108 protein-coding genes (1 of these 108 cut by a window edge) are annotated in these 102,269 nt (G+C 69.2%); 59 read left to right on the top strand and 49 right to left on the bottom strand.

Annotation, left to right across the window (positions count from 1 at the left end):
- Nucleotides 1–78: 78 nt before the first annotated feature.
- Nucleotides 79–384, top strand: coding sequence for a VOC family protein (locus EPN98_RS17470; protein ID WP_293364190.1), 306 nt, complete (start codon nucleotides 79–81; stop codon nucleotides 382–384).
- 302 nt (nucleotides 385–686) lie between these two features.
- Nucleotides 687–1,889 carry a pectate lyase gene (gene pelA / locus EPN98_RS17465; protein ID WP_293364189.1) on the top strand — a complete coding sequence of 401 codons (1,203 nt, stop codon included), beginning with the start codon at nucleotides 687–689 and terminating at the stop codon, nucleotides 1,887–1,889.
- 6 nt (nucleotides 1,890–1,895) lie between these two features.
- Here pelA and EPN98_RS17460 read toward each other — a convergent pair whose 3' ends face one another.
- Together EPN98_RS17460 and EPN98_RS17455 are read right to left on the bottom strand one after the other, a co-directional pair.
- Entirely contained in the window at nucleotides 1,896–2,549 is a 654-nt protein-coding gene (locus tag EPN98_RS17460; RefSeq protein WP_293364188.1) for a 3-oxoacid CoA-transferase subunit B, read from the bottom strand.
- Nucleotides 2,549–3,259, bottom strand: coding sequence for a CoA transferase subunit A (locus tag EPN98_RS17455; protein WP_293364187.1), 711 nt, complete (start codon nucleotides 3,257–3,259; stop codon nucleotides 2,549–2,551). The genes EPN98_RS17460 and EPN98_RS17455 overlap by 1 nt, the downstream gene beginning before the upstream one ends.
- Before the next feature lie 108 nt (nucleotides 3,260–3,367).
- Here EPN98_RS17455 and EPN98_RS17450 point away from each other — a divergent pair, with 108 nt between their 5' ends.
- Together EPN98_RS17450 and EPN98_RS17445 are read left to right on the top strand one after the other, a co-directional pair.
- On the top strand, nucleotides 3,368–5,245 hold the full coding sequence (locus tag EPN98_RS17450; protein WP_293364186.1) for a monovalent cation:proton antiporter-2 (CPA2) family protein: 1,878 nt from the start codon (nucleotides 3,368–3,370) through the stop codon (nucleotides 5,243–5,245).
- Nucleotides 5,246–5,384: 139 nt separating this feature from the next.
- Nucleotides 5,385–6,338: a 2-oxoglutarate and iron-dependent oxygenase domain-containing protein gene (locus EPN98_RS17445; protein ID WP_293364185.1), complete on the top strand. Its 954-nt coding sequence runs from the start codon at nucleotides 5,385–5,387 to the stop codon at nucleotides 6,336–6,338.
- A 26-nt stretch (nucleotides 6,339–6,364) separates the two neighbouring features.
- On the opposite strand, the gene EPN98_RS17440 is transcribed toward EPN98_RS17445, so the two are convergent.
- From EPN98_RS17440 to EPN98_RS17400, 9 genes are all read right to left on the bottom strand, one after another.
- A complete protein-coding gene (locus tag EPN98_RS17440) occupies nucleotides 6,365–6,994 on the bottom strand; it encodes a carbonic anhydrase (RefSeq protein WP_293364184.1) in 630 nt (209 codons plus the stop codon).
- On the bottom strand, nucleotides 6,991–7,653 hold the full coding sequence (gene maiA / locus EPN98_RS17435) for a maleylacetoacetate isomerase (RefSeq protein WP_293364183.1): 663 nt from the start codon (nucleotides 7,651–7,653) through the stop codon (nucleotides 6,991–6,993). The genes EPN98_RS17440 and maiA overlap by 4 nt, the downstream gene beginning before the upstream one ends.
- Nucleotides 7,653–8,333, bottom strand: coding sequence for a fumarylacetoacetate hydrolase family protein (locus EPN98_RS17430; RefSeq protein WP_293364182.1), 681 nt, complete (start codon nucleotides 8,331–8,333; stop codon nucleotides 7,653–7,655). The genes maiA and EPN98_RS17430 overlap by 1 nt, the downstream gene beginning before the upstream one ends.
- A 265-nt stretch (nucleotides 8,334–8,598) precedes the next feature.
- Entirely contained in the window at nucleotides 8,599–9,372 is a 774-nt protein-coding gene (locus tag EPN98_RS17425) for an SDR family oxidoreductase (protein ID WP_293364181.1), read from the bottom strand.
- Between the two features lie 27 nt (nucleotides 9,373–9,399).
- Entirely contained in the window at nucleotides 9,400–10,596 is a 1,197-nt protein-coding gene (locus EPN98_RS17420; RefSeq protein WP_293364180.1) for a cytochrome P450, read from the bottom strand.
- Nucleotides 10,597–10,609: 13 nt separating this feature from the next.
- Nucleotides 10,610–12,220 carry an AMP-binding protein gene (locus EPN98_RS17415; RefSeq protein ID WP_293364179.1) on the bottom strand — a complete coding sequence of 537 codons (1,611 nt, stop codon included), beginning with the start codon at nucleotides 12,218–12,220 and terminating at the stop codon, nucleotides 10,610–10,612.
- Nucleotides 12,221–12,253: 33 nt separating this feature from the next.
- Entirely contained in the window at nucleotides 12,254–12,664 is a 411-nt protein-coding gene (locus EPN98_RS17410; protein WP_293364178.1) for a nuclear transport factor 2 family protein, read from the bottom strand.
- Nucleotides 12,665–12,679: 15 nt separating this feature from the next.
- On the bottom strand, nucleotides 12,680–13,453 hold the full coding sequence (locus EPN98_RS17405) for an SDR family oxidoreductase (protein WP_293364177.1): 774 nt from the start codon (nucleotides 13,451–13,453) through the stop codon (nucleotides 12,680–12,682).
- Between the two features lie 11 nt (nucleotides 13,454–13,464).
- Complete coding sequence (locus EPN98_RS17400) at nucleotides 13,465–14,811, bottom strand: oxidoreductase family protein (protein WP_293364176.1); 1,347 nt, start codon at nucleotides 14,809–14,811, stop codon at nucleotides 13,465–13,467.
- Between the two features lie 131 nt (nucleotides 14,812–14,942).
- Here EPN98_RS17400 and EPN98_RS17395 point away from each other — a divergent pair, with 131 nt between their 5' ends.
- From EPN98_RS17395 to EPN98_RS17380, 4 genes are all read left to right on the top strand, one after another.
- Nucleotides 14,943–16,808 (top strand): winged helix-turn-helix domain-containing protein, encoded by a 1,866-nt coding sequence (locus tag EPN98_RS17395; protein WP_293364175.1) that lies wholly within the window; start codon nucleotides 14,943–14,945, stop codon nucleotides 16,806–16,808.
- An 88-nt stretch (nucleotides 16,809–16,896) separates the two neighbouring features.
- Nucleotides 16,897–17,823, top strand: a complete 927-nt coding sequence (locus EPN98_RS17390) for a M14 family metallocarboxypeptidase (RefSeq protein WP_293364174.1) — start codon at nucleotides 16,897–16,899, stop codon at nucleotides 17,821–17,823.
- 75 nt (nucleotides 17,824–17,898) lie between these two features.
- The gene (locus tag EPN98_RS17385) at nucleotides 17,899–18,351 is read left to right on the top strand and encodes a MaoC family dehydratase (RefSeq protein WP_293364173.1); all 453 of its coding nucleotides are present in this window, start codon (nucleotides 17,899–17,901) and stop codon (nucleotides 18,349–18,351) included.
- 86 nt (nucleotides 18,352–18,437) lie between these two features.
- On the top strand, nucleotides 18,438–19,643 hold the full coding sequence (locus tag EPN98_RS17380; RefSeq protein ID WP_293364172.1) for a CoA transferase: 1,206 nt from the start codon (nucleotides 18,438–18,440) through the stop codon (nucleotides 19,641–19,643).
- Between the two features lie 217 nt (nucleotides 19,644–19,860).
- Here EPN98_RS17380 and EPN98_RS17375 read toward each other — a convergent pair whose 3' ends face one another.
- Nucleotides 19,861–21,273 carry an HWE histidine kinase domain-containing protein gene (locus EPN98_RS17375; protein WP_293364171.1) on the bottom strand — a complete coding sequence of 471 codons (1,413 nt, stop codon included), beginning with the start codon at nucleotides 21,271–21,273 and terminating at the stop codon, nucleotides 19,861–19,863.
- 164 nt (nucleotides 21,274–21,437) lie between these two features.
- Between EPN98_RS17375 and EPN98_RS17370 the strand changes: the two genes are divergently transcribed.
- Both EPN98_RS17370 and EPN98_RS17365 read left to right on the top strand, forming a co-directional pair.
- Nucleotides 21,438–21,743: a hypothetical protein gene (locus EPN98_RS17370; RefSeq protein WP_293364170.1), complete on the top strand. Its 306-nt coding sequence runs from the start codon at nucleotides 21,438–21,440 to the stop codon at nucleotides 21,741–21,743.
- Between the two features lie 8 nt (nucleotides 21,744–21,751).
- On the top strand, nucleotides 21,752–22,153 hold the full coding sequence (locus EPN98_RS17365) for a hypothetical protein (protein ID WP_293364169.1): 402 nt from the start codon (nucleotides 21,752–21,754) through the stop codon (nucleotides 22,151–22,153).
- Between the two features lie 13 nt (nucleotides 22,154–22,166).
- Here the strand turns inward: EPN98_RS17365 and EPN98_RS17360 are convergent, their stop codons facing one another.
- From EPN98_RS17360 to EPN98_RS17350, 3 genes are read right to left on the bottom strand one after another with little or no spacing between them, the layout of a single operon-like run.
- The gene (locus tag EPN98_RS17360) at nucleotides 22,167–22,961 is read right to left on the bottom strand and encodes a metallophosphoesterase (RefSeq protein ID WP_293364168.1); all 795 of its coding nucleotides are present in this window, start codon (nucleotides 22,959–22,961) and stop codon (nucleotides 22,167–22,169) included.
- Complete coding sequence (locus EPN98_RS17355; protein WP_293364167.1) at nucleotides 22,961–23,836, bottom strand: diacylglycerol kinase family protein; 876 nt, start codon at nucleotides 23,834–23,836, stop codon at nucleotides 22,961–22,963. The genes EPN98_RS17360 and EPN98_RS17355 overlap by 1 nt, the downstream gene beginning before the upstream one ends.
- A 13-nt stretch (nucleotides 23,837–23,849) precedes the next feature.
- Nucleotides 23,850–24,173 carry a hypothetical protein gene (locus EPN98_RS17350; RefSeq protein ID WP_293364166.1) on the bottom strand — a complete coding sequence of 108 codons (324 nt, stop codon included), beginning with the start codon at nucleotides 24,171–24,173 and terminating at the stop codon, nucleotides 23,850–23,852.
- A 143-nt stretch (nucleotides 24,174–24,316) separates the two neighbouring features.
- Between EPN98_RS17350 and EPN98_RS17345 the strand changes: the two genes are divergently transcribed.
- The 4 genes from EPN98_RS17345 (at nucleotide 24,317) to EPN98_RS17330 (ending at nucleotide 25,988) form a co-directional block, all read left to right on the top strand.
- Nucleotides 24,317–24,658, top strand: coding sequence for a YMGG-like glycine zipper-containing protein (locus EPN98_RS17345; RefSeq protein ID WP_293364165.1), 342 nt, complete (start codon nucleotides 24,317–24,319; stop codon nucleotides 24,656–24,658).
- A gap of 72 nt (nucleotides 24,659–24,730) precedes the next feature.
- Nucleotides 24,731–25,174 (top strand): OmpA family protein, encoded by a 444-nt coding sequence (locus EPN98_RS17340; protein WP_293364164.1) that lies wholly within the window; start codon nucleotides 24,731–24,733, stop codon nucleotides 25,172–25,174.
- A gap of 346 nt (nucleotides 25,175–25,520) precedes the next feature.
- A complete protein-coding gene (locus tag EPN98_RS17335) occupies nucleotides 25,521–25,724 on the top strand; it encodes a hypothetical protein (protein WP_293364163.1) in 204 nt (67 codons plus the stop codon).
- A gap of 9 nt (nucleotides 25,725–25,733) precedes the next feature.
- A complete protein-coding gene (locus tag EPN98_RS17330; protein WP_293364162.1) occupies nucleotides 25,734–25,988 on the top strand; it encodes a hypothetical protein in 255 nt (84 codons plus the stop codon).
- A gap of 79 nt (nucleotides 25,989–26,067) precedes the next feature.
- Here EPN98_RS17330 and EPN98_RS17325 read toward each other — a convergent pair whose 3' ends face one another.
- Nucleotides 26,068–26,865 carry a response regulator gene (locus tag EPN98_RS17325; protein WP_293364161.1) on the bottom strand — a complete coding sequence of 266 codons (798 nt, stop codon included), beginning with the start codon at nucleotides 26,863–26,865 and terminating at the stop codon, nucleotides 26,068–26,070.
- Between the two features lie 170 nt (nucleotides 26,866–27,035).
- Between EPN98_RS17325 and EPN98_RS17320 the strand changes: the two genes are divergently transcribed.
- The 4 genes from EPN98_RS17320 (at nucleotide 27,036) to EPN98_RS17305 (ending at nucleotide 29,900) form a co-directional block, all read left to right on the top strand.
- Nucleotides 27,036–27,284 (top strand): NepR family anti-sigma factor, encoded by a 249-nt coding sequence (locus tag EPN98_RS17320; protein WP_293364160.1) that lies wholly within the window; start codon nucleotides 27,036–27,038, stop codon nucleotides 27,282–27,284.
- On the top strand, nucleotides 27,284–27,892 hold the full coding sequence (locus EPN98_RS17315) for a sigma-70 family RNA polymerase sigma factor (protein WP_293364159.1): 609 nt from the start codon (nucleotides 27,284–27,286) through the stop codon (nucleotides 27,890–27,892). The genes EPN98_RS17320 and EPN98_RS17315 overlap by 1 nt, the downstream gene beginning before the upstream one ends.
- A 118-nt stretch (nucleotides 27,893–28,010) precedes the next feature.
- Nucleotides 28,011–29,720, top strand: coding sequence for a sensor histidine kinase (locus EPN98_RS17310; protein WP_293364158.1), 1,710 nt, complete (start codon nucleotides 28,011–28,013; stop codon nucleotides 29,718–29,720).
- Nucleotides 29,721–29,762: 42 nt separating this feature from the next.
- Complete coding sequence (locus tag EPN98_RS17305) at nucleotides 29,763–29,900, top strand: entericidin A/B family lipoprotein (protein WP_293364157.1); 138 nt, start codon at nucleotides 29,763–29,765, stop codon at nucleotides 29,898–29,900.
- Nucleotides 29,901–29,951: 51 nt separating this feature from the next.
- Here the strand turns inward: EPN98_RS17305 and EPN98_RS17300 are convergent, their stop codons facing one another.
- The 4 genes from EPN98_RS17300 to chpT form a co-directional block, all read right to left on the bottom strand.
- On the bottom strand, nucleotides 29,952–30,746 hold the full coding sequence (locus EPN98_RS17300) for a protein-glutamate O-methyltransferase CheR (RefSeq protein ID WP_293364156.1): 795 nt from the start codon (nucleotides 30,744–30,746) through the stop codon (nucleotides 29,952–29,954).
- A complete protein-coding gene (locus EPN98_RS17295) occupies nucleotides 30,743–31,111 on the bottom strand; it encodes a response regulator (RefSeq protein ID WP_293364155.1) in 369 nt (122 codons plus the stop codon). Before EPN98_RS17295 ends, EPN98_RS17300 begins: the two co-directional genes overlap by 4 nt.
- An 84-nt stretch (nucleotides 31,112–31,195) precedes the next feature.
- Nucleotides 31,196–33,256 (bottom strand): S9 family peptidase, encoded by a 2,061-nt coding sequence (locus EPN98_RS17290; RefSeq protein ID WP_293364154.1) that lies wholly within the window; start codon nucleotides 33,254–33,256, stop codon nucleotides 31,196–31,198.
- A 72-nt stretch (nucleotides 33,257–33,328) separates the two neighbouring features.
- Entirely contained in the window at nucleotides 33,329–33,982 is a 654-nt protein-coding gene (gene chpT / locus EPN98_RS17285; protein ID WP_293364153.1) for a histidine phosphotransferase ChpT, read from the bottom strand.
- A gap of 102 nt (nucleotides 33,983–34,084) precedes the next feature.
- On the opposite strand from chpT, the gene EPN98_RS17280 reads away from it, so the two are divergent.
- A complete protein-coding gene (locus tag EPN98_RS17280; RefSeq protein WP_293364198.1) occupies nucleotides 34,085–34,270 on the top strand; it encodes a DUF3553 domain-containing protein in 186 nt (61 codons plus the stop codon).
- Nucleotide 34,271: 1 nt separating this feature from the next.
- Nucleotides 34,272–35,039, top strand: coding sequence for a 3'(2'),5'-bisphosphate nucleotidase CysQ (cysQ, locus tag EPN98_RS17275; RefSeq protein WP_293364152.1), 768 nt, complete (start codon nucleotides 34,272–34,274; stop codon nucleotides 35,037–35,039).
- A gap of 53 nt (nucleotides 35,040–35,092) precedes the next feature.
- Here the strand turns inward: cysQ and EPN98_RS17270 are convergent, their stop codons facing one another.
- Nucleotides 35,093–35,281, bottom strand: a complete 189-nt coding sequence (locus EPN98_RS17270) for a hypothetical protein (protein ID WP_293364151.1) — start codon at nucleotides 35,279–35,281, stop codon at nucleotides 35,093–35,095.
- A gap of 151 nt (nucleotides 35,282–35,432) precedes the next feature.
- On the opposite strand from EPN98_RS17270, the gene EPN98_RS17265 reads away from it, so the two are divergent.
- The 6 genes from EPN98_RS17265 (at nucleotide 35,433) to EPN98_RS17240 (ending at nucleotide 43,975) form a co-directional block, all read left to right on the top strand.
- Nucleotides 35,433–36,572 carry a PepSY-associated TM helix domain-containing protein gene (locus EPN98_RS17265; RefSeq protein ID WP_293364150.1) on the top strand — a complete coding sequence of 380 codons (1,140 nt, stop codon included), beginning with the start codon at nucleotides 35,433–35,435 and terminating at the stop codon, nucleotides 36,570–36,572.
- Nucleotides 36,573–36,653: 81 nt separating this feature from the next.
- Nucleotides 36,654–38,813, top strand: coding sequence for a TonB-dependent siderophore receptor (locus tag EPN98_RS17260; RefSeq protein ID WP_293364149.1), 2,160 nt, complete (start codon nucleotides 36,654–36,656; stop codon nucleotides 38,811–38,813).
- Between the two features lie 141 nt (nucleotides 38,814–38,954).
- The gene (locus EPN98_RS17255; protein ID WP_293364148.1) at nucleotides 38,955–39,779 is read left to right on the top strand and encodes an enoyl-CoA hydratase-related protein; all 825 of its coding nucleotides are present in this window, start codon (nucleotides 38,955–38,957) and stop codon (nucleotides 39,777–39,779) included.
- A 44-nt stretch (nucleotides 39,780–39,823) separates the two neighbouring features.
- Nucleotides 39,824–41,014 (top strand): acyl-CoA dehydrogenase, encoded by a 1,191-nt coding sequence (locus EPN98_RS17250; protein WP_293364147.1) that lies wholly within the window; start codon nucleotides 39,824–39,826, stop codon nucleotides 41,012–41,014.
- 147 nt (nucleotides 41,015–41,161) lie between these two features.
- On the top strand, nucleotides 41,162–43,513 hold the full coding sequence (locus EPN98_RS17245; protein WP_293364146.1) for a PAS domain S-box protein: 2,352 nt from the start codon (nucleotides 41,162–41,164) through the stop codon (nucleotides 43,511–43,513).
- Between the two features lie 33 nt (nucleotides 43,514–43,546).
- The gene (locus tag EPN98_RS17240; RefSeq protein WP_293364145.1) at nucleotides 43,547–43,975 is read left to right on the top strand and encodes an EamA family transporter; all 429 of its coding nucleotides are present in this window, start codon (nucleotides 43,547–43,549) and stop codon (nucleotides 43,973–43,975) included.
- Here EPN98_RS17240 and EPN98_RS17235 read toward each other — a convergent pair.
- Nucleotides 43,972–44,547 (bottom strand): TetR/AcrR family transcriptional regulator, encoded by a 576-nt coding sequence (locus EPN98_RS17235; protein ID WP_293364144.1) that lies wholly within the window; start codon nucleotides 44,545–44,547, stop codon nucleotides 43,972–43,974. The genes EPN98_RS17240 and EPN98_RS17235 overlap by 4 nt on opposite strands.
- 80 nt (nucleotides 44,548–44,627) lie before the next feature.
- Here EPN98_RS17235 and EPN98_RS17230 point away from each other — a divergent pair, with 80 nt between their 5' ends.
- The 6 genes from EPN98_RS17230 to EPN98_RS17205 all read left to right on the top strand — a co-directional run bounded on the left by EPN98_RS17230 (nucleotide 44,628) and on the right by EPN98_RS17205 (nucleotide 50,756).
- Entirely contained in the window at nucleotides 44,628–45,278 is a 651-nt protein-coding gene (locus EPN98_RS17230) for a GNAT family N-acetyltransferase (RefSeq protein ID WP_293364143.1), read from the top strand.
- Nucleotides 45,275–46,261, top strand: coding sequence for a hypothetical protein (locus EPN98_RS17225; RefSeq protein ID WP_293364142.1), 987 nt, complete (start codon nucleotides 45,275–45,277; stop codon nucleotides 46,259–46,261). Before EPN98_RS17230 ends, EPN98_RS17225 begins: the two co-directional genes overlap by 4 nt.
- Nucleotides 46,258–47,202, top strand: a complete 945-nt coding sequence (locus EPN98_RS17220; RefSeq protein ID WP_293364141.1) for an NAD(P)-dependent alcohol dehydrogenase — start codon at nucleotides 46,258–46,260, stop codon at nucleotides 47,200–47,202. The genes EPN98_RS17225 and EPN98_RS17220 overlap by 4 nt, the downstream gene beginning before the upstream one ends.
- Before the next feature lie 69 nt (nucleotides 47,203–47,271).
- Complete coding sequence (locus EPN98_RS17215) at nucleotides 47,272–48,681, top strand: M20/M25/M40 family metallo-hydrolase (RefSeq protein WP_293364140.1); 1,410 nt, start codon at nucleotides 47,272–47,274, stop codon at nucleotides 48,679–48,681.
- 108 nt (nucleotides 48,682–48,789) lie between these two features.
- The gene (locus EPN98_RS17210) at nucleotides 48,790–50,451 is read left to right on the top strand and encodes an MFS transporter (protein ID WP_293364139.1); all 1,662 of its coding nucleotides are present in this window, start codon (nucleotides 48,790–48,792) and stop codon (nucleotides 50,449–50,451) included.
- 8 nt (nucleotides 50,452–50,459) lie between these two features.
- Nucleotides 50,460–50,756, top strand: coding sequence for a DUF1905 domain-containing protein (locus EPN98_RS17205; RefSeq protein WP_293364138.1), 297 nt, complete (start codon nucleotides 50,460–50,462; stop codon nucleotides 50,754–50,756).
- A gap of 10 nt (nucleotides 50,757–50,766) precedes the next feature.
- Here the strand turns inward: EPN98_RS17205 and EPN98_RS17200 are convergent, their stop codons facing one another.
- The 4 genes from EPN98_RS17200 to EPN98_RS17185 all read right to left on the bottom strand — a co-directional run bounded on the left by EPN98_RS17200 (nucleotide 50,767) and on the right by EPN98_RS17185 (nucleotide 55,875).
- Nucleotides 50,767–52,071, bottom strand: a complete 1,305-nt coding sequence (locus EPN98_RS17200) for a dipeptidase (protein WP_293364137.1) — start codon at nucleotides 52,069–52,071, stop codon at nucleotides 50,767–50,769.
- 71 nt (nucleotides 52,072–52,142) lie between these two features.
- Complete coding sequence (locus tag EPN98_RS17195; RefSeq protein ID WP_293364197.1) at nucleotides 52,143–54,413, bottom strand: TonB-dependent receptor; 2,271 nt, start codon at nucleotides 54,411–54,413, stop codon at nucleotides 52,143–52,145.
- A gap of 233 nt (nucleotides 54,414–54,646) precedes the next feature.
- Nucleotides 54,647–55,531, bottom strand: coding sequence for a siroheme synthase (locus EPN98_RS17190; protein WP_293364136.1), 885 nt, complete (start codon nucleotides 55,529–55,531; stop codon nucleotides 54,647–54,649).
- A 5-nt stretch (nucleotides 55,532–55,536) separates the two neighbouring features.
- A complete protein-coding gene (locus EPN98_RS17185) occupies nucleotides 55,537–55,875 on the bottom strand; it encodes a c-type cytochrome (protein ID WP_293364135.1) in 339 nt (112 codons plus the stop codon).
- A 135-nt stretch (nucleotides 55,876–56,010) separates the two neighbouring features.
- Between EPN98_RS17185 and EPN98_RS17180 the strand changes: the two genes are divergently transcribed.
- The 5 genes from EPN98_RS17180 (at nucleotide 56,011) to EPN98_RS17160 (ending at nucleotide 60,335) form a co-directional block, all read left to right on the top strand.
- Nucleotides 56,011–56,511, top strand: a complete 501-nt coding sequence (locus EPN98_RS17180) for a (2Fe-2S)-binding protein (protein ID WP_293364134.1) — start codon at nucleotides 56,011–56,013, stop codon at nucleotides 56,509–56,511.
- 11 nt (nucleotides 56,512–56,522) lie between these two features.
- Nucleotides 56,523–58,721 (top strand): xanthine dehydrogenase family protein molybdopterin-binding subunit, encoded by a 2,199-nt coding sequence (locus EPN98_RS17175; protein WP_293364133.1) that lies wholly within the window; start codon nucleotides 56,523–56,525, stop codon nucleotides 58,719–58,721.
- Nucleotides 58,722–58,767: 46 nt separating this feature from the next.
- On the top strand, nucleotides 58,768–59,682 hold the full coding sequence (locus tag EPN98_RS17170) for an acyltransferase (protein ID WP_293364132.1): 915 nt from the start codon (nucleotides 58,768–58,770) through the stop codon (nucleotides 59,680–59,682).
- Between the two features lie 84 nt (nucleotides 59,683–59,766).
- Nucleotides 59,767–60,030 (top strand): hypothetical protein, encoded by a 264-nt coding sequence (locus tag EPN98_RS17165; RefSeq protein WP_293364131.1) that lies wholly within the window; start codon nucleotides 59,767–59,769, stop codon nucleotides 60,028–60,030.
- Nucleotides 60,031–60,035: 5 nt separating this feature from the next.
- A complete protein-coding gene (locus EPN98_RS17160) occupies nucleotides 60,036–60,335 on the top strand; it encodes a hypothetical protein (protein WP_293364130.1) in 300 nt (99 codons plus the stop codon).
- A gap of 33 nt (nucleotides 60,336–60,368) precedes the next feature.
- On the opposite strand, the gene EPN98_RS17155 is transcribed toward EPN98_RS17160, so the two are convergent.
- A complete protein-coding gene (locus tag EPN98_RS17155; RefSeq protein WP_293364129.1) occupies nucleotides 60,369–61,757 on the bottom strand; it encodes a PepSY domain-containing protein in 1,389 nt (462 codons plus the stop codon).
- Nucleotides 61,758–61,800: 43 nt separating this feature from the next.
- The gene (locus EPN98_RS17150) at nucleotides 61,801–63,771 is read right to left on the bottom strand and encodes a TonB-dependent receptor (protein ID WP_293364128.1); all 1,971 of its coding nucleotides are present in this window, start codon (nucleotides 63,769–63,771) and stop codon (nucleotides 61,801–61,803) included.
- Nucleotides 63,772–63,925: 154 nt separating this feature from the next.
- On the opposite strand from EPN98_RS17150, the gene EPN98_RS17145 reads away from it, so the two are divergent.
- Entirely contained in the window at nucleotides 63,926–65,128 is a 1,203-nt protein-coding gene (locus tag EPN98_RS17145; RefSeq protein WP_293364127.1) for a helix-turn-helix domain-containing protein, read from the top strand.
- Nucleotides 65,129–65,264: 136 nt separating this feature from the next.
- Nucleotides 65,265–65,678 (top strand): hypothetical protein, encoded by a 414-nt coding sequence (locus EPN98_RS17140; RefSeq protein WP_293364126.1) that lies wholly within the window; start codon nucleotides 65,265–65,267, stop codon nucleotides 65,676–65,678.
- 5 nt (nucleotides 65,679–65,683) lie between these two features.
- Here EPN98_RS17140 and EPN98_RS17135 read toward each other — a convergent pair whose 3' ends face one another.
- Both EPN98_RS17135 and EPN98_RS17130 read right to left on the bottom strand, forming a co-directional pair.
- The gene (locus EPN98_RS17135; protein ID WP_293364125.1) at nucleotides 65,684–66,799 is read right to left on the bottom strand and encodes a serine hydrolase; all 1,116 of its coding nucleotides are present in this window, start codon (nucleotides 66,797–66,799) and stop codon (nucleotides 65,684–65,686) included.
- 31 nt (nucleotides 66,800–66,830) lie between these two features.
- Nucleotides 66,831–67,805 (bottom strand): cation diffusion facilitator family transporter, encoded by a 975-nt coding sequence (locus EPN98_RS17130; protein ID WP_293364124.1) that lies wholly within the window; start codon nucleotides 67,803–67,805, stop codon nucleotides 66,831–66,833.
- A 245-nt stretch (nucleotides 67,806–68,050) separates the two neighbouring features.
- Here EPN98_RS17130 and EPN98_RS17125 point away from each other — a divergent pair, with 245 nt between their 5' ends.
- On the top strand, nucleotides 68,051–69,154 hold the full coding sequence (locus EPN98_RS17125; RefSeq protein ID WP_293364123.1) for a GTP-binding protein: 1,104 nt from the start codon (nucleotides 68,051–68,053) through the stop codon (nucleotides 69,152–69,154).
- On the opposite strand, the gene EPN98_RS17120 is transcribed toward EPN98_RS17125, so the two are convergent.
- The 3 genes from EPN98_RS17120 to EPN98_RS17110 all read right to left on the bottom strand — a co-directional run bounded on the left by EPN98_RS17120 (nucleotide 69,151) and on the right by EPN98_RS17110 (nucleotide 70,482).
- Nucleotides 69,151–69,336, bottom strand: coding sequence for a hypothetical protein (locus tag EPN98_RS17120; protein WP_293364122.1), 186 nt, complete (start codon nucleotides 69,334–69,336; stop codon nucleotides 69,151–69,153). The genes EPN98_RS17125 and EPN98_RS17120 overlap by 4 nt on opposite strands.
- A 137-nt stretch (nucleotides 69,337–69,473) precedes the next feature.
- The gene (locus EPN98_RS17115; RefSeq protein ID WP_293364121.1) at nucleotides 69,474–69,893 is read right to left on the bottom strand and encodes a biopolymer transporter ExbD; all 420 of its coding nucleotides are present in this window, start codon (nucleotides 69,891–69,893) and stop codon (nucleotides 69,474–69,476) included.
- 145 nt (nucleotides 69,894–70,038) lie between these two features.
- Complete coding sequence (locus EPN98_RS17110) at nucleotides 70,039–70,482, bottom strand: biopolymer transporter ExbD (RefSeq protein WP_293364120.1); 444 nt, start codon at nucleotides 70,480–70,482, stop codon at nucleotides 70,039–70,041.
- Between the two features lie 277 nt (nucleotides 70,483–70,759).
- Between EPN98_RS17110 and EPN98_RS17105 the strand changes: the two genes are divergently transcribed.
- Nucleotides 70,760–71,728, top strand: a complete 969-nt coding sequence (locus tag EPN98_RS17105) for a WD40 repeat domain-containing protein (protein WP_293364119.1) — start codon at nucleotides 70,760–70,762, stop codon at nucleotides 71,726–71,728.
- Nucleotides 71,729–71,780: 52 nt separating this feature from the next.
- Here EPN98_RS17105 and EPN98_RS17100 read toward each other — a convergent pair whose 3' ends face one another.
- Entirely contained in the window at nucleotides 71,781–72,206 is a 426-nt protein-coding gene (locus EPN98_RS17100) for a CBS domain-containing protein (RefSeq protein ID WP_293364118.1), read from the bottom strand.
- Between the two features lie 430 nt (nucleotides 72,207–72,636).
- Entirely contained in the window at nucleotides 72,637–73,335 is a 699-nt protein-coding gene (gene mtgA, locus EPN98_RS17095; RefSeq protein WP_293364117.1) for a monofunctional biosynthetic peptidoglycan transglycosylase, read from the bottom strand.
- Between the two features lie 70 nt (nucleotides 73,336–73,405).
- Between mtgA and EPN98_RS17090 the strand changes: the two genes are divergently transcribed.
- From EPN98_RS17090 to EPN98_RS17070, 5 genes are all read left to right on the top strand, one after another.
- Complete coding sequence (locus EPN98_RS17090) at nucleotides 73,406–74,068, top strand: nitroreductase (RefSeq protein ID WP_293364116.1); 663 nt, start codon at nucleotides 73,406–73,408, stop codon at nucleotides 74,066–74,068.
- A gap of 139 nt (nucleotides 74,069–74,207) precedes the next feature.
- A complete protein-coding gene (locus EPN98_RS17085; RefSeq protein WP_293364115.1) occupies nucleotides 74,208–74,852 on the top strand; it encodes a lysoplasmalogenase family protein in 645 nt (214 codons plus the stop codon).
- A gap of 52 nt (nucleotides 74,853–74,904) precedes the next feature.
- Nucleotides 74,905–76,584: a calcium-binding protein gene (locus EPN98_RS17080; protein ID WP_293364114.1), complete on the top strand. Its 1,680-nt coding sequence runs from the start codon at nucleotides 74,905–74,907 to the stop codon at nucleotides 76,582–76,584.
- 91 nt (nucleotides 76,585–76,675) lie between these two features.
- Nucleotides 76,676–77,158: a hypothetical protein gene (locus EPN98_RS17075; protein ID WP_293364113.1), complete on the top strand. Its 483-nt coding sequence runs from the start codon at nucleotides 76,676–76,678 to the stop codon at nucleotides 77,156–77,158.
- Nucleotides 77,159–77,197: 39 nt separating this feature from the next.
- Entirely contained in the window at nucleotides 77,198–78,133 is a 936-nt protein-coding gene (locus EPN98_RS17070) for a cyclase family protein (protein WP_293364112.1), read from the top strand.
- Here EPN98_RS17070 and EPN98_RS17065 read toward each other — a convergent pair.
- Nucleotides 78,130–78,885 (bottom strand): hypothetical protein, encoded by a 756-nt coding sequence (locus EPN98_RS17065; protein ID WP_293364111.1) that lies wholly within the window; start codon nucleotides 78,883–78,885, stop codon nucleotides 78,130–78,132. The genes EPN98_RS17070 and EPN98_RS17065 overlap by 4 nt on opposite strands.
- A 189-nt stretch (nucleotides 78,886–79,074) precedes the next feature.
- Here EPN98_RS17065 and EPN98_RS17060 point away from each other — a divergent pair, with 189 nt between their 5' ends.
- Both EPN98_RS17060 and EPN98_RS17055 read left to right on the top strand, forming a co-directional pair.
- On the top strand, nucleotides 79,075–79,935 hold the full coding sequence (locus tag EPN98_RS17060) for a dienelactone hydrolase family protein (protein ID WP_293364110.1): 861 nt from the start codon (nucleotides 79,075–79,077) through the stop codon (nucleotides 79,933–79,935).
- Nucleotides 79,936–79,961: 26 nt separating this feature from the next.
- On the top strand, nucleotides 79,962–80,816 hold the full coding sequence (locus tag EPN98_RS17055; RefSeq protein ID WP_293364109.1) for a dienelactone hydrolase family protein: 855 nt from the start codon (nucleotides 79,962–79,964) through the stop codon (nucleotides 80,814–80,816).
- Nucleotides 80,817–80,824: 8 nt separating this feature from the next.
- Here EPN98_RS17055 and EPN98_RS17050 read toward each other — a convergent pair whose 3' ends face one another.
- Nucleotides 80,825–81,541 carry a hypothetical protein gene (locus EPN98_RS17050; protein WP_293364108.1) on the bottom strand — a complete coding sequence of 239 codons (717 nt, stop codon included), beginning with the start codon at nucleotides 81,539–81,541 and terminating at the stop codon, nucleotides 80,825–80,827.
- Nucleotides 81,538–82,395: an aminotransferase class IV gene (locus tag EPN98_RS17045; protein WP_293364107.1), complete on the bottom strand. Its 858-nt coding sequence runs from the start codon at nucleotides 82,393–82,395 to the stop codon at nucleotides 81,538–81,540. Before EPN98_RS17045 ends, EPN98_RS17050 begins: the two co-directional genes overlap by 4 nt.
- A gap of 193 nt (nucleotides 82,396–82,588) precedes the next feature.
- Between EPN98_RS17045 and EPN98_RS17040 the strand changes: the two genes are divergently transcribed.
- A complete protein-coding gene (locus EPN98_RS17040) occupies nucleotides 82,589–83,815 on the top strand; it encodes a Xaa-Pro peptidase family protein (RefSeq protein ID WP_366558492.1) in 1,227 nt (408 codons plus the stop codon).
- Between the two features lie 61 nt (nucleotides 83,816–83,876).
- Nucleotides 83,877–85,091: a gephyrin-like molybdotransferase Glp gene (gene glp, locus EPN98_RS17035; RefSeq protein ID WP_293364106.1), complete on the top strand. Its 1,215-nt coding sequence runs from the start codon at nucleotides 83,877–83,879 to the stop codon at nucleotides 85,089–85,091.
- Here the strand turns inward: glp and EPN98_RS17030 are convergent.
- Entirely contained in the window at nucleotides 85,077–86,051 is a 975-nt protein-coding gene (locus EPN98_RS17030) for an XdhC family protein (RefSeq protein WP_293364105.1), read from the bottom strand. The two genes, glp and EPN98_RS17030, sit on opposite strands and share 15 nt — an antisense overlap.
- 87 nt (nucleotides 86,052–86,138) lie before the next feature.
- Between EPN98_RS17030 and EPN98_RS17025 the strand changes: the two genes are divergently transcribed.
- Nucleotides 86,139–87,005: a bifunctional regulator KidO gene (locus EPN98_RS17025; protein ID WP_293364104.1), complete on the top strand. Its 867-nt coding sequence runs from the start codon at nucleotides 86,139–86,141 to the stop codon at nucleotides 87,003–87,005.
- A 138-nt stretch (nucleotides 87,006–87,143) separates the two neighbouring features.
- Here EPN98_RS17025 and moaC read toward each other — a convergent pair whose 3' ends face one another.
- Nucleotides 87,144–87,614 (bottom strand): cyclic pyranopterin monophosphate synthase MoaC, encoded by a 471-nt coding sequence (moaC, locus tag EPN98_RS17020; protein ID WP_293364103.1) that lies wholly within the window; start codon nucleotides 87,612–87,614, stop codon nucleotides 87,144–87,146.
- A complete protein-coding gene (gene moaB / locus EPN98_RS17015) occupies nucleotides 87,611–88,162 on the bottom strand; it encodes a molybdenum cofactor biosynthesis protein B (protein WP_293364102.1) in 552 nt (183 codons plus the stop codon). The genes moaC and moaB overlap by 4 nt, the downstream gene beginning before the upstream one ends.
- 142 nt (nucleotides 88,163–88,304) lie before the next feature.
- Here moaB and EPN98_RS17010 point away from each other — a divergent pair, with 142 nt between their 5' ends.
- The gene (locus EPN98_RS17010; RefSeq protein ID WP_293364101.1) at nucleotides 88,305–89,303 is read left to right on the top strand and encodes a TauD/TfdA family dioxygenase; all 999 of its coding nucleotides are present in this window, start codon (nucleotides 88,305–88,307) and stop codon (nucleotides 89,301–89,303) included.
- Here EPN98_RS17010 and EPN98_RS17005 read toward each other — a convergent pair.
- From EPN98_RS17005 to moaA, 3 genes are read right to left on the bottom strand one after another with little or no spacing between them, the layout of a single operon-like run.
- The gene (locus EPN98_RS17005) at nucleotides 89,300–89,743 is read right to left on the bottom strand and encodes a molybdenum cofactor biosynthesis protein MoaE (RefSeq protein ID WP_293364100.1); all 444 of its coding nucleotides are present in this window, start codon (nucleotides 89,741–89,743) and stop codon (nucleotides 89,300–89,302) included. The genes EPN98_RS17010 and EPN98_RS17005 overlap by 4 nt on opposite strands.
- A complete protein-coding gene (locus EPN98_RS17000) occupies nucleotides 89,740–89,979 on the bottom strand; it encodes a MoaD/ThiS family protein (RefSeq protein ID WP_293364099.1) in 240 nt (79 codons plus the stop codon). The genes EPN98_RS17005 and EPN98_RS17000 overlap by 4 nt, the downstream gene beginning before the upstream one ends.
- 4 nt (nucleotides 89,980–89,983) lie before the next feature.
- The gene (moaA, locus tag EPN98_RS16995; RefSeq protein WP_293364098.1) at nucleotides 89,984–91,024 is read right to left on the bottom strand and encodes a GTP 3',8-cyclase MoaA; all 1,041 of its coding nucleotides are present in this window, start codon (nucleotides 91,022–91,024) and stop codon (nucleotides 89,984–89,986) included.
- A gap of 28 nt (nucleotides 91,025–91,052) precedes the next feature.
- On the opposite strand from moaA, the gene EPN98_RS16990 reads away from it, so the two are divergent.
- The 3 genes from EPN98_RS16990 to EPN98_RS16980 all read left to right on the top strand — a co-directional run bounded on the left by EPN98_RS16990 (nucleotide 91,053) and on the right by EPN98_RS16980 (nucleotide 92,806).
- A complete protein-coding gene (locus EPN98_RS16990) occupies nucleotides 91,053–91,652 on the top strand; it encodes a nucleotidyltransferase family protein (RefSeq protein WP_293364097.1) in 600 nt (199 codons plus the stop codon).
- A gap of 315 nt (nucleotides 91,653–91,967) precedes the next feature.
- The gene (locus EPN98_RS16985) at nucleotides 91,968–92,459 is read left to right on the top strand and encodes a hypothetical protein (protein WP_293364096.1); all 492 of its coding nucleotides are present in this window, start codon (nucleotides 91,968–91,970) and stop codon (nucleotides 92,457–92,459) included.
- A 140-nt stretch (nucleotides 92,460–92,599) separates the two neighbouring features.
- On the top strand, nucleotides 92,600–92,806 hold the full coding sequence (locus EPN98_RS16980; RefSeq protein ID WP_293364095.1) for a hypothetical protein: 207 nt from the start codon (nucleotides 92,600–92,602) through the stop codon (nucleotides 92,804–92,806).
- 183 nt (nucleotides 92,807–92,989) lie between these two features.
- Here the strand turns inward: EPN98_RS16980 and EPN98_RS16975 are convergent, their stop codons facing one another.
- Complete coding sequence (locus EPN98_RS16975; RefSeq protein WP_293364094.1) at nucleotides 92,990–93,631, bottom strand: hypothetical protein; 642 nt, start codon at nucleotides 93,629–93,631, stop codon at nucleotides 92,990–92,992.
- 10 nt (nucleotides 93,632–93,641) lie between these two features.
- Nucleotides 93,642–94,478, bottom strand: a complete 837-nt coding sequence (locus tag EPN98_RS16970; RefSeq protein WP_293364093.1) for an enoyl-CoA hydratase-related protein — start codon at nucleotides 94,476–94,478, stop codon at nucleotides 93,642–93,644.
- A 114-nt stretch (nucleotides 94,479–94,592) separates the two neighbouring features.
- On the opposite strand from EPN98_RS16970, the gene EPN98_RS16965 reads away from it, so the two are divergent.
- A complete protein-coding gene (locus EPN98_RS16965) occupies nucleotides 94,593–95,861 on the top strand; it encodes an MFS transporter (protein ID WP_293364092.1) in 1,269 nt (422 codons plus the stop codon).
- Here EPN98_RS16965 and EPN98_RS16960 read toward each other — a convergent pair.
- From EPN98_RS16960 to EPN98_RS16950, 3 genes are all read right to left on the bottom strand, one after another.
- Nucleotides 95,858–96,244 (bottom strand): hypothetical protein, encoded by a 387-nt coding sequence (locus tag EPN98_RS16960; protein WP_293364091.1) that lies wholly within the window; start codon nucleotides 96,242–96,244, stop codon nucleotides 95,858–95,860. The genes EPN98_RS16965 and EPN98_RS16960 overlap by 4 nt on opposite strands.
- A 165-nt stretch (nucleotides 96,245–96,409) precedes the next feature.
- A complete protein-coding gene (locus EPN98_RS16955; RefSeq protein WP_293364090.1) occupies nucleotides 96,410–96,703 on the bottom strand; it encodes a DUF1330 domain-containing protein in 294 nt (97 codons plus the stop codon).
- 45 nt (nucleotides 96,704–96,748) lie between these two features.
- Nucleotides 96,749–98,176 (bottom strand): carboxylesterase family protein, encoded by a 1,428-nt coding sequence (locus EPN98_RS16950; protein ID WP_293364089.1) that lies wholly within the window; start codon nucleotides 98,174–98,176, stop codon nucleotides 96,749–96,751.
- Between the two features lie 162 nt (nucleotides 98,177–98,338).
- On the opposite strand from EPN98_RS16950, the gene EPN98_RS16945 reads away from it, so the two are divergent.
- From EPN98_RS16945 to EPN98_RS16935, 3 genes are all read left to right on the top strand, one after another.
- A complete protein-coding gene (locus tag EPN98_RS16945) occupies nucleotides 98,339–100,522 on the top strand; it encodes a TonB-dependent receptor (RefSeq protein WP_293364088.1) in 2,184 nt (727 codons plus the stop codon).
- 205 nt (nucleotides 100,523–100,727) lie between these two features.
- Nucleotides 100,728–101,522, top strand: coding sequence for a protein imuA (locus EPN98_RS16940; RefSeq protein WP_293364087.1), 795 nt, complete (start codon nucleotides 100,728–100,730; stop codon nucleotides 101,520–101,522).
- 136 nt (nucleotides 101,523–101,658) lie between these two features.
- Nucleotides 101,659–102,269 carry the start of a DUF6504 family protein gene (locus EPN98_RS16935; protein WP_293364195.1) on the top strand. Its footprint extends 829 nt past the window's final position, so the window shows 611 of its 1,440 coding nt (coding positions 1–611); it begins with the start codon at nucleotides 101,659–101,661; its stop codon lies beyond the right edge, outside the window.

Genomic DNA, 102,269 nt, shown 5'->3' with positions numbered 1-102,269 from the left:
ACGCCGATGTGGTTGAGCGGCCGGCCCTTGGCGAAGTCGTCGGCCGTGTAGGCGACGCCGGGGCCGGTGTAGAGGGCGATGTTCGGCTGGCCGATCCGCTGGCAGGGCCCGGCGCGCGACGGCGGTCTTTCGATCCACGTGGGAACAGCCCAGCAGTACATCGCCCTCTACACCGGCCCCGGCGTCGCCTACACGGCCGACGACTTCGCCAAGGGCCGGCCGCTCAACCACATCGGCGTCGAGGTGGACGACCTGGACGCGACCGAGGCGCGCGTGGTGGCCGCCGGCCTCACGCCCTTCTCGCATGGCGATTACGAGCCGGGGCGGCGGTTCTATTTCCTCGACCCGGACGGCATCGAATACGAGGTGGTGAGTTACGCCTGAGGCGGGGCGCAAGCCTTGCCGCTGCGCCCAAGGCACGGCGCTCACCCTCCTCTCCCCTCCCGGCCATTCACCGGCGAACGCAGGGGGATCGGCGGCGGCGCTTGCGCGTCTATCTCGTGGCTCCGAGCCTGCCTGCTGGATCCGGTCAGTCAAGGACGGCCCGGAGGGCCGCCGCGGGGCGGCCGGCCAGAGGCCGGTCCTTGAGTGACCGGATCCAGCAGGCTCCCATCGCCCATGAGATCGAAGCCTTCCTCTCTCTGAGAAAGAGCAGGTCCAACGCTCTCAGCTAGGCATCACGGGACATGACACGGCACTCTCGCACCATGATCCGCGCCGCCGTCGCAGCCGCCCTCCTGCTCGCCACGTCGGCTCAGGCCGCGGTCATCGGCCAGATGACCCCGGCCCCGCCGCTCACCCGCGAGCGCCTCGCCGACATCCCTGCGGGCGAACGCGCAGCTTGGTCCAGCTATCTCGACCGCTCCGAGGCGGCGCGCCGCCTGAACGCCGCCGAAACCACCAACGGCCCGCCCCCGACCTCCGGCGACGCCGCGGCCTCGATGCCGCTCAGCAAGCCCGCCCGTTGGTACGCCACGCCCGAGGCCCGACACATCGCCGACGTCATCGTCAGCTTCCAGAGCCCCGCCGGCGGCTGGGGCAAGAACGCGCCACGCACCGCCGTACGCCAGCCGGGCCAGCCGTTCTCCGCGGAGAAGGACTACGTCGGCACCCTCGACAACGACGCCACCGTCACCGAGCTCCGCTTCCTGGCGCGCGTCATCACCGCGGGCGGCGAGGCGCCCTATCGCGACAGCTTCGTGCGCGGCGTCCGCTGGCTGCTGGCGGCGCAGTATCCCAACGGCGGCTGGCCCCAGGTCTGGCCTCTGGTGGGCGGCTACCACGACGCGGTCACCTTCAACGACGACGCCATGGTGGCTGCGCTCAGCCTCCTGGGCGACATCGCCAAAGGCCAGGGCGACTACGCCTTCGCAGCCCCCGCTCTGCGCGCCGACGCCGAGGCGGCCTGGCGCCGTGGCCTAGCCGCCCTTCTCAAATCACAGGTCGTCAGGGATGGCCGCCCTACAGGCTGGCCGCAGCAGGCCGACGCGGTGACGCTGGCTCCCGTCGGCGCCCGCAACTTCGAGCCCGCCGCCCTGGCCAGCGCCGAAAGCGCCGGCATCCTGGCGTATCTGATCACAGCCTTCCCCACCCCGCCGCCGGAGGTGGCGCACGCGATAGGCGGCGGCGTGACGTGGTTGCGGGGCGCAGCGATCGCCGACAAGGCCTGGCGGGCTCCGGCCCCCGGCGAGGCCCGCCGCCTGGTCGACCAGCCCGGCGCGGCGCCGCTATGGGCCCGCTACTACGATCTCGCCACCGGCCGCCCGATCTTCGGCGACCGCGACCGCACGATCCACGACGATGTCCACGACCTCAGCGCCGAGCGCCGCAACGGCTACGCCTGGTTCACCACCGCGCCTGCGAAAGTGCTGAAGGCCTACGGCCGATAGTCGCCGCTAGCCGGCCACCGTATCGGCGACCCGGAGTTCCGCGCCCGTCTTGGCCTTGACCTCATCCAGCGTCACGCCGGGCGCCAGTTCCAGCAGCGTCAGCGGCGACTTGCCCCTGTTGACGTCGAACACGCCCAGTTCGGTGACCACCAGGTCGACAACCCCCTGGCCGGTCAAGGGCAGGGTGCAGGCCTTGAGCAGCTTGGGCGCGCCGGTCTTCTCGGTGTGCTCCATGACCACGACGACGCGCTTCACGCCCGCCACCAGGTCCATGGCGCCGCCCATGCCCTTCACCATCTTCCCCGGGACCATCCAGTTGGCGAGGTCGCCGTTCTCGGCCACCTGCATGGCGCCCAGGATGCTCAGGTCGATGTGGCCGCCGCGGATCATTGCGAAACTGTCGGCGCTGGAGAAATAGCTGCTCGACGGCAGGGCGGTGATCGTCTGCTTGCCGGCGTTGATCAGGTCGGCGTCTTCCTGCCCCTCGATCGGGAAGGGACCCATCCCCAGCATCCCGTTCTCGCTCTGCAGCGTCACGCTCATGCCGGCGGGGATGTAGTTGGCCACCAGGGTCGGGATCCCGATGCCGAGGTTCACGTAGAAGCCGTCGCGCAGCTCCTGGGCCGCGCGGGCGGCGATCTGGTCGCGGGTCCAGGCCATCAGGCGGCTCCCTCAAGCTTACGGGTCGTGCGCTGCTCGATGCGCTTCTCGTGAACGCCCTCGACGATGCGGTCGACGAAGATGCCGGGGGTGTGGATGTTGTCGGGATCGAGCGTGCCGGTGGTGACGATCTTTTCGACCTCGGCCACGCACACCTTGCCCGCGGTCGCCATCATCGGATTGAAGTTCCGCGCGGTCATCCGATAGACGAGGTTGCCCTCCTCGTCGCCCTTCCAGGCCTTGACGATGGACAGGTCGGCGGTGAGGCCGCGTTCCATCACATAGAGCTCGCCGTCGAACTCGCGGACTTCCTTGCCCTCAGCCACCAGGGTGCCGACGCCGGTCTTGGTGAAGAACGCGGGGATGCCCGCGCCGCCGGCCCGGATGCGCTCGGCCAGGGTGCCCTGCGGGTTGAACTCCAGCTCCAGCTTGCCCGACAGATAGAGCTCGGCGAACAGTTTGTTCTCGCCCACGTAGGAGCTGATCATCTTGCGGATCTGGCCGCCGGCCAGCAGCACGCCCAGGCCGAAGTCGTCGACGCCGCAGTTGTTCGAGACAACCGTCAGGTCCTTGACGCCAGACTGGCGGATCGCCGCGATCAGGGTTTCGGGAATGCCGCACAGCCCGAAGCCGCCCGCCATGATGGTCATGCCGTCGAAGAGCAGCCCTTGCAGCGCCTCGACCGCGTCTTTGCGAACCTTGTCAGCCATGGCCGCCTGATACGCCGCAAAACGGTGGTCCGGAAGGCCCGGCCGTAAAAATTCATCGATTGATGATATTGGGGTCACACCCCCGGATCGGGGAATGGAAATCCCCGCATGACCGCAGACTCCCTCCTCATCCAGGCCCTGGTCTATCTGGCGGCCGGTGTCGTCTCCGTTCCCATCGCCAAGCGCCTCGGGCTGGGCTCCGTCCTCGGCTACCTCATCGCCGGGGTGCTGGTTGGCCCCTTCGCGCTGTCCCTTGTGGGCGACCAGGCCGACGTGATGGCCTTCGCCGAGTTCGGCGTGGTGATCCTGCTGTTCCTGATCGGGCTGGAGGTGAGGCCGGCGCTGCTATGGGAAATGCGCACCTCGATCTTCGGTCTGGGCGCGGCGCAAATGCTGGCGAGCGCCGTCGTCGTAGGCGCCATCGCCTTGTTCCTGGGCGCCGACTGGCGCGTTTCGCTGGCGGTGGGCCTGATCCTGGCGCTCTCGTCGACGGCCATCGTCCTGCAGAATCTGGAGGAGAAGGGCCTGCGGCAGGGCCCTGTCGGCCAAGCCGCGTTCGGTGTGCTGCTGTTCCAGGATCTGGCGGTCATCCCCCTCTTCGCTTTCCTGCCGCTCTTGGCGGCCACACCCGTCGGGGTCGACGCCGCCGCCGGGCACGGTCACAGCATCCTGGCCGGCCAGCCTGAGTGGGTGCGCATCGTGGCCACCTTCGCCGCCGTGGCCGGCGTTGTGATCGGCGGCCGCTATCTGACACGGCCCATCTTCCGGTTTATCGCCGCCGCGCGCCTGCGCGAGATCTTCACCGCCTCGGCCCTCCTGCTGGTGGTCGGCGTGGCCGCGCTGATGGAGCTGGTCGGGCTGTCGCCCGCGCTGGGCGCCTTCCTGGCAGGCGTAGTGCTCGCCGAGAGCGAGTTCCGCCGCGAGCTCGAGACCGACATCGAGCCCTTCCGCGGCCTGCTGCTGGGCCTGTTCTTCATCACCGTTGGCGCAGGCCTGAACCTGGGCCTCGTGGCCGCTCAGCCGGTGCTGGTCATCTCGCTGACCGTGGGTCTGATGACCGCCAAGTTCGCATCGATGTGGGCTGTCGGCCTGATCTTCCGCCACAGCCACCGAGACGCCGCCACCATGGCTGTCTCTCTCGCCCAGGGCGGTGAGTTCTGCTTCGTCCTGTTGACCTTCGTCGCCGGCGCCCAGGTGCTGTCCGCCCAGGACGCGGCCCTGGCGACCGCGGTGGTGGCGCTCTCCATGGCGATGACGCCCGTCGCCTTCGTGCTCTACGAGAAGCTGGTGCTCAACCGCACCACAGGCCTGGCCGAGCCCGAGCGCCTGGCCTTCGACGACGGCGCCCCGGATGTGATCGTCGCCGGCTTCGGCCGCTTCGGCCAGATCGCCACACGCCTGCTCACCGCCAACGACTTCTCGGTGGTGCTGTTGGACTCGTCCATCGAGCAGATCGACACGATCCGGCGCTTCGGCTGGCGCGTGCACTACGGCGACGCCACGCGCCTGGACCTCCTGCGCGCCGCGGGGGCCGACAAGGCGAAGCTGCTGCTGGTGGCCATCGACGACAAGGACAAGGCGGTCGAGCTGGTGAAGGCGGCCACCGACTACTTCCCCAACCTGACCATCCTGGCCCGCGCCTATGACCGGCGGCACGCTTACGAACTGGTGCGGGTGGGCGGCGATGAGGTCGTGCGCGAGACGTTCGAGAGCGCGATGCTGTTCGGCAAGAAGGCCCTGCTTCGGCTGGGCCTTTCGGACCGCCGCGCGAACAAGGCGGTCACCGTCTTCCGCGAGCACGACATGGCGCTCTTCAAGAAGCTGGCCCCGGTCTACGGCGAGGAGGAGCAGTATGCGATGGCCGTGCGCGACAGCCGCGAGACCATGGAGAAGTTGCTGACCGAAGAGATGCGCCGCCTCTCCAAGGAGGAAGCCGAGGAGGCAGACAACGACCGCGCCGCCAAGCGTCGTCTGGAGGCCGGATAGAGCCGCTTGCGCGCGCCTGAAGCCAGCTCGCCGCCGGTCGCCGGGCACGAGAGCCTGCATAACCCGCAGACGGACCTTCGCCAGCGGGGGAGTCGCTTGCCGGGATGCACGCCGGCGCGCAGAGGTGTAGAACGCCGAAATGAGCCAAGCCACCGCCCTCCAGGATCGTATCGAGCCCGTCTCGTTCGACCTCTTCGCCAAGGACTTCAACGCCTTCACCCAGGCCCTGGGCGACAGCTACGCCCGCTGGGGGTTCGCGGTGATCTCCGACCACGGCATGCCGCAGGACAAGGTCGATGCGGCCATCGACCAGATGAAGCAGTTCTTCGCCCTGCCCGAGGCGGCGAAGATGAAGTACAAGCTGCCCGTGGCGGGCCAACGCGGCTACACGCCCTTCGGCGTCGAAACCGCCAAGGGCCACACCCACTACGACCTCAAGGAATTCTGGCACGTAGGCCGCGACCTGCCGCCCGGCCATCGGTTCCGCGACCACATGATCGACAACGTGTGGCCCGATCTGGAACTGCCCGAGTTCCACGCGAAGGTGCAGTGGCTCTACAACGCGCTGGACGCCATGGGCCTGAAGGTCCTGGAGGCGATCGCCACCTACCTGGGCCTCGACCGCCACTTCTTCGACGACAAGGTCGACGTGGGCAATTCGATCCTGCGCCTGCTGCACTATCCGCCGGTCCCCAAGGACGGGCCGCACATCCGCGCCGGGGCGCACGAGGATATCAACGTCATCACGCTTCTGCTCGGCGCCGAAGAGGCCGGGCTGGAGGTGAAGGATCACGACGGCCGATGGATCGCCATCAACCCCCCTGCCGGCAGCTTGGTCTGCAACATCGGCGACATGCTGCAGCGACTGGTGAACCACCGCCTGCCGTCCACGACCCACCGCGTCGTGAACCCGGCCCCGGAGCGCCGCGGTTTCCCGCGCTACTCGACGCCGTTCTTCCTGCACTTCAATTCGGACTATCTGATCCGGACGCTGCCCAGCTGCGTCGACGCCGCCAACCCCGACCGCTACCCGCAGCCCATCACGGCCGACGCGTACCTCCAGGAGCGGTTGAGGGAGATCAAGCTGGCATAGGCCCTCGCGCCGGCTTAAGGCGACCCTCAGCCGACGAAGTCGGACAGATCGTCGGGACCCGAGATGGTCACGCCCATGTCGGTCACCAGTCCGGTGCCCAGCGTATAGACCCAGCCATGGACACTGAGCGGCTGCCCCCGGCGCCACGCATCCATGACGAAAACGTCCGAGGCCACGTTCTTGACCTGGCGCATGACGTTCAGCTCGACCAGCCGGTCCCACCTGGTCTTCTCGTCGGGCAGTTCGGCCAGTTCGTGGCGGTGTTCGTGGTGGACCTCGCGGATGGGGTGGAGCCAGTGGTCGACCAGGCCGCGGCGCTGGCCGTCGACGGCCGCGGCGACGCCACTGCAGCCGTAGTGGCCCACCACCAGGATGTGCTTCACGCGGATCACGTCCACGGCAAACTGCAGCACGGACAGGTAGTTGGCGTCCTGGGGCGGGGCCAGGTTGGCCACGTTTCGGTGGACGAACAGCTCGCCGGGATCCAGCCCCACGATCTCGTTGGCCGGCACGCGGCTGTCGGCGCAGCCGATCCAGAGGTACTCAGGCGCCTGCTGGCCCTCCAGGCGCTTGAAGAAGCCCGGATCGGCCGCGACCTTGCCGGCGGCCCAGGCGCGGTTCTTGGCCTTGAGGTCGTCGAGCGTCTTGCGGGTCATTGCGCCCCCCCCGCCGGAAGCTGAGCGTCGGGCTGCCGGTTGGGGTGCGCGGCCTGGAAGGCCGGGTGCTCGGCGGCGCGGTCGGCGGCGCCGATCAGGCCGGGCCACGGCGTGACGTCCAGCTTGAAGCGGCGGGCCGAATAGACCTGCGGAACGAGACAGCAGTCGGCGATGGTGGGCGTATCGCCGAACGCGAACCTGCCGCCGTACCGGGCGACCAACGGCTCCAACGCGTCGAAGCCGTCGCGGATCCAGGCCTGAATCCAGTCTGTGGCGACCACCTCGTCCGGCACGCCCAGTTCCTTGAGCTTCCTGCCAACGCGGGTGTTGTTCAGCGGATGGATATCGCACGCGATGATCCCGGCCATGCGCCGCACCACGGCCCGGTCCAGCGCAGACCGCGGCAGGATCGGGGGCTGGGGCCGGGTCTCCTCCAGCCACTCCAGGATCGCCAGGCTTTGGGCCAAGACCGTGCCGTCGCCCAGGTCCAGCGCCGGCGTAAGCCCCTGGGGGTTCACGGCCCTGTACGCGGGCTCGCGCTGCTCGCCCGCGAGCAGGTCGACGGGGTGATAGCCGTACTCGACGCCCTTCAGCGCCAGGCCGATGCGCACGCGATAGGGGGCGGTCGCCCGCCACGCGGAATGCAGGGTCAGCGCCATCAGGCGACCCGGAAGGCGAGCCGGCCCACGCCCTCGACCTCGCCCTCGACCGTGTCGCCCCTGACCAGGGGGCCGACGCCCTCGGGCGTGCCCGTGTAGATCAGATCGCCGGGCGCCAGCGCCCACAGCTTCGAGGCCTCGGAAATGATCTCGGCCACGTTCCAGATCATGTCGGCGACCGTGGCGTCCTGCTTCACCGTCCCATTCACCGAGATGGAGATGCGGCCCTGTGGCGGGTCGCCCGACCAGCGGCGGATCGCCGAGATCGGCGCGCTGTCGTCGAACCCCTTCGATGAATCCCAGGGCTGGCCCTTGTCCTTGGCCGCGTTCTGCAGGTCGCGGCGCGTCAGGTCGACGCCGACCGCATAGCCGTAGACCAACGCCAGCGCATCGCCCACCGCCACGTCCCGGCCGGCGGCGCCGATCGCCACCACCAGCTCGATCTCATGGTGCAGGTTGGCTGTGCGCGGCGGGTAGACCGGGTCGCGTCCTGGCGGGACCACGGCGTCCGCGGGCTTGGCGAAGAAGAACGGCGGGTCGCGGTCATCGCCCCCCATCTCCCTACGGTGGGCAGCATAGTTGCGCCCCACGCAGAGAATGCGGCGGACCGGAAAGCCCCCTGCCTCGCCCTCGACGGGCACGACAGGAACGGGCGGCGGAGCAAGCGCGAACTCGACCATCGGCGCCCTTTAGGCCCCCTGGCCCATGCTGTGAACCCCCGCGCTGGGTAAGGGTCGAGGCGTCGCAACACCCTCCTCTCGCGACAAGGGCCCTGCGGGCGCCCACGCGACGGTCGAGTTGGCGGCTCGTCCGCGCTCCATCCGTCGATGGCGACGCCCCATTTTCCGTCCGGGCCGCGCCGGTGGATATCGCCCCCTTGCCGACGTCGCGCTAGCGGGCCTGGAGGAATGTCGTCAGGCTCGCCTACCCGCTTCCGGCCGCACTTCAGTACAGGCGCGTCGTCGGGCCGCCGTCGAGGGGCAGCGCGACGCCGTTGATGAAGCTGGATTTGTCCGAAAGCAGGTACTCGATGGCGTCGGCGACTTCCTGGGACTCGCCCAGCCGGTTCATCGCGCTGTGGCGCGCGAGGATCTTCACGAACAGCTCGGGTTCGGCCTCGACGTAGGGATCGACCATCTCCGAGTGGCAGTAGCCGGGACACAGCGCGTTCACCCGCAGGCCTTGCTGCCCATAGTCTACGGCGGCGGACTTGGTGAGGCCGACGACCCCGTGCTTGGCGGCGGCGTAGGCCGAGTGGCCGATGTCGCTGCCCTCCAGGCCCAGGATCGAGGCGATGTTGACGATGGCGCCGCCGCCGGAAGCGAGCATTGCGGGGATCTCGAACTTCAGGCTCATGAAGACCGCGGTGAGGTTGGTGTTGATCACCGCATGCCAGTTCTCCTCGGGCATGTCGGCGACCTGGTGGAAGGGCTCGCCCGCTATACCGGCGTTGTTGACCGCCCCGTCGAGCCGGCCAAAGCGGGCCACCGTGCCGGACACCATCGCCGCGACGTCGGCGCGGACGGTGATATCGCCCTGGATGAACAAGCCCTCGCCACCGGCCGCCTTCATCTGCGCCAGCACCGCCTGGCCCTGCGCCTCGCGGCGGCCGGTGATGACGACCTTGGCGCCCTGACTGGCCAGGGACACCGCGGTGGTGGCCCCCAGGCCCGACGTGCCGCCGGTGATCAGGATCACCTTGTCTTGGAATTGGGTCATGGTGTGGGTTCCTTCGGGTGCGTGGGTTCAGCCAACGGCGACCGGGAGGCGCTCGGGATTTTCGCCCAGCACGCGGGTCCAGGAGATGTCGGCCTTCGGCGCGGTAAGCGTGGGCGCGAGCTCGGCCACGGCGCGGACCATCTCTTCCAGGGTGACGCGCGCCAGCCAGGTTCCGAGGCACGCATGCACGCCGCCGCCGAAGGTGAGCATGCGCGGCGCGTCCGGGTCTGAGAAACGGCGCGGATCGAACACGTCCGCGTCGCGCCAGACGGCGGGGTCGGTGTTGGCGCTGAGCGTGTTCAGCACGATCATCGCTCCGGCCGGCCGGAGCACGCCGCAGATCTCAGCCGGTTCGATCAGCGTGCGGCCGATGATCCCGATGCTGGGCTCCAGACGAATGGATTCCGTGACGATCGCCGAGATCAGGCCAGGATCGCTACGGGCTTCGGCCAGCAGGTCCGGCTGGGCCAGCAGGGTCAGGAACGTGCAGGCGCTCTGGCTGGCGGTGGTGTCGTGGCCCGCGACCAGCAGATTGGCGACCATGGCGGCGGTTTCCGCGCGGGTGAGCCGCTCGCCGTCATGCTCCACGGCGATCAGGGCCGAGATCAGATCGTCTCCGGGAGCGGCCTCGCGGCGGGCGCAGAGGTCAGCCGTGTAGGCCAGCAGCTTCTCGATCGCGTCGGTGGCGGCGGCGATCTGCTCGGGGCTCATGAGCAGGAACACCGGGGAAAGGGCTCCGACCCAGGCCGTAAAGACCGGGCCGTCGGCCAGCGGCACGCCCAGAAGACGGCACATCACCTGCGTCGGCGCATCCGCCAGGGCGGCCACCAGATCGCCCTCACCCTGGGCCTTGATCCTGGCCAGGCGCTCACGGATCACCTCGGCGGCGACCGGCCGGAGGGCCTCGACGGAGCGGGGCGAAAAGGCCTTGCCCACGAGGGCGCGCATGCGGTGGTGCGTCTGCCCCTCATTGGTGAACATGATCGACCCGTACCAATCCCGCAGCGGGCCATCCTTGATCCCCAGGATGTCAAAGAACGAGAGGCCCAAGCCCACCATGCGGGTGTCGGTCAGGAGCCGTTCGACATCGGCATGGCGCAGCACGATGACCGCCCCCGTCGCCTCGTCGATCAGGGTTGGCCCCTCAGCCGCTGCGCGCCGCGTCCAGGCGCGGACCTCAACCGGGGGCATGTTGAAGAAGTCCGGGATCGTGGGTTCGGCCATATGGCGGTTCCGATCAGGATTGAAAGACGCCGGCGACGAACTGGTCGCGGAGGACGAACTTCTGGATCTTGCCCGAGCCGGTGAGAGGCCAGTCCTGGACCTCGATCCAGTGGGCGGGGGTCTTGGGCGCGGCGAGGCGTTCCCGGCAATGGGCGACCATGGCGGCGCGATCCAACACAGCGCCGGGACGCAGGCGCAGGAAGCAGGCGACGATCTCGCCCCACTTTTCGTCCGGAATGCCGACGACGGCGATCTCCACGATGTCGGGATGTTCGAGCATCGCGTTCTCGATCTCGGCCGGGAACAGGTTCTCGCCGCCCCGGATGATCATCTCCTTCACCCGACCGGTGATCCTGAGATAACCCCGCGCATCCATGGTCCCGAGATCGCCGGTGTGCAGCCAGCCCTCGGCGTCGATCGTGGCGGCGGTGGCCTCGGGATTATCGTTGTAGCCAAGCATGAGGGCGTAGCCCCGGGCGCAGATCTCTCCGACCTGGCCGATGGGGACCACGGTGTTGGTGGCAGGATCGCGGATCGAGAGCTCCGTGTGTGGGAGCGCCTGGCCGATGGTCTCGCTGCTGTCCTCGAGATTGTCGTCTCGATAGGTCGTCGTCAGCAGCGGCGAGGTCTCGGTCTGGCCGTAAACGGTGGCGAAGTCGCAGCCGAAGGTCGCCTTGATCCGGCGGATCAGCTCCGGCGGCACCATCGATCCCCCGGAGTACATGAACCGGATCGAGGAGACGTCGCGCGGGCGGGCCTCCTGTTCCGCCAGGATGGCGACCAACATTGTCGGCACGCCGATGAAGGCGCCGGGCCGTTCGCGAGCGAAAAGGTCCAGCACGCAGGCCGGATCGAACGCGGGCGGGAGAATCAGGACCCCTCCGGTCAGAAGGGAACCCAGGGTTCCACCGACACAGCCGGAGGTGTGGAACATGGGCATGATGCAGACGGTCTTGCCGCCGCTTGGCATCGCGAACCGCGCCATGAAGAACCGGGGATTGTTCATGATGCCCCGGTGATGCAGCACCGCGCCCTTGGGGAAGCCGGTGGTGCCCGAGGTGTACTGGATCTGGACCGCATCATCGGGCTGCACGTCCGGCAGCTCGCAGGGGATGTCGTGGCCGGCGTAGAGGGCGGCCGGATCAGCCAGGTCGACGACCTCGCGCACGCCCGGCAGCTCTGCCACCACCGCCGCAGCGGTTTCGGCCATCGGATTGCCGCGGAACTCGCGAACCAGGAACAGGCCGGCGCTGCGTGACTGCTCCAGCACGAACTTCAGCTCACGGGGCCTGTAGGCGGGGTTGACCGTCACCAGCACAAGCCCCGCGAGGGCTGCGGCGTACTCGATGATCACCCACTCCGGGATGTTGGGCGCCCAGACGGCGATGCGTTCGCCGGGCCGGTAACGGGAGAGCAACGCGCCGGCCAGGCGTTGGGCGTCGGCCAGCAACTCGCCGTAGGTCCAGCGGCGGCCAAGCTCGCCGGCGGCGTCGGTCTCGACCAGAGCGGGGGCGTCCGGCGTGGCGCGCGCCTGGGCGCGCAGGCCGCCGCCGACGGTCAGAGGCAGGACGACGTCGTCCTGCTGCGCGGGGAAGTGGGATTCGGCAAGGGCGACCTTGTACATGGGTGTCCTCCGCTCAGACCGTCCTGGGCTTGTTCATGCATCGGCCGGGAGGCGGTCGGCGTGCCGGAGGACCAGCTTCCAGCCTTCCAGTTCCCGCCGGAACACGGTCGTGACGCGGAGCGACAGCGGGACCAGATCCTCCGATCCCACCCGCCGGACGCGGGCGCGCTCGAAGGCGATGACGTAGCCCATGTCGGGGGTGACGAACCGCGCGACCTCCTCGAAGGTCATGGGCGGGGCGGCGCCCGTGAACGATGCGGCCACCCGCCGGACCTCGGCCTCGATTTGCGCCCAACCCACGACTGCGGGCTTGAGGGGGTTGGCCAGGACAGCGTCGCCGCGGCGTGTCCAAAGGGCGAGGCTCGGTTCGGGATCGCCCTGACCCATGGCCTGAACAGCCGCCCGGCTGGCGGCGACGGCGGCGTCGAAGTCCTGGGTGGGCATTCTGGTCGATCGCCCCTAGTACAGCCGCGTCGTCGGGCCGCCGTCGAGCGGCAGGGCGACGCCGTTGATGAAGCTGGACTTGTCGGAGAGCAGGTAGGCGATGGCGTCGGCCGCTTCCTGAGATTCGCCCAGCCGGTCCATGGCGCTGTGGCGGGCGATGATCTTCACGAACAGATCCGGCTCGGCCTCGACATAGGGGTCGACCATCTCGGAGTGGCAGTAGCCGGGGCAGAGCGCGTTCACTCGGAGCCCCTGCTGCGCGTAGTCGATCGCCGCGGACTTGGTGAGACCGATGACGCCGTGCTTGGCGGCGGCGTAGGCGCTGGTGCCGATATCGCTGCCCTTGAAGCCATAGATCGAGGAGATGTTGACGATCGCGCCGCCGCCGGCGGCGAGGATCGCCGGGATCTCGGACTTCATGCACATGAAGACGGCGGTGAGGTTGGTGCTGATGACGGCGTGCCAGCTTTCATCGGGCGTGTCGGCGACCGCCAGGAAAGGATCGCTGGTGATGCCCGCGTTGTTGACCGCCCCGTCGAGCCGCCCAAAGCGCGCGACGGTCCTGGAGACCATGGCCTCGACGTCGGCCCGCACGGTGACGTCCGCGCGGATGAACAGGCCTTCGCCGCCCGCGGCCTTCATTCTGGCGACGACCGCCTCGCCCTGCTCTTCGCGCCGTCCGGTGATCGCCACCTTGGCCCCCTGGGCCGCCAGGGTGACGGCTGCGCTGGCGCCGAGACCGGAGGTGGCGCCGGTGATTAGGATCACCTTGTCTTTGAATTGGGTCATGGCGGTCTCACTCACTTCAGATGATCGGGAAGCTCGACCCAGGCGCCGAGGCCTTCGTGGCTTTCCGGCAGCGCGGCCAGGTGGTCGACGAGGCCAAAGGCGTCGAAGGTCTCGGTGAAGTTGGCGAAGGCCTTGGCCCACCACATGCGCTGGCGGATCTCTTCGGGCGGGAGATCGGCGAGCGTGGCGCCCTTGCCGCCGAGTTCGATGCGCATGCCGAGGTTGTTATCGAAGGCGCCGGCCTGCGCGATCACCGATCCATAGGCCACGTAGTAAAGCCATTGGACGGTCGACATCATTCGGTATTCGTTGAGGAACTGGTCCCAGCTGTAGTCGGGATAGGCCCGCGTCTTCTGCATGAACCGGTCGTAGAACGCGCGCAGGATCTTGAGCTGGCTCTCCCGGGCATAGACTTCGGGCAGGACGGTGCCGGAGTTGAGGAGGTAGCCGAGATCGGAGGGCACCGGGCCGGAGAACATCTGCTGGAAGTCGATGCAGAGCCAGCCGTGCGGGTGGTCGGGTCGATCCTCGCAGAAGAAGAAGTTGTCGCCCCGCATGTCGCCATGAGTGAGGGTGCAGGTGGCGCCGTTCTCCGGCCGCGTCGGGGCGAAGAAGGCGTCGAGCCGGGTGGTCATGCGGGCGTTGAGGTCGGAGACGCCAAGGCGCGCCTTCCACGTGCCACTGGCGAAAAGCGGCGAGCTGTCGCAATCCGAGATGCGATCGATCAGCTTGGCGCCGCCCGGCATCGCCGCCTTGAAGCTGTCGAGATTGGCGGGCGCGGTCCAGTGGTGGACATCCATGGCAGCCAGCTCGGCCGCCTTCTCGCCCCGGTCGCAGCCTTCCCAGGCCACAGCCACGTCGACCAGGGCGGGGATCATCCGCATGACCTCGTCGAAGCTCAGCTCGTGCTCATGCACCTTCTGGGTGGCGAAGACGCCCACGTCCTCCATGACCAGGGCAAAGCGGCTCTGGGCCTCGTCGAAGGCGGCCAGATAGGTCCGGGGGCGCGGATAGAACCGCTCGGGGGGGATGCGGTAGCCGTGGATGTCCTTGATGAACATCGCCGCGATGCGGTCCTTGGGCGCGATCTCCAGCGACGGCCAGGCCTTGACCACGAAGTCGGTCGGCGCATCGGCGGGCTCCGCGTAGGCGCACCGCACCTTCTTGATCGAGGAGAAGTAGCCCGCGGTCATGCCGACGCCCTGCTCGGACTGGCTGATCACGCGATTGGTCGGCGAAATTGCGCCGCTGCGCCGCAGGATGTCGGTCATGAAGGCCGCGTCGACGTCCTCCAGACGTCGCGGCAGAACCAGATCGGCGTCAACGGGCGCAGCGCCCGTCATCGTGCTTGTCTTCATAGCGCCCCCCGAGACATCACCTGACGCCGTTCACAGAACGCAAGCGCGCCAATGAGATGTGGTAAGAACCTTGAGGGATGGACCTGGCGGGAACCACAGCCACAACCCGATGCCAAACCGATGAGAACCCGATGACGGTATTGGAAGGCGCGGTACGACTTGCCGGGCGACGGCCGTTCGAACTGGGCGGCCTGCAGGTGCGTCCGGCCACGCGCGAGGTCATCTGTGCGGGGGGCTCCGACGTGCTGGAGCCGCGCGTCATGCAGGTCCTGGCCTTGCTGGCGCAGCGGCGCGGCTCGGTCGTTTCCCGCAGCGATCTCGTCACGGAATGCTGGGGCGGCCGAGCCGTGGGCGAGGACGCGATAAACCGCTGCATCCAGGCCCTGCGAAAACTGGCGCTGGCGCGCGGCGGCTTCACCATCCGCACCATAAAGGGCCTGGGCTACCGCCTGGACGAGACCGCCCGACCGTCGCGCGAGGCGGACGGGGCGACGCTGGCCGTGCTGGCGTTCGACAATCTGTCTGACGACCACGCGCTGGGCTGGTTCTCTGACGGACTCTCGGTGGAGATCTTGCAGGCCGTCGCCAGCGGAGCCAGCGTGAAGGTGATCGGGCAGGGCTCCAGCTTCCAGTTCCGCGGCGCCGCGAAGGCGGCAGGCAATGTCGGCGCCGAACTGGGCGTCAGCCACGTGCTCGACGGCGCCGTTCGGCGGGCGGGCGACCGGTTCCGCATCACAGCCCACCTCATGGAGACCGCTCGCGGCGTCACGCTTTGGTCACGGACGTTCGAGCGCGACATGACCGACGCGTTCCTCGTCCAGGACGAGATCGCCGCGGCCGTCGCCGAGGCGCTCAGCCTGACGTTCGCGCCGACCTCCCGGAGCGAGCCCCTCGATCCCGACGCCTACGATATCTATCTGCAGGCGCGCACGCCGTTGGGCGGCATCGGCGGATCCGGGGATGCAACCCAACACCGCCGGGCCCTGAGGCTGCTGGGGCAGGTGACCGCCCGCGCACCGGGCTTTGCGCGCGCCTGGGCGGAACTCGCCATGCGACGCGTGATCTGCCTGCGACGCTTCGAACGCTCGGATTTCCCGGAGCTGACCCCTGCCAATGCGGCCGAGGCCGCCGAGACGGCGCTGAGGCTGGATCCGAGCCTTGGCCTGGCCCATCAGGCGCTGAGCTACCTCGAGCCCCTCGCCGACTATGCGGCGCGGGAAGATCGCCAGCGACGCGCCGTGGCGGCCGCGCCCAACGATCCGGAAGTGCTGAACCAGGCGGGTCAGTTCTGCGCCGAGGTCGGGCGACTGGGCGAGGCCCTGAACCATGCTCGCCAGGCGCTAGCCTTGGATCCGCTCTACTGGCCGGCGGCGCAGTGGTACGCCGGCCTTATGGATGCGATGGGTCGTCACGACGAGACGGCAGGGCTGTGGGACGCCTACATCGCCCGCTGGCCAGACGTGCAGCCCCTGGTCGGCGAGGCCATCGCGGCGGCCGCCAACGCCGGCGACTGGGATCGGCTGGAACGGCTGGCCGAGGCCGGGCGGCGTCGGGGTCTCGACAATCCCGCCTTCAACGAGTTCGTGGAGGCCCAGCGTAATCGCCGTGACCGCGACCCGAGCTTCCTGGCCTTGCATCGCGAGGCCGTGGCCCGGCGGCTGAAGCGCGATGGCCAAGCCTCGCTGGTGGATATCGTCCGACTGCACCAGCTCGGAGCGGTCGACGATGCCTTCGAAACCGCCGAGCGCGCCTCGTTCGCGCACCTGTTCGAACGGGAAGGCCAGGTGCTCGGCCGCTGGACGCCGGCCATCCTCTTCCTCGCCGCGAACCGTCCCATGACCGCGGACAAGCGCTTCGTGCGCATCTGCGCTCGGTTGGGCCTGGTCGACTACTGGACCTCGTCCGGCCGCTGGCCGGACTGCGCCGATGACAGCGGCCTGCCCTATGACTTCAGAGCCGAGTGCCGGCAGATCCTCGCCCTCGGCGGGCAGAGGTGACTCTCACGGCCCATGGGTGCGTAGCCGTCGCAACAAGGATCGGATCGGCGGCGCTGACGGCGCCCGCCATTCGGCCTATTGAGGCGCGATGACCGATTCAGTCGCTTACCCCGTGGGGCGCCCGGGACATCCGTGGAACGAGGCGGAGCGGGACCAGTGGCGGGCGCGGCAGGTGCGCCATCGGCGCTATGATCGCGATGTGCTGCCGCGGATCGAGCGGTTGGAGGATCGGTTCGAACGGGTCTGCTATGGCCGGCTCGACTATGCGGGCGAGGCCTATGACCTATGGGCGCTGAGCCATCGGGAATGGGACCCTGCACTGCCCGCGGCGCTGGTGACCGGCGGGGTTCACGGATACGAGACCAGCGGGGTGACGGGAGCCTTGGCGTTCCTGGAGAGGCGGGCGGCGGACTATGCCGGTCGGGTCAACCTCCTGGTCGCGCCCTGTGTGAGTCCGTGGGGCTATGAGCGGGTCAACCGGTGGAATTTTGACGCCGTGGATCCTAACCGGAATTTCCGCATCGACGGTCCGTCGCGCGAGGCGACAAGCCTGATGGCGCTGGTGCAGCCGCGACGGGGGCGGTTCGTGCTCCACATCGACCTGCACGAGACCACGGATAGCGACGAAAGCGAGTTCCGCCCTGCCCTGGCGGCCCGCGACGGAAAGCCCTTCGAGCCTGGCCTCGTGCCGGACGGGTTCTATCTGGTGGCCGACGCCGAGGACCCACAACTGGCGTTCCAGCAGGCGATCATCACGGCCGTGGAAGCGGTGACGCATATCGCGCCGCCGGACGAGACCGGCCAGATCATCGGATGCCCGGTCATCGCCCACGGGATCATCGCGTATCCACAGCGGGCTTACGGGATGTGCCCCTCGATCACAGGCGCACAGTACACCACCACCACTGAGGTCTACCCGGACAGTCCGCGGGCGACGGCGCAGCAGTGCGAGGACGCCCAGGTGGCGGCGGTGTGTGCGGCTCTCGACTACGTCTTGGCCCAGCGTTCGGTCTAGGCGACGCGTCGAGGGGCTCGCCGGCCTTCGTTTTTCTGCTGGCGGAGGAACGGCCCTGAGACTACTGGCGGTCGCATGGTCGAACCTCATCCGTCCGGCGGCTACATCCTGGAAGAACTCTCGGTCGGCATGAGCGCCGAGAAGCGCGTGGCGGTCACCGAAGAGCGCATCGCCCAGTTCGCCGAGGCGTCGGACGACTTCAATCCCGTCCACATGGACGAGGCGTTCGCATCGCGCACAGCCTATCGCGGGCGGATCGCACACGGGCTGCTGTCGGCGTCGTTCGGGTCGGCGGTCGTGGGTACGATCCTGCCGGGGGCCGGGGCGATCTACCTGGGGCAGACCCTGAACTTCCACAAGCCCGTGCGGATCGGCGACGTCGCCGTGGCGCGGGTGACCGTGGCCTCGATCGATGAGGCGGCGGCGCGCGTCGTCCTGAGCTGCACCATCCATGTGAACGACGAGCTGGTGATGGACGGCGAGGCGACCGTCCGCGTGCCCCGGCGCCGGCGGCCGGCGAAGAGCTAGGCCAAGCGACCGAACAATTCCGGTTGCCGGAGCCGCAAATTATTCTGGCCTTCCCCGCCCTACGTCATCCCCGCTAAGCCTCCGCCATGACCGAGACCGCCCCCGGCCCGCTCTCAGACCTTGTCGTCGTCGAGCTGGGCACCCTCATCGCCGGCCCGTTCTGCGGCCAGATCCTGGGCGACTTCGGCGCCGAAGTGATCAAGGTGGAAGACCCCAAGGTGGGCGATCCTATGCGCCAGTGGGGCCGCAGCCTGCCGCAGGGCCTTTCACCCTGGTGGCCCGTGATCGGTCGCAACAAGAAGTCGGTGGGCGTCGACCTTCGCCAGAAGGAGGGGCAGGCGCTGGCGCGCCGGCTGATTTCACAAGCCGACGTGCTGATCGAGAACTTCCGCCCGGGCGCGATGGAGAAGTGGGGGCTGAGCTACGAGTCCCTGGCCGCCGAGAACCCGCGGCTGATCATGGCCCGCGTGTCGGGCTTCGGGCAGACGGGACCCTACTCGCAGCGTGCAGGCTACGGCCTGATCGGCGAGGCGATGGGCGGCCTGCGGCACGTGACCGGCGAGCCCGACCGACCTCCGGCGCGCGCGGGCATCTCGATCGGAGACAGTCTGGCGGCCATGCACGCGGTGATGGGGATCACCATGGCGCTGCACGCCCGCGAGCGCACCGGCAAGGGCCAGGTGATCGACGCGGCGCTGTACGAGAGCGTGCTGGCGGTGATGGAGAACCTGGTCACCGAGTACGATCTGACCGGTTATGTCCGTGAGCGCTCGGGCTCGATCCTCCCGGGGATCGCGCCGTCGAACGCCTATCCCTGCCGGAACGGCGAGATGATCCTGATCGGGGGGAACGGCGACAACGTCTATGCGCGACTGACCGAAGCGATGGGCCGCGACGACCTGAAGACCGACCCCAAGTTCGTCAGCCATGCGGCGCGGGGCGAAAACCAGCAGGAGCTGGACGCGATCATCGCCGAATGGACCTCGGGGTTCGCGCTGGGCGACCTGCTGGCGTTGCTTGAGGCCAAGGGCGTGCCGTGCAGCCGGGTGTTCCGGGCGCCCGACATGCTGGAGGACCCTCAGTTCGCCGCGCGCGACGCCATCGTTACGGTGGAGCATCCGGTTTTCGGGCCGGTGAAGATGCAGAACGCCTTCCCGAAGCTGTCGGCGACGCCTGGCCGCGTGCGCTGGCCGGGGCCGACACTGGGACAGCATACCGACGAAGTGCTGGCCGCGCGCGCGGGCTGCACGCCCGAGCGCCTTGCCGAGTTGCGGGCGAAGGGCGTGATCTGAAGCGACCGGCCCGCGGCCTCTGCCGCGGACCGAACGCCGAGGTTCAGATCGCCTGTTCCGGGCGAGTTCCCAAGGCCACCGGACTGACCCCCGCGAGCACGCCGCAGGACCTCGTGGGGGGGACAGTTAGGGCCTCCGTTCGCGCTTGCGCAGGTGGCGCCTTGTCTCAGCGCGCTCTCGCCGCGCGGCATTGCAGCGCAGCGTATAGTAAATAAAATCAACGTTCTGCGAGAAGCTCGGCGACGGCGGCGGCCACCTGTGTGACGTCGTAGGGCTTGCGGATCACGGGCGCGTCGAAACCACCCGGCGCGCCGCCCGTCTCCCCGTAGCCGGTCGCGAAGACGAAGGGAATCTTGCGCTGGAAGAGCACCTCGGCGACGGGCGTCACCGAGTGGCCGTTCAGGTTGGCATCGAGCACCGCCGCGTCGATCGGCCGATCCAGGAGCGCCATCGCCTCCTCGAGTTCGTAGGCCGGGCCCACCACCTCGGCGCCGGCGTCGGACAGTCCGGTCTCGAGCTCCAGCGCCAGCAGCACGGCGTCCTCCACGATCAGCACCCGTGCGCCCTTCAGGCTGGTGGGGCCGCGCGACGTGGGCACGGTCTCGGTGACGCGGCTTGCAGTGACCTCGGGCACCACGTCGGGACGCTCGGCGACCGCTTGCGGGCCGGCTGTGAGGCTCACCGTGACGCCGGCCGGACGGTAGTCGACCTTCACGTCGCCGTTCAGTTCGCGCGGCGTCACCTGTTCCAGCAACGTCGAACCGAACCCGCGGCGGACCGGCGCGCTGACCGTGGGACCACCGCTCTCGGTCCAGGTGAGCTCGAACCCGCCCGACCGCTTCGCCGTCCAGCGCACGTCGACGTGGCCCGTCTCGACAGACAGCGCGCCGAATTTCACCGCGTTGGTGGCCAACTCGTGCAGCGCCAGCGACAGGGCATTGGCCGCGCGCGGCGTCAGGAACAGCTCGGGCCCCTCCCAGCGCGTCTGGCCGGGCGCGATGGCGCCCAGTTCGGCCGAGGCCAGGTGATCGATGGCGGCGCCCCGCCAGCGTGCGGCTGTCAGGAGTTCATTGGCGCTGGCCATCGACTTCAGCCGGCCGCTGAAGGTGGTCAGGAACGCGTCCAGCGAGGTCGTGCGCTTGGCGGTCTGCTGGGCCAGGGCCTGCACCGCGGCCAGCACATTCTTCACGCGGTGGTCCAGCTCGGCCATCAGGTGATGGCGCCGCTCGTCCTCCCGGCGCAGTTCGGAAACATCCTGCACGATGCCCATGAGCACCTTCGGGCTCCCATCGGCGTCGCGTTCGATGCTGGCGCTGACACGAACCCAGATCGTGCGGCCATCGTCGGGGCGGATGTTACGGAAGACGGTGGAGAAACTGTTCGATGCTGCAAGATCAGCAGCCCGGCTTGCCCGAAAGGCCTCGACGTCGTCGGGGTGCACGTACTCGTCCAGCGCAGCTCCGCCTCGGGCCGGCCGCTCGCCGGCGGGTATGCCGGTGATGGCGGCCATCCGCGGGCTCACGATGAACACGTCGCGGTCGTAGTCCCACTGAAATTCGCCAAGGCCCGCGACCTGGAGGGCGAGTCCAAGACGCTCTCGGCTCGAGCTGTCGCCCAGATCGCGAGTCATTCCGTCAACATATGAGAATGCTTCGGGGCATGCGACCGGCAAGAGGATCGAAGTTTCGTTGTCCTTAGCGGGCCTCTTTGCGGCGGGGCGTTCAAGGCCCTATGTTGCGTGGCTTACAGTCGAGGTCCCCAAGTTGGGGAACCGCTATCGTTCGGAGACGACACATGCCCCCCAAGGCCAGCCCCGTGACGACGCAGGATGCGGTCGCTGCAGCTGACACCGCCGCCAAGATCGCCGCCGACGCGCAAAAGGCTGTCGCCGACGCCGCCAAGCGGATCGAAGCGACGGTCCAGCAGGGCCTGGAGCAACTCCGCGCCCAGAGCCGCGTCTATGCGGATGTGGCCGGCGAACAGCTCGACGAAGCCGCCCGCGCGGCCAGCGAACAGATCCGCGCCCGGCCGCTGGCCGCCACGGGCGTGGCGCTGGGCGTCGGCGTCCTGATCGGCATGCTGCTCGCCTCGCGGCGTTGATCCCCTAAGTGCTCGGGCGCGTCCTGAACCTGGCCGCGGCGATCGCCGCGGTGGCGGCCGCCGTGGCCGTCTGCATCGTCGCGGCCTCGTACGCGGTCTATGCGCTGGCCGACTTGTGGCTGACGCCCGCCGGCGCTGCGGCCGTGGTGGCGGCGGTGTTCGCCCTGATCGCCGTGCTGGTCGCCTGGATCGCCACCCGGAAGGTGGTTCCGAAGCCGGTCAGAGGCGCGCCGCCGCCCGAGACGCCGGTCGAGAAGGTGATCGGCTTGGCGAAGGAGCGCCCGCTGATGGCCCTTGGCGTCGGCGCCGTCGCGGCCTTCGTGCTGGCGCGCAACCCGGCTCTGGTATCGGCGCTGCTGAGTGGGGTGATCGCCGGCAACGCGGCCAAGCCGCCGCCCCCCGGAAAATAGCGGTCGGCCTGCGCTAGGGATTGGCCTGGTCAGTCCGCCGGTCGAGCGACCACGTCCGGTAAGGCTCGTAGTGAGAGCCTGTCCACGCGAGAGCGGTGACGCGGATGGAAGCGCCCGCCACCTCGACCTCGTTGAAGCTGGGCGGCACGCCCCGCTCACGCACCGAGAGGGTGCCGCAGCCCACGGCGTAGGTGCGGCCATCGCCGTGCGGATAGGGCCAGGTGAAGGGCGCGTGGATATGCCCTGAAAGCACCAGGTCCACCTGCGCCTCGGTCAGCACCTCGGCCGCGCGCGGTCCGCCCCAGACCCGCGCCGTCATCGGCCCGCCGATCATTTCGATCAGGGGGTGATGCACGACCACGATCCTCAGGTGGTCGCTCGGCTCGAACCACTCGGCCGCGGCCTTGGCCTGGGTCACCGAGATCTGACCCTTCGACCAGTTTAGCCGTGGCTGGGCGCCCCGCGCGGTGTTGATGCCGCGCACCGCGACCCCAGGACCGCGCCAGGCCTGGTACGGCGCCGGACCGATATAGTGCTCGTAGCGGCGGAAGGGCGCGAAGATGCGTTCGGCCCAGGCGAGGTAGGGCGCGTCATGATTGCCGGGCGTCACCAGCCGCGGGCCCGGCAGAGCCTCGAGCCAGGCCTTCGCCAGCTCGAACTCGGGCTTCTCGGCGTAGCGGGTCAGGTCGCCGGACACGATGGTCAGGTCGAAGCCGCCCGCCCGGATGCGATCGGCGGCGCCCGCCACCGCAGCCACGTTCTCACCGCCGAAATGGATGTCCGAAAGGTGCGCCAGCCTGATCTTCATCAAGCCTCCCCGGGCGGCATCAGCACCCGGCAGATCCTGGGATCGTAGCGGATCAGCGTGTTGGCCTTCAGCACCACGGTTTCGCCGTCGAGCAGCGCCGGAATGCGCCGGGCCGACCAGACCCGAACGCGCTTGCAGAACTGGCTGTCTACGGCGGGGTCCACCCGCCAGTCCCGGATCACCGCGTTCACACCCAGCCGCAGGATTTCCACCACACCGGTAGGATTGAGCGCCGCGGCTTCCAGTTGCGGCTCCTGAGCGTCCATGACCTTCGAGGCGATGGGACAGATCAGGATCACAGCTTCGGCCTTCTCGCGAGGCCGGCCGTCGAGCTGGTAGCGGAGCCGCCCGGTGAACGCCTTCTGGACGGCGCTGCGCAGGTGATCGAACGCCACGCGAAACTGCCCTTGGCGCGCGGATTCGCGCACCTTGGCCAGGCGGGCGGGCGAGCCCAGAATCGCGGCGCAGAGAAAGCGGCTCCCATCGATGCACCCGCCGCCGAGATCACGGACGCTGCCTGTCTCCAGGGCCAGTTTCAGCGCCTCAGGCCACGGCCGGACACCGTATACGGCATGCGGCAGCATGTTCATCGTTCCACCCGGCAGGGGCGCGATGACCGGGCCATCGCGACCGCAGAGTTCGGCGGCCGCACGCACGGTGCCGTCACCGGCCAGAGTGATCAGCAGGTCAGGCGCGGCGTCCACGCTAGCCCTGAGTTGTTCCATGAGCTCAGCGGGCTGGCAGGCGTGAATCTGCGCCTTCACGCCATGCTCAAGCAGCAGGCGCGCCATCTCTTCGGGCGCGCCGGGCCCGACGCTGCCCGAGGCGACATTGATCACCACCTCGATGCTGGCGAGGCGGGGTCGGTCTATCACGTTGGAGCTGACCCTAGTTGACGGCAGGCGTTTCGGTCCGATCGGTGGTGGTGGCGTCGCGGAGCGCGTCGCCGGCGCCGCTCGCGGCGTCACGGACCACAGGCTCGGCCTGGTCGGCCGCCGTGGCAAGGTTTTGATCCACCACCACGCCCGCGGTGCTGAACGAGCCGTTCACCGCCGCAAGCGCCAGCACGATGACGCCGACAGCGGCCGCGATGATCGTGAAGGTCATCAGGACGGGGTGGCGCTTTCGGGTGCGGCGGGCGTCCCGGCGGCCCATCTCATAGGCCTGACGCAGGTCACTGCTCTCGTGCTCGCGGTCGCTTAAAGAGGTCACGGCTGAGGTCTCCGGGTGAAGTGCCGCCGAAGCAACGGTGCGGGGGCCCCTTGGTTCCGGATCGGAACTGGGCCTGAGCCAAGCGCGTTGTTCGGCCTAAGGGACGCCAGAACTCGGGGACATCCCAAAGGAGAGCCATCGGCATGTTCAAGCCAATCATCGCCATCGTGGGAGCCGGTCTGCTGGCCAGCGCCTGCACCACTACCGGCAATACCGAGCGCAACGCCGTCGGCGGCGCAGCCCTTGGCGCGCTGACCGGGGCGGCCATCGGCGCAGTCTCGGGCGACGTGGGCGTGGGCACGGGCGCGGCCATTGGCGCCGGTGTTGGCGCGGTCGCGGGCTCGGTAAAGGGCTGCCGTGAAGACGGCGGCTGCGGCGCGTCTTCGCCCAACCGCAGGCAGTACTACGATGAGCGCGCGGGTCGCTATTACTACTACGATCCAGGCGCGGGCCGGTACTATTGGGAAAACGGCACGCCCCGCTGAGGCGGCGCGCCGAGCTCGTGAAACAAGGGCGGTTGGACCAGATCCGGCCGCCCTTTTTTGTTGGAGGGGACAATGACCCGAATCTTGATCGCAGCCGGCGTCATGCTGGCGGTCGGCCTTTCGGCCTGCAGCACGACCAGCCGACGAGAGAGGATGGTGCGGGCGCCCCGGCTCTGTGAGGATCTCACCCTGCCGGTCTATTTCGAGCCGAACGACGCCCAAGTCACCCGCGACGGCCGGCGCGCCATTGTCGCCGGCGCGGCGCAGGCGAAGGGCTGCAAGGTGGACGAGGTTCGGGTGCTGGGTCTGGCCGACGCGGCCGGTGATCCCGCCGCGAATCTCGAACTGTCGAAGAAGCGTGCGGCCTCCGTGGCGGCGGCGATCCGGAGGGCGGGCCTGCCCGACGCCGAGTTCGAGATGTCGGCCGTCGGCCAGGCGGGCTCCGTGACAGCGGCGGGCCAGGCTCCCGTGCGGCGGCGGGCGGACGTTACGATCAAGCTGTCGGTGATGAAGTAGGCGCAGCTCACGGTTTTGCCCGGGCGCCTCGCGCGATCTGCCCTGGCCCTGTGTTCTCCCGTGGCGGCCGAAAAGAAACGGCGGGCCAGTGAGGCCCGCCGAGTGTGCATCATCGAGAAAAGGGTGCGGAGACGGCAGACTGGCATGCTCGCCAGTCTCAAGTCGGGGGGGGCGTCGCCGCCTCCGCAGACATAGAACACGCGCGCTTCAGAGGCGTTCCGAACGCTATTCGATTTTTTTGGCTGACCCTTGGCGCCAGAGCCATCGCCCGGAACGCCGCCTTGGCCAACCGCGTTAACCGGAGTGGCCGACGCCTCCGCGCGGCCCGCGGAAAGGGCATCCCGCCATGCGCAGTTCCCTGGCATCCACGAAGGGTCTCAAGTTGGTTCGCGGTCCTAGCGTGCGCATCGACGCCGCGCGCAGGCGGTGGGCTGTCGTCGGCGCGGTTGCGGCGTTGGCGCTGGCGGGCAGCCTGATGGGCTACCTCACAGCGCCAGCCGGCCCGTCCGACATGCGCACCGGCCCGTTCAGCTATTTCCCATCCGAGTAGGAGACCTTCATGACGTTTTCTCGAGAGACTGATCGGCCGCCGCCAACCCTCAACGCCACGCGCGCGCGCCAGGGCCGCTGGGGACGTCACATCTTCTGGGTGCTGGTGTTCGGAACCCTGCTGGCGGCGCTGGGCATGTTTGCGGCCTGGTCCTGGAAAGCGCCGGACCTCGCATCCAGCGAGCCGACGCGCCTTGAGGAGCAGCAGCAGGCGCAGACCTTCGACACGCCCGCGCCGCCGACGGCGACCCGCCAGGCGCCCTAGGCAGGGGCGCGGACACTTCCCAACGAAAGTGGGCGCCGCTTCACAGCGACGCCCGTTTTCTTTGTCGGTGGCGATCCGATCAGGCAGCCTGCTTCGCAGACTTGCGCGGATGGAAGAACAGCGCCTGACCGATCGCCGCCTTCACCGTCTCCGGCTGGAAGGGCTTGGTGATCAGGAAGGTGGGCTCGGGCCGCTCGCCGGTAAGCAGGCGCTCGGGGAAGGCCGTGATGAAGATGACCGGCACGTCGTAGCGCTGCAGGATGTCCTTCACCGCATCGATGCCCGAAGAGCCGTCGGCCAGCTGGATGTCGGCCAGCACCAGCCCGGGCGTCCGCCGGGCGACGGCGTCCACCGCCTCGGTTCGGGTCGCGGCGATATCGACCACGGAATGGCCCAGCTCGGTGACCAGGGCCTCAATGTCCGCGGCGATAACCGGTTCGTCCTCGATGATCAGGACGTCGGTCGCAAGCTCGGCGTCGATCTCGGACTGGGCCTCGGCGATCAGCTTGTCCACCTCGGAGAAATCGGACCCCAGGATCTGGGCCGCCTCGGACGGCGTGAAGCCTTCCAGAGCCGTGAGCAGGAACGCCTGCCGCGACCGCGGCGCGATCCGCATCAGGCGACGGGTGGCGTCGTCCGCATAGTCGTCGTCGGCCGGGCTCTCAAGCTGAGCGCCCGAGGTGCACCAGATGGCGTGAAAGACATGATAGAGAGCCACGCGCGGCGTCATGTCGTCGGCAAGTGTCCGCTCTCCGGCCGCCAGGGCCTCGAGTGCGACGCGAACGTAATGGTCGCCGGTAGACTGATCGCCGGTCAACGCGCGCGCGTATCGGCGCACATAAGGCAAGTGCGGCGCCAGTCGGGCTAGAAGACTCAAGGGTGACCCCTCCCGTGTTTTCATCAGACCTGGAAACCCGCAGGGCGGATCGCTCCCTGACAGGTCCCATGATGACCTGAAAACGTCTTTTCGGGGAACCGGTTCCCTTACGGCCAAGTTTTCATCATCCTCGTCAGCCAATCCATGGAACCGGGGACAGGGCGAGGACGTTGAGCGGCGACGAGGATCACGAGAGGGGGCGGACTTCGCGCGAGCGGAGCGCCGATGAAATGATCGAACAGCGTCCCTTACCGGAGCGCCGTAAGGCCTCCGCAGCCCTGGATGAGGCCCGCCTGCGGCAGCAGGCGATCGGCGTTCGCCTGCGTCAGATGTTCGACGAAGTGGTGAACGAGGAAATCCCCGCGGAGTTTCTCGAAATCCTGCGTCGCGCCGACGAACGTGGCTCGGGGAAGTCTTGATGGAAACCGTCGAGATCAAGCCGCGTCAGGAGCGCACCGCCGCCGACGACGCCGTGTTCAAGCGCGACCTCGTCCAGCTCATCCCTCACCTGCGCGCCTTCGCGCGCACCCTCTGCGGTGACGCGACCGCGGCCGACGATCTGGCGCAGGATGCGATGATGAAGGCCTGGGACGCCCGGGCCAGCTTCCAGATGGGCACGAACATGAAGGCCTGGACCTTCATGATCCTGCGCAACCAGTTCTATTCGGAAAAGCGCCGCTCCTGGCGACAGAGCCAGCTCGATCAGGAAGCCGCCGAGCGGACCCTGGTGGCCGTGGACGATCCCGAGGCCCCCGTGGCCCTGGACGAACTGCGGCTGGGCCTGGCCATGCTGCCGCCTGAACAGCGTGAAGCCCTGATCCTGGTCGGGGCCGGCGGGTTCGCCTACGAGGAAGCGGCCGATATCTGCAACTGCGCGGTCGGTACCGTGAAGAGCCGGGTCAGCCGCGCACGCCGCGCCTTGCACGCCATTCTCGAGGCTGGCGACTATGCGCGAGACGGCGGGTCGGCGGGCGACGCCATGCGGTCAATCCTGGCCGATGCGGAGCGCCTCTCGAGCATCCGCTAGACCAACCATCGCAACGGATGGATCATTCTGCTCGCGACGAATGGTCGACCGTAACGCAAGCGTCTGATCCGTCGGCGGTTCGGAAAGAACCGCCGGGGATTCAGGCCTAGGAGGGCCGGTGCCCGGGAGTTCCTTAAGCACGATCCGGGTGCGCCTGATCGCGGCCCTCGCGGTCGCGCTGCTCCCCGTGCTGCTCCTGGGCGCGCTGCAGTCGGCGATCGGCTTCCAGCGCGAAGGTCAGGTTTTGCGCCAGAACCTGGGCTTCGCCGCGGAACGCAGCGCCGCCACGGCGCGCGCGCGGATGGAGAGCGCCGACGTTCTGCTGCAGACGCTGGCCCCGGGCGCCGTGGGGTATCAATGCGCCCAGCGACTGGGCGACGTGGTCTCGCGCATCCCGGGCTACCTCAACCTCGTGCGCTTCGACCGACTGGGACGTGTGGTCTGTGCGGCAGGTACGGTGCCGGGCGACCCGCAGCGGGCCTCGCGGCCCTGGTTCAGCGATCTGGCCGGCGGTCGCAACTTCACCATCACGCGCGAGCCGGGTTTGGCCTACGCCAACGAACCCACGCTCCTGACCGCCGCCCGCGCCACCGGCCCCGACGGCGCCTTCGACGGGGCCTTCGCCGCGGTGATATCGCTGAGCAGCCTGCAGCCCCGGGTCGGCGACCCCACGCTGCCGAAGGGCGCGGAAGTGGGGCTGGTGGACAAGGCGGGCCGTTACATCACCACCACCGACCCCGGCGCCTTCCCGCGCCTGCCGACGGACTGGCGCGCCAAGGTGGAGGCGCGCGGAACCCTTGTCTGGTACGGCCGCGACGGCAAGGACCGGCGGCGCGTCTACTCCGCCGCGCCCGTGATCGGCGACGAGGTCTATGTCGTACTCTCGGCCCAGTCGCCGGGCATCCTGTCTTGGGCGCGGCTGAACCCCCTGACCGGCATCGTCTTCCCGTTGCTGACGTTCGTGCTGGCGCTGATCGCCGTGACGGCGATGGCCGAGCGGGTGGTGATCCGCTGGATCGCCTACCTGCAGCGGATCGCGGCGCTCTACGCCCGTGGACGGCTGTCGGTGCGCCCGGTTCAGGCTGAACAGATGCCCCCCGAGATCCGCGAACTGGCCGAGACGCTGGAGGACATGGCCGACGCCATCGTGGGGCGCGACGCGTCGCTGCGCGACAGCCTGGCGCAGAAGGACGCGCTGATGCGCGAGATCCATCACCGGGTGAAGAACAACCTGCAGGTCATCTCGAGCCTCCTGAACATGCAGCAGCGCGCCCTGTCCGACCCGGCGGCGCGCTCGGCGATGAGCGATACGCGCCAGCGGATCACGGCCCTGGCGCTGATCTACCGCGCCCTCTACCAGGGCCCCGACCTGAAGCGGGTCGATCTCCGACCGTTCCTGGAAGAGCTCACGGCCCAGCTGATCAATGGCGAGCTGGCCCATGGGTTGGCGGTGCGCACTGAGCTGAGAGTGGACCCTCTGGTCATCGACCCCGACCGCCTCGCGCCGCTGGCCCTGTTCGCCGTGGAGGCCATCACCAACGCCCAGAAGCACGCCTTTGCCGGCCGGGGGGGCACGCTACGGCTGAACTTCAGCGTTCGGGGTGAAGAGGCCGAGCTCGAGATCTCGGATGATGGCGAGGTCGAGGAGAGCGCGCTGGTCTCGTCGGGCGTCGGCCGTACGCTGATGACGGCCTTTGCGCGCCAGCTGCGCGGCCGCGCCGAGATCACCCGCAACGCCGCCGGAGGGGTCACCGCCAAGCTGATCTTCCCGACTCCGGCGATCGAACGGGTCCAACCGACTCCGCCGGGGAACCGGGCCGCAGCCTGAGCCGTTGCGCTGAGGCCCTATCGAACCTCGGGAGTTTCTCTGATGCGCAAAGTTTTCCTGTTCGCCGTCCTGGCCGCCAGCATGGCGACCGCGGCCTGCAACACCGTCTCTGGCGCCGGCAAGGATGTCGCCTCGGCCGGCGCCGCCGTCACCGACACGGCGGAGGACGCCAAGAAGTAGCCTTGGCGTTCCAAATGTCTGACGAGGCCCCGTTTCGACGGGGCCTTTTCTTTACGCGGCGAGGGCGAAGACACCGGGCGCGGCGGCGACGGGGGCCAGATCGCCGGTAGGGTCCTTGAGGCCCAACACCAGCCGGCCCCCGGGCGTCAGCGCGCGCTTAAGCTGACCCTGAACATGCGCCAACGCGTCAGGCGCCAGCTGACCCAGAAGACTGCGGCACAGCACCAGATCGAACTGGCCGAAAGGGCTCAGGTCGTCCATCAGGTTCACGCGCCGCCAGCGCAGCATCTGGCGGATCCGGGGCGACAGCTGGAAGGATTCACCGCGCTTTTCGAAGTGGCGGACGAGCATCCGGGCCGGCAGGCCGCGCTGGACTTCGAACTGCGAGTAGATGCCGGCCTGCGCCTTCTCAAGGCAGCGCTCGGACAGGTCGGAGGCATAGAGCTCGACCTGGCCGGCGAGCCCCGGCGCATCGGCCAGAAGCATGGCCAGAGAATAGACCTCCTGCCCCGTTCCGCACGCGTTGCACCAGACGCGGACCGGCTGGTCGCGACGCGCCTTCACCATCGCCGGCAACATGACCTCGACCACATGATGGAAGACGGCGCGGTCGCGGAAGAATTCGGACTCGGGCAGAGCCATCGCCTCCACCGCGGCCCACGTCAGCCGCTCATCCGCGCCTTCGCGCAGAGCCCCGATAAAGGCCTCGGGCGACACATAGCCTTCGCGCCGAGCGACCGGCCCGAGGCGGCTCTCGATCAGGTACGACTTGTCGGCGTCGAGCCGGAGGCCCGCCCGTGCCAGACAGAGGGCGCTCAGGAACTCGCGGTCGACCGGTTCGATCATGCGCAGAGCCCCAGATACTCCAGCTTGCCAGCCACGATGGAGCCGTCGAACGGTTTCATGATGTATTCGTCGGCGCCGGCGTTCAGCGCCTCGCTGATGCGCTCGAGGCTGTTTTCGACGGTGCAGAAGACGACCTTGGGGCGATCTCCGCCCGGCTCGCTCCGCAACCGCTTCACGAACTGAAGCCCGTCCATCACCGGCATCTGCCAGTCCAGAAGGATGACGTCTGGCATGACCGCCGTGCACCATGCCATCGCCTCGACGCCGTCCGCCGCCTCGGCGACCTCGAAGCCGAGGTCCTCGAGGATGCGGCGCGAGACCTTGCGGATCACGCGGCTGTCATCGACGACGAGGCAGGTCTTCACGGGCGCTCCGGGCTCTGACGAGCTATCTCTCGCGCCCCGGTGGTTAACGCCCGACCAACATAACGAGGGTTTACGACTGGACGCTCACTTCGGCGCGGGTTCGTCGACCCAACGGCGCATCCAGGCCTCGACCTGCCGGTACCATTCCACCGAGTTCTGCGGCTTGAGGACCCAGTGATTCTCGTCGGGATAGTAGACCATCCGGGACGGCACGCCCTTGCGCTGCGCCGCCGTGAAGGCCGCCACGCCCTGTGACAAGGGTACGCGATAGTCGCGGCCGCCATGGATCACCAGCATGGGGACCTTCCAGTCCGCCAGCTTGTTGAGCGGATTGAAGCGCTCGTACGCCTCACCCGCCTCCCAGACCGGCCCCCCGGTCTCGTACTCCGAGAAGCTGGGAATGTCGGTGGTCAGGGCCATGGTGCGCGTCTCGACGATGCCGTCGTGGTTCACTAGGCACTTCCACGGCGTGTTCCACGCTCCCGCGATCCAGGCCACCATGTAGCCGCCGTAGCTGCCGCCCAGGGCGCAGGCCTTGTCGCCGTCGAGATAGGCGTAGCGGGCCAACGCTGCTGCCCAACCCTTCTGCAGGTCCTCCAGCGGCCGGTCGCCCCAATGGCCGACGATCGATTGGGCGAAAGCCTCGCCGTAGCCAGCCGACCCATGGAAATCGATCATGACAACCGCGTAGCCCATGCCGGTCCAGATCTGCGGGTTCCAGCGATAGCTCCAGGCATCGCCGAAGCTGCCGTGCGGGCCACCGTGGATCAGGAAGGCGACAGGGTACTTCCGGCCCGGCTGGTAGCCTTGTGGCGGCAGCACCCAGCCGTAGACCGTCTCGTCGTTCCAGCCCTTGAAGGAGAACTGCTCGGCTGGCGAGAGTTCGAAGTCGCGCATCGAGGCGACGTTGTGTCGGGCCAGCATGGTCTCGGCCCCGCTGCGGCCCACCTCGTACAGTTGCCCCGGTCCCGCCAGGCTGTCGCGCACGGCCACGAGACGATCGGCGGCGGCCGAGAAGGCGGTCACCGTTCCGTTGCGGGTCAGCGGGGTGACGCGCCGCGCTGCGACATCGATGGCGAACAGGCGGGTCCGGCCGGTGTCGGCCATGGTGGCGTACAACCTGCGTCCATCGCCGCTCCAGCGGATGGCCTCGGCCGAGCGGTCGAATCCCCCCGAAACATCGACCTGCGCACCGGTCGCCAGGTCGCGCACCAGGATCTCCGGCCGCTGGTCCTCGCGCGCTGCCTTGCGCCGCAGGTAGGCGAGGCGTGCGCCGTCGGGCGACAGGGTGGGCTTGGTGGCCGAGGCCGGGTCCAGGGGCTCCAGCGCGACTGGCGGCGACGCGCCGTCCAGAGGGGCGGCATAGAGCTTATAGTGCGCCGAAACGCCCCACGAGGCGCCGGGCTCGAGGGCCGAGAAGAACACCCGGTCGTTCGACACCGCATAGTCGCTGTCGTCACCGAACGGCTTGTCCGGCGCCTCGGCGTCCAGGCCCTTCAGCAGTCGAACGGGCTCGCCCGAGGCGGCGCCGGCGTCGTCAAGCCGAAAGGCGAACAGCTGGGCCCTCTCCGCGTCCTGCCAGTCGTCCCAGATGAACATCGGCAGCTTGTCGTAGACCTGGGCCGAGACCGGGCTGGTGCGCCGCGCGTCGGCCTTCTGCTTGCTGCAGGCCAGCGTGTCGCAGCTGGGATCGGCGTGGGCGGCCACCACCAGCGAGCGGCCGTCGGGCGAGAACCGATAGCTGGTGACGTGGATTGGCAGGTTGGTCACCTGGATCGCGATCGCGCCGTCGGGGTCGGTGCGCCAGACCTGCTGCAGTCCCGTTCGCGCTGAAAGAAAGTAGAGGCTGCGGCCATCCGACGACCAGCGCGGCGAACTCGCGATCTTTTCCGACACCGCCAGGACTCGCGGCAGGCTTGGGCTGCGGCGGTCCAGCAGCCACAGTGTGGACAGGCCCCGGTTGTTGGCCCAGTCGGTGGCGCGCACGGTGTAGGCGAGATAGCGGCCGTCCGGCGACAGCTGCGGATCGCTGACCCGGTCCAGCATCGCCAGGTCGCGGGCGGTGAATGGCCGCGCCTCGACGGCCCCGGCGATGAGGACGAGGCCGGCGACAGCGGCCGCCACGGACTTGAGAAGACGCAACATCGGCAGAGCTTAGGCGTCAGGCGTCGGGCGTCAAAATCATCTCGCGTTCCGCGGCCGCATGCGCGCCTCGGGCTATGCCGGGATCGTCGCGGCGAACACGACCTTCTCTTCCTGCACGTCGGCGAAGACGCGACCGCCGGCGTCGGTGATGAAGAGGTACGTGTAGTACGCCTGGACCCAGTGGCCGTGCAGGCCTTCGCCTAGTGGCAGCCCCTGCAGGCCGGCGAGGACCTCGGGGCGCAGCCGGGCCCGGGGGCCGGCGGCCTCGATGGCGATCGCGATCGAGCCCCCTTCGTCCACGGCGCGCACCTTGGCCACGCCGCCGGTGGGCAGGGCCGCCCCGGCCATCTGCGCCAGGTTGAGCAGGGCGCGGGCGGCGGGCTTGTTCACGGCGGGTGCGTCGACGGCCCATTCCAGGGAGGCCCGCATGTGTTCGAACACGCCTCGCGACAGTTTCTCCAGGTCGCGCACGTCGAAGGTCTCGGCCGAGGCCGAAGCGCCGAAGGCGACGCGGCAGAACGACAGCAGATCGGCGAGCTTGCGCGCCGAAGACGTGATCAGGCCCATCGCCTCCTCGCGCATGTCCTGCGCGGAGGGGTCGTCCAGCAGGTCGAGGCCCGATGAGATCGCGCTCGCGGGGCTGATGAAGTCGTGACACATGCGCGCGGCCAGATAGGCGGCGATCTCGGCGGGACGGACGGGCGCGGCCGTGGCGGTCTCAGTCATGCCGGGAATGACTAGAGCACATCCCGCCAAAGTGGAATCGGCTTTGCGCCTTCGAAACGGCTTTGCCCCCTGGGGACGTCTCTCTAAAGAGGCCCCATGGAGTTGTGGGATCCGTTCCTGGAGCCGGGCGTCCTGGTGCGTCACCCCACCGCTGCCGAATGGGGCCTGGGCCAGGTGCAGTCGGTGGCGGGACGGAAGGTCACCGTGAACTTCGAGAGTGCGGGCAAGCAGACGATCGACGTCAGCGTCGTGAGCCTGGTGTTCGTGGGTGACGATCCGCGAGGGTGAATTGAGCAACGACAACGACATCGGCGCGACGCTGGCCGACATCTGCGAGATCGCCGCCGAACTGGTCCTCCCGCTGTGGCGCTCGGGCCTGGAAGTGCTGACGAAGGCCGACGAAAGCCCGGTGACCGTCGCCGATCAGCGTGGCGAGAAACTGATCCTGGAGCATCTGGCGCGCCTTTTCCCCGGCGTGCCTGTGATCTCGGAAGAGCACGCCAGCGAATTCGGGACGCCCGACGCCATCGGCCCGCGCTTCTTCCTGGTGGACCCCGTGGATGGCACCAAGGCCTTTGTCCGCGGCGACCCGAACTGGACCGTCAACATCGGCCTGGTCGAGAACGGGCGGCCGGTCGCCGGCGCCGTCTGCGCGCCGCCCACAGGCGAGACCTGGTTCACCAGCGGCGGCAAGACGATGAAGCGAACCAAGGGCGGCCCGGCGGCGCCGGTCCACGTACGGCCCTGGCCCAAGAGCGGCGCCATCGCCCTGGTCAGCCACACCATGAAGGATGAGACCAAGCAGAAGCTGATGGCCGAGTACGGCTTCGAGGTCCCCGAGCCGATGGACTCGTCGATCAAGTTCTGTCGAATCGCCGAGGGCGGCTGCGACATCTATCCCCGACACGGGCCCACGATGGAGTGGGACGTCTGCGCCGGCCACGCCGTGCTGGAGGCGGCCGGGGGAACGGTGCTGACTCCGGAAGGTAAGCCCTTCGTGTACGGCAAGGCGCAGGACGGCTTCCGGAACGGCTGGTTCGTGGCGCGCGGCGGCTAGGCCTGCCGAAGGCCCGTCAGGATCGCGCCACACAGCCGCGGGCGGCCTCGGCGCTAGATGTGCTTGCCATCAGCCAGCGCCGGCTCAGGGGCCGAGGTCGCGATGGGAGCCTGCGGGGCGTTGTAGCTGTCCTGAACGGTATCGTAGGCCGGCGCCAGCGCCCGGCCCAACGCCCAATAGCCCACGAACCCGATGGTGAAGGCCACACAGGCCAGGAGCAGGTAGGGCTTGAGGATGTCCATGTTCGTGAGCTGAGGCTGGATTGCGCCGGTTACCGGATAGTCAACGGACGTCGCGAAGACCGGTTTCCCCAAGGTCGGCGCTTGTTTTCGCGAATGGTTCGCATTAGCAGGAAGTGCGGCGACGTGGCCGCGCTTGGAGCGACCCCCTGCCATGACCCTGCTCACGAGGCTCCGCCGGCTCTGGCTCGACGTGCACCTCTGGATCGGCGCGGGGCTCCTGATCGCGCTGATACCGTTGAGCGTCACCGGGTCACTCCTGGTCTGGCACGATCCGATCGATCGCACCCTCTATGCCCATAGGTACGCAACATCCGGGCCATCGGCTTCACGACCGGTCGATGACTATGCGCGGGCCGCGCAAGCCGCGTTCGGCGACCGCGCCCGGCTGACCCAGGTGCGCCTGCCGCAGGAGGCCGGGGACCCGGTGGTGGCGGTCGGCCGCATCCCCGGGGAGCCGGGCCCCGGCGGTCGCCCGCGCACGCTGAACGCCTGGATCGACCCTCCGACGGCCAAGGTGTTGGACACCGCAGAGGTGGCTCGGGAACCGACCATGATCCTGCACCGGGTGCATGGCTCGCTCATGATTCCCGAGGTGGGCCGCAAGGTCGTGGGCTGGCTGGGCTGGGCGATGTTCGCCTCCTGCGCGACGGGACTTTGGCTGTGGTGGCCCCGCCACGGCGGGTTCCTCAAGGGCCTGCGCTGGAATCGCGGGGCGTCGACCCTGTTCAACCTGCACCACATGGTCGGCATCTGGGTCTGCATCCCACTGGCCGTGCTGTCGCTGACGGGCGTCTACATCTCGTTCCCGCAGACCAGCCGGGCTCTGTTCGGCCTACCCCAACCGCCGCCGCGCAATGCGCCGGGCCGCTTCGCCCCGCCGCTGCCGCAGACTCAGCTGACGTTGCAGCAGGCTGTGGCCACGGCCCAGGCGACCCAGCCGGACGCCGCCGTAGCTGAAGTCAACGTGCCTACCCGGGGCAAGGAGCCCACATGGCGAGTTGGCCTGAAGGTCGCCGGGCAGGAGCGGCCCAGGATCGTGCAGGTCGTGGACGCCACCGGCCAGGTGACGGCCGGACGCGGCGACCGCGAGGCCAGCCGCGGACCGCGCGCCAGGACCGACGAGATCTCGCCGCTCATGCGTAGAATCCATGACGGCAACGAGATGGGGATCGTCTGGCAGGCCGTGATTTTCGTCGCGGGCCTCGCGCCGGCCCTGCTCGGGATCACGGGCATCGTCATGTGGCTGCGTCGGCGAGCCCGTCGCCGGGCGATGCAGCACGGGCAAGGCTAGTTGCGAGCAATTATCATTGCCAAGGCAACGCGAGAATTCTAAGAACGCTTCTCACTTTCAGTCGCAGTTCAGAGATTAAACGTGTCTGCCCGTCCATACTTCGCCGCCATCGCGCTCGGCCCGCTCCTCCTGGCCCTCGCCAGCCACGACGCCCGGGCCGATGACGCGGCCGCTGAGGCAGCTGCCGAGGCGGCAGGCGAGATAAGCGGCGTCACTGTCATTGGTCGGCGTGATGACACCTATCAGGCCAAGACCACCGCAACGGCCACCAAGACCGACACACCGCTTCGCGATGTGCCCCAGGCCGTCACCGTGATCACAGACGAACTGATCCGCGACCAGGCCATGCAGACAATGGCCGACGTCATCCGCTATGTCCCCGGGGTCACCATGGGACAGGGTGAGGGCCATCGCGACGCCCCGACCCTGCGGGGCAACGCCAGCACGGCCGATTTCTACATCGACGGCGTCCGCGACGACGTCCAGTACTTCCGCGACCTCTACAACGTCGAACGGGTCGAGGTGCTCAAGGGTCCCAACGCCATGATCTTCGGTCGCGGGGGCGGCGGGGGCGTGATCAACCGCGTCATGAAGAAGGCGGACTGGTCGACCGAACGCTCGGCCACGATCGAGCTGGGCTCGTGGAGCCATCGTCGCGTCACCGCAGATCTCGGACAGCCCCTGGACGATACTGTTTCCGGTCGCATCGTCGGACTCTACGAGCGTTCGGAGAGCTTCCGTGACTTCGTCAACCTGGAGCGCTGGGGCGTGAACCCGTCGATCGCCTGGCGCAACAACGCCGGCCTGACGGCGTCCCTGGCGTACGAGCACTTCGAGGACGACCGCACCACCGATCGGGGCATCCCGTCCTTTGCGGGCCGCCCTTCGCCTGCGCCGCGCGACGCTTTCTTTGGCGATCCTGAGCGCAGCTATGCGCGCACCAATGTCGATATCGTCAACCTCGGGGTCGAGTACGCCGTCTCGGACTCCCTGACCCTTCGAAATCGCACGCTCTACGGCGACTACGACAAGTTTTACGCCAACGTGTTCGCAGGCAGCGCCGCCGTGGCGGGTCCAACGGGCGCGCCAGCGACCTATGGCGTCTCGGCCTATCAGAACGGCAGCCCCCGCGAGAACCTGTTCAACCAGACGGACGTCGTCTGGAAGGCCGAGTTCGGCGGCATGAAGCACACCGTCCTGGCCGGTGTGGAACTCGGCCGCCAGAAGACGTCGAACCAGCGCCGAACCGGCCGGTTCAACGCGCCTGCCGGGCCCACCACGCTGACCGGGCAACCGTTCGCCGACCCCACCCGCCGTGGTCTTCCGATCGTTTTCGCCAACAGCGGCACAGACGCAAACAACCGGGTGAAGGCCACGGTGGCGGCCGCCTACGTGCAGGACCAGATTGAGATCACGGAGCAGCTCCAGCTCATCGCTGGGCTGCGTTTCGACAGCTTCGACGTCGACTTTTTCGACCGTCGGGCCTCGGTCACGGGCCGCCGGGATTTCTCGCGCAAGGACGAGATGTGGTCGCCGCGTGTCGGCGTGGTGTTCAAGCCGATGGAGCCTCTATCGGTCTACGCGAGCTACAGCGTCTCGTATCTGCCCAGTTCGGGCGACCAGTTCTCCTCGCTGAACGCCACCAGCGAGACGCTGAAGCCCGAGGAGTTCGAGAACCTCGAGGTCGGGCTGAAGTGGGAGATGACGCCGAACCTGCTGATGACGGCGGCCCTCTACCGACTGGATCGCGAGAACACGACGTCGCCTGACCCCACCCGACCGGGCCAGGTCGTGCTGACCGGGGCGCAGCGCACCGAGGGCTTCGAGGCCGGCCTGAGCGGGCGGATCACGGAACGCTGGGAGATCGCAGGCGGCTACGCTTGGCAGAACGCCGAGATCACCAGCACCACGTCGGCGGCGCCGGCTGGGCGCGAGGTCGCGCTCGTGCCCGAGCACACCTTCTCGCTCTGGAACAAGTACGACCTGAACGACCGTTTTGGCGTCGGCCTGGGCGTGATCCACCAGACGAAGATGTTCACCTCGATCTCGAACGCCGTGACGCTCCCGGGCTTCACGCGCGCGGACGCGGCCGCCTATGTGCGCCTGACCGACAACCTCCGGGCCCAGGTCAACATCGAGAACCTGTTCGACAAACGCTACTTCCCGACGAGCCACGGCGACAACAATATCCTGCCGGGCGCTCCCCGCGCGGTGCGGGTGTCGTTGAACGCCAGCTTCTGAGGCGAATTGAACGGAGCGGCCGCCGGGCCGCCGATTCGGGGGAAGGCTCTCCACGAGCCCCCCGCTGACTTCGCTTCCCCGATTCGACTTGTCGCCCGTTCGGCGCGACTGTCTCGGACACAACGGGACGGGGGACGCGCGATGGCCGACGGGACGCAGGTGTTGGAGCACATCCTCTGGGAGCGGCGAGGCCAGGTGGGCGTGCTGACGCTCAACAAGCCTGACCGGCTGAACGCGCTGTCGCAGGCGATGCGCGACGAGGTGACGGGCGTTCTCGAGGCGGCTCACGCCGACGACGATCTGCGCTGCCTGGTGCTCACGGGCGCGGGCCGCGGGTTTTGCTCGGGCGCCGATCTGCAGGCCGGCGCCGCTGTGATGGCCGAGGGCGGCATCGCGCGGAAGAACCAGAACGAGCGCATCGACGGCATGGGCTGGGTCGGCCGCTGGGCGTCGATGTGGGCCCATTTCGACAAGCCGGTGATCGGAGCCATCAACGGCGTAGCGGCGGGCGCGGGCCTTTCGACCGCCCTGGCCTGCGACGTGCGGATCGGCTCCGAGCACGCCCGGTTCAAGAGCGTCTTCATCGAGCGCAACCTGTCGCCCGACAGCGGCCTGTCGTTCTTCCTGCCGCGCGTGGTGGGCTATGCGGCGGCGGCCGACATGATCTTCACCAGCCGCGCGGTGGGGGCCGAGGAGGCGCTGAGGCTTGGCCTGCTCAATCGTGTGGTGGCCGCCGACCAGCTGGTCGATGCAGCGGTCGCCTATGCCGAGGAAATGGCCGGCTGGCCGCCGTTGGCGCTGCGGATGTCCAAGCGGGTGCTGCAACACAACCAGGATGCCGGCCTCGACGAGGCGCTGCGCTACGAGACGCTGGGCCTGGAATTCTCGCGCCGGGCTCGCAACGACGTCCAGGAATCCCAGGCCGCGTTCCGCGAGAAACGCAAAGGCGTCTACACGGGCTCCTGAAAACCCGGTAAGCCCGCGCGCGACTGATCTTGAAGGAGTTCCCCATGCCGCTCGACGCTGGCGCGCCCCAGAAGACCTACCGCTGGGACGACCCCCTGGACATGTCTTCGCGCCTCTCGGAGGAGGAGCGCATGGTGTGGGACGCCGCCCGCCAGTACTCGCGCGAGAAACTCCTGCCCCGCGTGGTCTCGGCCTACGCCGAGGAGCGCTTCGACCGCGAGATCATGACCGAGATGGGCGAACTGGGCTTCCTGGGCCCGACGCTCCCGGAAGAATACGGCTGCGCCGGGGTGAACCACGTGGCCTACGGCCTGATCGCTCGCGAGATCGAGGCGATCGACAGCGGCTATCGCTCGGCCATGAGCGTGCAGTCCTCGCTGGTGATGTATCCGATCTATGCGTTCGGGTCGGAAGAGCAGAAGCGCAAGTATCTCCCCGGCATGGCCGCCGGCCGGATCATCGGCTGCTTCGGCCTGACCGAGCCCGACGGCGGCTCGGACCCCGCGTCGATGCGCACGACCGCGAGGAAGGTCTCGGACGGCTACGTGCTGAACGGTGCGAAGATGTGGATCACGAACTCGCCGGTGAGCGACGTGGCGCTGGTGTGGGCCAAGCTGGACGGCAAGATCCGGGGCTTCCTGGTCGAGCGCGGGACGAAGGGGTTCGAGACCCCCAAGATCCTCAACAAGCTCAGCCTGCGCGCCTCGGTGACGGGCGAGATCTCGCTGACCGACGTCCACGTGCCGGAAGACGCCATGCTGCCGGGCGTGGAGGGCCTTCGGGGGCCGTTCTCGTGCCTGAACAAGGCGCGGTACGGCATCGCCTGGGGGGCCATGGGCGCGGCCGAGTTCTGCCTGCACGCGTCGCGCGACTATGTGTCCAGCCGCAGCCTGTTCGGCCGCACCCTGGCCTCGCGCCAGCTGGTGCAGAAGAAGCTGGCCGATATGTCCACCGAGATCGCGCTGGGCTTCGAGGGCGCCCTGGCCCTGGGCCGGCTGATCGACGAAGGCGCGTGGGTGCCGGAAGCCATTTCGATGCTGAAGCGCAACAACTGCGGCAAGGCGCTGGATATCGCCCGCGTCGCGCGCGACATGCACGGTGGCAACGGGATTTCGGGCGAGTACCACGTGATGCGCCACGCCTCGAACCTCGAGACCGTCAATACCTACGAAGGCGCGCATGACGTGCACGCGCTGATCCTGGGGCGCGCGATCACGGGCGAAAGCGCGTTCTAGGACGTCACAACGGTTCGGCTCGCGGGGCGCTACGGCGCGCCTCGCGAGCGCCGTTCTGACGCACAACTCAAAATTTACACTTACAACCTATGCCTTTGCTCGCCTCAAATCCTGCTTACCTGGACGTGAGGCGTGCGGGGGAAGCCGATGACTCGGAAGAGCGCGACACGCGCCGCCGACAAGGCCGAAATGATCCAGGCGCTGTTCGAACACAGCAGCGACCTGATGCACGTGGTCGATTCCAAGGGCGTCATGCTCCTTGTGAACCCAGCCTGGACGCGGCTCACCGGCTACGCCGAAACTGAGATCATCGGAGCTCCGGCCCTCGACTTCTTCGTCACGGATGACGGCGCAGAGGCGGCGGCCCGGCTGCGGGAGATGGTTCCGGGCGTCGTCGCCGAGCGCGACGCGAGGATTCGCACGAAAGACGGTCGCCTGCTCTGGATGGCCGCCCGCACCCAGAAGCTGGAAGACGGCTGCTTCATCGTGACCATGCGGGACGCCGCAGCCGAACGCGCCCGCGCCCAGGAACTGGAAAATGCGCGCAAGACCCGCAAACTGCTGGGCGCCTCGGCGGGCCTCGGCATCTGGGAGTTCGACCCGCGCGCCAACTCGATCTGGTGGTCGGACGAGATCCGCGACCTGCTCGGTTTCAAAGAGGAGACCTGGCCCGCCGAGCGCTTCTACGAGTTCATCCAACCCCGCGATCGTGAACGGCTGCGCAAGCAGCTCAGCCGGGCCGTCATGCGGGGCGAGCCTCAGAAGTTCGAGCACCGCATCCGGGCCCGCGACGTCTGGCTGACGATGCGCGTGACCGTGCAGCCCGAGCGCCTGTCCGAAGGCGTCTACCTTCTAAAGGGCATGTCCGAGGACATCACCGAACTGGCCGCCGCGCGCGACGCCGCGCGCAAGGGTGAGCAGCAGATGAAGAAGGCCCGGCGCGATATCGCGATGAACGCCGCGCGCCTGAACCTCGCCCTCGAGGCGGCCGAGGCGGGCGTCTATGAGATCGACCACGTCCGGAAGACCTTCTGGTGCTCGCCCGAATTCGAGCGGATCACCGGGCAAAAGAACTCGGACTACGACGAGGCCATCGACCTTCGCTATCCCGGCTTCCACCCCGACGACCTGCCGCACGTGCGGGCCTCGTTCCGGGCGCTGCACCGGGGCGACAAGCAGTCAGGCGAGAGCTTCGAGGCCCGCATCATCCGGCCTGACGGGACCGAGCGCTGGGTGCGCGTCTTCCACCACCTGCAGGTCACCCAGAACGGCCGCTGGCTTAAGGCCGTGGGCCTGGTTCAGGACTGCGACATTCTCAAGCGCCAGGAGCTGGCGTTGAAGGAGGCCCAGCGGGCCGCCGAGGCGGGCGCAGAGGCCAAGGCCGCCTTCCTGGCCAACATGAGCCACGAAATCCGCACGCCGATGAATGGCGTGATGGGCGTGCTGCACCTGCTGAAGACCGAGAACCTGACCGAGGACGGACGTGCTCTCTTGTCCGAGGCGCTGTCGTGCGGCGCCATGCTTTCGGAACTGCTCAACGACGTCATCGACTTCTCGAAGATCGAGGCCGGCCGGCTGGAGATGGCGTGCGAGCCGGTCGATCCAGGCGCCCTGGTGGCGGGCGTCGTCCGCCTTCTCGAGCCGCAGGCTCGGGCCAAGGATCTGCGGCTCGTCGTCCAGTGCGACCCGGGCGTCGGCTGGGTGACGTCCGATCCGGTTCGGCTGCGTCAGGCGCTGTTCAACCTGATCGGCAACGCGGTGAAGTTCACCGAGACTGGCCATGTCCTGGTCCGCACGTTGCAGCCCGCCCCGGGCGTGCTGCGCTTCGAGGTCGAGGACAGCGGCGTCGGCATTCCGGCGGCGGCGCAGGCGCGGCTGTTCGAGCGGTTCAACCAGGCCGACGCGTCCACGACGCGGCGGTTCGGCGGCTCGGGCCTGGGCCTTGCGATCACGCGGCGGCTGGCTGAGTTGATGCATGGCGACGTGGGCTTCACGTCGGTCGAGGGTCACGGCTCGACGTTCTGGATCGAGGTGCGCGCCGAGACGACCGCAGCGCCGGCCGAACCGGTCCAGGCGGCCGCCAGCGTGCTCGACGGCGTCCGGGTCCTGGTGGTCGAGGACAACGCCACCAACCGTCTGATCGCCACCAAGCTGCTCGAGAATCTCGGGGCCGATGTCGAGACCGCGGACGATGGCTACGCCGGCGTCGAGGCTGCCCAGCGGGGCGGCTTCGACCTGATCCTTATGGACATCCAGATGCCGGGCATCGACGGCGTTGAGTCCGCTCGCCGCATCCGCGCCATGGGCGGCATGACGGCGGCGACGCCCATCGTCGCCCTGACCGCCAACGTGCTGGCCCACCAGCGTGCGTCCTATCTCGACGCCGGGATGGACGGGGTGGTCGGCAAACCGATCGCGCCGGACGCGCTGGTCACCGAAATCGTCGCCGCCGCGAACCGCCGCGCCGAAGCGATGGATGCCGAGGCGGCCGCGGCCTAACCTGACGCCTCGTTTCCGAGGCGAGGATCACCGATGCAAGCCGCTCTGCCCTGGCAGGCCTGGGCCCTGCTGTCCGCGGCGTTCGCCGCGCTGACCGCCATCTTCGGCAAGGTGGGGGTCGAGGGGGTGAACAGCGACTTCGCCACCCTGATCCGAACCGTGGTGATCCTGATCGTCCTGGCCGCCTTCCTGGCGGCGACGCGACAGTTCCAGCCGATCGAGGGGATCGGACCGCGGACCTGGCTGTTCCTGGGTCTCTCGGGCGTGGCCACCGGAGCCTCCTGGGTCTGCTACTATCGCGCGCTGCAGCTGGGCGATGCTTCACGCGTGGCCCCGCTGGACAAGCTCAGCATCGTGCTGGTGGCGATCTTCGGCGTGGCCTTCCTGGGCGAACACCTGAGCCTGCGCCACTGGGCCGGCGTCGGCCTGATCGCCGGCGGCGCGTTGATGCTGGCGCGCTAGACCTTGAGCGCGCCCAACATGATGCGCACGAGCGCGTCGATGGCGTCCTTGCGAGACATCCGACCGGCGGCGGCGGCGTTGGCGAGGGTGTCGGCAGCTCCGATGAGGCCGAGGAACAGGGCCTTTCCGCCCTTGGCCGGCAGCGGCGTGAAGCGGCTCAGGGCCTTGCGGTAGAGATCGGCGTAGGCCTCGCGCTGGGCGTGGCGGAAGTCGTCCATCTCCTCGGTGGCCGAGAGCGCCGCGGTGATGGCGCCGAACTCGCGGCCAGCCTCGAGGGCGCAGTCCACATAGGCCGCGGCCAGGATCGCCACGGCGTCCTCCAGCGTGTGCGCACGGCTCTCCAGCGCCGCGCGGGCGGCATCCCCCTGGCGCGCATCGAAGTGGCGATAGAGAGCCACGAGCAGACCAGCGCGGGTCTCGAAGTGCTCGTAGGCGATGGGCTTCGTCACTCCCGCCTGCTCGGCCACGCGGGCCAGGGTGAGCGCGTCGGTGCCCTCGGCGCGAACGATCGCGGCCGCGGTCTCCAGGAGCTGCAGCCTGCGCTCATCACGCGGCAGCCGTTTGCCGGACACGGGTCCTCCTTGACTTCAAACCTACGATACGTAAGTTACTTATCGTAACTTACTAACGGTAAGAACGCGAGGAGATGACCATGTCGGCCGACACCATGCAACTGGGGGCGCCGGACGCCCTCCAGATCGGGCGGTTCGCGCCCCTGATCCCCGGTCTGATCCGGGCGACCGGCCCGGTCAGCTACGGCTACCAGTTTGGGACCGACGACCTCCTGGAGCGGCTGGTGACGGCCTCGTGGACCGCGCCCGACACCCTGTTCTGCGCCGCCTGCACGACCGCGGCGGTGGGCGCCGAGGGCGAGCTGCTGGGGATCGAGCTGGGGTTCGAAGGTCCGAAGTTCTACGCGTTCAAGACCAACCTGGCGGCGCTGGCGCCCGGCCTGATCGAGCGGGGGGCAGTGACCCATGACCAGCTGGTGGGGCTGACGCAGCGGGCGGCCAAAGCCAGCTACCTGAACGCCCACGTCCCCGAGGATGTCTACTATCTGCATGCGCTCTCGACCTTCCCGCAACATCGCGGAAAGGGCGTCGGCAAGGCGCTGCTGGCGGCCGCGATCGCGCGGGCGAAGAAGGCGGGCTACCGCGAACTGCAGCTGGACGTCCTGGCCGACAATCCGGCGGTGGGCTTCTACCAGGCCAACGGCCTCTCGATCCTCGCCGAGATCCGCTCGCCCGAACTCACCCGCGACCACGGCTTCCCGGCCGAGTACCGCATGGCGGTGACCCTGTGAGCCCGCGCATCCTGATCGCCGGCGGCTGGGGCGTGGTCGGCGGCGCGGTCGCCCGCCTGATCCGGGAGGCCGGGCACGACCTCGAGCTGGTGCTGGGCGGCCGCAATCCCGAAAGCGGCGCCGAGCTGGCCAAGACGTTGGGTGCGCGCACCGTCCGCCTTGGTGTGAACGACCCTGCGCCCGGACTCGCCGAGGCGGGACCGGTCGACCTGGTGATCGCTGCCTTGCAGGACCCGGGCGACAATCTACTGATGACCGCCCTGCGCGCCGGCGCCGGCCACATCGGCATCGTGCGAGGCCCGGACAGCATGGCCTCGACCGCCATCGCCGCGGCGGCGCTGGCGAGACGGCCGGCGCTGATGCTCGGGCACTGGCAAGCGGGCGTGACGACGGTGGTGGCGCTGGCGACGGCGCGCACGTTCGCGGTGGTCGAGCGGGTCGAGATGGCCGCCCTATACGACTACGCCGACCCCATTGGCCCGATGACCGTGGCCGACGCCGGCGGCTTCGTGGGCCAGGCGCAGATCCGGCGGGGCGGGGCCTGGACCTACCTTGACGCGACCCAGCACGGACGCTCAGTCGCCCGGCCGGGGCAGTCCGCGTTCGACGCCCTGCCGATGAGCGTGCTGGACACGCCGGCGCTGGCGGCGGTGACCGGAGCGCCGGATGTTCGCTTCGACCTCGGGACCGGCGAGTCGCGAGGAACGGCGGCGGGCGGCGGGGCCTCTCACGACATCTACATCGACGTCACCGGCCGCAACGCGAGCGGCGCGGTGTCTACGAAGCAGACCATCGTCAGCGATCCCGCGGGCCAGGCGCACCTGACGGCTTTGGGCGTGCTGATCGGCGCGGAACGCGTCCTGGGCCTGGACGGCGCGGCGCCGCCGGCCGCCGGATTGCACTTCCCCGAGACCCTGCTCGACATCGACCGCGCGCTGACACGGCTCACGACCTTCGGCGTGCAAATCGAGAGCGCCACATGAGCACGATGCGCGCGCTGGCGGTCGATGCGGCCCGACAGGCGTCGTTCATCGTCGAGGCGCCGATCCCGACGCCAAGGCCCGGACAGATCCTGGTCGAGGTCAAGGTCGCCGGCGTCAACGAGATGGACGTCGAGGTGCGCAAGGGCGGCTGGGCCGGCCAGGTGAAGCGGTTCCGCAAGGACGGGCCCGTCCTGACCGGGTTCGAACTGGCGGGGATCGCGCGCACCGACGGACGCCGCATACGCGCCGGTCAGCGCGTGATCGGCTATTCTCCGGTGCTGAACGGGCCCCGCTGCCACGCGGAGTTCGCCATCATCGACGAGCGAGCGCTGCTGGCTATCCCGGCCACGCTCAGCGACGAAGCCGGCGCGGCGCTCACCGTCATGGGACTGACGGCGATCGAGGTGCTGGAACACATATGCCCGGCGACCGCCGGCCAGCGCTGCCTGATCATCGGCGCCGCTGGCGGCTTCGGCGCCTACGCGGTGCAGTTGGCGGCCCGTCAGGGCCGCGAGGTGACCGCAGTCGCCTCGGCGGCCAACGCCGCCTGGGTGCTGGCGCAGGGCGCTGCAGCGGTGCGGCCCTATGAGACCGAACCCGCCACCCAGCCCGATGACGCCTACGACCTGATTATCGACACCCCGGCGCGGCTCTCGTTCCGCGAAGCCGAGACGTTCCTGTCTCGGCGCGGGATGTACGTGTCCAGTAATCCGACCGCCGACCTGGCGGGCTTCGCGCGGGCGGCCCTGTCGTCCCGGCGGGCGGGCTATCTCATGATGCTGAAGACAGATCCCCGCCGCCTCGGACGGCTGGCAGCCCTCGCCGACGAGGGCGCGCTGCGGCCGGTCGTCGACAGCGTCTTTCCCCTGGAAGAGGCCGACGCGGCGTTCGACCGCTTCGAGACACGGGGCAAGCAGGGTCGCGTGTTGCTGCGTCTCTGATCGCGCGGGCTATTCCGTGTCCGGATTCCGCGTGCTTGAGTGCGCCGCTTCCGGGTTTGGAGAGAGTGCATGCGCAAGGTCGCCGCGGGATTTTTCGGTCTGTTGATGATGGGAGCCGCGACCACCGCGCAGGCCCAGGCCCCGCGGCCCGACCAGCTGGCGTTCCGCGAGATCTTCGAGGAGTTGGTCGAGACCAACACCGCGCTGTCCGTGGGCAGCTGCACCGAGGCTGCCGCCAAGATGGGCGCGCGCCTGAAGGCGGCGGGCTTCGCCGACGCCGACCTGCACCACATCACCGCGCCGTCCAACCCCAAGGAGGGCAGCCTGGTGGCCGTGCTGAAGGGGTCCGACCCCAAGGCCGGCGCGGTGCTGCTGCTTGGCCACATCGACGTGGTCGAGGCGCGGCGTGAGGACTGGACCCGCGATCCGTTCACGCTGATCGAGGAGGACGGCTACTTCTACGGCCGCGGCACGGCCGACATGAAGGGCCTGGACGCCATCTGGGTCGACACCCTGATCCGGCTGAAGCAGGCCAAGACCCCGCCCAAGGCCACGCTGAAGATGGCGCTGACCTGCGGCGAGGAGACCGCCGAGGCGTTCAACGGCGCCGACTATCTGGTGAAGAATCATGGCCCGCTGATCGCGGCCGACTTCGTGCTTAACGAGGGCGGCGGCGGGCGGCTCAGCGCCGACGGCAAGCGTGAGTCGCTGTCGATCCAGGTGGGAGAGAAAGCGGCGCAGAGCTACCTGGTCACCGTCACCAACCCAGGCGGCCACTCGTCGCGGCCGCGGCCCGACAACGCCATCTACCAGCTGGCCGAGGCGCTGCTGAAGGTGAGGGCGTACGTCTTCCCGGCGAAGATGACCGACACGACGCGGTTTGGCCTGGAGATGCGCGCCCAGCGGGCTGATGCGGTCGGCGCCGCGCTGAAGACCCTGCTGGCCAATCCCAACGACGCCGAGGCGGCGAAGGTGGCGGCGACCGACGTCAACGTGAATTCGATCCTGCACACCAACTGCGTGACCACGCGCCTGGACGCCGGACACGCCAACAACGCCCTGCCCCAGCGGGCGACGGCGGTGATCAACTGCCGCATCTTCCCCGGCGAGACGGTGGAAGGCACGCTGGAGACCTTGAACAAGGTGGTCGGAGATCCGGGCGTGAAGATCGAGGTGATCCCGCCCGTGCGGCCCATCGCCATCAACCCGCCGCTAGACCCCAAGGTCGTCGGGCCCATGAAGGCCGTCGCGGCCAAGCACTTCCCGGGCGTGCCGGTGATCCCGTCGATGTCGTCGGGGGCCACCGACGGCCGCTACTTCGGCCCGGCCAAGATGTACGTCTACGGCGTGCCCGGCATCTTCGGCGACCCCGACGGCAACGGCGCCCACGGCCTGAACGAGCGCATCCGCGTGAGCTCGCTCTACGCCGGCCGCGACTACCTGTTCGACCTGGTGAAGGCCTACGTCGGGGCGAAGTAGCGACGCCGCAGGCGAGGCGACGCCGCAGGGCCGGCCATTTCGAAGGGCAATGGCCCGGCGCGAGAATTCGGCTACATCGAGACAAGAAGCAGCGGGGAGATATCGGGCATGGCGGAAGTCGCCGCATCGGACACGCCGGAGAAGGAGGGCACGTCTCTTCGCACGGTCGTGGCCGCTTCGTCCGCCGGGACCACCTTCGAGTGGTATGACTTCTTTGTCTTCGGCAGCCTGACCGGCGTCATCTCCAAGACTTTCTTCACCGGCCTGCCCGAGACGGCGGCGCTGGCGGCGGCGCTGGCGCTGTTCGGGACGGGCTTCCTGTTCCGTCCGCTGGGCGCGCTGGTGTTCGGCCGCATCGGCGATCAGGCCGGCCGCAAGGGCGCCTTCCTGGCCACGGTGCTGCTGATGGGCGGCGCGACGGTCGCGATCGGCCTGCTGCCCAGCTACACCCAGGCCGGCATCATCGGCCCGATCCTGCTGATCCTCATGCGGATCATCCAGGGCTTCGCCCTGGGCGGCGAATATGGCGGCGCGGCGATCTATGTCGCCGAGCACGCCCCGGCCAATGGGCGCGGCAGGGCCACCAGCTGGATCCAGACCTCGGCGGCGTTCGGCCTTTTCGGGGCGCTGATCGTGATCCTGGTCACTCGCCTGGCCGTCGGCAACGAGGCCTTCGACGCCTGGGGCTGGCGCATCCCGTTCCTGTTCTCGGGCGTGCTGCTGGCGATCTCGATCTGGATGCGCCTGAAGCTCACCGAGAGCCCCGAGTTCGCCAAACTGAAGGCCGAGGGCAAGCAGAGCCAGGCCCCCTTCAAGGAAGCCTTCGGCGAGTGGCCCAACCTCAAGCTGGTGCTGATCGCCCTGGTGGGCGTGATGTTCGCCCAGGGCGCCGTCTGGTACACGGCCTTCTTCTACGTGCAGACTTTCATGGAGCGGTTCCTGAAGGTCAGCCCCGAGACCATCAACATCCTGATGCTGTCGGCCACCGCGGCCAGCGCGGTGTTCTACGTCTTCTTCGGCTGGCTCTCGGATCGCATCGGCCGCAAGACGGTGATGCTGTTCGGGATGGTGCTGATGCTGGCGGCCTATTTCCCCGGCTTCCACATGCTGTCGCGCACGCTGAACCCCGCCATGGCCGAAGCGGCCGCCGCGACCCCGGTGATCGTGATCGCCGACCCCGCCGACTGCTCGCTGCAGTTCGATCCCGTGGGCAAGGCCGCATTCCTGTCTTCGTGCGACATCGCCAAGTCGACCCTGGCCAACGCCGGGGTTTCCTACGCCAGCGAGGCGGGCGTGCCCGGCCGCCCGGCCATGGTGCGCGTGGGCAGCCAGACCATCCCATCGACCAGCGCCGAGGGCCTGTCGCCCGAGGTCGCCAAGGCGGTGAAGACCAGCGTCGAGACCCGGATCAAGACGGCGCTGACCCAGGCCGGCTACCCGGCGAAGGCCGACCCCGCGCGGATGAACCTGCTGGGGGCGTTCGGCGTGCTGCTGGTGTTCGTGGTGGCGGCGACGGCGCTCTACGGACCGATCGCCGCCTGCCTGGTGGAGCTGTTCCCGACGCGGGTGCGCTATACGGCGCTGTCGCTGCCCTATCACATCGGCACCGGGTGGGTCGGCGGCTTCGTACCCTTCACCGCCTTCGCCATCGTGACCGCCACCGGCGAACTCTACTCTGGCCTCTGGTACCCGTTCGCCTTCACGGCGCTGTCGGTGGTCGTCTGCTTCCTGCTGCTGCCTGAGACCAAGGGTAAGCGGCTCGACGGCTGACGCGCGGCATGCGCTACGAGATCGAGGCCGAAGTCTGGCTCTGGACCGGGGGCAAGGCGTCCTGGCGCTTCGTCACCCTGCCGCCCGAGGTCTGCCACGGCATCCGCCGGCTTAGCGGACCACGCACGGGAGGCTGGGGCTCGCTGCGCGTGGCCGCGACCATCGGCGCCACGACGTGGCGCACGTCGATCTTCCCCGACAGCAAGAGCGGCGGCTTCCTGCTCCCGCTGAAGGCCGAGGTGCGTCAGCGCGAACGGATCGCCACGGGCGACGTCGTGACCGTCGCCGTCGAGATCGAGCTCTGAGGCGACGCGCTCAGCGCTTCCCGTCCAGCTCGGCCAGCGTCGCGTAGGACGGCGCAGTCGTAGCCTGCAGCTTCTTTGCGATCGCCTCCGCCTCCCGCAACACGCGCAGGACGTTGCCGCCGGCCACCTTGCCCAGGTCCTCGTCGCTCCAGCCGCGGCGAGCCAGTTCGGCCAGGAGATCGGGGAACTTGTCGACGCCTTCCAGGCCTACCGGCGTGTCGCCGATGCCGTCGAAGTCCGAGCCGATGCCCACACAGTCCACGCCGCACACCTTGGCCAGGTAATCCACGTGGTCGGCCACCATCGCCAGCGTCACGGGCGGCTTGGGGTTGGCCTTGTCCCAGGCGGCCAGCGCGTCCTTGGCCCGGTCGGGCTGGCCGATGTATAGGCCGCCGAAGGGCGGGGCGTTGTAGCGGGCCTGCTCGGCCGAGCGGTTGGCCGCCCACTCCATGCGCGCGCGGCTGACGTAGTTCGGCAGGAAGTTGACCATCACCACGCCGCGGTTGGCCTTCACCTTGGCCAATACCGCGTCCGAGACGTTGCGGGCGTGATCGGCCACGCCGTCGGCGCCCGAATGCGAAAAGATCACCGGCGCCTGAGCCGCCTCCAGGGCGTCCAGCATCGTGCCTTCCGACACGTGGCTGAGGTCGACCAGCATGCCCAGCCGGTTCATCTCGCCCACCACCGCGCGACCGAAGGGCGTGAGGCCATCGTGCGCCGGGTTGGCCGTGGCGCTGTCGGCCCAGCGGGTGTTGATGGCGTGGGTCAGCGTCATGTAGCGCGCGCCGGCGGCGTACATCTGGCGCAGCACCGGCAGGCTGTCGTTGATCTGGTGGCCGCCTTCGATCCCGACCAGCGAGGCGACCCGGCCCGCCTTGTGGATGCGCACCACGTCGTCGGCCGTGTAGGCCATCTCGAACGTCGTGGGATAGCGCTGGGCCAGGCCCTTCACGATGTCGATCTGCTCGAGCGTCATCTGCACAGCGACCGGACCGTCGAAGGTGGACGGGATGAACACGCTCCAGAACTGGCCGCCCACCTTGCCGGCCTTGAGGCGCGGGATGTCGGTCATCATGCCGGGACCGCCCTCTTCCTTGAGGCCGGTGGTGTCGACCGACAGGTCCAGCTTGCCGGGGTTGATTCCCACGCGCTGGCGTAGCCCCCAGGGCACGTCGTTGTGGCCGTCGATCAGAGGAGTCTTCGCCAGCACCTTGTCGACGCGCGCCTTGATCTTCGCATCGTCAGGCTGGGCGTGAGCCGCGCCGCCAAGCGCCAGGGCCAGCGCCGTGCAGCCCACCAGAATTCTACGCTTCATCGTATCGCCTTCCCCAGGAGCGCCTGAGCTTGCAGAGCCGCCGCGGCGCGTCAACGCCGCGACGAGACGACCTAGAACTCGGTCGACAGAGTGACCTGCACGGTGCGCCGAGGGCCGGGCCGGAAACTCGCCGGGGTGTTGATCGTGGTCGAGATCGTGCCGAGGTAGTCCTCGTCCAGCAGGTTGTCGACGTTGATCCGCGCCTTGACGTTCTTGAGGTAGCCCCAGTCCACCCCGTCACCCAGATCGAGGTAGGCCGCCAGGATCGTGTAGCCGCCGGTGGTCTCGGTGTTGAGGAAGTTGGTGTAGCGCTTGGAGATCGTGCGCGCCGACAGGTTCAGGATCGCGCCGGGGGTCGGCTCGAAGGTGACGCCGCCCTGGAAGAGCCACTTAGGGAAGTCGGGCACGCGGTTGCCGGTAATCGCGAAGGTGGCGAAATTGTCCTTAAATTCCGAGATGTTGTACGACAGGTTGGTATTGAAATAGACCTTGCCGCCGAGGAACTCCGGCTTCCACTGGCCGCTGAACTCGGCGCCGTGGGCCTCCACCGACCCCACGTTCTGGAAGAAGGTCTCGGTCGTCGTGCTGCCGGGCACCGGCGAGGCGAACGACTGCAGCCGGTTGTCGAACTTGGTGAAGTAGGCCACGAGCGAGGCGTTGAACGTCGGCCGGTTGGTGCGCACGCCCAGTTCGTAGTTCTTCGCCTTCTCGGCGTCCGGTCCGGGCGCCAGGGGACTCGCCGCCGAGAAGATGTCATCGGCGCCGCGCGGCAGGGCCATGTTCTCGGAGTATGACACGAACACCTGGTCGCGGCTGGTCACCGACCACACCGCGCCCACCTGGGGCAGGAACAGGTCCTTCCATTTGTCGGTGATGGTGGGCGTGCGCCGGTTGATGAAGTCCCCGGGGTTCCGATAGCCCGAAATCTCGTAGTCGATGTCGAGACCCTTGAAGCCCACGTCCACCTTCAGCTGGCCGTCCAGCAGGCTGATGGTGTCCTTCAGGAAGATCTGCGTCGTCTTGCGATTGGACGTGTAGTTGCGCTGCAGGTGGACCGGCTCGTTGAGCAGGGGGGCCCCGTCGGGGTTGCCGTTGGCGACGTTGTAGCGCTGCTGGGTGCGGTGATAGTCGTCGTCCTCGTACCAGGCCCCGGCCTGGACGGTGTGGATGGTCCAGCGCCAGACGGCGTTGCCCGTCAGGCCCTTGCGCTTCCCGTCGATGGTGGACAGGCCGTACTGGATGCCGCGCGGCGCGAACAGGCCCGGTACGATCAGGCGCTCGGCATTGTGGCTGGCCAGCGAGGTGGCGTAGGCCTCGGGCGAGACGCCGTAGCCCTTCTTGTCCTCGTAGTAGCCGGTGACCGAGACGTCGACGTTCTCTCCGATCGGGGTCTTCAGGGTCAGCGCGTAGAGGTGGTCCTCCCGGCTGTTTACCGCGAACTTGTAGTACTGGTTGTAGGCCGTGTTCGAATACGGGATCCCGGCCGTCGTGATCGGCAGCGACGTCGCGGTGGCCGGCGTCCCGGCCGCTCCGGGAACCGGCACATAGCCGATGTAGGCGAACTCACGCCCGCTGCGCCCGAAGATGTCGCCGGCCGTCCCGGCGTACTGGGCCTTGGTGATCGAGGGGCTGTCGTAGTCGAAGTACTTGTTGTGGACGGTCTGGAAGGTCAGCGAGCCGCCCGTGCTCCAGCGGTAGCGCGCCTGGCCTTCATAGTGGTCGCGGTCGATGGTGCCCGGCCCGCGCCACAGCTCGCCAGAAACGGTCGAGGCGCTGACGAAGGCCGAGAAGCCGTTGTGCTCGCCCGTATCGATCCGCCCGAAGGCGCGAAGCAGTTCGTCCGAACCGCGGCTATAGCTGACCCGGCCGCCGAAGGTCTCGGCCGGCCCGCGGCTGATGTAGCTGACGATCGGCCCCAGCGAGGCATAGCTGGCCAGCGCGACGTCGCCAGCCCCCGAGGACGCGGTGACCCGCGCCAGGTTCTCGTTGTCGACATAGCGATAGATCGGCGAGCCGCCGAACTGGTCGGACCGGCCCATCGGCACGTCGTCCAGCAGGAAGCCGATCTGCTGGAAGTTGAAGGCGCGCACCGAGACAGAGTTGCCGAACTCGTACATGCCCAGCGCGTCGTTGGCCTGGACGTTGAAGCCCGGCAGGCTCTCCAGCATCTTCAGGCCGGTGATGCCGGCCGGCGCCGAGAGCAGCGCGTCGCTGGTGATCGAGACCGTGGCCGTGGGCTCGTCCGTGCCGATGGCCACCTTCGCCTCCGACACTCGGCTGCCCGTGACGACGAGTTCCTCGACCTCCGGGCCCCTGGCCTGGGCCGCAGCTTCGCCGGCCATCGATCCCAGCAGGACGCCCACCCCTGCCACCGTGGCGAACCAAGTCGTCTTTTGCATCCCCGTACCCTTCTTGCGGCGGCCCTGGGATGCGAGGGGTCAGGAGCGCCGCGGGTTGGCGCAAGCGATGGCGGACCGCCGTCGGCTGCAATTCTCGGGGCGATGACGGATTGCGCAGGTTAGGGCGCCGGCCGCCGGGATACTGACCAGTTACATGATCGGCGATCAGGCGACCGTCAGCCAGCGATCGGCAGGACCACGGTGCTGACGCCGCGGGCGTCGAGGGCGGCCTGCTCCGTGCGCCAGGCCGGGCCGGTGACCAAGCGCGCGACGGTGAGACCCGCCCCGGCGAGTTCGGCCAATTGGTCGACGGTGCGTCCGTCCAGCCGCTCGGCGTCGCGGCGCGCCAGGGCCAGCACGTCGGCGTGAGCGCCCGCGTCGCAGACCAGCACGTCGGCCACCGACAGCGCGCGGGCGGCGCGCAGCGTCAGCAGCTCGGCAGGGCCGCGGGCGTCGATGTACTGAACCGCGCCCAGCAGCAGGGGCGAGTCCGACAACGCCGCGCGAAGGCGGTCCTTCGCGCCCTCCATGTCACCGTGCATGGCGGCCTCGGCGGCGGGGCCCGTGAGCGCGGCCCGGAGGAATCGGCGGCGGGCATGCGCCTCAGGCAGAGCCGCGCGCACCTCGTCCTGCATTGATCGAAACAGGGCCGCCACCCGGCCCGTGCCCTCGGGCACGCGGGCCTCGATATCGTGGCGCAGCATGGTCGCCAGCATGGGCGATGCGCCGCCGGTGCCGATCGCGGCCACCACCTCGCCGCGGTCGATCACGGCGGGTGTGGTGAAGTCGCACAGCACGGGACGGTCGACCACGTTCACGGGCACGTGGGCGGCGCGCGCGGCCTCAGCGGCGGCGGCGGCCCACTGGTCGTCGGGGCCGGCGATGAACGCCAGCGCCATTCCAGCGTATGACCCCGGGTCCAGCGCCGCCGCCCCGGTCAGCCGCACGATCGTGGCCGGCGAACCCACGAACAGGCGCGCCTTGGCCTCGGCCGCCTCGCCCTCGCCCGCGATCACCACCGAACGGCCGGCTAGCGGAAAGAAGGCGGGAAACGAGTCCATCGCGGCTACTTCAGGGTCTTCAGATACTCGATGATGGCCTTGCGGTTGCCGTCCGCCGGCACCGAGATCAGCATCTTCGTGCCGGGTGCGAACGCCGACGGCGCCTTCAGGAAGGCGTCGAGATTGGCGTCGGTCCAGGTCCCACCCTTGTTCTTCAGGCCGGGCGAGTAGGCGAACGCTTTCGCCGCAACCGGGCCGCCGGCCACGCCGCCCAGCGCCGGGCCCATGGGCGAGCCGCCGTGGCACATCTTGCACTGCATGTTGAAAAGCTGCGCTCCGTCCTGAGCCAGGGCGGGGCCCGCCGCGAGGGTGAGGGCGATGGCGGCGGCAGTCGTGCGAAGCATAGTCACTCCTGAAGATCGGCGAAATTCGTAAATACGGTACGCAATAGCCTTCAACACCGCCTTGACCCAACCTCGGACTTACGGCGCTGTCTGAACAACGTTAGGATCGCGGCCAAATCAGTACGGAGACGCCCGATGGCGACCACGGTGGATGTGAACGGACGGCCAGTGAACGTCAACTCGCCGCCCGAGACACCATTGCTATGGGTGTTGCGAGATGAACTGGGGCTGACTGGCACGAAATACGGCTGCGGCGTGGCCCAGTGCGGCGCCTGTACGGTGCTGGTGGACGGCAATGCGATGCGATCCTGCCAGCTGCCGGTTTCCGCGATCGGGGCCGCCAAGATCACCACGATCGAGGGCCTGGGTGGCGCTCACCCCCTTCAGGAAGCATGGGTGAAGCTGGACGTGCCCCAGTGCGGCTACTGCCAGTCGGGACAGATCATGAGCGCTGTGGCCCTGCTGAACGCCACCCCCAAGCCGGACGACGCGGCGATCAGCGCCGCCATGGACGGGAATATCTGCCGCTGTGGCGCGTATCAGCGGATTCGCGCAGCGATCAAGGAAGCGGCAGCGGCGCCTGCCCAGGCGGCGCCCGCCGCCCCGGCCGCCACGCCTGCGACGCCGTCGGTCTGAGGAGCCCCAGCATGAACAAGCCTCTGAAGACCATCACCGCCGCCGCTTCTCGGCGCGAAGTCCTCGTCGTGGGCGCCACGCTGGCCGGCTCCAGCCTGCTGGTCGGCTGCTCGCTTCCCGAAGTGCTCTCGGCCGGCTCCAAGGTGGAGCCCGGCGCGTTTGGACCGTTCCTGAAGTTCGCCAAGGACGGCACGGTCACCGTCGTCTCCAAGCACATCGAGTTCGGCCAGGGGAACCACGCCGGCCTGGCGGCCATCGCCGCCGAGGAGTTGGACGCCGACTGGACCACGGTCAAAGTCGAGCAGGCTCCGGCCAACGCCAAGCTGTACGGCAACCGCCTGATGGGCGGGACACAAGGCACCGGCGGCTCATCGGCCGTTTCCAACTCGTGGATGCAGCTGCGCACGGCCGGCGCCGCGGCGCGTGCGATGTTCGTGAGCGCGGCGGCCGCCAAGTGGGGCGTGCCGGCGGGCGAGATCACCGTGCTGAACGGCGTGCTCAGCCACGCCTCGGGCAAGCAGGCCGGCTTCGGCGAGCTGATCGACGAGGCGGCCAAGGTGGCGCCGCCGGCCGAACCCAAGCTGAAGGACCCCAAGACCTTCACCCTGATCGGCCAGGACCGGGTGCGCCGCAAGGACAGCCAGGCCAAGAGCAACGGAACGGCGAAGTACACCCAGGACGTCCAGCTGCCCGACATGCTGATCGCCATGGTGGCCCACCCGCCGAAGTTCGGCGCGACCGTGAAGTCCTTCGATGCGACGGAGGCCAAGAAGGTCCCGGGCGTGACTGACGTCTTCAAGATCCCGAGCGGCGTGGCCGTGGTCGCCAACTCCACCTACGCCGCCAAGCTGGGGCGTGACGCGCTGAAGGTGGAATGGGACGACGCCAAGGCCGAGAAGCGCGGCTCGGCCCAGATCCTGGCGGAGTTCAAGGACTACGCCTCGGGCAAGAAGGCCGCGCCCGAGAAGGTGAAATGGGGCGGCTTCGACTCCAAGGGCCCGGCGGCACAGGCGGCCGCGGGCGCGAACGCGCTCGAGGTCGCCTACGACTTCCCCTATCTGGCGCACGCCACCATGGAGCCGATGAACTGCGTGGCGATGGTCGGCAAGGGTCCGCCCAAGCTGATCTTCGGCTCGCAGACGCCGACGCTGGACCAGATGAATACGGCCCGCGTCGCCCTGGCGCTGCCCGGCTCGGTGGAAATCGAGACCCTGTTCGCGGGCGGCTCGTTCGGTCGCCGCTCCAACTTCCAGTCCGACTACGTGGTCGAGTGCGTCCAGATCGCCAAGAAGGTGGGCAAGGGACGGCCCGTGAAACTGGTCTGGACCCGCGAGGACGATCAGCGCGCCGGCTACTTCCGGCCCCTGACGCACCACGCGGTGCGCGTGACCACCGACAAGGACGGCTTCCCGGCCACGTGGCGCCATCGGATCGTCACCCAGTCGATCCTGAAGGGGGCGCCTCCCGGCGCACCCGGCGGCAAGGGGGTCGACTTCACGGCGGTCGAGGGCGTGATGGGCTCGCCCTACCTGAAGGCGACGCCGGTGGTGGACGCCCAGTTGCTGACGCCCGACGTGGGCGTTCCGGTGCTGTGGTGGCGCTCGGTGGGCGCGACCCACACGGCCTATGTGATGGAGCACACCATCGATCAGCTGGCGAAGCGCGCGGCCAAGGACCCGGTGGAGTATCGTCGTGCGCTGTACACGAAGGCCGGCGCCAACCGTCACCTGGCGGTGCTGAACCTGGCCGCCGAAAAGGCCGGCTGGTCCACGCCGGCGCCCGCCGGCTGGACCCGCGGCGTGGCCGTCCACGAGAGCTTCGGCTCGGTGGTGGCCCAGGTGGCCGAGGTCAAGGTCGAGAACGGGGTTCCGAAGGTGGGCCGCGTTGTCACCGCCATCGACTGCGGCACGGCCATCTCGCCCAATCAGATCGCGGCGCAGATGGAGGGCGGCACCTGCTACGGCCTGTCGGCGGCGCTGTTCGGGAACGTCACCCTCACCGGCGGCGTGGTCGATCAGGCCAACTTCGACACTTACCGCGTGCTGCGCAACTCGGAAGCCCCGACGGTCGAGACCTATATCGTGCCATCGACCAACAAGCCTTCGGGCGTCGGCGAGCCGGGGACCCCGGTGATCGGGCCGGCCGTGGCGAACGCGCTCCTTGCGATCACCGGCCAGCCGACGCTGAGCCAGCCGTTCGTGAAGGCGTAGAGCCCTTCCCTTCCCGCTTGGCGGGAAGGGAGGTACGACCCACCGCATGAACTTCGACGTCATGCGGCTGATCGCGGCGCTGCTGGTGGTGGTGAGCCACACGTTTCCGCTCGCTGGCCAGCCCGCCTTCACGATCCGCGGTGTCGAGGACCTGGGGGCGCTGGGCGTCTCGGTGTTCTTCGTGATCAGCGGCTATCTGGTGGCGGCGAGCTACGTCCGCGACCCGAAGTCGTATCTGCTGAAGCGCGTGCTGCGGATCGAGCCCGGGCTGATCGCCTCGCTGGTGGTGACGGTCGTCCTGTTGTCGTTCGTCACCACCGCGCCGCAGGCCGAGTACTGGCGCGAGGGTGCGCTGTACATCGTGCGCAACGCCCTGCTCTACCCCGCCACCTACGAGTTGCCCGGCGTGTTCGAAGGCCTTGCGATGGCCGGAGTGGTCAACGGCGTGCTCTGGACCCTGCGGCTGGAATTCACTTTCTACCTGGTGCTGTGGGCCATCCGGGCTCGGCAATCGCTGGTGCTGACGCTGCTGGGCGCCTGCGCGGCCGTATTCGTGGTGATGACGTTCACCCACCCCAACTGGGCCGACGACCGGGTGACGCGCATCATCTTCCTGGCGGCCCGCAACGGCATGCTGTTCTTCGCGGGCGCGGCGGTGCAGCTGCTGGGATGGCGGATCCCGGTGTGGCTGGGCGCGGGATCGGTCGTGGCGTTCCCTTTCCTCGGGCCCCTCGCGCTACCGACCGCGGTGCTGGGCCTGGCGCGGCCCGGCAAGCTGCCGGCCGACCTCAGCTACGGGATATACATCTACGCCTTCCCGTTGCAGCAACTGCTGGCGGCCTACGGTCAGCTGAATGTCGCAACGGCCGTTCTGGCCGTCGTGCCATTTGCCGTAATGAGCTGGTTCCTCATCGAGCGTCCTGCGCTTAAGCTGAAGCCCGGATCTCGACCCGCCTGGTGACCCTCCGGTGATTTGTGATCGCGTTCCCGTGAACCAATCACGCTTTCGTGCGCTCTCGCATGGCACTTCATTCTGGAGAGACCTATGCGCACCATGATCGCCGTTGTCGCCGCCCTCGGCGCCCTTAGCCTGGCCGCTTGCGAAAGCCCCGCCGACAAGACCGCCGAAAAGCAGGCCGACGCCGTCGAAGCGACGGGCGAAGCCAAGGCCGACGCCCTGGAGAGCCAGGCTGCGGCCACCTCGAACGAGGCCGCCGAGACCCAACTGAACAAGCAGGCCGATGCGGTCGAGAACGCCGCCGACGCCAAGGCTGACGCCATCGAGCAGCAAGCAGGCAAGAAGGACTGACCCCTATGCGTCTTCTGATCACCGCCGTGTCCGCCATCGGGCTTCTCAGCCTGGGCGCGTGCAGCAAGCAGGAAGAGGCCGCCAAGTCCGCGGGTGACGCGGTCGAGGCCCAGGCCAACGCCACCGCCGCCCAGATGCAGGCGGCCGCCGACGCGGCGAAGGCCGCCGCCGAGGCGGGTTCGGATGCTGCACAGACCGCCGCGGCGGAGACCGCCGAACAGCTCGAGGCCAAGGCCGAGGCTGTAAAGGAGGCTGGTGAGAAGAAGGCCGACGAGGTCGAGAAGAAGATGGAAGAGAAGCACTAGCGGCTACTGTTCCGACTGGAGGAGGCCCCGGGCTCAGCCGAGCTTCGGGGCCTTCTTCGTGAGTCGGGTCAGGTCGGCGCGGGCCCTGCGCCAGCCCAGCCACACGCCGGTCGCGACGCCGGTGCTGGTCAGGACCAGCAGCAACGTCACGACGGCCGCCCAGCCGCCGCCGCGGTCGAAGCCTCGTATGAAGTCCATGCGGTGCGGCGCCTCGAACAGCCAGCGGAAGCCGCGCCTCGCGGCGTCGGCGCGCTCGAGGAGACGACCTGACGTCGGATCGAGATAGAACAGCACCCCATCCGTCATCTCCACGCGCCAGGCCGGCAGCGCGACCGGCTCGTGGTGGCCGAAGTAGTACGCGTCTTCCTCCGTGATCAGGCCCTGCCGGGCGACGGCGCCCAGCCGCCGCGTCGCCTCGGCCAGCTCACGTGGACCCAGCGGCGCCGGCCTCGCCGCCGCGTCGAGACGCCGGCCGTCGGCCATCAGGTACAGACGCCCCCCCAGCGGGGCGACAGTGATCCGCCGCGAGGCCACGCCCTGCGCCTTCGCCGCCTCGACAGCCTGCCGCACGTCGCCGAACGAAACGAACCCGGTCATCTGCTCCGGCCGCTCGTCGGGCGCGCTTTCCAGGAAGCCCCACGGATTCATCGAGACCAGGCCGCTGGCCACCCAGGTCAGGGTCAGCACGCCCGCCGCCAGGCCCGTCAGGTGATGCCAGGCCATCCAGCCGCGGAACGGCGTGAGCCGCGCGTCGCGCCATGGCCGCCAGGCGACGACGCCCAGGTAGAGCCCGGTGACCGTCAGGAAGACGCCGACGATCGACGTCCAGATCACCACCTGCGTCCAGAGCCTCGTGTCGGCGCGAAGCCCCTCGAAGTATAGCCAGTGCGGGATCGGCCCCAGCCAGTTCAGCACCTTCTCGCGCGCGGTCACCACCTGGCTCACCGCGCCCGTATGGGCCGAGACGTAGACGTCGGTGCGGGCTGGGTCGTCGAACTGGAAGAGATAGAAGGGCCGACGTTTGTTGAAGTACCCCGTGACCGTCCACTGGTCGCGCTCCACCGCTTCCGGCGCGCCCGGACGTCCCGCGATCCCGTGCGCTCGGGCGTAGGTCGCCGCCGCCATAGCGGCCTCGGCCGACGAGATCCGGTGGATCGCCTGCCCGGTCGCCAGGTCGATCACCCCGCCGTCGAAGCGCAGCACCGGTCGCCCGGCCAGGTCCTCGACCGTGGCGTGATCCACCTGCTGAACGTCCTGGGTCTCGCCGAACCGGCAGCACTGCGCCCAGGCGATCGGCGCCAGGCCCTGCGCCCGCTCCTCGTCGGACACCTCGGGCCAGTGGACGAAGAGCATCACGACGCCGCTCGCGAACCACAGCAGCATCAGCAGGCCCATGACGACGCCCACGTAGCGATGGGTCACCACCAGCCACTTTGGCGCCCACGGTTTGCGGACGGAGTTTACGTCAGAAGGAATAGGCGTAGCTCATGTGCAGGGTCCGGGGCACGCCTCGGAACCGATAGAGGAACCGCTGGGTCGACAGGTCGACCAGCGCCGAGTTCACCCGCGTGGCGTAGTCCTCGTCCAGGGCGTTCTCGAGACGCGCCGTAAGGCGGTGCTTGCGCCTGTCGCCGTCGATGTAGACGTGGGCGGCCAGGTCGACGACGGCGTAGTCGCCGTAGTTCTGGCGGCCGAAGGCGGTCACCTGCTGGTAGACGTCGCCGGTCCACAACACGGTCGCCGAGGCGCCGAACGGACGATCCGCAGGTTCGTAGACCAGGGCGGCCTTGGCCTGGGACTCGGGAATACGGTCGAACTGGCGGCCCGCCCCTTCGGCGCGGGTGCGGGTATGGGCGAAGGAGCCAGTGGCGCTGAGCGCCTGGGTGAGCCGCGCCGTGGCCTGGACCTCGAAGCCGCGGCTCTTCACCTCGCCCGGCGTGTTGACGTAGAGACCCTCCGGGAAGCCCGGGCGGGCCGCGCCTTCGGCGATCAGATTGTCGATCTTCCGCGCGAAGCCCGTCACCTGCCAGGTGAAGCGGTCGGTCTGGCCACCGACCGAGACGTTGCCGTTCAGGCTCTCCTCTGGTTTCAGGTCGGGGTTGCCGGCGGCGCAGCAGGGGTCGATCCCGAACAGCTGCTCCGCGCTGGGCAGGATGAACGACGTGCCCAGCATGCCCTCGACGTAGACGTCCGGCGTGACGTCCCAGCGGCCCGAGAGGTTCCAGATCGCCTTCTCGCTCTCGTCGGTCTTGTTGTAGCGGACGCCGGCGGCGAAGTGGGCGTTCCGGATCAGGTCGTCGTTGGTTCGCACCTGGGCGACGAGGGCGTGAACCTTCTCGGTCTGCTGGGCGATCAGCAGAACGTCGTCGCGGCCGTTGAAGTTCTGGTAGTCGTAGCCCAGCTGGTACTCGAACCCGCGGTGCAGGTTCAGCCTGGCCAGCACCGAGACGCCGTAGTCCTCATAGCCCCAGAAGGTCAGGTCATCGATGATGACACCGGGACCCGCGATGTTGGACGGCACGTTGTTGACCGTCGAATAGACGCTGTCCCAGTCGTGATAGTAGCCCTTCACCGACAGCTGCAGCTGGTCGCTGGCGGTCCAGTCCAGGCTGAGGCTGCCGATCTCCTCGTCGCGGTCGTTGAACGACAGGCGGGTGAGGCGCGGGCCGGGATAGTCCAGGTGGGCGTCGGTGTGCTGGTAGTAGAGGTTCAGCGCCAGATCTTCCGACAGGTCGAGGCCCAGCTTGCCGCCGAAGCTGACCACGTCGTAGCCGCGCTTCCGGGCGGTGGCGCTGGGCTGGAAGACGTCGAACGTGCGGTAGCCCTCGGCCTCGTCCTTCGACACCCAGGCCACGAACCGCGCCGGTCCGGCGGGGCCGCGGACCAGCAGGTCGGCGTGGACGCCCTGGTTGGTGTGGCCGCCCAGGGTGAACGTGCCGCCCAGTTCGTCGGCGTAGGGCCTGGTCACCACGTTGATCGCGCCGGCCACGGCCTGGGTCCCGTAGAACAGGCTCTGACCGCCCTTCAGAACCTCGATGCGCTCGACCATGCTGGCCGGCAGCGTGTCGGCCGGGCTTGTGGACGTATAGAGGCGGTTGTTGATCCGCACGCCGTCAACCAGCCACAGCACGTCGCCCGTGCGCGCGCCCTGGACGGAAATGTCGACATAGCTGAACGGCCCGTTCCGCGGCGAGACGAAGACGCCGGGCGTCTGCATCTGAAGGGCCTGGGACACATCGACGTAGACATTGTCGCGCAGGACGGTCGGGGTGATGACCGCCAGGTCGCTGCCGTAGCGGGCCAGATCCTGGGGCAGGGTCTCGTCCAGCCGGGCGCCGCGCACCACCAGTTCGTCCACTTCAGCGTCGGCCGCCGCGGCGCCGGTCGCCAGCGCCGAGGCCGCACACGCCGCCAGCAGCGCGGCCACACTGTTCATCCGCATCGCCATGTCCCCCGAACTCGAAGTGCGCGCGGTCTTCGCGCCGCGTCGGACCGGGCGTTAAGGCGCGTGCATGTGGCGCGCCCGTACTTTACGGTTTCCAGGACCGTTACAGGGGGTTACAGCCACCCTCAGGCGTCGAAAGTCGGGTATGTACGAGGAACAGGCAACGGCCCTGGCTAAACAGGTCGCGCGCGTCCGCGCCGCGGGCGTGCTGGGTCGCAGCCACGGGCTGGCGCGACTGTTCGACTACCTGGCCGATCCGGCGCACGCTGGCCGCACCCTGCGCGAGACCGAGGTGGCCCAGGACGTGTTCGGCCGCGAGGTCGACCTTGCGGGCGACGCCTCGGTGCGCGTCTACGTCCATCGCCTCCGCAGGAAGCTGGAGGCGTTCTACGCGGGCCCGGGGGCCGGCCAGCCCCACCGGCTGGTGATCCCCGTGGGCGAGTACCGGCTCGACGTCATTCCGGTCGAGGCTGCGGCCATCGACGCGCCGGGCATCGTGCGGCGGCCGAGATGGAGCCTGCCGCTCGTCGCCGGCCTGGGCGTGATTCTGGCGGCCAATGTGGGCGCCTGGGCCTGGTTCGCCCGCGACTCGGGCCCGGGGCACGAGCTGGCGCAGGTGGCAGCCTCGCCGTTGTGGGCCGGCCTGGGGCGCGAGCGGCCGATCGTGGTGGTGGTGGGCGACTACTACATCTTCGGCGACACGGAGCACGGCGAGGGGCCCAAGCGGATGATCCGGGCCTTCGAGATCAACTCCCCCGCCGATCTCGACGCGTGGCTGATGGACAATCCAGAGTTCCAGGGCCGCTACATCGACCTCGACACCTACTACACCCCAGTCGGCGCCACTCTGGCCCTGCGCGAGATCATGCCGTTGGTCCGCCAGGCCGCCGGCGGGAAGGATCGCGTGCAGGTGGTCACCGCCTCGCACCTGACGCCGGATCTGCTGAAGACCTCGGACATCGTCTATGTGGGCTATCTGTCGGCGCTGCGGGTTCTGCAGGAGCCGGTGTTCGCCCGCTCGCGCTTCACCATCGGCTCGACCTACGACGAACTGATCGATCGCAAGACGGGCGCCTCCTACGTCTCGGGCGCCGGCAAGGCGCAGGGCGACCGCCCCAACCGCGACTATGGCTACCTGGCCAGCTTCAAGGGCCCGGCCGGCAACCGGTTCGTCATCATCGCCGGCAATCGCGACATCGGCGTCATGCAGACCGCCGAGATCGCCGCCGACCGCGCGGCGATCGACGCTCTGAAGCTGAAGGCCGGCGGGCCACTGGAGGCGCTCTACGAGGTCGATGGCGTGGGCCGCACGGCGCTGGGCGCCAAGGCGGTTGTTGAGGTCCATTGACCGCAAGGCTGCGCTCTCGCATCGGGGCCTATTGATCTTGAGCCCGCACGGCAAAGGCTGTCATTTTCGGTTCAGGCGCCGCGCGGCATAGAGCGGGCCCTCATCCGTGAACCGTTCCCGAGCGTATTCCCGAGCTATGCGTCACTCCCTCCTCTTCGCGGCCACGTTGTCGCTTGCTCTCGCCGCCGGCGCGGCCACCGCCGCCGAGCCCGCCCGCCAGGGCGGCGTCGCGGCCGCCTTCGGCAACACGGTGAAAGCCCTCTACCCGGACGGCCGCTACCAGTGGCTCTGGTTCAACGCCGACGGCTCGTGGGAGGCGTTCGGCCGCCGGGGCAAGTGGTCGTCCGGCAAATGGGCCCAGAAGGGCGCGGGCCAGGTCTGCCTGAAGCAGTCCAAGCCGATCCCCATCCCGCTGAATTATTGCACGGCCTTCCCGGCGAGCGGCGGCGTGGGCGCGGTCTGGACGTCGAAGTCCATGGAAGGCGAGCCGATCAAGGTCACCGTGGTGAAGGGCATCCAGCGGCCGACGCCGGCGGCGGCGGCGCGGTAGTGTTGCTAGTCCGCGACGGTCGTGCCGGTCTCGCGCATCCACTGCTCCACGACCGCCCGTGACACCGACTGCATGAAGGCCAGGCGGGCGGTCACCGAATGGCGCGTGCGGGGCAGCATGACCGCCACGGCATAGGTGCGGCCGTCGGGCGCCGTCAGCAGGCCCACGTCGTTGATGCCCAGCGAAGCGCCCTGGAAGTCCTGGCCGGTGCCGGTCTTGTGCGCGATCGACCAGCCCGCCGGCAGGCCGCCCTTCAATCGACGGGGCCCCGTCCGCGCCGCCGTCATCAGGGCCGTGATCCGCAGGGTGGACTCCTCCGACAGCAGGGCTCCGCGCGACAGGGCCGCCAACGCCGCAGTGATCGCAGCGGGCGAGGCGCCGTCCAGCGGCGCAGCCACATAAGCGTCGGCGGCCGCCTCGCGGGTCGCCATCGGCAGCGCCTCGCGAGCATTCTGGAAGTTGCGGCCGAAGCCATACTCGTGGCGCCAGGAGAGCCCCGCCGTCTGGGCCTGCAGGTCGCGTTCGTAGGCGCCCACCTTCACATTGGTCAGGCCCATGTCGTCGAGCGCGGCGCGAACCCCCTCGGGGCCGCCCAGTTCGCGCATCAGCCGGTCGTTGGCGGCGTTGTCGCTCTCGACCAGCGCACGGCGCAGCAGATCGGACATCGGCGTCACGTAGCTGCCCTGCCGGTACTCGGCGACGACGGGCTGGAAGAAGACCGAGCGATCGGCGTCATCCATCGTCAGCCACGCGTTGAGATCGAGCCGGCCCTCGTCCACCGCCCGCATCAGCGCGATGGCGACCCACAGCTTCGAGACACTCTGCTGCGGATAGAGCCGATCCTGGCCGACGCCGGCGGTCCATCCGGACGTGACGTCGGTGACCGCGATGCCTACATCCTCGCCATAGCCCGCCGCCAGCACGTCGAGCCGCGACTGCAGGGCGGTGGGCGCTTCGGGCGCCTTGTCCTGGAAGATCGCGAGACGGGTCGCCGTGAGCTGCGCGGTGGCGGCCTGGCGGGTCGCCCGGTCGGCCGAGACCAGGCCTCCGGCGAGGGCTGCGACAGCCGTCAGGACGCCGAAGACCAGGACCCGCTTGCGGGGCAGATGTCGTCGTCGCAACCGGGTCATCTGTCACAAACGCTTCGCGACCTTAACCGTGCCCGTGGCCGCAGTGCTCGTCGTGGCCGCGGGACTCGCCCCTGACCTCGACGGTCACATGGCTGAGCCCCGCCAGTCCAGCCAGCCGCGCGCGGTATGTCGCCACAGGCATGGGATGGGCCGCCGCGATGACCGCGATGACGGCGTGGTGCCCCGGACCCAGGCGCCAGAGGTGGAGATCGATCACCCGCTCGCCCTCGTCCGACAGACGGCGACGCACCTCGGCTGTGAGCTCGGGGGACGGATTGATGTCGAGCAGCGCCGCGCCCGCGCGCCTCAGCAGCGTCCAGGCGAACTGCGCGACGAGGAGCGCGGCGAGCAGGCCTGCGAGCGGATCGGCGAAGCCCAGGCCCAGGAACTCGCCCGCCGCGATGGCGGCGAGCGCCAGCACCGACACGGCGGCGTCGGCGGTGAGGTGCAGGTGGGCGGCCGAGAGGTTCAGGTCCCCCTGTGGATCGTAGCGCTCGGCCGCGACCGTGGTGGGCTTCAGCAGCCACATGCAGACCAGCGTCACCACCAGGCCACCCGCCGCGATCGGCAGCGCGCTGTCGTAGTGCACTTCCCCCGGCCGGATCAGGCGGTTGACGCTCTCCACCGCGATCAGGACGGCGGTGACCGCGAGGACCACGGCGTTGGCGAAGCCCGCCAGGTAGCCGACCTTGCCGGTCCCGAAGCTGAAGGCCGGGTTGCCGGCGTGCCGCCGCGCCAGGGCATAGGCGGCGGCGGCCACCACCAGCGCCACCACGTGAGCGGCCATGTGCAGGCCGCTGGCCATCAGGGCCATGGAGCGCGTGGCGAGCCCGCCCGCGACCAGCGCCACGAGGGTGGCCACACAGATCGCGGTGACGATCCAGGTGCGCCGCTCGTTCCGCCGGTGGTCCGCGCCCAGGTAGACGCGGTCGGCCCGGAAGGCGTCGAGCGCATCGGCCTGGTCCAGCCGGTCGGGAGCGGAGGTGGTCGAGGTCAAGCGCGGTCTCGTGGGGTCCGGAGCGGAAAAGTGTTATGTTGTAACATGTGAAGCCGGTCAAGGCGCGGTCGCCTCGGCGGGTGGATACGATTTGGCGCCGGCTCGATCCAGCCGGCGCGTTCGTGCGAGAGGCCGTCGCGTCCACCCTGAACGGAAAGCCCGTGAGGGTCGAGGCCGACGCGCGTGCGACCGACCCCCCGAAAGGAAGGTTCTCAATGCGCGCTCAGCGCACTACATGTCCGCCCATGAGCGAGACCATCACCAAGACGCCCGTCACCGTGCTCACCGGCTATCTCGGCGCCGGCAAGACGACCCTGCTGAACCGCATCCTCTCGGAGGACCACGGCAAGAAGTACGCCGTGATCGTCAACGAGTTCGGGGAAGTGGGCATCGACAACGACCTGATCGTCGGCGCCGACGAAGAGGTCTTCGAGATGAACAACGGCTGCGTCTGCTGCACGGTGCGCGGCGACCTGATCCGGGTGCTCGCCGGCCTGATGAAGCGCAAGGGCAGGTTCGACGGCATCATCGTCGAGACGACCGGCCTGGCCGACCCGGCCCCGGTGGCGCAGACGTTCTTCGTCGACGATGACGTGCGCGCACGCACCGAGCTGGACAGCGTCGTCACCGTGGTCGACGCCCTGCACCTGCCGCTGCGCCTGAAGGACAGCCGGGAGGCCGCCGAGCAGATCGCGTTCGCCGACCAGATCATCCTCAACAAGACCGACCTGGTCACCGAGGCCGAGCTGGCCGAAGTGGAGAAGGCGATCCGCACACTCAACCCGATGGCCCCGATCCGCCGGGCCGAGCGCTCGAACGTGCCGCTGGATGTCGTCCTGGGCCGCCATGCCTTCGATCTGGCCCGCGTGACCGAGCTGCAGCCCGACTTCCTGAACCCGGCCCACGGCGAGGCCGGTCATGTCCACGACGAGCACTGCGATCATCACGACCATGATCACCACGGACACGATCACGGCCACGTGCATGACGAGCACTGCGGCCACGACCACCATCATGATCACGCCCACATCCACGATCACGTGGCCGAGAGCGGCATCACCTCGATCTCGTTGACCTCGGACAAGCCGATCGACGGCAACCGCGTCACCGCCTGGCTCAACAACGTGCTGCAGACCCAGGGTGTCGACATCCTGCGCGCCAAGGGAATCCTGGACGTGAAGGGCGAGGAGCGCCGCCTGGTGTTCCAGGCCGTGCACATGATCCTGGAGGGCGACTTCCAGCAGCCCTGGACGTCGAAGGACAACCGCTATTCGCGCTTGGTCTTCATTGGCCGCAATCTCAACGAGGACGCGCTGAGGGCCGGCTTCGAGAGCTGTATCGCGGCTTAGGCCGCGATGGGCCGGCCGACTAGCTGACGCAGGCGGTTCGTGGCGACCACCTCAGGGCGCAGCATGCCGCACCATTCGACGGTTCGTCCGCCGCGCCATTCCAGCGTGAGTTGCTTGCCTTCCGTCCGGAAGCGACCGCGGTGGATCTGAGGACCCACCGAAACCTCGACGACTTGCCACATCTTCGTTCGCGCCTTCGCGCTCTCTTATCGAGGTCATTCTGACCCCACCTGAGCTCGCAGGCATAAACGAACGCGGTTACATGCCGATTAATGATGAACAGGCGGCTCACCACGCGGGGCCGCCTGTCCTCAGGGGTTCAGAGCGCCTCGCCGACCAGCCCGACATTGCCGTACCCGGCGCGGCGCAAGGTGTTCATCAGGTTCATGAGCGCGCCATAGCGGACGCCTTCGTCGGCGCGCAGGTAGATGCGCTGCTTACGGTCGTCGCGGCCCAGCGCGGCCGCGGCGGCGGCAGGAAGTCCTTCGAGGGTCGTCGCGCGGTCGCCCACATAGACCCGCCCGTCCAGGGTGAGGCTGACGATCACCGGCTGGGACGGCGCGGGGCTCGCGACGGCGTCGGGCAGATCGACGTTCACCGACACTGTAGAGACCGGCAGGGCGACCATGAAGATGATCAGCAGCACCAGCATGACGTCGACGAAGGGCGTCACGTTGATCTCGGCGTTCTGGCGGATGTTCCAGGCGGTGTTGGAATGGGCGGAAAGGGACGCGGCCATGTGCGGCTCCTGTGAGTTACACATGTAAGATATTACGAATGTGCAATAATACAACAGGCTTTGCCGTGCGTGGGGCCCATGAGGCACAGAAAAGCCCGCCAGGGTCTCCCCGGGCGGGCTCTTCCGAATTGATTGTGCGAAGCGCCTAGAGCTCTTCGTTGATCAGGGCCACCTGATAGAAGCCGTTGCCCTGCAGCGTGTTCATGACGGCCATGAAGTCCCCGTAGCGCACGTCGCGGTCGGCGCGGATGTACACGCGCTGCTCGGTCGGCGGGATGGTGGGGTCTTCGCGGGTCAGCACGACCGACAGGTCGCCGGTCAGGCGATCCAGCCCGGTGGCCTGCTCGCCGATGAAGATGCGCTGGCCGGCCTGCAGGTTGATCAGAACCGGCTCCTTCACCTTGGTGCCGGGGGGCGGCGGGATCGCGGGCGGCAGGTCGAGCTTGATCGACACCGTAGCGGCCGGGATCGACACCATGAAGATGATGAGGAGCACGAGCATGACGTCCACGAAGGGCGTCACGTTCATGTCCGAGTTCTGGCCGAGGTCGAACTTACCGCCGCCCCCTCCGCCAACCTTACTGCCCATACGTCCTGGTCCCTTGCCCTGGTGCGCGCGCAGTCCGCGCTTGTCGGCCCGACCATTGGCAAGCCGCCAAGCCCTTGTAAAGCGCGAATGCGCTGAACGGCGTTCGAAGGCGGGCAACGCCCAACGCTTGCCCCGCGGCGCCTCGACGCACACGCGCCTTCAGGCGAAGTGGATGCTGGTTCGCCGCCCGGAAGGCGCGCTCAACGAAGATGCTGTGCGCGCCTGGGGTGCAAAAACCGGTTTCCACTTTTGCGGGTCGCGCACTAAAGCCCGAGCCATGAATTTCGCCTTCGACGCCTATGTCACCGCCGCCCTGTTCGATCGGGCCGGCCGCGCAAGCTTCGCCCTGGGGGACGGCAGCGTCCGCTTCGAGGGAGGTGAGTCGCTGGAGGCGCACGACGGCGCGGTCCTGTCCGCCTGCCTGCCCCCGACGGGCGACGGCGTCGTGACCGGCGGCGACGACGGGCGGGTCGTGCTGACCACGCCGGCCGGCGCGACCGAACTGGCCAAGGTTCCGGGCCGCTGGATCGACACCGTCGCCGCCAGCCCCGACTCGAAACTGATCGCCTTCGGGGCCGGCCGTGAGTTGCACGTGCGCGACCCGGCCGACGCGGCGTTCGCCAGGGTCTTCCAGCACGAGAAGTCGGTGGCGGATGTGGCGTTCGATCCCAAGGGCCGGCGCCTGGCCGTGGCGACCTATGGCGGCGTCTGGCTCTGGTACGCCCGCATTGCCGACCAGAAGCCGGTGACCCTGAAGTGGGCCGGCAGCCACATCGCCCTGGCCTGGAGCCCGGACGGCAAGTTCCTGGTCAGCGCCATGCAGGAGAACCAGCTGCACGGGTGGCGCGTGGCCGACGAGAAGAACATGCGGATGGGCGGCTATCCCTCGAAGGTGAAGAGCCTGGCCTTCATGTCAAAGGGGAACCTGCTGGCCACCTCGGGCGCGAACGGGGCGGTGTGCTGGCCGTTCGCCGGCGCGACGGGACCGATGGGGAAGCAGGCCGCCGAGATCGGCTGGGACGAGAGCGCATTGACCACCCGCATCGCCGCCACGCCCGACAGAAGCTGGCTGGCCGCCGGCCTCGACGACGGCCGCGTCTGGGCCTGCGACGTCACCGGCGAGAAGCTGGTCCCGCTGAAGTCGGACAAGGGCGCCGCCATCACGGCGCTGGCCATCAGCCCGGACGCCAAGCGCGTCGCCTGGGGCGACGAGGACGGCGGCGCGGGCGTGGCGGAGGTGGGCTAGGACGACGCGCGCCAGTCCGCCCCGACGGGGCAGGCCGGCGCGCTGTGGGCGTCTAGTGCGCCGCGGGCGTGTTCTCGCTGATCTCGCCCAGGGTCTTGCCGACCGCCTTGGCGCCGTAGTCCACGGCGACGTCGCCCAGCGACAGGATGCCGGCCAGCTTGCCGTCGGCGTTCAGCACGACGAGGCGGCGGATCTGCTTGGCGCCCATCTTGGCGGTGGCGTCGGCCACGTTGTCGTCCTCGAGGCACGTCTCGACGCCCTCGGTCATCACCTCGGCGACCGGGGTGTCCAGACCCATGCCTTCGGCGACGACACGCAGGACGATGTCGCGGTCGGTGATCAGGCCCACGACCTTGCCGTCGTCGGTGACCGGCACCGCGCCGCTCTCGACCTCGGCCATGGTGCGGGCGATCTCGGCGACGGTGGTCCGCGGCGTGGCGGTGGCGACCTGGGCGGTCATGACTTCGCTGACGTTCATGGGGGGCTCCTCTGTCTCGGCGCCCTAAACCCCTCGGGCGCGACAGCGTTCCGTCGCTCGGCCGCCCGTCCGCGAAAGGTCCGCGAGCTCAGTCGGATGCACAGTTGTTCGAAATTCGTTCAATTTTGAATCAACTGCCCCAACGCACGTCAGCGCGCTGGACCCGGTAGAATTCGACGTATGGGAGAGGGCGCCGCGCCGAACGCGGCGAACCGGGATCTCGGGCCCTCCAGGCGACGTCCTAGCGGACGAAGACCTGCGACGGCGGCTCGACGTGCTCGGCCGTGCTGGTCCGCGGCGCGAAGATGACCGTGGCGATGGCGGCGGCGGCGATGAGACTGAGCTTGCGCATCTCGTTCCTCTCGCGAGCGACGCTATCCACGTGAGGCTAAGGATCGCTTACCGCGGCGCAGGATTTCGCCCGGCGGTCCTACAGCACGCAGGAGGTCAGGCCCTCACGCCGCACGGCCTTGGCGTTGCGGTTGATGCTGCCGGCGCGGCGTTTCATGTAGGGACCGGGCTTGGCGGCCTTCCAGGACAGAGGCTTGGGCACGATGGCCGCCAGGCGGGCCGACTGGGTGGCGTTGAGCTTGCTGGCGGGGATCTTGAAATTGCGCTGCGCCGCCGCCTCGGCGCCATAGACGCCCGGCCCCCACTCGATGGAGTTCAGATAGACCTCCATGATCCGCTCCTTGCCCCAGCCCACCTCGATCAGGACGGTGAACCAGGCCTCCAGGCCCTTGCGCACCCAGTCGCGGCCCGGCCAGAGGAAGATGTTCTTGGCGGTCTGCTGGCTGATGGTGGAGCCGCCGCGAAGCTTCTTGCCCGCAGCGTTCGCCGCCATGGCCTTTTCGATGGCCTCGAGATCGAAGCCGTGATGCTCGCAGAACCGGGCGTCCTCGGCGGCGATCACCGCGCGCACGAGGCTGGGCGAGATCTGATCCATCGGCACCCACTGGCGCTCGAACCCGCGGCCCTCGAGCGCGCGCTGGACCATGAGGAAGGTCACCGGCGGCGGCACGAAGCGGTAGATCGCCACCATCACCACCGGCCCGATGAAGAACACAATGAGGCCGGCGATGAGGATCGCCCGCACGAAGCCCCAGAATCCGCCGCCCTTCCTGGCCACTGGTCCTTGCCCTCACCCTAGGAAGGGATGGTAGGCGCGATTCGCAAGGCTGGGGTCAACGGGGAGAGCCATGAACGTCTCGGACGCCATCGAACACCGCATTTCCGTGCGCGCCTTCCTGGACCGGCCGGTGGCGAAGGACGTGGTCGCCGACATCATCGCCAAGGCGGCGCGCGCCCCGTCCGGCGGCAATCTGCAGCCTTGGCGGGTCCACGCGCTGGCCGGCGAGCCGCTGGCGGCGTTCAAGGCCGAGGTCGCCGCGAACCCGGGCGGCGAGCCGATGGAGTACAACGTCTATCCGCCCGACCTTTGGGAGCCCTTTCGCACCCGCCGCTTCGCCAATGGCGAGCAGCTCTACGCCAGCGTCAGCGTGCCCCGCGAGGACAAGGCCGCGCGCCTGCGCTGGTTCGCCCGCAACGCCGAGTTCTTCGGCGCGCCCGTCGGCCTGTTCTTCTGCCTCGACCGCAAGCTGGGCCCACCCCAGTGGGCGGACCTCGGCATGTACATGCAGAATGTGATGCTGCTGGCGGTGGAGGCCGGGCTGGACACCTGCGCCCAGGAGTTCTGGGCCCGGTACCCGCTGTCGGTGGCAAGGGCCGTCGGCCTGCCCGACGACCACATGGTCTTCTCGGGCATGGCCCTGGGCTACCGCGATCCCCAACATCCCATCAACGGCTGGCGGTCAGTGCGCGACGCGCCCGAGATCTGGTCGGAGCTGCGCGGCTTCGACTGACGGAGGCGGGTGGAGGGCCATCCTGGGCCGCGACTGAACATCCCACGGCCCCGAGCCCGCGGCGGCGGCTATTTCTTCGTGCCCTCACGCGCCGCCCTGGACTATCTCTCGTCCTGACTGTGGGGTTCGGGGGAGTCCGATGCGTTTCGCCGTCTGGGTGCTGGCCGCCGCGGTGCTGGCCGGGTGCAGCTATGTCGCGGGCTGGTTCCTGCCGATTCCGGCGTGGGCCAACGTCGCCTGGAAGGGCGCCGGCGTCAGCCTGCTCGCGGTGTACGCGGCGCTGAATGCGCGCTCTCTGGACGGCTGGTTGCTGGCCGCCGTCCTGGCCTTCGGCGCCCTGGGCGACATGCTGCTGGAGACCCATGGCCTGATCGTGGGCGCGCTGGCGTTCCTGGCCGGCCATATCACCGCGACAGGCCTCTACCTGCGCAATCGCCGTACGGCGGGCGCCGGCGATTGGGGGGTCGCCGGCGGCATCGTCATCGGCGTCACGGTCGCGGCCTACCTGCTGCCGCCCGAACGCGCCGGCGCGGGCCTGATCGCCCTCTATGCTTTGGGCCTCTCCATCATGGCCGCCACAGCCTGGCTCAGCCGCTTCCCCCGCCCCCTCGTCGCGGCCGGCGCCCTGATGTTCGCCGTCTCCGACCTGCTGATCTTCCTGCGTACGGGCCGCCCCGCCCTCGACATCCTCCCCATTGGCCTCGCCGTCTGGGGCCTCTACTTCGCGGGGCAAGCCCTGATCGCCGTGGGGGTGGTGCGGGGGCTGAGAGCCCGCCAGGGTTGACCGCCAAGCTTCCCATCGCCAGCTTGCGCGGCCGGGTGGGGAGTAAGCGTACATGCCGACGATCATGGGAACGGACGCGGCCGAGACACTGTCCGGTGGCGTCGACGACGACTACGTCAGTGGCCTCGGCGGTTCAGACTCACTCTCGGGCCTCGACGGCGCCGACTCCCTGAGCGGCGGCGCCGGCGACGACACGCTCGACGGCGGAGCGGGTAGCGACACGCTCTCCGACACGGATGGCTCGGACCGGCTCCTCGGAGGCCCCGGGTTTGACATCATCACTGTCAACCGCTCGCAGGGCGGGGGCCAGACAATCTATGTCGACGGCGGCGGCGATACCGACCTGATCTCGCTGCGGATCAGCAACGTCAACGCGACAGCGACGGTCCTGGGCGGCGACGGTGACGACGAGATCCGCGTCTACGGTTCGATCGGCGGACTGGTGGACGGCGGGGCCGGGAATGATCTCGTGGTCGTGGGCGACACGCTCACCAATCCCGGCCCCCAGACCCGCCAGGTCAGGCTGGGATCGGGCAGCGACCGGCTCCGCTACGACTTCAACTACACGACCGTGATCACCGTCACCGACTTCCAGACCGGCGACGCCGGCGACCGACTCGAGATGCGCACGGGACTCGACATCTTGGGCTGGGACGGCGCGACCAACCCCTTCTCGACAGGCCATTTTCGGTTGGAGCAGCGGGGTGGCGACGTCGTGCTGCAACGCGACCAGGATGGGCCCGGAGCGGCGCAAACCTTTGCCGACATCGTCGTGTTCCAGAACACGGCCCTGGCGAACTTTACGTCTACCAATCTGTTCGGCTACGCCGCGAATGGAGCGGCGCCGATGCCGGCGCCGAACGCGGGAACGCCCGCGAACGACTTCCTCTTCGGCTCGACGGGAAGCGACAGCCTCGCGGGATTGGCCGGGCATGATGAACTGCTAGGCCGAGCGGGCGACGACATCTTGGACGGCGGGGACGACGATGACTACCTCGCCGGCGAGGCCGGCGCTGACAGCCTCGTGGGTGGCGCCGGCAACGATTTCCTGACCGGCGACGGCGATGCCGCAGATTCGGCCGGCAACGATACGCTGTCGGGCGGTGACGGGCGCGACGTACTCGACGGTGGCCGCGGCGACGACCAGGTGTTCGGTGGGGCGGGCAACGACTCGATCACCGAGCGGTCCGGCACGAACTATCTCCGCGGCGACGAGGGCGACGACTGGATCAATGGCGGCGTCGGCTTCGACGACATCAACGGCAACATAGGGAACGACACCTGCATCTCGGGCGGTGGCGATGATTGGGTCGTCGGCGGCAAGGACAACGACAGCCTCATGGGCGGCGCGGGCGCCAACCTCGTCTACGGCAATCTGGGCTCCGACACCTGCGACGGCGGCGACGGCGACGACATCGTGCGTGGCGGCCAGGGCGACGATGTGATCTCTGGCGGCGCGGGCAACGACTTCCTCGCTGGCGACCGCGACAACGACACGATCAGCGGTGGGAGCGGCGCGGACATCTTCAGCACGCACGGTGCGGCGGGCATCGACCGGGTCACCGACTTCAGCCTCGCCCAGGGCGACCGGGTGCAGCTGGATCCAGGCACGCAGTACACCCTGGCCCAGGTCGGCGCCGACACGGTGATCAACATGACCGGCGGTGGGCAGATGATCCTGGTGGGGGTGCAGATGAGTTCGCTGACGCCGGGCTGGATCTTCGGCAACTAACCGTAAACCACGTCTCTTAGACCCGACTTCACCGCAACCGGTCACCCTGGGCTCAGGTCTCTCGAAGATCTTCCCGGCCCAGAAGGACCCCATGCGGCTCACGCCCCACCGAGTGATGCAGACGTTGCGCGTGGGCGGCATATCGGCCGGCGTGGCGGCGGTGATCGCGCTGGCGGGGCCGTTCAAGTACGAGGATCTGGGGCTGCCATTCCCCGACACGGTGGCGCACGCCGTGCTGTTCTACGGCGTGACGTTGGCGATGCTCAGCTCGCTTCCCAAGGCCCGCGCCAACGAAGTGGCGATGATCGCGATCCTGCTGGCCGGGATGAGCGAGGTGGTCCAGTCGGTGTTCGGCCGGTCGATGTCGTTCCATGATTTCGCCGGCGACAGCGTGGGCGTCGCGGCGGCCTATGCGCCGATCGCCATCACCCGGCTGCGCGAGCTGTCACGCCTGCACCCGCATCAGACCTTCGCCGAAATCCGGGCCGCCGACCGCCGCACCTCCCGCGCGATCGGCGCACGCACCGCCACCGAGCAGGCCGCCGCCAAGCTGGTCACTCCGCCCGGGCCGTGACACGCTCGCCGCCACAATAACAAGGCGGAGGGAGAGGTCATGATCGGGAAGCTGCTGGGCGCGACGCTGGCCGTGGCGTTCGTCGCGGGCGCGGCTCAGGCGCAGGACGACTGGTATCCGTCCAAGTATGGCGCGGCCGACACCCTGGGCGCCGTCAACAACCTCTCGCCCGAGGGCGTGAAGCGGGCGGCCGCGCTGGTGAAGACCGGCAAGGTGTATGCCCTGGGCATCCCCACCGGCCCCGACGCCCCGGTCTACGGCGAGCGCAAGTATACCGCCGAGGGCATTCCCACGCCGCCGCCCGGCCAGCCGCCCATCGGCGAGAGCAAGGTGACCGCCTTCGACGAGAAGGTGACCACCAGCATGGGCATCGGCACCCAGATGGATGGCCTGGCGCACCTGGGCATCGACCACCGCCACTACAACGGCATCAGGGCCGACGAGCTGGCGGCGACCAGGTTCGCCAAGCTCGACATGTCGAAGATCCCGCCCATCGTCACACGCGGCGTGGTGATCGACATGCGCAAGCATTTCGGCAGGCCGCTGGCCGCCGGCCACGCCTTCACCGCCGCCGACATTCAGGCCGCGCTGAAGAGCCAGAAGATCACGATCGGCAGGGGCGACGTGGTGCTGCTGCACACCGGCTGGATGGCCGACAAGCTGGCCAGCGACAAGGCGACCTTCCAGGCCAGCGAGCCGGGCCTGGGCCTGGAGGCGGCGACCTGGCTCTGCGACCAGGGCGTGGTCGCGATTGGCGCCGACACCATCGCGCTGGAGGCCATCCCGTTTGAGAACCCCAACCGCCCGTTCGTGGTCCACCAGCACATGCTGGCCAAGCGCGGCGTCCACGTGCTGGAGAACATCAACGTCGGGCCGCTGGCCGCCGACGGGGTCACCGAGTTCCTGTTCGTCCTGGGTCAGCCCCGCTTCCAGGGCACCGTCCAGGTGGTGATCAACCCGATCGCGATCCGCTAGACGGCATAGAAGCGAGCGAACGTCGCCAGCGGAGCCTGGACCGCCAGCACCCGGAACGGGAAGGCGGTCCATGGCGCGTCCGGGTCCAGGCCGTCGAGGTTTGCGAGGAACGCGTCCCGGACGTCGGCGCGGATCGCCTCGCGGCTGTCGATCATCTGGCCCCAGCTGGACGTGCCCGTCAGGTGCACCGGACCTGGCGCGAGCGCCCGCGTCGCCACGTACGGCGGCGGGAACAGGCGGCGGTAGGCCTCGAGGTTGTAGAGCCAGGAGCGGCCGGCGATGTGGGTCGCGTCGGGATGCTTTTCGGCGATCCGGCGCATCATGGCGGCCAGTTCGTCCCGGCGCCGTTCGATCTTCGCCGAGGCCAGCGGGCCGCCCGCCTCGTCGGTGTCGCGGTTGTTGAAGTGGATCTTCACCGCCCCGGCCTTGGGCGCCTCGAAGGCGAAGCAGCCGAAGCCCTCCTGGCCCGCCAGGGGCAGCGCCTCGTCGACGGCATCGCGGAACATCGCCTGGCACAGCGCGACCTGATCGGCCATCGACCCTGTCGCTTCCAGCCGTTCCACAAACGTCAGCCACGCCTCGGTCGGCGCGGTCATGATCGGGATGCCCTGGCCGAACCGGCGGCAGAGGTTGGTGTGCTGGTACGCCGCCTCACCCAGGCTGAGGCCCGTCAACACAGCCATCCGCGCCGCGAACCGCAGCTGAACCTCGAAGTAGGGCCCCAGGCGCTCGGCCCGCGCCGCTCGGCTCATGTCCATCGCCCCGCTCACAACCCCGTTCGCGCCCGGCCGCCCGCAGGCCGACAGGCGCGGGCACACTGATCTGGTTCTCGCCTGACCGCCATGCTTGCCTCCCGCCGAAATACCGCCGCAACATTCCCAGCGACGCATACGCGCCGAAGAAGACGCCTGCGAACGGCGGACAGCGAGCGGGAGGCTCCCATGTGCGACGACGATATCCACGTCGGTCTTGTCTATGACCCCAAGGTGTCGCGCCGGACGTTCGGCGTGCTCACGGCCGCCGCCGCGGGCGGCGTCGCCACCGGCGCCTATGCCGCCGACGTGGTGGAGAAGGATGTCGAGGTGAAGACCGCTGACGGGGTCGCCGACGCCGCCCTCTTCCACCCTGCCGGCAAGGGGACCTGGCCCGCCGTCCTGATCTGGACCGACATCGCGGGCCTGCGCCCGGCCTTCCGCGAGATGGGCCGCCGGCTGGCCGGCCAGGGCTACGTCGTGCTCGTGCCCAACCCCTTCTACCGCTCGGTGAAGGGCGTGGTCGCCACGCCGGGTTTCGATTTCTCGAAGCCCGAAGACCGCGCCCGGGTCATGGGGTATCGCGGCGCGATGAGCAACGCGGGCATCGACAGCGACGCCCAGGCCTACGTGGCCTTCCTCGACGCCCAGCCCCAGACCAGCAAGAAGAAGAAGGTGGGCGTCCAGGGCTATTGCATGGGCGGGCCACTCTCGTTCCGCACGGCCGCGGCGGTTCCGGGTCGCATCGGCGCGGTGGGCAGCTTCCATGGCGGCGGGCTCACCACCAAGACGCCCGACAGCCCGCACCTGCTGATCCCCAAGACCAACGCCGGCTACCTGGTCGCCGTCGCCCAGAACGACGACAAGGCCCAGCCCGACTCCAAGGACATCCTGAAGGCCGCCTTCGCCGAGGCGAAGAAGACCGCCACGGTCGAGGTTTATGCCGCCAACCACGGTTGGTGCGTCAAGGGCAGTCAGGTCTACAATGAGGCCGAGGCCGAGCGCGCCTGGGCCGAGCTCAGCAAGCTGTACAAGGCCAAGCTGGGCTAACCCCATCCCCCGTCAGAGGCTCCCCCATGTGCGACGATATCCATGAAGGCCTGATCCACGACCCCACGGTCTCGCGCCGCACGTTCGGCATCCTGTCGGCCGCCGCGGCCGGCGGCCTGGCCACCAACGCCTACGCCGCCGACGTGGTCGAGAAGGACGTAGTGGTGAAGACGCCCGACGGCGAGGCCGACGCGGCGCTCTACTATCCCGCCGGCAAGGGCGCCTGGCCGGGCGTGTTGATCTGGTGCGACTTCCTCTCGCTGCGCCCGGTGTTCCGCGAGATGGGCCGCCGCCTGGCCGCCGAGGGCTATGTGGTGCTCGTGCCCAACTTCTACTACCGCTCAAAGAAAGCCCCGGTGTTCGAGGGAACCTTCAACTTCGCCAGCCAGGACGACCGCGCCAAGATCGCGCCCTTCCGCGCGGCGCTCACCAACGAGGCGGCGACCCGCGACGCCGGCGCCTACATCGACTTCCTCGACGCCCAGCCGCAGACCAACAGGAAGAAGAAGATCGGCGTCCAGGGCTATTGCATGGGCGGCCCGCTGACCGTGCGCACCGCCGGCGCGCGTCCCGGCCGCGTCGGCGCCGCCGCGACCTTCCACTCCGGCGGTCTGGTCGGACCGCAGCCCGACAGCCCGCACCTGCTGATCCCGAAGACCAAGGCGGCCTACCTGATCGCCACGGCCGAGAACGACGACAAGCAGCGCCCGACGGAAAAGGACGAGCTCAAGAAGCTGTTCGCCGACAACAAGCTGAAAGCCACGGTCGAGGTCTACGCCGCCGACCACGGCTGGTGCGTCAAGGGCGGGCCCGTCTACAAGGAAACCGAGGCCGAACGCGCCTGGGGCGAGCTGCTGAAGCTGTACAAGACGAGCCTGTAGGCTCCACCTCAGAGGCGGTGCGCGAGCATCGCCTCATAGTGGGGGCGCGCGGCGTCGGCGATGCGGCGAAGGTGGTCCGGCAGCGGCGGGTAGGCCGTGCGTTCGGGCGTGGAGAAGCCAGTCGATTTCCACACTGAGTCGTACCAGGCCGGCGCCCAGACGCCGTCGCTGTCGCGAGGACCTGCTGGCCAGTTCAGCATCGCTTCCGAGAACTCGATCTCCAGAGCAGCGCACAGCCTGCCGAGCGTCCCGCGCGGATCCGCCGTGACGTCCGCGCCGCGCACGACGGGCGGCGCCTTGCCCAGCCGATCGGCCTCGCGCTCGAAGATCACGCGCTGCTGAACCACGCCGATATCGTCCAGGGTCACCTCGCCCCGCTTGGCCACATACGAGGCCAGCACTTCGGCCGGGTCGCGGATCAGGAAGGCGTTGCGGCAGTCCCGCACCCACTCCAGGCCGAAGCCCGGTAGCATGTGGTGCGCCATGTGCTTCTCGTACACGAGGTCGCCGCCAGCGGCCGCCAGCCCCTCGGCCACCGCGCGCCAGTCAGTCGGCTGCGCCGCCAGCACCTCGTCGCGCATCGGATGGTCCAGGCCGGTCTCGGCCAGGTAGGCGGCGTAGAACGGCTCATCCACCACCGTGCAGCCGGGGCGGTTCTCGAAGCTGCGCATCATGGCCGTCGAGATGTTGCGCGGCCCCGACCACATCGCGATCCGGATCGTCATGCGACGCCTGCGTCCTCGTCCTTCAACGCCTCGTACGCCGCCCGCAGGCGTTGCGTCATCGGCCCCGGCAGCGCCTCGGGCAGCGTGTGGCCGTCGATCGACCGCACCGGCGTCAGCCCGCCGAAGGTGCCGGTAACGAACGCCTCGTCCGCCTCGGCCACGTCGCCAAGGTCGAAGTCGCCCAGCGTGATCGGGATTCCGTGCCGGCGGCAGAGGGCGATGACGTTCGCGCGGGTCACGCCATTGAAGCAGTAGTCGCCGGTCGAGGTCATCACCCGGCTGTCCTTCACCCAGAAGAAGTTGGTGGCGTTGCAGCTCGAGACGAAGCCGTTCGGGTCCAGCATCAGCGCCTCGTCGCCGCCCTTCTCGATGGCGTCCAGCAGCGCCCGGATCAGCGCCAGCCGGCTGTGCGAGTTCAGCCGCATGTCGAACATCTCGGCCGGCGTGCAGAGGATCGACGAGGTGGCCAGCGCCAGGCCCCGCGTCAGGATCTCGGGCGACGGCTCCTTGTACTCGGCGGTGATCACGATGGTGGGCTTGCCCAGCCAGTTGCGCGGATCCTGGTTCACCGCCTTCTTCTCACCGCGCGTCACCATCAGCCGCAGGTGGGCGCCGTGCTCCATGCCGTTGGCGGCCAGGGTGCGCTGGATTTCCGCGGTCAGTTCAGCCGGGGTGAGGCCGATGTCGAGGGCGATGTCCTTAAGGCCCGCGTACAGCCGCTCCAGGTGGGTCTCGAGGAACAGCAGCCGGCCGTGGTGCAGCCGCAGCCCCTCCCACACGCCGTCGCCCAGCACGAAGCCCGCGTCGAACACCGAAACGCGCGCCTGATCCTTGGGCACGAGCTCGCCGCTCACATACACTTTGAGATCGGCGTTCCTGGGGTCCGCCGCGAAATCCTGACTGCCTGCCATGCCACTTCGTAGCCGCCTCCCTTCAATCCCTCAATTTGGAACGTCATCCTTGGGGCCCGATCCCGGGGATTCATCTATCGGCGGCGAGACCAGGCCGGGGATGACGTCCTTGAAGAGGTGATGGAAAAGGGGCGCGGTGGCGCGCTACCTCTGCCGCGCCAGCAACGGAGCACGCATCATGATCGGCGGATCGACGGCGGAACAGGAACTCGCGGACCTGAGGCCCTGGCCCAACCCGGCGCCGCCCATCACCCGCGACGAGCGCCTTGACCGGCTCGCCAAGGCGCAGTCGCTGATGATCACCGACGCCCTGATCATCGGCGCCGGCGCCTCGCTGCGCTACTTCACCGGCGTGGGTTGGGGCGCCACCGAGCGACTGGTGGCGATGCTGCTGCCGAAATCGGGCGTCCCGGTGATGATCTGCCCACGCTTCGAGGAGGGCTCGCTCAACGCCTCGCTCGGCATCGAGGCGCCGCTGCGGCTCTGGGAGGAGCACGAGAGCCCCTACGCGCTCTCGGCCCAGGTGCTGAGGGAATGGGGCGCAAGGTCGCTGGCCATCGACCCGGCCCTGGCGTTCGACATGTTCGACGGCCTGCGTCAGGCCGCGCCCGACATTGCGATGCCCAGCGCCGCGCCTGTCGTCGACGGTTGCCGTGCGATCAAGTCGCCGGCGGAACTGGCCCTGATGTCCCAGGCCAAGGCCATGACGCTGGAGGTCCACCGGCGCGCCGCCCGCATCCTGGCGCCCGGCATCACCACAGGGGCCGTCCGCCGCTTCATCGACCAGGCGCATCGGGCGCTGGGCGCCGACGACGGGAGCACATTCTGCGCCGTGCAGTTCGGCGAAGCCTCAGCCTATCCGCACGGCCTGCCGGGCGAGCAGGAGCTGCAGGATGGCGACCTGGTGCTCATCGACACCGGTTGCCGGGTCCAGGGCTACAACTCCGACATCACCCGTACCTACGCCTTCGGGACGCCCACCCCGGAGCAGCGTCGCGTCTGGGAGGTCGAGAAGAAGGCCCAGGCCGCCGCCTTCGCCGCCGTGAAGCCCGGCGTGCCGTGCGAGGAGATCGACGCGGTGGCCCGCCGCGTGCTCGCCGCCGAAGGGTTCAGCCCGGACTACGACCTGCCGGGCCTGCCCCACCGCACCGGCCACGGCATTGGCCTGTCGATCCATGAGGCGCCCTACCTGGTCCGCGGCGACAGGACCCCTCTGGCCCCCGGCATGTGCTTCTCCAACGAGCCGATGATCGTCATCCCCGGCGAGTTCGGTGTGCGGCTGGAGGACCACTTCCACGTGACCGAGGACGGCGCCGCCTGGTTCACCGAACCGCAGCCGGATCTGGAGCGGCCGTTCAGCTAGACGTTCTCGTCCCCGAGACGAGGGCGTTGATCTGCGCGCGCGGCTGGGGTTCATGACGCCCATGAAACTCCTCGCCGTCGACGACGCCCGCGCCCGGATGCTGGCCGAGATTTCCGCGCTCGCCGCGGAGGCGGCGGCCATCCAGTCGTCCATCGGCCGCGTGCTGGCCGAAGACGTGACCGCTGTGCGCGACCAGCCGCCGTTCGCCGCGTCCGCCATGGACGGCTGGGCGGTGCGCAGCAGCGATACGCCCGGGACGCTCCGGATCGTGGGCGAGAGCGCCGCCGGCCACGGCTACGTCGGCGCAGTGCGGCCGGGCGAGGCCGTTCGCATCTTTACCGGCGCCGCTGTGCCCGCCGGCTGCGACGCCATCGTCATCCAGGAAGACGCTGCGCGCGAGGGCGAGGCTGTCGTCGTCCCCGACACCAGGAGCGGCAACCACCTGCGCCCCGCGGGCGGCGACTTCATGGCCGGCGCAACGCTCCTCACCCGGGGGACCCGGATCGATCCCTGGCGGTTGTCGCTGGCCGCCGCCGCCGGCCGCGCCGAACTGTCGGTGGCGCGGCGACCGCGGGTCGCCCTCTTTTCCACCGGCGAGGAGATCGTCGAGGCCCCCGCCACGCCCGGCCCCTTCCAGATCTACGATTCCGGATCGCGCGCCCTCGAGGCGCTGATCACCGGCTGGGGCGCCGAGGCTCATCGCGCCAGGCCGGTGAGAGACTCGCTGGAGGCCACCATCGAGGCGCTGCGCGGCGCGGAGGCTGACCTGGTGGTGACCGTGGGCGGCGCCTCGGTCGGCGACCACGACCTGGTCCGCGCGGCGGCGGAGGCCCTGGGCCTGCAGATGAAGGTGGCCAGCGTTGCGGTGCGGCCCGGCAAGCCCACCTTCTTCGGCGTGCTGGGCGACGGCCGTCGCCTGCTGGGCCTGCCCGGCAATCCGGCCTCGGCCCTGGTCTGCGCCGAGCTGTTCCTGCGGCCGATCCTCAACGCCTATCAGGGTGCGACGCCCGGGCCCGAACTGCGGACCGCGAAGGCCGCCCAGCCCCTGCCGGCCAATGGCCCGCGCGAGCACTGGATGCGAGCCCAGCTGGGCTACGAAGACGGCGTGGTCGTCGCCCGGCCGTACAGAGATCAGGACTCTTCGCTGGTCAGCGTCTTCGCCGCCTCCGACGCGCTGCTGCGCCGTGCGCCCAACGCCCCCGCGGTGGCCGAGGGCGATGTCGTCGACGTCCTTCCGCTGGCCCGCGCGTCGTCGGCGCGATCAACCCTCGAGTGATCCCGCAAGCGGCCGCGCATAGCGCATCGCGGTGATCTCGCCGATCACCGACACGGCCACCTCGAACGGCGCCTTGCCGCCGATATCGAGACCGATGGGGGCGTGCAGGCGGGCGAGCGCCGCCTCGGGCATGCCTTCCGCCTGCAACTCGGCCAGACGCCCGGCCAGACGGCGCCGCGCGCCCAGGAGACCCACATAGGCCGCCGCCGAAGGCAGCGCCGCCTTCAGCGCCGCGCGGTCGGTATCGAGGTCGTGCGTCGCCACGGCGACCGAGGTCCATGCGTCGAGCCCGATGATCTCCAGCGCCGTCTCCGGGTCCTCGCGGCGATAGGCGACGCCCGTGACAGGCGGCGGGGTCTCAGGGCCCTTGGGACGCACCAGCGTGGTCTCGAATCCCGACCTCACCCCCAGCTCGGCGATGGCCAGCGCCGTCGGGTCGCCGCCCACGATCACCAGGCGCGGCGTAGGCTCATAGGTCCTGGTCACGGCCGCCTCGGGCCAGGGCGAGAGATCGGGCGCGCAGGCCCGCGTCCGGCCATCGCTGACGTAAACCACCGGCCGCCGCTCGCCCCAGGCATCCAGCAGCGCGGTCAGCGCCGGATCCTCCGCCGACAGCCGCTCCAGGAAGATCTCGATGCGGGCCCCGCACAGCAGCCGGATGTCGGGCCAGGGGCTGCCGTCGCCGTAGACCAGGGTCCGCGGCTCGCCATCCGAAAGGCAGGCCGCCGCATGGCCGGCGATGTCGCCCTCGACGCAACCGCCCGAGAAGTAGCCGGACACAATCCCGGGCGCGAACACCATCTGCGTGCCCTCGGGCCGCGGCCCGCCGCCTTCGACCGAGACCAGCGTCGCGAGAACCAGCGCCGAACCCCCGTCCCGCGCCGCCTTCAGCGCCGGGCGCACGTCCTCGGCGAGGCCGAACTGCGCCCACTCCGGAAGTTCGAAAATAGAGTCAATCACGCCTTAACCTTCGGTGGGATACAGCTTCTTAGTCTTCCTGCGTCAAATTGGCCCCTCCACCCGATTTGACCAAGCATTTCAGGCTGCATGACCGCTTCGCTCAGCAAACTCGGCCTCGGGACCGCCCAGTTCGGTCTCGACCAGCCCCCGGGCCCCCGGGGTCGGCCGCGCGAGGCTGAGGCTCGCGACATCCTTTCGATCGCCGGCCGTTCGGGCCTCTCGGTCCTGGAAGTGCCGCGACAGCCGTCGAACGCCGACACCCTGCTGCGCGGCGCCCTGCCCCAGCCGCAGCCCTTCCGCCTGAGCCTCACCACCATCCGCCCCGACCGCGGCCCCGACGCCGTGGAGGCCGAGCTGCGCGCCCAGATGCTGCGCCTGGGCGTCGAGCGGGTGGACGCTGTCATGGCGCCCTCGGCCACCGACCTGTTCTCGCCCCAGGGCCCGGCCATGTGGGACCGGATGCGGGCGCTGAAGGACGAGGGTCTCTGCAAGCGTATCGGCGTGCCGGTCTACGCCTCGGACGATCCGGTGGGCGTCGCCCGCCGCTTCAAGCCCGACGTGGTCCAGGCTCCGGCCTCGCTGCTCGACCAGCGCCTGCTGCTGGACGGCTCGCTCGCCGCCATCGCCGACCTGGGCATCGAGGTGCACCTGCGCTCGATCTTCCTGAACGGCGTCCTGTTCCTGCCGCCCGACCGGGCGCCCAGCCACCTGAAAGCCGCCGCGGGCCGCATCAGCCGGGCGCGCCGCCTGATCGCCGAGGGCAAGTCCGATCCGCTGCAGGCGGCCCTGGGCTTCGCGCTCTCGCGTCCGGAGGCCTCAGCCGTTCTGGTCGGCGTCACCTCGGCCGCCGAAATGAGCGCCGTGGTCGCCGCCGCCATGAGCCCGCCCCCGGACCTCGACTGGGACGAAATGGCCATCGACGACCCCGAGGCCCTGAGCTGGGCCGCCGCTTAGGCCCAAGGCCTTTCCCTCCCCTTTATGGGGAGGGTGGCGAGCGAAGCGAGACGGGTGGGGAAGCGTCGATCCTCCCCGAACTCCCAGACAAGCCCGACTTCCCCCCCCTGCTCGCCTTCGGCGAGCTGTCCCTCCCCATTAAGGGAGGGAGAAGTCCCCCGACTTGCCGCCGGTCTTGCTCACCAGCCGCACGGCCTCGATGACCATGCCCTTCTCGGCGGCCTTCAGCATGTCGTAGAGCGTCAGCAGGGCGACCGAGCAGGCGGTCAGCGCCTCCATCTCCACGCCGGTCTGGCCCGTGGTCTTCACCCGCGCCGTCACGCTCAGCCCGCCGTCGCCAGGCTCGACCCGCACCTCGGCCTTCGAGATCGGCAGGGGGTGGCACATGGGGATCAGGTCGGACGTCTTCTTGGCCGCCATCACGCCGGCGATCTCGGCCACCGCGCGCACGTCGCCCTTCCGGCCCTCGCCGGACAGCGCCAGCGCCAGGGTGTCGGGCGCCATGCGCAGGAACCCCTCGGCCACGGCCTCGCGCGTGGTCACCGCCTTGTCCGAGACGTCGACCATGCGCGCGCGGCCGGTCTCGTCGATGTGGGTGAGCTTGCTCAAGACTCCATCAGCCGGGGCATGAGCTCGACCATGTTGCAGGGGCCGTGGCGGCTATCCAGCTGGGCCGAGATCACCTTGTCCCAACCGTCCTTCACCGCGCCGTTCGAGCCCGGAAGGCAGAACACGAAGCAGCCCTTCACGATGCCGGCCAGCGCCCGGCTCTGCAGGGTGGACAGGCCCACGGACTGGTAGCTCACCATGTGGAAGACTACCGAGAAGCCGTCGATCTCCTTGTCGAACAGCGGCCGCACCGCCTCGGGGGTCACATCGCGCCCGGTGATTCCGGTGCCGCCGGTGGACACGATGGCCTCGACGCCTTCGCCCACCCAGGCCAGAATCTGGGCCCGGATCGCCTCGACGTCGTCCTTCACGATCCCGCGCGCCACCAGGTCGTGGCCCGCGCCGGCCACGCGGCTGGCCAGCAGATCGCCCGAGGTGTCGCTCTCCTCGTCGCGGGTATCCGAGATGGTCAGCACCGCGACCTTCACGGGCTTGAGCGTCTTGGCGGTGTCGATCTTCCCACCGGGGGTGAAGACGGGTGCGTTCATGGGTCGGAACTCCTTGCAGGCCCAATCTAGCGACGCTGTCGCCCGGTTCCTACTGCCGCCGGCCCCGATCCAGGCTTGTCATCGCTCGCGACTGGGATTTAAATTTCCAGAAATATCGAAATAAACTCAAGGACGGCTGTGCATGAACCAGGTCTCTGCGCCGCGTTCCGACGTCCCTGCCACCCTGACGTCGCCGGACGTCTGGCGCGGCTGCGACCTGCAGGGGCGCACCGACTGGCAGTACGCGTTCACCCGGGCCGACATCGACGAACTCCTGTCAGCCGTCGCGCATGCCGGCGACAAGCCGATGAGCGACTGGACCCGGGACGACCTGCCTCTGCCGACGCTCGCGCCCAGGATCGCGGCGTGGATGGCCGAACTGGATCGCGGTCGCGGCTTCGTGCTGCTGCGGGACTTCCCGGTCCAGGACCATTCGGAAGACACCTGCACGCGCGCCTACTGGGCGCTGGGGCGGCACATGGGCCGCGCGATCTCGCAGAACACCGACGGCGACCTCATCGGCCACATCCGCGACACCGGCGCCGACCCGACGGCGTATGGGGTGCGGCTCTACAAGACCCGCGCCGAACAGGACTTCCACACCGACGGCGCCGATGTGATCGGGCTCTTCTGTCTGCACGCGGCCAAGTCGGGCGGCGTCAGCCGGATCGTCAGCTCGCCCGCCATCTACAACCGGCTGCTGGCCGAGCGCCCCGACCTGGCGCCGGTGCTCTTCGAACCGTTTCCCTTCGACACCCAGGGTCAGCACAAGCCGGGCGGCCGCCCTTGGTTCGACCTGCCGCTGTGCCGCTACGCCGACGATCGCCTGCGCACCTTCTTCATCCCCTGGTACATTCGCGAGAGCCAGCAGCATGCCGAGACGCCCCGGCTGACCCGCGCCCAGGAAGAGGCGGTGGCCTTCATCGAGCGCACGGCCAACGACCCCAGCCTCTACCTCGACATGGACTTCCGGCCCGGCGACATGCAGTTCCTGAAGAACGCCGCCGTGCTGCACAAACGCACCGAGTACGAGGACTGGAACGACCCGGCGCGCAAACGCCATCTGCTGCGGCTCTGGCTGGTCGATCCCAACTTCAGCGCCGGCGACGAGCGCCTGCGCAAGGGCGTCGCGGCCGGCTAACCCCACCGCTCGCGGTCGGCGTGGTCCTGGGCGGTGGGTTCGATCCAGCGCTCGCCGTCGGGGCCGTGTTCCTTCTTCCAGAAGGGGGCGCGGGACTTGAGGTAGTCCATCAGGAAGTCGCAGGCTTCGAAGGCCGCGCGGCGGTGCCCCGCGGCGGTGGCCACGAACACGATGGGTTCGCCCGGCCCGATCCTGCCCACGCGGTGCAGGATCGCCACGTCGTGCAGCGCCCAGCGGCCGCGCGCCTCGTCGGCGATCTTGCCGATCGCGGCCTCGGTGAAGCCCGGATAGGCCTCCAGCTCCAGCACGGCCGTCGCGCCCTGCTCGGCGCGGGCGATGCCGGTGAAGGTGGCCACGGCGCCGGTCTCGCTGCGCCCGCGCGTGAACGCGGTCAGCAATGCGCCCGGATCGAAGGGCGCCTCGGTGAGCGAGATGGTCATCCGCCGCTCATCGGCGGCAGGAAGGCGACTTCGCTGTCGGCAGTCAGCGCCGCGTCGCCGCGCACCACCGCCTGGTCGATCGCCACCTGCACGCCGGGCCCGCCGATCGCCTCGCCCAGGTCGGCGTCCTCCGCCGCCAGCACGATCCGAAGCGCCGAGAGCGAGTCCGCCTCGATCTGCCGCTCCCGCCAGCCGGCGAGATCGCGCAAGGGTCCGAACAGCAGCACGCGGGCCATGGGTTCAGCCGCCCGTCGTGGACATGTGCCGCGCCACGGCCGGCTGGCGGCGCGCGATCTCGAAGTCGTGGCCCTTGGGCTTCGCATCGACGCCGCCCCGGATCGCGGCCATCAGCTCGGCGTCGGTGGCGCCGGCCCGCAGGACGGCGCGCAGGTCGGTGGCGTCCTCCTGCCCCAGGCAGGTGTGCAGCGTGCCGGTGCAGGTCAGCCGCACGCGGTTGCAGCTTTCACAGAAGTTGTGGCTGAGCGGGGTGATCAGGCCGAGGCGCCCGCCGGTCTCGGCGATCCGCACGTAGCGGGCCGGGCCGCCGGTGCGATGCGCGATCTCGTCCAGCGTCCAGAAGCTCTCCAGCTCGCGCCGGACCTCGCCCAGCGACAGGTACTGATCGGTCCGGTCGGCCTCGATCTCGCCCATGGGCATGGTCTCGATCAGCGTCAGGTCATGGCCCTCGCCATGCGCCCAGCGGATCAGGTCGGGGATCTCGGCGGCGTTGTCCTGCTTCAGAGCCACGGTGTTGATCTTGACCGCCAGCCCCGCCGCCTTCGCCGCCGCGACACCCTCCAGCACCTTCGCCACCTGCCCGCCGCGGGTCAGGGTGCGGAACAGGTCGGGCTTCAGCGTATCGAGCGAAACGTTCACCCGCCGGATGCCAGCCGCCGCCAGTTGCGGCGCGAACTCGGCCAGCCGGGTGCCATTGGTGGTGAGCGTCAGCTCGTCCAGAGCCCCGCTGCGCAGATGGCGCGACAGGCTGCGGATCAGGTCCATCATGCCCTTGCGCACCAGCGGCTCGCCGCCGGTCAGCCGGATCTTGCGCGTTCCCAGGCCGATGAAGGCCGTGGCGATGCGGTCCAGCTCCTCCAGGCTCAGCACCTCGGCCTTCGGCAGGAAGGTCATGTGCTCGGCCATGCAGTAGACACAGCGCAGGTCGCAGCGGTCGGTGACGGACAGGCGCAGATAGGTCACCGTCCGGCCAAAGCCGTCGACCAGCGGCGTGGTCGATGCGCTACCCTTGGCCGGGGGCGCCATGTCGTCGTAGGGCGTCATTGGCGTGCAAGATAAGGGGGAACCGCGCGTGACGACAGTGCCCGCCGCTGGTGAAAGCTTCGCCGCCCTGATCCTGGCCGCCGGCCAGGCCCGCCGGTTCGGCGGCGGCAAGCTCACCACGCCCTTCGAGGGGCGGCCCCTGTTGCATCACGCGATGGCGGCGGCCCAGGCCGCGCCGGTGACGTCCATCACGCTGGTGACCGGCGCCGACGCCGAGGCGGTCGCGACCTGCGCGCGGGCCTTCGACACCACCATCCGCGTCGTCCATGCGCCCGGGCACGCCGAGGGCATGGCCGCGTCGCTGCGCGCCGGCGTCGCGTCGCTGCCGCCCAAGACGCGGGGTGTGTTCGTATTCCTGGGCGACATGCCGCGCATTCCCACACCCGTGCTGGAGCCGCTGGCGAAGGCCGTGGCGAAGGGGGCGTCGGCGGCCGTGCCGGTGTTCGACGGACGGCGCGGTCATCCGGTGGTGCTGTCGCGGTCGCTGTTCCCGGCCGTGGCGGGGCTGACGGGCGACACCGGCGCGCGCCCGCTGCTGCATGCCCTGGGCGCACGGGTGGCGCAGGTTCCCACGCCCGATGCCGGGGTGCTGTTCGACGTGGATGTTCCCGGCGACCTGTCGCGGTGAGGCGACGCTAGACCGTAAGGTCCACCCTCTTCACAGCCGGCGAGGGCGCGATCCTCACCTGGTCGGCGAGGTTCAGCGCCCTCGCCGCAGCGGCGAGGGTTTGCGCCGCCTGCTCCGACGTGGGCAGGCTCAGGGCCGTCCAAAGCCCTTGACCGGAATTTCGCAGCTGGACGCTGACCATAGCGTTGCCTCGGAATTCTGGGTGCGACCATATGGCGCAACCCCTTAACCCCCAGTTAACCGACCCGTGTTCGCTGGACGCCGTATTCGGATCGGCGCGCTTGCAGCGTGCGATCCCGCGGGCGATGCTTGGCCATGGCCTTCCCGTTTCGTGGCGTCTCCCTTCTTGCCGGGCTCGCGCTGGCCGCCTTCGCAGCCTCCGCCTCGGCGCGCGACTATGTGGTGGTCAGCTCCACCGACCCGGCGTTGGCCCGCGGCCAGGCCTTCGACGCCGGTGCGCGGATCCCGCTGCCGGCGGGCGGCTCTGTCGTCCTCATGCACGCCACCGGCGACCTGGTTCGGCTCAAGGGCGCGGCGGGCGGCGTGGTGCTGCCCCGGCGCACCGCCAGCCAGGGCGACGCCGACCGACTGGCGATCCTGAAGGTCATCGTCGCCCCGCCCGGCCGCCAAGCCGCCGGCGGCATGGCCCTGCGCAAGACCCGTTCGGGCGTATGCCCCGCGTCGGATCAGCTGAAGACGCTGGACGCCATCGTCCAGGTCTACGAGGCCGGCTGCCCCACCGCGGCGAGCGAGGCGCTGGAGGCCTGGTTCACCGCCCATCCGCCCACGGACGCCGATCCGGGCTGACCGCCAGGACGCCCGCCGGTCTGTCGGCTCGCCGACAACGCGAAAACGTTACCCATGGCGAAGCCGAACCCCTTGGTCGCTCAGCGCTTTTGGGTGGGCGGTCCGGTGGGCCGCGTTCTCAAAACCGGAAGGAACATCCCATGGGCAACGAAAACAACATGAACCCGAACGACCCCACCCGCCGTCCGCAGCAGCAGGACAACTCGGGCACGCAGCAGCAGCCCGACCAGCAGCAGCAGCAGCGTGACCGTCAGGGCCAGCAGGGTGGCCAGGACGGCGCAAAGCAGAACGAAGCCGGGCAGGATGGCCGAACGGGCCAACAGGGCCAGGGCGATCAGAACCGCTAGGTTTTCGACGCTGCACGCCGCCCCTCAGCGGGGCGGCGTCGCGGCCCCGAAACGAAGGCGGCCCCGGCAGCCATCTAAGGCGCCAGGGCCGCACACCCGTCGCTCACAGGATCCCAAGGGGGTAGGGACCGGGAGCGCGATCGTCCGCACATGTAGGGGGCCCTTCGCCCGGTTCAAGACCGGCTATCGCAGCGCCGCCAGCGCCAGCGACGCCGCCGCCTCTTCCAGCTTGGCGCGCTCGGCGGCATAGGCCGCGTCCGCCGCCTGATAGCGCGCCGCCAACGCCTCGATGTTCGTCGTCATCAGGGTCTGCTCCGCCGCCAGCGCCGCGCAGCCTGCATAGGCCGCCAGCGCCTCGTTGGCGTTGCAGGCTTCGACAGCCGCCTGAACGGCCGCCGCCTGGGTCTCACCATCGACCTTCCACTTGGCCTGACCGTCCAGCAGAGACTTGCGGGCCGCATCCGCCTCGCGCCGCGCAGCGCTGACCCGCGCCGTGAGCCCCGTCCGTTGACCCTCGGCTGCGGACTCGGCGCCGCGCGCCGCCGCCAGCGCCCGGGCCGCCGCGGCGCGGATCTTGGCTTCCTGCTCGCCGACGGCGGTCAATGCCGGCGCCGCCGCTTCGTTGAAGGCCTTCGCCGCGCTCAGGGCCGCATCGACGGCCTCGGCGCCTTCGGGCGGCGGCGCATCGGCGGGCATCGCCGGCGCGACCGCCACGGCCGGCGCCGCCGTGGCGGCGGCGTCCGGCATCGTCGACACGTCGGCGCGCTTGCCTTCGCAGGCCGCGACCAGCAAGGCCAGACCGATCACCGCGACCCTGAAATTCACGGCCTACTCCCTACTTGCTGGAGAACTGCGGCGTCCGCTTCTCCATGAACGCCTTCATACCCTCCAGCGCGTCTTCCGTCCGCAACAGCGGCAACAGCTGCAGGAAGACGTGGTGCACATGCTCGTCGAAGCCCTCGGACAGGCCCATCCGCATCATCCGCTTCGAAGCCTGGACCGCGAGCGGCGCATTGGCGGCGATTTCCAGGGCCAGGGCGCGGGCGGTCGCAGCCACCTCGGCCTCGGGCACCGCCTTTGACGCCAGGCCCAGCTCGACGCACTCGGCGGCCGTCAGGGTCCGGCCGGTGAAGATGATCTCTGACGCTTTCGACCAGCCCAGCAGCCGCGGCAGCAGCCAGGTGCCGCCGCTCTCGGGCACGATGCCGCGCTTGACGAAGGCCGCGGCCATCTTGGCGCCGTCGGCCATGATCCGGATGTCGCAGCCCAGGGCCGTATCCATACCGTAGCCGGCGGCCGAGCCGTTCAGCGCGCAGATGGTGGGCGTGTCCAGGTTGAACAGCACGGTCGGCGGCGTGAACCGCAGGTCCAGGTTGGTCGAGGTCGACGCGCCCTCCAGGCCCGTGCTGCCCTTGGTGGCCCCGCCCAGGTTCAGGCCGGCGCAGAACGCCCGGCCCGTGCCCGTCAGGATGATGCAGCGCACGTCACGGTCGCGGTCGGCCTTCAGCAGCAGCTCGGTCAGCTGGTTCAGCATCGGCCCCGAGATGGTGTTCATCCGCTCAGGCCGGTTCAGGGTGAGCGTCGCGATGTGTTCGCTGACCTCGTACAACACCTCGGGTCCGGCGGTTTCAGCTGCGGCTTGCGGGGCGTTCGCGGGGGCGCTGTCGGCCATGGGAAGTCCTCCTGATCCTTTGCCCCAAGGGTAAGCGCTTGCCCCTAGGCGAGGGCAATGGATTTTCGCTTACGCCGTCAGCGTGCCATGCTCGGGCTTCGAGGGGGAGCAGGCGTGGCGACGAGAGTCGAGACAGCCGAGGGGCAGGCGGCCGCCCCCACGGGCTTCGGGGCCTATCTGTTCGCGCACGCCGCCTGGTTCCTGGCGTTCGGCGTCCAGATGGTGCTGTTCCCCTATCTGGTCCGGGTGGTCCTGCAGGAGAATGAGATCCGCCTGGGCATCGCCCAGATGTGCCAGAGCCTGCCCACCACGCTTCTGATCCTGCTGGGCGGCTTCATCGCCGATCGGGCCGACGGCAAACGGATCGTGGTGCTGGCCTGCCTGGTCTCGACGGCCGTCTTCCTGGGGCTCGCGGGCCTGGTCTCCGCCGGCCGGCTCACCTACGGCCTGCTGATCGTCTACGCCCTGACGGTGGGGGTGATCGGCGCCTTCGCCACACCGGCCCGGGACGCGCTTCTCAGCCACGTGGCGCCCGTCGAGGGCGGCGTGCAGCGGGCGGTGTCGGGCGCCTTCATGGCCCAGTTCGCCGGACAGATCCTGGGCATGGTGGCGGCGATCATGGCGCCGCTGGTGGGCGTCGCCGCCCTCCTGTTCGGTCAGGCGGGCCTGCTGCTGGCGGCCGGGGTCGCGGCGCTGCGCATGCGCCCCCGCCTCCGCGAGACTCGCGCGCCGCAGGCTGGTCATCCGTTGCGCTATCTCGGCAGCGAGATCGCCGACGGATTCCGCGCGGCCGTCGCCTCCCCGATCATCGGGCCAGTCGTCCTCTGCAGCGCCGGTATGGGCGTCTGCTTCATGGGCGCCTTCGCGGTGCTGCTGCCGCTGGTGGTCCAGGGGTATTTCCCCGCGGTCGTGGCGGGACGCGACAACACCGCCATCGCTTCGGCGCTGGGGGTCTTCACGCTCTGCTTCTGGGTGGGCTCGATGCTGGCGGCCATCGTGCTGATGCGGGCTGGCCCGCCAAAGCGGAAGGGATTGGTCTATCTGACCGCCCTGGGCTCTGGCGCGATCGTACTGGGACTGTGCGCTATCCCGATGCCGTTCTGGGCGCTCTGCGCGCTGAACGTCGCCTGGGGCGTCGCCGGCGGCGTCACCATGACCCTGGGCCGCGGACTGGTGCAGGAGCATGCGCCGCCCGACAAGCGCGCCCGCGTGCTATCGATCTTCACGCTCGGGATGATGGGCGGAGGCCCGCTGGGCGCTGTGGCCTATGGCGTGCTGGCCCACGAGATCGGGCCGCGCATGGCGATCCTGTTCCCGTCGATCCTGATGGGGATGATTGTGGCGGCCGTCGCGGCCCGTTCACGCCTTCGGACGCTGGGCTAGCCCCAGGCGATCTTCACCCGACGCACGCGGACAGAGGCGGCGATGGCGTCGGCGCGGGCCTGATCCTCGCCCACGTCGGCGGCCCAGGCCTGGACCTCGGACGGCCAGCGGGTCTCGGTGATCATCACCCGACTGCGCGGCATCTGCCGGTCGGCGGCGTTGCCGGCGTAAATGCCCGCCATCACCTTGCCGTCGCAGGCCACATAGAAGATCGCGAACGAGGCGCGGACCTGACCATCCTCGAGCTTGCAGCCCTCAGGCAGATCCACCGTGAATGCAGCCCGCGCCCGGCCCAGATCGAACACCGGCGGCGCGGCCCCAGCCGTGCTCGCCATTGCGCCGATCGCCAGCGCGAGACCAGAGGCCTTCGCCTTCCAAGCCATCGCAGTTCCTCCCAGAGCTCCGCCTTATGATCTGGGCCTTTGCGGCCTCGGCGGTTGCTGTGTTGAGGGTATGGAACACCGGCTTTCGCAAACGGTCCACCCATCAGATGGCCGCGCCCCCCAAAAAGCGCATCGGCGGCGTGAGGTGGGGCCATTGCGGGCGCCTCAGCCCTCGTAGCCGTCGACGATGTAGACACGGCTGGTCGACGTCGCCTCCCGGATGGGCAGGATCGCCAGGTACTCGGGCGAGGTGCGCCAGGCCCGGGCCGCCTCGCGGCTTTCGAAACGCAGCACCACCAGCCGCTCGGGCGGCTCCGGGCCGTCCACCTGCTCGGGCGCCCCGCCCCGCACGACGTAGGCGCCCCCGTACTGGGCGAGGATCGCCGGCACCTGGCTGGAATAGGTCAGGAACCGCTCAGGCTCGGTGACGACGATTTCATTGATGACATAGGCGACCATGCGCCGAGGCTAGAAGCAGCCGCCACCGCCGCGCAACCGCGAGCGCTACTTCGGCGCGCCTGCGTCCTGCGCGTCGAGCTGCGCCTTACGGAACCCCTCACGCACGCCGCCGGGCGAGCCGAACTCCATGAGGCGGTCGCTCTCAGGCGAATACGCCGGCCAGTCCGAGCAGGGCGCCTGGGTCTTCGCGAAGGCGACCCAGCAGCCGTGCATGCGGGCAGCCATGGCGCGGTCCTCGTCGCTGACCACGCTCATCGGCGTACGGCGGCCCCAGTACTCGAACACGTACTGGATCTCGGCGGCGTGGGCCGCGCGGGTCATCCCGGGCCGGAAGCGGCTTCCGATGTAGCTGAAGTGATAGAGGTACGAGGGTTTCCCGCCCGCCGCCTTCGCCGCGATCCAGCGGGCCGGGGCGCCGAACACCCGGTCGGTGAATCGGTCGCGGTCGTCATTGCTGCGCAGTTGTTCGGCGGGCCCGACCAAGCCCCCGAAGGCTACTGTGTCTTCGCCCGAGTTCCAGCCGATCATCAGCGGAACGTCGGTCGCCCGGCCTCTGGCGAACGCCTGCCCCACGGTCAGCGTCATCAGCCGACCGTCCTGGAGCGGCCCATAGTCGCCGGCCAGCGGAACGAGCTTTTCGAAGGGGATCTCACGCAACTGGGCGGCCGTGGCGTCGGCGGGCGCACCGGCCCTGGCCAGCGCCTCGACCCCCGCCGCCTCGGCCTGCGCCAGCGACCGCCCTTCGGACCAGCCGCCGCCCGACTGGACGATCGCACCATTGAACAGGCCACGCGCGCCAGGCGTCGCCAGCAGCGCCAGCACGCTGGCCCCGCCCGCGCTTTCGCCGAAGACGGTGACGTTCTGCGGATCACCTCCAAAGGCGGCGATGTTGCGCTGGACCCACTTCAGCGCCGCGATCTGGTCCATCAGCCCGAAGTTCCCGGTGGGCTGGCCGCCCGCCGCCTTCGTCAGCGCCGGATGGGCCAGGTAGCCGAACGCGCCCAGACGGTAGTTGATCGAGACCAGCACCACGCCGTCGCGGGCGAAGTTCTGGCCGTCGTACACCCAGCCCGCGCCCACCCGGTGGCCGCCGCCGTGGATCCACACCATCACCGGCGCCTTCTTCGCGGTCTTCGGCGCGAAGACGTAGAGCTGCAGGCAGTCCTCCGACACCGGCCCGTTCGCGCCGCCGAAGGCGTTGGGCGTGCCGTCGGCGTTCATCGGCTGCGGGCAGGAGGGGCCGTTCTTGGTGGCGTCGCGTTCCCCGACCCACTTCGCCACCCGCTGCGGCGGCGCCCAACGCAACGGTCCCACCGGCGGGGCGGCGTAGGGCACGTTGCGGAACACCCGGGCGCGTTCGGTGGTCTCGCCCACGATCACGCCGCCCTCGACCTTCGCCGTCGCCTGGGTCTGCGCCATGGCCGCGCCTGCGGTCAGGAGCCAGGCCGCCGCCACCACCATCACACGCCGCATCGTTCGCCTCCCGTCTTGCGGGGCGGATTAGCCGAGGTTTTCCCCGCGGCCGCAACCGCAGGCATCGGCGCGGAAATTCCTTCGTCACAAAGTTGCCGCTACTGCACCCTTGAACTTCAGCTTGTGAGCGTGCTGCGGGGGCGGCGCGTTGGGGGACAATCATTGTTTCAGCGTTCGTTCTGGCTCGCGACCGCGGCCTTCGCGATCACGGGGTCCGCCGCGTTCGCTCAGACGCCGGCGCCCGTCCGACCTGCCGCGCCCAACGCGACCGCCCCCGGCCCCGCCGTCGGCGAGGTCGTGGTCGAGGGCACGGCGCCGCCGGTGCGCACCTCGATCGACCGCCAGAGCTACACCGTCGCGAACGATCTCCAGGCCACCACCGGCTCGATCAGCGACGCGCTGCGCAACGTCCCCTCGGTCGAGGTCGACGTGAACGGCAACGTCAGCCTGCGCGGGGACTCCAACGTCACCATCCTGATCGACGGAAAGCCATCGGGCCGCTTCAGGGGCGAGAACAAGGGCCAGGCGCTGCAGAGCCTGCCCGCGACCCAGATCGAGCGCGTGGAGGTGATCACCAACCCCTCGGCCGCCTTCAACCCCGAAGGCAGCGCCGGGATCATCAACCTCATTACGAAGAAGACCGCCAAGCCCGGCTTCGCCGGCAGCGTGCGCGCCAACGTGGGGTCCAGCGGCCGCCAGAACGGGGGCCTCAGCGTCTCGCGCAAGGAGGGGGAATTCACCTTCAGCGGCGATCTCTACCTGCGCCACGACTCCATCAAGCAGGTGTTCAACAGCGACCGCGAGTTCCAGGACCCGGCGGGACCCGGCTTCGTCACCCAGACCCTGCGCTCGGGCAGCACCGGCGCGGCCGACGTCCTGGGCCTGCGCGGCGGGGTCGATTACGATCCCGACGCCAGGACGCGGATCAGCCTCGAGCTCGACTACAGCGGCGTCGCGTTCGACACCAAACAGCTGGAAGCGCTGCGCCAGACCACGGCGGCCGGCGCCCCGCGAACGGCCTATGACAATGCGACCGCGCTTCGCCAGGATCGCGACAACCTCGAGGCCCAGGTCAGCTATCGCTACAAGTGGGCCGACGACCACGAGTTCACGGCCACCGCGTCGCGCGAACTGAGCAACGACGACCGGGATCGGCCGATCCTGCGCACCTTCCGGCTGCCGACCAACGGCTCGGCGTTCGAGCTCAGCCAGAACCGCAACCACTTCTGGTCCACCCGGCTGAAGGTCGACTACTCGCAGCCCCTGCCGGACGAGGCCAAGCTGAAGCTGGGCTATGCCTGGGACGCCGACGACAACGACTATGAGCTCACCTTCACCCGCGGCCCGGGCGCAGGCCCCTATGCCGTCGATCCGGTGCGCTCAAACCTGTTCCGCTTCGACCAGCAGGTGCACGCCGCCTACCTCACCTATGAGCGGCCGTTGGGCGACCTGACAGCGCTGGCGGGGCTGCGGGCCGAAGCCACCCAGATCGATCTGGACCAGGTGACCCAGGGCCTGAAGGCCTCGAACGACTATGTGCGGCTCTATCCGAGCCTGCACCTCACCTACAAGCTGAGCGACATCCAGCAGCTCAAGACCAGCTATTCGCGGCGCGTGCAGCGGCCGCAGGCGCAGGACTACAACCCGTTCCGCGTCTACGTGAACCCGACGAACCAGTTCCAGGGGAACCCGAACCTCAAGCCCCAGGTCACCGACTCGTTCGAGGCCGGGTACCAGTACCGCAAGCAGGGCGTGGTCCTGCTCGCCACGGGGTACTACCGCCGGACGCGGGACTCGGTGAACGATGTCTTCCAGGACCTGGGCGGCGGGGTGATCCTGCAGACCAAGGCCAACATCGGCCGCTCACAGAGCGCCGGCGTCGAGCTCGTGGCCAACGGACGCCTGCCGGGCAAGGTCACCTACAACATCAGCGGCAACGCGGTCTGGAACGAAATCGACGCCCGCGACCTCGGCTTCGGCTCGGGCGTGCGCTCGGCTTACACCGCCTTCGGCCGCGCCTCGCTGGGCTGGCAGGCTTCGGACAAGGACTTCCTGCAGGTGCAGGGCTTCGTGAACGGCAAGCAGCTGCTGTCGCAGGGCTACCGCAAGCCCCAGGGCGGGGTGAACCTGGGCTACCGCCACAAGTTCAACGACCAGTTCTCGGGCGTCGTCACCGTGCAGGACGTGTTGGGCACCCAGGGCTTCGCCTCGGTCATCGACACCCCGCTCTACCGCGAGCGCAACAAGTCCGACGCCAGGAACCGCGCCGTGCTGCTGGGCGTCACCTACACGTTCGGCGGCCGCCAGCGCGATCAGGGCTTCGACTTCGGCGGACCCGGCGGCTGATCCCTCCCCTTTATGGGGAGGGTGGACGGCCGCAGGCCGGCCGGGTGGGGAAGCGTTGATCCTCCCCGACCTCGGCGCTCCGACCCACACTTCCCCACCCTGGCCGCTTGGCGGCCTGTCCCTCCCCATAAAGGGGAGGGATGAGACGTTGACTCTGCTCGTTCCTGGTTTAGAACAAAAATGGAACAAAAGGAGTCCCAAAGCCATGTCCGATTTTCGCGCCAAGCGGATCGCCGCGCTGGTTGCGAAGGTCGCCGCGATCGAGAGCGGCGGGCGGGCGGACGCGGGCGTGCTGTCGTTCGGGGACGCGGCCCTGGACGGCAAGCTGGCGGGCGGCGGGCTGCCGTTGGGACGCTGGCATGAGATCACCGGCGCGGGGCTGGAGGCCGAGACCTCCGCCGCCCCGGCGGCCTATGCGGCGCTGATGGCGGCGCCGCTGGCGCTCAGAGGCGAGGCGGTATGGGTGCTGCGCCGCGACGACCTCTGGGCGCCTGGGCTGGCCGGGCTGGGCTTCCCGGTCGAGCGGCTGATCCAGGTGTGCGTCCGCGATGAGACCGAGGCGCTGGCGGTCATGGAGGACGCGCTGGCCACGGTCGGGATCTCGGCGGTGTTCGGCGAGGTCGAGGCGGTGGACCTGACCGCAGGGCGTCGGTTGCAGCTGGCCTGCGAGAAGCGCGGCGCTACGGGCTTCGTCATCAAGCGCCGGCCCTTCGGCGGGGTCGGCCGCAAGGAGGCCGCCGGCTCGATCGCGGCCACGCGGTGGCGGGTGGTCTCCGCGCCGTCCGAGCCGCCGGCCGGCGAATTCGGCCTGGGGAACCCGCGGTTCTCCGTGGCCCTCGAACGCAGCCGGGGCGGCCGCTCCGGCGCATGGATCCTCGAGGCCGATCAGGCCTATTCCTGGGAGGCAGGCGATGTCGCGCATCCTCTGCGCCTGGTCGCCGACCTGGGCGATCGCGAACTGGCGCCGGCGCAATCCCCCGCAGTCCGACGCGCCGCCTAGCGGAGGGCATCTGGGTCACCTCCCCTCCCCCTTGCGGGGAGGGGCCGGGGGTGGGGGTGCGCAAACCGGAACCTCAGCGCCGACACCCCCAACCCCTTCCCCGCAAGAGGGAAGGGGCTCTGAGCCCCCCTTCGCCCTGATCGAGACGGTGCGGCAGGTCCGGCGGCTGGCCGCGGTCAGCGTGGAGGCCTCTCGCCTGCGGCTGCACGTCGGGCAGAAGGCCACCGACGCCATGGCCCTGGTCCCCGAGCTGGCGACCGCCGACGTCGAGCCCGAGGCGGACGCCGCGGCCCTCACCGCCCTGGTCGACTGGTGCGTCCGCTTCTCGCCGGCGGTGGCGGCCGATGCGCCGGACGGACTGTTCCTCGACATCACCGGCGTCGCCCACCTGTGGGGCGGCGAGGCCGAGATGCTGGCCGACTTCCAGGGACGGCTGGCCCAGAACGCGCTGCCGTTCCGCGCAGCCATCGCCGACACCCCCGGCGCGGCCTGGGCCCTGGCCCACTTCGGTCGGGACGGGACGATCGCGCCCCCGGGCGGTCAGGGCGACCTGTTGAAGCCGATGCCGCCCGCGGCCCTGCGGCTCGAACCCGAGGCCGCCGCCCAGATCGAGCGGCTGGGGCTGCGCCGGGTGGGCCAGTTGATGGAGATTCCCCGTGCCCCCCTGGGCCGTCGGTTCGGCGCGCGCACGCTGGAACGGCTGGACCAGGCCCTGGGCCGCAGCGCCGAGGCGCTGCGCTATCGCCG

This window comes from Phenylobacterium sp., assembly GCF_004299445.1.
Lineage (GTDB): Bacteria > Pseudomonadota > Alphaproteobacteria > Caulobacterales > Caulobacteraceae > Phenylobacterium.
Note: the sequence above shows the minus strand (reverse complement) of the source record. Positions and strands in the feature narration are given on the sequence as shown.

Excerpts from the sequence above, each read along its gene's own strand:
- EPN98_RS17470 (WP_293364190.1), top strand. The coding sequence starts at position 79 with ATGTTCGGCTGGCCGATCCGCTGGCAGGGCCCGGCGCGCGACGGCGGT.
- pelA (WP_293364189.1), top strand. The coding sequence starts at position 687 with ATGACACGGCACTCTCGCACCATGATCCGCGCCGCCGTCGCAGCCGCC.
- EPN98_RS17460 (WP_293364188.1), bottom strand. The coding sequence starts at position 2,549 with ATGGCCTGGACCCGCGACCAGATCGCCGCCCGCGCGGCCCAGGAGCTG.
- EPN98_RS17455 (WP_293364187.1), bottom strand. The coding sequence starts at position 3,259 with ATGGCTGACAAGGTTCGCAAAGACGCGGTCGAGGCGCTGCAAGGGCTG.
- EPN98_RS17450 (WP_293364186.1), top strand. The coding sequence starts at position 3,368 with ATGACCGCAGACTCCCTCCTCATCCAGGCCCTGGTCTATCTGGCGGCC.
- EPN98_RS17445 (WP_293364185.1), top strand. The coding sequence starts at position 5,385 with ATGAGCCAAGCCACCGCCCTCCAGGATCGTATCGAGCCCGTCTCGTTC.
- EPN98_RS17440 (WP_293364184.1), bottom strand. The coding sequence starts at position 6,994 with ATGACCCGCAAGACGCTCGACGACCTCAAGGCCAAGAACCGCGCCTGG.
- maiA (WP_293364183.1), bottom strand. The coding sequence starts at position 7,653 with ATGGCGCTGACCCTGCATTCCGCGTGGCGGGCGACCGCCCCCTATCGC.
- EPN98_RS17430 (WP_293364182.1), bottom strand. The coding sequence starts at position 8,333 with ATGGTCGAGTTCGCGCTTGCTCCGCCGCCCGTTCCTGTCGTGCCCGTC.
- EPN98_RS17425 (WP_293364181.1), bottom strand. The coding sequence starts at position 9,372 with ATGACCCAATTCCAAGACAAGGTGATCCTGATCACCGGCGGCACGTCG.
- EPN98_RS17420 (WP_293364180.1), bottom strand. The coding sequence starts at position 10,596 with ATGGCCGAACCCACGATCCCGGACTTCTTCAACATGCCCCCGGTTGAG.
- EPN98_RS17415 (WP_293364179.1), bottom strand. The coding sequence starts at position 12,220 with ATGTACAAGGTCGCCCTTGCCGAATCCCACTTCCCCGCGCAGCAGGAC.
- EPN98_RS17410 (WP_293364178.1), bottom strand. The coding sequence starts at position 12,664 with ATGCCCACCCAGGACTTCGACGCCGCCGTCGCCGCCAGCCGGGCGGCT.
- EPN98_RS17405 (WP_293364177.1), bottom strand. The coding sequence starts at position 13,453 with ATGACCCAATTCAAAGACAAGGTGATCCTAATCACCGGCGCCACCTCC.
- EPN98_RS17400 (WP_293364176.1), bottom strand. The coding sequence starts at position 14,811 with ATGAAGACAAGCACGATGACGGGCGCTGCGCCCGTTGACGCCGATCTG.
- EPN98_RS17395 (WP_293364175.1), top strand. The coding sequence starts at position 14,943 with ATGACGGTATTGGAAGGCGCGGTACGACTTGCCGGGCGACGGCCGTTC.
- EPN98_RS17390 (WP_293364174.1), top strand. The coding sequence starts at position 16,897 with ATGACCGATTCAGTCGCTTACCCCGTGGGGCGCCCGGGACATCCGTGG.
- EPN98_RS17385 (WP_293364173.1), top strand. The coding sequence starts at position 17,899 with ATGGTCGAACCTCATCCGTCCGGCGGCTACATCCTGGAAGAACTCTCG.
- EPN98_RS17380 (WP_293364172.1), top strand. The coding sequence starts at position 18,438 with ATGACCGAGACCGCCCCCGGCCCGCTCTCAGACCTTGTCGTCGTCGAG.
- EPN98_RS17375 (WP_293364171.1), bottom strand. The coding sequence starts at position 21,273 with ATGACTCGCGATCTGGGCGACAGCTCGAGCCGAGAGCGTCTTGGACTC.
- EPN98_RS17370 (WP_293364170.1), top strand. The coding sequence starts at position 21,438 with ATGCCCCCCAAGGCCAGCCCCGTGACGACGCAGGATGCGGTCGCTGCA.
- EPN98_RS17360 (WP_293364168.1), bottom strand. The coding sequence starts at position 22,961 with ATGAAGATCAGGCTGGCGCACCTTTCGGACATCCATTTCGGCGGTGAG.
- EPN98_RS17345 (WP_293364165.1), top strand. The coding sequence starts at position 24,317 with ATGTTCAAGCCAATCATCGCCATCGTGGGAGCCGGTCTGCTGGCCAGC.
- EPN98_RS17340 (WP_293364164.1), top strand. The coding sequence starts at position 24,731 with ATGACCCGAATCTTGATCGCAGCCGGCGTCATGCTGGCGGTCGGCCTT.
- EPN98_RS17335 (WP_293364163.1), top strand. The coding sequence starts at position 25,521 with ATGCGCAGTTCCCTGGCATCCACGAAGGGTCTCAAGTTGGTTCGCGGT.
- EPN98_RS17330 (WP_293364162.1), top strand. The coding sequence starts at position 25,734 with ATGACGTTTTCTCGAGAGACTGATCGGCCGCCGCCAACCCTCAACGCC.
- EPN98_RS17315 (WP_293364159.1), top strand. The coding sequence starts at position 27,284 with ATGGAAACCGTCGAGATCAAGCCGCGTCAGGAGCGCACCGCCGCCGAC.
- EPN98_RS17305 (WP_293364157.1), top strand. The coding sequence starts at position 29,763 with ATGCGCAAAGTTTTCCTGTTCGCCGTCCTGGCCGCCAGCATGGCGACC.
- EPN98_RS17300 (WP_293364156.1), bottom strand. The coding sequence starts at position 30,746 with ATGATCGAACCGGTCGACCGCGAGTTCCTGAGCGCCCTCTGTCTGGCA.
- EPN98_RS17290 (WP_293364154.1), bottom strand. The coding sequence starts at position 33,256 with ATGTTGCGTCTTCTCAAGTCCGTGGCGGCCGCTGTCGCCGGCCTCGTC.
- chpT (WP_293364153.1), bottom strand. The coding sequence starts at position 33,982 with ATGACTGAGACCGCCACGGCCGCGCCCGTCCGTCCCGCCGAGATCGCC.
- EPN98_RS17270 (WP_293364151.1), bottom strand. The coding sequence starts at position 35,281 with ATGGACATCCTCAAGCCCTACCTGCTCCTGGCCTGTGTGGCCTTCACC.
- EPN98_RS17265 (WP_293364150.1), top strand. The coding sequence starts at position 35,433 with ATGACCCTGCTCACGAGGCTCCGCCGGCTCTGGCTCGACGTGCACCTC.
- EPN98_RS17255 (WP_293364148.1), top strand. The coding sequence starts at position 38,955 with ATGGCCGACGGGACGCAGGTGTTGGAGCACATCCTCTGGGAGCGGCGA.
- EPN98_RS17250 (WP_293364147.1), top strand. The coding sequence starts at position 39,824 with ATGCCGCTCGACGCTGGCGCGCCCCAGAAGACCTACCGCTGGGACGAC.
- EPN98_RS17245 (WP_293364146.1), top strand. The coding sequence starts at position 41,162 with ATGACTCGGAAGAGCGCGACACGCGCCGCCGACAAGGCCGAAATGATC.
- EPN98_RS17240 (WP_293364145.1), top strand. The coding sequence starts at position 43,547 with ATGCAAGCCGCTCTGCCCTGGCAGGCCTGGGCCCTGCTGTCCGCGGCG.
- EPN98_RS17230 (WP_293364143.1), top strand. The coding sequence starts at position 44,628 with ATGTCGGCCGACACCATGCAACTGGGGGCGCCGGACGCCCTCCAGATC.
- EPN98_RS17220 (WP_293364141.1), top strand. The coding sequence starts at position 46,258 with ATGAGCACGATGCGCGCGCTGGCGGTCGATGCGGCCCGACAGGCGTCG.
- EPN98_RS17215 (WP_293364140.1), top strand. The coding sequence starts at position 47,272 with ATGCGCAAGGTCGCCGCGGGATTTTTCGGTCTGTTGATGATGGGAGCC.
- EPN98_RS17210 (WP_293364139.1), top strand. The coding sequence starts at position 48,790 with ATGGCGGAAGTCGCCGCATCGGACACGCCGGAGAAGGAGGGCACGTCT.
- EPN98_RS17205 (WP_293364138.1), top strand. The coding sequence starts at position 50,460 with ATGCGCTACGAGATCGAGGCCGAAGTCTGGCTCTGGACCGGGGGCAAG.
- EPN98_RS17200 (WP_293364137.1), bottom strand. The coding sequence starts at position 52,071 with ATGAAGCGTAGAATTCTGGTGGGCTGCACGGCGCTGGCCCTGGCGCTT.
- EPN98_RS17195 (WP_293364197.1), bottom strand. The coding sequence starts at position 54,413 with ATGGCCGGCGAAGCTGCGGCCCAGGCCAGGGGCCCGGAGGTCGAGGAA.
- EPN98_RS17190 (WP_293364136.1), bottom strand. The coding sequence starts at position 55,531 with ATGGACTCGTTTCCCGCCTTCTTTCCGCTAGCCGGCCGTTCGGTGGTG.
- EPN98_RS17185 (WP_293364135.1), bottom strand. The coding sequence starts at position 55,875 with ATGCTTCGCACGACTGCCGCCGCCATCGCCCTCACCCTCGCGGCGGGC.
- EPN98_RS17180 (WP_293364134.1), top strand. The coding sequence starts at position 56,011 with ATGGCGACCACGGTGGATGTGAACGGACGGCCAGTGAACGTCAACTCG.
- EPN98_RS17175 (WP_293364133.1), top strand. The coding sequence starts at position 56,523 with ATGAACAAGCCTCTGAAGACCATCACCGCCGCCGCTTCTCGGCGCGAA.
- EPN98_RS17170 (WP_293364132.1), top strand. The coding sequence starts at position 58,768 with ATGAACTTCGACGTCATGCGGCTGATCGCGGCGCTGCTGGTGGTGGTG.
- EPN98_RS17165 (WP_293364131.1), top strand. The coding sequence starts at position 59,767 with ATGCGCACCATGATCGCCGTTGTCGCCGCCCTCGGCGCCCTTAGCCTG.
- EPN98_RS17160 (WP_293364130.1), top strand. The coding sequence starts at position 60,036 with ATGCGTCTTCTGATCACCGCCGTGTCCGCCATCGGGCTTCTCAGCCTG.
- EPN98_RS17150 (WP_293364128.1), bottom strand. The coding sequence starts at position 63,771 with ATGAACAGTGTGGCCGCGCTGCTGGCGGCGTGTGCGGCCTCGGCGCTG.
- EPN98_RS17145 (WP_293364127.1), top strand. The coding sequence starts at position 63,926 with ATGTACGAGGAACAGGCAACGGCCCTGGCTAAACAGGTCGCGCGCGTC.
- EPN98_RS17140 (WP_293364126.1), top strand. The coding sequence starts at position 65,265 with ATGCGTCACTCCCTCCTCTTCGCGGCCACGTTGTCGCTTGCTCTCGCC.
- EPN98_RS17125 (WP_293364123.1), top strand. The coding sequence starts at position 68,051 with ATGAGCGAGACCATCACCAAGACGCCCGTCACCGTGCTCACCGGCTAT.
- EPN98_RS17120 (WP_293364122.1), bottom strand. The coding sequence starts at position 69,336 with ATGTGGCAAGTCGTCGAGGTTTCGGTGGGTCCTCAGATCCACCGCGGT.
- EPN98_RS17115 (WP_293364121.1), bottom strand. The coding sequence starts at position 69,893 with ATGGCCGCGTCCCTTTCCGCCCATTCCAACACCGCCTGGAACATCCGC.
- EPN98_RS17110 (WP_293364120.1), bottom strand. The coding sequence starts at position 70,482 with ATGGGCAGTAAGGTTGGCGGAGGGGGCGGCGGTAAGTTCGACCTCGGC.
- EPN98_RS17105 (WP_293364119.1), top strand. The coding sequence starts at position 70,760 with ATGAATTTCGCCTTCGACGCCTATGTCACCGCCGCCCTGTTCGATCGG.
- EPN98_RS17100 (WP_293364118.1), bottom strand. The coding sequence starts at position 72,206 with ATGAACGTCAGCGAAGTCATGACCGCCCAGGTCGCCACCGCCACGCCG.
- EPN98_RS17090 (WP_293364116.1), top strand. The coding sequence starts at position 73,406 with ATGAACGTCTCGGACGCCATCGAACACCGCATTTCCGTGCGCGCCTTC.
- EPN98_RS17085 (WP_293364115.1), top strand. The coding sequence starts at position 74,208 with ATGCGTTTCGCCGTCTGGGTGCTGGCCGCCGCGGTGCTGGCCGGGTGC.
- EPN98_RS17080 (WP_293364114.1), top strand. The coding sequence starts at position 74,905 with ATGCCGACGATCATGGGAACGGACGCGGCCGAGACACTGTCCGGTGGC.
- EPN98_RS17075 (WP_293364113.1), top strand. The coding sequence starts at position 76,676 with ATGCGGCTCACGCCCCACCGAGTGATGCAGACGTTGCGCGTGGGCGGC.
- EPN98_RS17070 (WP_293364112.1), top strand. The coding sequence starts at position 77,198 with ATGATCGGGAAGCTGCTGGGCGCGACGCTGGCCGTGGCGTTCGTCGCG.
- EPN98_RS17065 (WP_293364111.1), bottom strand. The coding sequence starts at position 78,885 with ATGAGCCGAGCGGCGCGGGCCGAGCGCCTGGGGCCCTACTTCGAGGTT.
- EPN98_RS17060 (WP_293364110.1), top strand. The coding sequence starts at position 79,075 with ATGTGCGACGACGATATCCACGTCGGTCTTGTCTATGACCCCAAGGTG.
- EPN98_RS17055 (WP_293364109.1), top strand. The coding sequence starts at position 79,962 with ATGTGCGACGATATCCATGAAGGCCTGATCCACGACCCCACGGTCTCG.
- EPN98_RS17050 (WP_293364108.1), bottom strand. The coding sequence starts at position 81,541 with ATGACGATCCGGATCGCGATGTGGTCGGGGCCGCGCAACATCTCGACG.
- glp (WP_293364106.1), top strand. The coding sequence starts at position 83,877 with ATGAAACTCCTCGCCGTCGACGACGCCCGCGCCCGGATGCTGGCCGAG.
- EPN98_RS17025 (WP_293364104.1), top strand. The coding sequence starts at position 86,139 with ATGACCGCTTCGCTCAGCAAACTCGGCCTCGGGACCGCCCAGTTCGGT.
- moaB (WP_293364102.1), bottom strand. The coding sequence starts at position 88,162 with ATGAACGCACCCGTCTTCACCCCCGGTGGGAAGATCGACACCGCCAAG.
- EPN98_RS17010 (WP_293364101.1), top strand. The coding sequence starts at position 88,305 with ATGAACCAGGTCTCTGCGCCGCGTTCCGACGTCCCTGCCACCCTGACG.
- EPN98_RS17005 (WP_293364100.1), bottom strand. The coding sequence starts at position 89,743 with ATGACCATCTCGCTCACCGAGGCGCCCTTCGATCCGGGCGCATTGCTG.
- EPN98_RS17000 (WP_293364099.1), bottom strand. The coding sequence starts at position 89,979 with ATGGCCCGCGTGCTGCTGTTCGGACCCTTGCGCGATCTCGCCGGCTGG.
- moaA (WP_293364098.1), bottom strand. The coding sequence starts at position 91,024 with ATGACGCCCTACGACGACATGGCGCCCCCGGCCAAGGGTAGCGCATCG.
- EPN98_RS16985 (WP_293364096.1), top strand. The coding sequence starts at position 91,968 with ATGGCCTTCCCGTTTCGTGGCGTCTCCCTTCTTGCCGGGCTCGCGCTG.
- EPN98_RS16980 (WP_293364095.1), top strand. The coding sequence starts at position 92,600 with ATGGGCAACGAAAACAACATGAACCCGAACGACCCCACCCGCCGTCCG.
- EPN98_RS16970 (WP_293364093.1), bottom strand. The coding sequence starts at position 94,478 with ATGGCCGACAGCGCCCCCGCGAACGCCCCGCAAGCCGCAGCTGAAACC.
- EPN98_RS16960 (WP_293364091.1), bottom strand. The coding sequence starts at position 96,244 with ATGGCTTGGAAGGCGAAGGCCTCTGGTCTCGCGCTGGCGATCGGCGCA.
- EPN98_RS16955 (WP_293364090.1), bottom strand. The coding sequence starts at position 96,703 with ATGGTCGCCTATGTCATCAATGAAATCGTCGTCACCGAGCCTGAGCGG.
- EPN98_RS16950 (WP_293364089.1), bottom strand. The coding sequence starts at position 98,176 with ATGCGGCGTGTGATGGTGGTGGCGGCGGCCTGGCTCCTGACCGCAGGC.
- EPN98_RS16940 (WP_293364087.1), top strand. The coding sequence starts at position 100,728 with ATGTCCGATTTTCGCGCCAAGCGGATCGCCGCGCTGGTTGCGAAGGTC.